Origin of the sequence: Hydrogenophaga sp. H7, from assembly GCF_002025745.1 — a bacterium.
GTDB lineage: Bacteria > Pseudomonadota > Gammaproteobacteria > Burkholderiales > Burkholderiaceae_C > Hydrogenophaga > Hydrogenophaga pseudoflava.
Genome location: NZ_MCIC01000018.1, coordinates 56,410 through 168,224, shown reverse-complemented (window position 1 = coordinate 168,224; position 111,815 = coordinate 56,410). Strand labels below are relative to the sequence as shown.

Sequence of the window (111,815 nt, the reverse complement as noted above, 5' to 3'; positions counted from 1 at the left end):
GGCGGGCGCGGCGGCGGTCTCGGGTGTCGTGGCGCGGTGGTCGTTCATGCTCAACTCCTGTGAAGAAAAAAACCAAAAACTGAAACCGGAAAAACAAAACGGCGCCCATTCCAGGCCCCCCTGTCGGGGGCGAGAAATGGACGCCGTTGTCCTGAGTGTCCTGAGACGGTCGGGAGGGTGTGCCGCCATTGGCACGTCCCGTTGTCCATCCTTCAGCACGGACCGTGCCAGCTTGTTGCTCTGTGCCGCCGTGTTGGGGTAAGTTTTTGATTTGTATGTGTTTTTTGAAACGCTCAGTGAGGCGGTGGGGCGGCGGACGCCGTCGGGGTGGCTTCAAACTGGTGCGCTGTTGTGGTGCGGCACAGCTTTTGTGCGCCGCAGCAGGGCGGCTCAGCGCAGGCCCGGCGGCAGGATCTCGGCCATGGCCAGCACCGCCTGCGCCACGTCCACCAGGCGCCGGTTCTGGTTCATCGCCATCTGGCGCAGCGTCTTGTGCGCCTCGTGCTCGCTGAGCTGGCGGTGTGCCATCAGCAGGCCCTTGGCGCGTTCGACGATCTTGCGTTCGTTCAGGCTGGCACGGACCATGTCCAGCTCGTCACCCATCTGCTGCAGGCGCTGCGCCTGTTCGTGCACCAGTTCGAGGATCGAGCGTTCCACCTGCGGGCCGTAGGCCTGCACCGGGTGCCCCAGGTTCACCGGCGGCGCGGGGGCGGCCTGGCCTTCGTCGAAGAAGTCGCCGTGCTCGGGCAGGTCCTCGCCCAGCGACTCGGCGCGCTGCCACTTCTGGAAGTCGGCCAGGTCGCGGGTGGCGGCCGCCAGGCGCTGGTGGCACAGGGCCTCCAGCTCGGCGGCCAGCGCGTCCTCCACCGTCTTCATGGTGTCCATGCGGGCGGTGCAGGCGTCGAACCAGATCTGGCTCAGGCCGGTGTCCAGCGGGCCGCCGGGCAGCGAGGTGGCCAGGATGCGGCGCAGCCGCTCCAGCGAGGCCTGCGTGTCGTGCCGCTGCACGGCGGCCCAGGCCTCGCGCAGCGGCTCGCTGGCGAAGTCGGCGAACACCTGCAGGCAGCGTTCCTGCGAGTCGATCAGGTGCAGCAGGCGCTGCTGGCCGTCGGCCTGCGCGCAGCCCGCCGCAAACAGGGCCGAGCCGGTGGCGCGTTCCTGGCCGGCGAATTCCTTGCCCTGGATGAAGTTGAACAGGGCCACCAGGCGGCGCGAGATGTCGGGGTCCGAGGCGCTGTCGGCGGCCTCGAACACCACCGCCAGCAGGCCGTTGATCAGGCGGATGTAGCCGGCGGTGGCGCGTGCGGCGCTCCAGACCTGTGTCTGCACACGCAGGCGCAGCAGGGGCAGGGCGTCCAGGCCCTGCAGCACATAGGCGATGCGGCTGAACAGGCGGGCGCCGTTGCCGGCGCGCGGGGTCTCGGTGTCCAGGGTGTCGAAGGAGGCGCGCACCTCGGCCTGCAGCTCGTCGCAGCACGCCACCTGGGCCAGGCGCTCATCGGCCCAGTGCTGGCCTTGCGAGGCGAGGTACAGGTTGGACAGGCCGCGCTCGCGCTGCAGCGCATGGATGAAGCGGCCGGTGGCGTTGACCAGGGCGCTGGTCAGCGCCAGCTGTTGCAGGCCGGCGATTTCACAGCGCTTGGCGGCAATGAGGAAACAGAAGGCCGATTTCATGCCCCGGGGTGGCAGCAACATTCGTGCCGCCGCGCGGTGTGCACGACGCACCGACTGGTGGGTGAAACGGCGCCGCCTGTCAGCCCGGCGGGCTGGAGCCGGATGACGGCGGGGGATTCGGGTCCAATTCCGGGTTCGTGCGTTTTCCGGAAGCAGAGGGTGCCCATGGTGTGGTTGAAGCGAGGTGTGGCGTGGGCGGTGTTGTCCGCGGGTCTTCTGACCGCCTGTGGTGGTGGCCAGACAGACCAGGAGGCCAGCGCCCGGCAGCAGGCGGCCGGTGCTGGCGTGGTCGCGAGGACGACGTCTTCGACCGGCGGCGCAGACGCGGTGCCTGTCTCGCTCGGGGTGGCGAATGTGCGCAAGGCCGCTTCGGGCCGGGTGGCGGTGTTCCGCTTCTACAACACGGGCACGGGCGCGCACTTCTACACCACCAGCATCGAAGAGCGCGAGGCGGTGTACCGGACCGCGGCCCACATGAGCCCGGAGGGCGAGGCCTTCTACGCGGCCGGCGCCGCCGGAGCCGGGCTGAGCCCGGTGCACCGCTTCTACAACACGCAGACCGGTGTCCACTTCTACACCATCAGCGAGGCCGAGCGGGCCAATGTCGAGGCCAACCTCCCGCAGTTCACTTACGAGGGCATCGCCTACTACGCCAGCCAGACGCCAGCGGCCGGGTTCACGCCGCTCTACCGCTTCCTCGTGGTGCGCCAGGGCGTGCACTTCTACACCGCCAGCGAGGAAGAAAGCCTGCGCCTGCAGGCCACCATGACCGCGACGCACCGGTACGAAGGCGTGGGTTACCACGTGATGGTCTCGGCCTGCGCCAGCCCGCCTTGCGGCCCGACCGGCCCCAACCGGCCGCGGGTCTTCATTTCCCTGCACGGCAACAACCAGCTGGCCGACAACGCCGCGCTGGACGCACAGTGGACCTACGTGCGCCAGAACGCGCATGGCATCTGGGGCAACAACGCCAAGATCACGGACGAACAGAGCGCGAACCTCATCCGCAAGATGACCACGCGGAACCTGATCACCGAATACCCGGTGCCCCCGGGCACGTCTGCGTGGCTGCCGCTTCTCGCGTTCAACAACCTCCAGGTGCTCTACCCGGACATGGACCAGAGCCTCAACCCGGAGGCCATCGCCTTCTACACCAGCGACACCAGCCGCTGGAATGGTCGCACCGTGGCCCAGGCCGAAGCGATCTACACCGACCCCACCGCGCCGGCGAGCCGCCGCTACGGAGCCGTCTACACCGGCTGGCAGCCGCAGAACTTCGACCCCACCAACCCCCAGGTACATCTACGCGAATGCCAACGCGGTGCTGGCTTTCCGCAGCAGCAAAGGCACCTTCATCGAGTGTCCGCTGGGTGCCTGCACCAGCGGGAAGCTCGGCGAGGCGTTCCGCCGGGCGATCCGTGAGACCCACGTGCGCGGCCGGCCCTTCATCTGGTTTGCGAGCAATGCGTTCAGCACCAGCCCGGACTGGCTGGCCGCCTTTCAGGCGACCTACAACGCGATTGCGGCCGAAGGCCTGTGGCGGCCAGAGGACGCGATTGCCATCGTGAACTACGACGGCGTGTATCCCAAGCTGCCGGAAACCCTGGGCGGCGGTGTTGCCGCCGACACGTCGATGGGGCTGGCCTACTGGGCGCTCCAGCAGCGCGCCGCCGCCACCCCCTGACCGCGCCGCGCCCGGGGGGCGGCCGAAGCCCTTGTCAGGCCGGCGTCATGCCGTGCCGGCGCTTGAGGTCGGCGGTCTGCGGGCTGGCCAGGAAGTCAAGGAAGCCTTGCACGGCCCCGGCCTGGGTGCTCACGGTGGCGCGGGCCGCCGAGAAGGTGGTGACGATCTGCACGGCCTCGGGCAGACCGCCGATCACGTCGATGCCCGGAACCCCCGTCATTTCGCTGAGCTGCTGGAAGCCCAGCGCAACCTCGCCTTTGGCGATCAGCGACGCCACCGAGGTGCCTGGCGGCGGCGTGACGATGCGCGGTGCGATCTGCTGCGCAATGCCCCAGCGCTCGAACAGCTTCGCCAGTTGCACACCGCTGGGACCGGTGGAGTAGCCGAGCGTGGGCGCGGCCAGCACCGCGGCCTTGAGCGCGGCTTCGGTGGCGATGTCCGGGTGCGGGGTGCCGGCCGGCACGGCCACGGCCACGGCCGAGCGGACCATGTCGGTGCGGCTGTCGGCCGCCACGTGGCCGCTGACGGCCAGCTTCTCGATCGCGTCCGAGGCCAGGGCCACGATGTCGAAGGCCTCGCCGGCCACGACGCGTTTGGCCGCGTCGACGCCGCCGACCGAAGTGACGGCGACCATGGTGTCCGGCTGTTGCGCCGAATACGCGGCCACCAGGTCGGCCAGCAGGGCCTTGGTGGCCATGGAAGAGATCAGGGTCAGGGAAGTGGTCGGCATGGCGGCAAAGGGCTCGTGGGCGGAGCCCGCCAGCGTATCAAAGCCACTCTCGTCTGACCCGTGTCCGCGCGTTCTTTCTGTTATCAGGCCACGGCATGGACCGGCGCGGCCGCCGCTGCGACCGGGGGCGCTGAGGGCACCAGCTGCGCGCGCACCGACACCACCCCGCCGACCATGATCAGCGCTGGCGGGCGCACCTGGTGGCGCAGCGCCAGCGCGGGCAGCTCGGCCAGCGTGCCGGTGATGCAGCGTTCGTCGGGCAGGGTGGCCTTCTCGACCAGTGCGGCTGGCGTCTGCGGCGACAGGCCGTGGGCGATCAGCTGGCGGCAGATCTCGGGCAGGTTGTTCACACCCATGTAGAGCACCACGGTCTGGCGCGGGCGCGCGAGCATGGCCCAGTCCATGTCCAGGCCCTGGCCGTCGCGCAGGTGGCCGGTGGCCAGCACGAGGGAACAGGCGTGGTCGCGGTGGGTCAGCGGAATGCCGACCGAGGCCGCGGCACCCTGAGCGGCCGTGAGGCCGGGGACCACGGTGAACGGAATGCCCTCGGCGGCCAGGGCCTGGGCCTCTTCGCCGCCGCGGCCGAAGATGTAGCCGTCGCCGCCCTTGAGCCGCAACAGTGAGCGGCCGCTGCGCGCCAGTTGCACCATGAGTTCGATGATCGAGGCCTGGGGCAGGGTGTGGCGCGAGCTTTCCTTGCCGACATAGATGCGCTCGGCGTCGGGGCTCAGGTGTTCCAGCACCGCCGGGCTGACCAGGTGGTCGTACAGCACCAGCCGCGCCGCCTGCAGGGCCTTCACCGCCTTCACCGTCAGCAGATCCGGGTCGCCCGGGCCCGCGCCCACCAGCGTCACCGTGCCCGGAGGCGCTGCGCAGCCATCGGCATCGGCGGTCCGCGCGGGGGTGATCAGGTTGACCAGGTTCATGACTCGCTCCGTCGTGGGATGGCGGCCCGGCTGCATCGCCGGGACGTCCGTTGTTGTGAGGCCCATTGTTCGGACGCGACGGAGGACCGTCCTTGAACCAGTTCAAGGACAACGCCTGTGACCGGGCAGAGCATGTGCCTGCTCGCATCGGCCATGGACAGCAGCCGGGCGAGCGGGCACAGCGCCCCACCAGGGACGGCCACTTCAAACGCTGCTCCACGACGGAGAGAGAACATCATGAGATCCCGCACCACGATTCGCCTGACGATGCTGGCGATGGCGGCACTGATCGGCACCGGCGCGTTCGCGCAGGCGGCTGCAGACAAGAAGCTCAGCCCGGCGGAAGCCAACTACCAGGCCGGCGGATCGCCGCTGGTCAACGAGCCGATGTACCAGGCGACCAATCCCAAGGCGCCGCCGATGACGCAGGCCGAGTTCGACACCGCACGCAAGATTTACTTCGAGCGCTGCGCCGGCTGCCACGGCGTGCTGCGCAAGGGCGCCACCGGCAAACCGCTGACACCCGACATCACCATCGGCAAGGGCACGGACTACCTCAAGGTGTTCATCGCCTACGGCTCCCCGGCCGGCATGCCCAACTGGCAGACCAGCGGCGAGATGAGCGAGAAGGAAGTGGACCTGATGGCGCGCTACATCCAGCACGACGCGCCCACGCCGCCCGAATACAGCCTGGCCGACATGAAGGCCACCTGGAAGGTGATCGTCCCGCCCGAGAAGCGGCCGACGAAGAAGATGAACAACTACAACATCACCAACATCTTCAGCACCACGCTGCGGGACACGGGTGAGGTGGCGCTGATCGATGGCGACACCAAGCAGATCATCAACATCGTCAAGACCGGCTACGCGGTGCACATCTCGCGCCTGTCGGCCTCGGGTCGCTACCTGTTCGTGATCGGCCGCGACGCCAAGATCAACATGATCGACCTGTGGATGGAGAAGCCCGACAACGTGGCCGAGATCCGCACCGGCCTGGAAGCGCGCTCGGTCGAAACCAGCAAGTTCAAGGGCTTTGAAGACAAGTACGCGATCGCCGGTTCGTACTGGCCGCCCCAGTTCGTGATCATGAACGGCGACACGCTGGAGCCGCTGAAGATCGTGGCCACCCGAGGCAACACGGTCGACACGCAGGAGTACCACCCCGAGCCGCGCGTGGCCTCCATCGTGGGCAGCCACTACAAGCCCGAGTTCGTGGTGAACGTGAAGGAAACCGGGCAGACCCTGCTGGTGGACTACTCCAACATCGATGCGCTCAAGGTCACCACCATCGGCACCGCGCGCTTCCTGCACGACGGCGGCCTGGACTCGACCAAGCGCTACTTCATGGTGGCGGCCAACAACAGCAACAAGATCGCGGCGGTGGATCTGAAGGAAGGCAAGCTGACCAAGCTGATCGACGTGGGCAAGATCCCGCACCCGGGCCGTGGCGCCAACTTCGTGCACCCGACCTACGGGCCCGTGTGGTCCACCGGCCACCTGGGCGACGAGACCATCTCGCTGATCGGCACCGACCCGGTCAAGCACCCCAAGAATGCCTGGAAGGTGGTGCAGACCCTCAAGGGCCAGGGCGGCGGCGCGCTCTTTATCAAGAGCCACCCGAAGAGCAGGCACCTGTACTCGGACACCCCGCTCAACCCCGATCCGAAGATCTCGCAATCGGTCGCGGTGTACGACATCGACAACCTGGAGAAGGGCTACACCGTGCTGCCGATCGCCGATTGGGCGGGCATCAAGGACGACGGCGCCAAGCGCGTCGTGCAGCCCGAGTTCAACCGGGCCGGCGACGAGGTCTGGTTCTCGGTGTGGAGCGCCAAGAACAAGGAGAGCGCGCTGGTGATCGTGGACGACAAGACGCTCAAGCTCAAGGCCGTGATCAAGGACCCGCGCCTGATCACGCCGACCGGGCACTTCAACGTGCACAACACCCAACACGATGTGTATTGAGGGCACCCCCCTGCGCCGCTGACGCGGCTTCCCCCCTCCGTGGCGCGCCTGCGGCGCTTCGAGGGGGGACGGCCCCTGCGACCCGGCAAAGCCGGTTCCGCGGGGCCCCTGGGTGAAGTCATTTCGTCTTCGTTGTTTTTCTTCTGGAGAACTTCATGAGAGTGTTTGTTTCTGCTGTAGCGGCTGCTGTGCTTGCGCTGGGTTCCGGCGCTGCCTTCGCCGACGGCGAGGCGGCCATGAACAAGGCCGGGTGCATGGCCTGCCATGCCAAGGACAAGAAGCTGGTCGGGCCTTCGTTCAAGGACATTGCGGCCAAGTACAAGGGCCAGGATGTCACGGCCAAGCTGTTCGACAAGGTGCGCAAGGGCGGGTCCGGCGTGTTCGGCCCCATCCCCATGTCGCCCAACGGGCCCGACAAGATCGCCGACCCCGACCTCAAGGACGCCATCGCGGTGATCCTCAAGTCCTGATCCGGGAGGCCTGCCGTGCTGCGTACCGCTTCCATCCTGTCCGCGCTGTTGCTGGGGCCTGTGCTGGCCTTCGCGCAGTCGGAGCCTTCGCCCGAGGCCTCGCGTTCGCGGGAGCTGGTGCGCATGGTGCGGCAGGACTGCGGTTCGTGCCACGGCATGCGCCTGACCGGCGGCCTCGGCCCGGCGCTGACGCGCGAGGCCCTGGCCGACTTTCCCCTCGACAGCCTGGCCGCCGTGATCTTCCACGGCCGGCCAGGCACCCCCATGCCGCCCTGGAAGGCGATGCTCAGCGAGCCCGAGGCGCGCTGGATCGCGCTGCGCCTGCAGCAGGGCTTTCCTGAAGAAGTGGTGAAAACGCCATGAAGCGCCGTGAATGGCTGGCCGCTGCGGCCACCCTCTCGTCCATCGCCGCCGTGGGCGGCCTCACCGGTTGCGCCGCGCCCGTGCTGCGCGGCACCGGCGACCTGGGCGTGGTCATCGGCCGCGCCAACGGCACGCTGTATCTGGTGGACACCTCCACCCGCGCGCTGATTGGCGAGGTGCCCGGCCTGGGCGACCTCTCGCACGCCTCGGTGGTGTTCTCGCGCGACGGGCGCTTTGCCTATGTGTTCGGGCGCGACGGCGCGCTCACCATGGTCGATCTGCTCACTCAGCGGATTGCCAAGCGCGTGATGCAGGCCGGCAACTCCATCGGTGGCGCCATCAGCGCCGACGGCACCCTGGTGGCGGCGCAGAACTACACGCCCGGCGGCGTGAAGGTGTTCGACGCGCGCACACTGGAACTTGTCGCCGACATTCCGGCCGAATACGCGCCCGGCAAGCTGTCCCGCGTGGTCGGCCTCGTCGACCTGCCGGGCCGGCGTTTCGCCTACAGCCTGTTCGACGCCGACGCGATCTGGGTCACCGACTGTTCGGACCCGAAGAAGGTCACCACACAGAAATTCGACGGCATCGGCCGCCAGCCCTACGACGCGCTGGTCACGCCCGATGGCCGTCACTACATCGCCGGCCTGTTCGGCGAAGACGGTCTGGCCATGGTCGACCTCTGGGCCGACCAGCCCCAGGTGCGCCGCATCCTCGGCGGTTACGGCAAGGGCCAGGAGCCGCTGCCGGTCTACAAGATGCCGCACCTGCGCGGCTGGGCCGTGGCCGGGCGCCGCGCCTACCTGCCCGCCATCGGCCGGCACGAGGTGCTGGTGGTCGACACCGACAACTGGCAGGAAGTCGGCCGCATCCCGGTCGCCGGCCAGCCGGTGTTCGTGATGGCGCGGCCCGACGGCCGCCAGGTCTGGGTCAACTTCTCGGTGCCCGATTACCACCGCGTGCAGGTCATCGACACCCAGCGCCAGCAGATCGTGCAGACCCTGGAGCCGGGCAAGGCCGTGCTGCACATGGAGTTCACGCCGCGTGGCGACACCGTGTGGATCAGCAGCCGCGACGAGAACCGCGTGAGCGTGATCGACACGCAGACCTTCGCCACCCGCGCGCGGCTTGACGTGCCCGCGCCCAGTGGCATCTTCTTCACCTCGCGCGCCGCGCGCATGGGGTTCTGAGCCGTGGACGCCGCGATGAACGCCGACCTGCGCCTGCTCAACGACTGGCAGCACGGCTTCCCGCTGTGCCGCGATCCCTTCGGTGTGCTCGCAGCGCAGACCGGACTGGACCGGGAAGAGGTGCTGGCGCAGTTGCAGGCCGCGCAGGACGATGGCCGCATCAGCCGCATCGGCGGCGTGTTCGCCCACGGCAGCGGTGGTGATGCGGTGCTGGCCGCCATGGCCGTGCCGCCGCACCGCATCGAGGCCGTGGCCGCCGCCGTCTCGGCCCATCCGGGCGTGAACCACAACTACCTGCGCGAACATCACCACAACCTCTGGTTCGTGATGACCGGCGCCGACCGGCACGCCGTCGAGATGGGCGTGAGCGCGCTGGAGCACGCCACCGGGCTGCCCGCCCTGCGGCTGCGCATGGTCCGGCCCTACCGCATCGATCTGGGCTTCGATCTGTGCGGCGACACCGCGCACCAGCCCATGCGCGCCACCGCCGCCGTGGCCTCACTCGCGCCGTTGCCCTCCAGCCAGTGGCCGCTCGCGCGCCGCGTCGAGGCCGGCCTGCCGCTGGTGGAGCGCCCCTATGCCCAGTGGGCCTACGAACTCGGTGGCGACGAGGACGGTGTGACCGAGCGCATCGGGCAGTGGCTGGCCGAGGGCCGGCTCAAGCGCTTCGGTGTCGTGGTACGCCACCACGAACTGGGTTTTTCAGCCAACGCCATGACGGTGTTCGACGTGCCCGACGAGCGCGTGGACGCCTGCGGCCAGGCGCTGGCCGAACAGGCGGGCGTGACCCTGGCCTACCGCCGCACGCGCGCCGAGGGCTGGCCCTACAACCTCTACGCGATGGTGCACGGCACGAACCGCGAGGCGGTCATGGCCGTGATCGAGCGTGTGACCCACGCCGCCGGTCTGGCGAGCCATCCGCGCGAGGTGCTGTTCTCCACCCGCCGCTTCAAGCAGACCGGCGCACGCCGCTTCCGCGGCTGGAGCGTCGCGCCCGCCGCAGCCCCTTTGCCGGAGGTGCCCCATGGCTTCGCCCGATGACCTGCGCCTGATCGACCGCCTGCACGGAGGCTTTCCGCTCTGCGACCGGCCCTTTGCCGAGGTCGCCGCCACACTGGGCTGCACCGAGGACATGCTGATCGACCGCCTGCAGCGCCTGCTGGCGCACGGCGACCTCACGCGCTTCGGTCCGCTGTTCCAGATCGAACGCGCCGGTGGCCGCTTCGTGCTGGCCGCCATGGCCGTGCCTGAGGAGCGCTTCGATGCGGTGGCCGCGCAGCTGGGGGCGATGCCCGAGATCGCCCACAACTACCGCCGCGAGTCGGCCCACCCCGACCAGCCCGGCGCCACGCCGCTGAACATGTGGTTCGTGATCGCGGTCGAACACGCCGACCAGGTGGACCGCGTGACCCAGGACATCGAGGCCATGACCGGCCTGCCGGTCTACGCCTTTCCCAAGGAGCGCGAGTTCTTTGTCGAACTGCGCCTGCCCCTGCTGCCCGGAGGCCACCATGTCCCTGGATGAACTGGACCGCCGCATCATCCGCGCCACCCAGTCGGGCCTGCCGCTGGTGCCCCGCCCCTACGAGGCCGTGGGCGCGGCGCTGGGCATCAGCGGCGAACAGGTGCGCGAGCGCCTGCAGGCCATGCTGGAAGAAGGCCTGGTCCGCCGCATTGGCGCCGTGCCCAACCACTACCGCCTGGGCTTCACCGCCAACGGCATGAGCGTGTGGGACGTGGCCGACGAACGCGTCGACGAACTCGGCGAACGCATCGGCCAGCTGCCCTTCGTGAGCCACTGCTACCGCCGCCCGAGAAAGCCGCCGGTCTGGCCGTACAACCTGTTCGCCATGCTGCACGGCCGCTCGCGCGACGAGGTCGAGGCCCAGGCGCAGCAGGTCGCGGCGCTGCTCGGCGGCGCCTGCCGCGCGCACGACATCCTCTATTCCACCGCCATCCTCAAGAAGACAGGATTGCGGATTTCCGAAAGCTGAGAACCATGTTCCGCATCAGCCAGTACATGCGCGAACTCGCGCAAGCCGAACAGACCGGGCAGTGGCCCGCCGCCAGCCGCCGCGGGTCGGGCACGCCGCCCGGACCCGTCGTGATCTGGAACCTCATCAGACGCTGCAACCTCACCTGCAAACACTGCTACGCACTCTCGGCCGACCACGACTACACGGGTGAACTGAGCGGCGACGAGGTGGCCACGGTGATGGACGACCTCAAGGCGTTTCGCGTGCCGGTGCTCATCCTCTCGGGTGGCGAGCCGCTGATGCGGCCGGACCTCTTCGAGATCGCCGAGCGCGCCAAACGCATGGGCTTCTACACCGGCCTGTCCACCAACGGCACGCTGATCGACGCGCCCATGGCCGACCGCATCGCCGCGCAGGGTTTCGACTACGTGGGCATCAGCCTGGACGGCCTGCGCGAGACGCACGACAAGTTCCGCCGGCTTGAAGGCGCCTTCGACCGCAGCCTGGCGGCGGTGCGCCTGCTGCGCGAGCGCGGCGTCAAGGTCGGCCTGCGCTACACCATGACCGCGATGAACGCACACGACTTCGCGCCGCTGCTCGACCTGATGCGCGCCGAACGGGTCAACAAGTTCTATTTCTCGCACCTGAACTACGCGGGCCGCGGCAACATCCACCGCGGCAAGGACGCGCAGTTCCAGTCCACCCGCGACGCGCTGGACCGGCTCTACGACCGCGCCTGGCAGGCCGCTTGCGAAGGTCTGGACGAGGAGTACGTGACCGGCAACAACGACGCCGACGGCCCCTACCTGCTGCAGTGGGTGGCGCAGCGCTTCCCGCGCTGGACCGAGGCCCTGCGCGAACGCCTGGTGGCCTGGGGCGGCAACGCCAGCGGCGTGAACGTCGCCAACATCGACAACCTCGGCGAGGTCCACCCCGACACCATGTGGTGGCACCATGCCCTGGGCAATGTGCGCCAGCGGCCGTTCTCGCAGATCTGGATGGACACGTCCGACCCGCTGATGGCCGGGCTCAAGGCCAGCCCGCGCCCGGTGGAAGGGCGCTGCGCGAAATGCCAGCACTTCGCCATCTGCGGCGGCAACACCCGCACGCGGGCGCAGCAGCTGACCGGCAACGCCTGGGCCGAGGACCCGGGCTGCTACCTGAGCGACGAAGAGATCGGTCTGCCGGCCGGTGACGCCACGGCGTCCACCCACCGCACGACCATCCTGATGAAGGAGGTGGACCATGTCTGAACCCGCGAACCGCTGGACCGAACGTCTGGCCAACACCGCACGCGCCGCGCTGGTGCTGGGCCTGTGCTGGATGGGCGTGGACATGGCCGGCGCGCAGACCATCGACGCCAAGGCCCTGTACCAGCAGAACTGCGCGGCCTGCCATGGCGAGCAGCGCACCGGCGCCATGGGCCCGGCCCTGCTGCCCGAAAGCCTGGAGCGCCTGCGCCCGGCCGAGGCGCTGAAGGTCATCCAGCACGGCCGCCCCGCGACGCAGATGCCGGGCTTTGCCCAGCAGCTCAGCGCCGAAGAGATCAGCGCGCTGGCGGCCCACATCCGCACCCCGGTGCTGCCTGCACCGCGCTGGACCGAGGCCGACATCCGCGCCTCGCGCACCTTCAACGAAGTGCCCAAGGGCGAGCCGGCGAAGCCGCTGTGGTCCGCCGACCCGATGAACCTGTTCGTGGTCGTCGAAGGGGGTGACCACCACATCAGCCTGCTCGACGGCGACCGGTTCGAGGTCATCACCCGCTTTGCCAGCCGCTTCGCGCTGCACGGCGGCCCCAAGTTCACGCCCGATGGGCGCTACGTGTTCTTCGGCTCGCGCGACGGCTGGATCACCAAGTACGACCTCTGGCGCCTGCGCGTGGTGGCCGAGGTGCGCGCCGGCCTGAACATGCGCAACGTGGCGGTGAGCGGCGACGGCCAATGGGTCATGGCCGCCAACTACCTGCCGCACAGCGTGGTGCTGTTCGACGCCGACCTGAACCTCCGGCAGACCTACGCCGCAGCCACGCTGGACGGCAAGGCCACATCGCGCGTCTCGGCGGTGTACGACGCCACGCCACGCAACAGCTTTGTGGTGGCGCTCAAGGACATTCCCGAGCTCTGGGAAATCTCTTACGACCCGAAGGCCGCGCCGATCTACGACGGCCTCGTGCACGACTACAAGATGGGCGAGGCGATTGCCAAACCGGGCTTCCTGGGTGTGCGCCGCACGCCGCTGGAGGAGCCGCTGGACGACTTCTTCTTCGACCAGAGCTACCGCCATGTGCTGGGGGCCACACGGCCGAAAACCGGCGACGGCGCCGCCACCGCACAGGTGGTCAACCTCGACGTGCGCCGCAAGATCGCCGACCTGCCCATCGCCGGCATGCCGCACCTGGGCTCGGGCATCACCTTTGCGTGGAACGGCAGCACCGTGCTGGCCTCTCCGAATTTGAAAGGCGGCGCCATCGACGTGATCGACATGAAGACCTGGAAGCCGGTCGCCACCATCCCCACGCCCGGTCCGGGCTTCTTCATGCGCAGCCACGAGAACAGCCGCTATGCTTGGACCGACTCGATGATGAGCCCGACCGCCAAGGACACCATGACCCTCATCGACAAGACCACGCTGCAGCCCGTGGCCACGGTGAAGGAGCCCGGCAAGACCCTGGCCCACATCGAGTTCACCAAGGACGGCAAGTACGCACTGGCCAGCGTCTGGGAAATGGACGGCGCGCTGATCGTCTACGACGCCGCCACCTTCAAGGAAGTCAAGCGCCTGCCCATGAGCAAGCCGGTGGGCAAGTACAACGTATGGAACAAGATCACGCGCTCCGAGGGCACCTCGCATTGACGTCGGCGGTTCATCATGAGCCGCGCCTGGCCGGCGACGGTGTGGTCTGGTTGCTGGTGCTGGCCGAGCTGCTGACCTTTGGTCTGCTCTTCGTCTCGTTCGCGGTCACCCGCCACCTGCAACCCGAGGTGTTCGGCCCCGGCCAGGCCGCATTGAGCCTGCACACCGGGGCCCTCAACACCCTGCTGCTGGTGGCGGCCAGCTGGGCCGCCGTGCGCGCGGTGCGCTGCTTTGAAGCGGACCAGGGCCGGGCGGGCGCGCACTGGCTGCTGGCCGCGCTGGCGGGCGCCATCGGCTTCCTGGTCGTCAAGACCCACGAGTTCGCGGGCAAGGTGCAGCAAGGGTTCGACTGGGCCACCGATTCGTTCACGCTGCTCTACACCCTGCTCACCGGCTTCCACTACCTGCACGTGCTGGTGGGCGCCATCGTGTTCGCCGTGCTCTGGTTCAAGGCCCGCGCCGGCACCTACGGGCGGGCCAACCACATGGGCCCGGCCTCGGGCGCGGTGTTCTGGCACATGGTCGACCTGCTGTGGATGGTGCTGTTCCCGCTGGTCTACGTCATCCGCTGAAGGCTGTGAAGAACATGCGACTGAACAAAGCCGACACCATCTTCGCGCTGCTCGCGCTCGCCACCCTGGCCAGCTGGTGGCTGGGCGAGGGCGCGGCCGTCAGTGGCCAGCATCTGGGCACGGTGGCGACACTCGCCGTGCTCGCGCTCTCGGCGCTCAAGGGCGCGCTGATCGCGCTGGACTACATGGAACTGCGGAGCGCCCCGGCGCTGTGGCGGCGCTTGGTGATGGGCTGGCTGGTGGTGGTGCTGGGGCTGATCGCCGTGGTCAGCGTGGGCCTGCGCGTCTGATCAGCGCCCCCGCCGCACCGCCCGCACCATCACCGCGCCAAACAGCACAAACGCCAGCGCGTGGCCCGCGCCTGCCGCCGCCAGCCCATCCGCCCAGCCCGTGACCGATGCCACCACCCGCAGCGCCAGGCTCACCCCCAGCACCGCCAGCGGCAGCAGCGCCCAGCGCGTGGGTTCGGGCCGCCAGCCGGCCAGGGCCGGCAGCATGATGGGGGCGTGGCCGAAGACCATGGCCATGACGAAACCCAGCCAGAGCGCGTGCCAGGCGACGGTCTGGCCCATCAGCCCCAGCACCGACCCCGTCGCCAGCCAGACGTAGCCGCAGACAAGGCAGATGGCGGTGTGGCCGGCCCAGCCTTTGGCGCGCCACTGGCGCGTGGCCACGTCCCAGCGCAGCAGCCAGGCGGCCAGCAGGGCCATGGTGGTCCACCACAGCACCGCGGCCACACCGGGTTGCCACAGCGCCAGCAGCACGGCGGCCACCGAGCCGGCCCAGACCAGCAGAAACGCCTGCGAGGCCCAGCCGGGCAGCTTCACCAGCCGCGTGAGTTCGCGCCGTTCGCCGGCGATGGTCAGCACCAGGAAGGCGCTCCAGCCGATGCGGGCGGCGTCCATCTGGCCCATCGCGAAGGCGGCGTTGGCCACCAGCAGGGCCAGCGCACCCGAGGCCTCCACCGCCAGTGGCAGCGACATGGCGCGGTTCGATCCGGCCCAGGCGTAGAGCCACACCAGCCCGGCGGCCGAGGCCACCCACAGCACGCCCGCAGCGGTCCATTGGCCCACGCCCCAGGCCAGCCAGCCGCCCAGGGCCGCCAGCACCGGCACCCACAGGCCGCGCCGCAGCGCGACCACGCGTTCGAGCGCGATCAGGGCGCCGAAGAAGCCGGCCATCATCACCGCGCCGTGGGCCGTGATGGCGTGGGCGCCGGTGGGGCCGAAGCCCTGCGCGGGCAGGCTGCCCAGGCGCACCAGGCCGCCACCCACGGCGCCCAGCAGGTTGGTGATGGCCATGAGCACGGCCAGACCGACGGCCCAGCGGGGCAGGGGCGGAGGCTCGGCCGGGCGCGCAGGGCGGGGTGGCCTGGGGGGCGGGTTCACCATCCGAAGCGCGCCCGCAGCGCCGGCGCCAGCCGCTCGGGCGACCACTCGGTGTCCCAGTCCATCTGCACGTCCACCGTGGTGCCGGGCGGGCAGACACGCTGCACGGCGGTCAGGGCGTCGTCCACCATCACATCGGCCATGGGGCAGGTGGCGCTGGTGGGAATGAGCGTGACGGCGACCGAGGCGCCGTCGATGCGCACCTCACCGACCACACCCAGGTCCACCAGGTTCTCGCCCATTTCGGGGTCGTCCACGGTGGCCAGGGCGGCCATGACGGCGCTGTGCAGGTCGGCGCCCGGTGCGTTCGTATCGGTCTTTGTGTCCATGGAACCTCACTGTGAACGGGCCTTGTGACCCCATCCTTGAACCAGTTCAAGGACGATACCCGAGCAAAACAGGAGGATACGCGCCATCAACCAGTGATGGAGGGCTTCCATGAGCCAGACGCAAAGCGGGTTTACCAAACAGACCGCCCGCAACATGTTCTACGGTGGCAGCGTGTTTTTCGCGCTGCTTTTCGCGGTGATCGTGTTCGACACCGAGAAACGCATCCCCGAGCGCTCCAACGCGCAGGCGATCACACCCGCCGTCGTGGCGGGCAAGAAGATCTGGGAGACGCGCAACTGCATCGGCTGCCACACGCTGCTGGGCGAGGGCGCCTACTTCGCCCCCGAACTGGGCAACGTCTACAAGCGCCGTGGTGGCGATTTCATCAAGGGCTGGATGAAGGCCATGCCCACGGGGGCGCCGCACCGCCGCCAGATGCCGCAGTTCGACCTGAACGAGCAGCAGCTCAACGATCTGGTCGAGTTCCTCAAGTGGACCGGCGAGATCAACACCGAGAAGTGGCCGCCCAACATCGAAGGCTGACCGGAGAAGCACCATGACCATCGCAACACTCAAGTACCAGAGCCAGTCGGTCTCCAGGAACTACTTCATCGCCGCCATGGTGCTGTTCGCCGGACAGGTGATCTTCGGCATCACCCTCGGCCTGCAGTACGTGATCGGGGATCTTTTCTTCCCCTACATCCCCTTCAACGTGGCCCGCATGGTCCACACCAACCTGCTCATCGTGTGGCTGCTGTTCGGCTTCATGGGCGCGGCCTACTACATGGTGCCGGAGGAATCCGAAACCGAGCTGTATTCGCCCTTGCTGGCGAAGATCCTGTTCTGGGTCTTCCTGGCGGCCGGAGCGCTGACCATCGTCGGCTACCTCACGCTGCCCTACGCCAAGCTGGCCGAACTCACCGGCAACCAGTTGCTGGAGACCATGGGCCGCGAGTTCCTGGAACAGCCGCTGCCGACCAAGATCGGCATCGTGATCGTGGCGCTGGCCTTCCTGTTCAACATCACCATGACCGTGCTCAAGGGCCGCAAGACCGCCATCACGGTGGTGCTGCTGATGGGCCTGTGGGGCCTGGCGATCTTCTTCCTGTTCAGCTTCGTCAACCCGCACAACCTGGTGCGCGACAAGATGTACTGGTGGTTCGTCGTCCACCTCTGGGTGGAAGGCGTGTGGGAGCTGATCCTGGGCGCGCTGCTGGCCTATGTGCTGGTCAAGACCACCGGTGTGGACCGTGAGGTGATCGACAAGTGGCTGTACGTGATCATCGCCTTCGCGCTGATGACCGGCATCCTGGGCACGGGCCACCACTTCTTCTTCATCGGCCTGCCCGGCTACTGGCAGTGGATCGGCTCGATCTTCTCGGCCATGGAACCCATTCCGTTCTTCATGATGACGGTGTTCGCCTTCAACATGGTGCAGCGCCGCCGCCGCGAACACCCGAACCAGGCCGCCGTGCTGTGGGCCGTGGGGACCTCGGTCATGGGCTTCCTGGGCGCCGGCCTGTGGGGCTTCATCCACACGCTCAGCCCGGTCAACTACTACACCCACGGCTCGCAAATCACCGCCGCCCACGGTCACCTGGCCTTCTACGGTGCCTATGTGCTGGTGGTCATCACGCTGATCAGCTACGCCATGCCCACGCTGCGCGGCCGCATCGCCAACAGCCAGAAGGCCCAGTCCGCCGAGATGTGGAGCTTTTGGGTCATGACCATCGGCATGTCCGTGATGGTGCTGGCCCTGACCGGCGCCGGCATCCTCCAGGTCTGGCTGCAGCGCATGCCCACCGAAGGCGCCATGGGCTTCATGGCCACGCAGGACCAGCTGGCCTTCTTCTACTGGACCCGCGTCGCCGGGGGCGTGATCTTCCTGCTCGGCCAGTTGCTGTACTTCGCCAGCTTCTTCATCGGTGGCGAGCCGGTGCGCGCCGACACCGTGAAGACCGGCGCAGGTGGTGGCGTGCTCGGTGCCCGTCCCGCACAACGCGCCTGATGGAACGAGGACACGGTCATGGACCACAGTGAACAGCAGCATCTGGTGAATGCCCCGTTCTACGCCGAACAGGCCGGCGAGGTCGCGCTCTTCGAGCACGCCTTCCGCCAGCGCCTGCCGGTGCTGATCAAGGGCCCCACCGGCTGCGGCAAGACCCGCTTCGTGGAGCACATGGCCGCGCGCCTGGGCCGGCCACTCATCACCGTGAGCTGCCACGACGACCTGAGCGCGGCCGACCTGGTCGGCCGCCACCTGATCGGTGAGCAGGGCACGGTGTGGGCCGACGGGCCGCTGGCCCGCGCGGTGCGCAGCGGCGCCATCTGCTACCTCGACGAGGTGGTCGAGGCCCGCAAGGACACCACCGTGGTGCTGCACCCGCTGGCCGACGACCGCCGCGTGCTGCCCATCGAACGCACCGGCGAACAGCTGGTGGCGCCACAGGGCTTCATGCTGGTGGTCAGCTACAACCCCGGCTACCAGAACCTGCTCAAGAGCCTCAAGCCCAGCACGCGCCAGCGCTTCGTGGCGCTGACCTTCGGCTACCCCGCGCCCGACGTGGAGCGCGGCATCGTGGTGGCCGAGGCGGGTGTCGAACCTGCGCTGGCAGAACGCCTGGTGACGCTGGCGCAGGCCTTGCGCCGCCTGACCGACCACGACCTCGAAGAAACCGTGAGCACGCGCCTGCTGGTGATGGCGGCGCGCCTGGTCGCCAGCGGCCTGCCGCTGCACGTGGCCTGCCGCTCGGCCATCGTCGACGCGCTGACCGACGACTTCGAGACCGCCGCCGCGCTCGACGAGGTGGTGGTCGCCATCCTCGGAACCCGCACCTGAATTCCGTTTGCAGCGGCGGCGCTGCGCCTTCCTCCTCGTTTGCCACACAAACATGCAGCGCCGCCGCCTCTTCTTCCAGCTCGGCTTCTTCGCCCTGTTCCTGCTGGCCCCCGCACTGAACCTGCTGCGCTTCGACCTGCACGAGGCCCAGCTCTGGGTCTTGGGCCAGCGCTGGAGTCTGGGCATCGACGCCTTCCGCGCCGGCGAGATCAGCGCCAACCAGGCCGCCATCCAGATCTTCGTCAGGGCCTTCCTGCCCGCCATCGTGCTGATCGTCGCCTTCCTGGGCGTGGCCTGGAAGTACGGCCGCCTCTACTGCGGCTGGCTCTGCCCGCACTTCACGCTGGTGGAAACGCTCAACACCGCGCTGCACCGTGCCTGCGGCAAGCTCAGCATCTGGGACAAACACCGCACCCGGCGCGCAGGCGTCCAGCCCTCGGCCCGCTGGTGGCCGGTGTTCTTCACGCTCTGCGCCGTGTTCGGCTTCCTATGGGCCATCACGCTGCTGACCTACCTGCTGCCACCGGCCGAGATCTGGGGTGGCCTGTTCAGCGGCACGCTCACGCCCAACCAGGCGCGTTTCCTGGGCGCGGGCTCGCTCATCTTCACGCTGGAATTCGCCTTCGCCCGCCACCTGTTCTGCCGCTTCGGCTGCGCGGTGGGCCTGTTCCAGAGCCTGGTCTGGATGGCCAACCCCAAGGGCATGGTGGTGGCGTTTGACCGCGACAACGCCCGCGACTGCCGCACCTGCACCACCGCCACCTATCCGCAGGGTTCGGCCTGCGACAACGGCTGCCCCATGCGCCTGCACCCGCGCAACATCAAACGCATGATGTTCTCGTGCGTGCAATGCGGCCAGTGCCTGGATTCGTGTGAAGAAACGCGGACCGCTCAAAAGAGCGAGCCGCTGCTGGAATGGAAGGTCGGCGCCGACGCGGTGCGCGAAACATTGCGCCAACGCAAGGCTGAGCGCGAAGCGGCCGCCGTCCTCGAAAGGAACGTCTGATGGAAGAGTGGGTCGGCAAACAGTGGGACCGCTTCATCCGCCGCGCGGCCCACCGCCAGCACGATGCGGCCGCGGTCACCCTCGGCGACATGCAGCGCACGCTGCACCTGATGTTCCGCGCCGCAGGCGGCGCACCGGCGGTGCGGGTGGCGCCCGCGGCCGAGACCCGCGTGGGCGGCGCCCGCGACTGGTTGCAGCGCGTGGCCGGCACCGGCACCCACGCGGCCACCGGCCGGCTGGAACCCGAGGCGCTGTCGCTGCCGCCGGTGATCGCCGTGCACGCCGACCCGGCGCTCAACCGCGCGCTCTACCTGTGGCTGGCCGCGCTGGCCGCCCACATCGAACCCAGCGGCGACTGGATCGCCGACAACCGGCGCGCCACGCAGCGTGCGCTGGCCACCTTCCCCGGTCTGGCCGAACGCCACACCCAGCTGCTGGCTGCCGAAACCGCACTGCGGCCAGCCCCCTCGCGCCTGCGCGGCCGAGCCGCCGAGGCCGAGCGCCGGGTGCAGCAGGCGCTGGCCGGGCAGGACGATGAACCCGTGGGCGGCCATCCGGTCGGCGATGTTCGGCCCGACGAGGTGGCGCCGGTCTGGCTCTGGCTGGACACCACGGCCGCAGCCGCCGCCGCGCCGGTGGCGCGCGACCAGGACCCCGAGGCATCGGGCGCCGAGCGCCCAGCCACCACCCAGGACGCGCGCCGCCGCCGTGCGCAGACGGTGGCCGACGAACGCGACAAGGCGCCGCTGATGATGTTCTTCCGCGCCGAATCCATCCTGTCCTGGGGCGAGTTCGTCAAGGTCAACCGCGCCAGCGACGATGACGACGACGGCAATGCGCTGGCCGCGGCCAATGACATGGATGTGCTCGCGATCGCGCCCGACGGACAGACCACGGCCTCGCGCGTGAAGTTCGACCTTGACCTGCCCAGCGCCGCCGCCGACGACCGGCCGCTCGGCCCCGGCATCCGTCTGCCCGAGTGGGACTGGCGCCGCGGGCAGCTGATCGAAGACCACTGTGCGCTGCAGACCCTGGTGACGGCCGAGCCACCGGTTTTTTCGCCACCGCCGGCCCTGAAGGTCACGGCCCGCCGCGTGCGCCGGCGCATGGAGGTGCTGCGCGGTGGCATGGGCCGCCTGCACGCCCAGCCCGAAGGCGACGAGCTCGACCTGGACGCCTGGGTGCGCCACGCCGTGGAAGCGGCGGCCGCCCCGCGCAGCGAGTCGCCCGCGGTCTTCAGCCGCCGGGTGCGCAGCGAGCGCAGCCTGGCCACGCTGCTGCTGGCCGACCTCTCCCTGTCCACGGACGCCTACGCCACGCAGACCGCGCGTGTGATCGATGTGATCCGCGACGCGCTCTATGTGTTCGGCGAGGCGCTCTCCGCCAGCGGCGACCCGTTCGAGATGCTGGGCTTTTCTTCGGTGCGGCGGCAGAACGTGCGCATCCACCAGCTCAAGGGCTTCGATGAGGCCTGGGGGTCACGGCCCCGCGACCGCGTGGGGGCCATCAAGCCCGGCTACTACACCCGCATGGGCGCGGCCATCCGCCACGCCACCGCGCGGCTGGCCGAGAGGCCCGAACGCCAGCGCCTGCTGCTGTTGCTGACCGACGGCAAGCCCAACGACCTGGACGTGTACGAAGGCCGCTACGGCCTGGAGGACACGCGCCACGCGGTGCAGGCCGCGCGCACGGCCGGTCTGCTGCCGTTCTGCATCACCATCGACGAGACCGCCCACGACTACCTGCCCGCGCTGTTTGGCGACCAGGGCTACGCGCTGGTGCGGCGTCCGCAGGAACTGGTCAACAAGCTGTCGGCGGTCCACCAGCGCTTCATGGCCCGTGCCGCCTGAAGGGCTGTCCGGTTCTGGTCGCGGTTCGCGGCTACAGTCGGTGGCTCCACCGACCCGACCGCCTGTTTCCATGGACCTGTCCCGCTTCGACCTGCCGCGCTACCTCTCGATGCTGCCCCTGTTCCAGGAGATGCAGGCGCCCGAGCTGCAGCGCCTGGCCCAGGGCGCCCAGTTGCGCGAGTTCGCGCGTGGCGCCGACATCTTCCGCATCGGCGACCCCTGCGACGAGTTCCATGTCACCGTGGCGGGCCAGGTCAAGCTGTTCGCCATCTCGCCGGCCGGGCAGGAAAAGATCATCGAGCTCGTCGGGCCGGGCAACAGCTTCGCCGAGGCGCTGATGTTCATGCAGCGGCCCTACATCATCAACGCCCAGGCCCTGACCGACACCCTGCTGCTGAGCGTGTCGCGCGCGGCGGTGATGCACGAGATCCAGGGCGACGCGCAGTTCTGCATGCGCATGCTCGCGGGCCTCTCGCGCCGCCTGCACGGCCTGGTCAACGACGTGCAGGCCTATTCGCTGCACAGCGGTGTCGAGCGCGTGATCGGCTACCTGATGCGCGACCTGCCCGAAGAGGGCGGCGAGGCCGCGGCCAGCGTGCTGCTGCCGGTGAGCAAGGCCTCCATCGCCTCGCGCCTGTCGATGACGCCGGAGTACTTCTCCAAGGTTCTGCGCGAACTGGAAGACCAGGGCCTGATCGAGGTCGACAAGCGCGAGATCCGGTTGCTGGACACCCAGCGCTTGAGCCGCTACCCCTTGCAGTGAAGGTGGCCCGTACACTCGCCGCCCTATGTTGATTCTCGGATTCGAGTCTTCCTGCGACGAAACCGGTGTCGCCCTGGTCGACGCCAGTGGCGACGCCACGCCGCGCCTGCTGGGTCACGCGCTGCACAGCCAGATCGAGATGCACCAGGCCTACGGCGGCGTGGTGCCCGAGCTGGCCAGCCGCGATCACATCCGCCGCGTGCTGCCGCTGACCGACGCGGTCATGGCCCAGGCCGGACTGCCGCTGTCGGCGGTGGACGCCATCGCCCACACAAGAGGACCCGGTCTGGCCGGCGCGCTGCTGGTGGGCTCGGGCGTGGCCTGCGCCCTGGGCATGGCCCTGGGCAAGCCGGTGATCGGCGTGCACCACCTCGAAGGCCACCTGCTCTCGCCCTTCCTGAGCGCCGATCCGCCGCAGTTTCCCTTCGTCGCGCTGCTGGTCTCCGGCGGCCACACCCAGCTGATGCGGGTGGACGGGGTGGGGCGTTACGAGCTGCTGGGCGAAACCATCGACGACGCCGCTGGCGAGGCGTTTGACAAGTCGGCCAAGCTGCTGGGCCTGGGCTACCCGGGCGGGCCGGCGCTGTCGAAGCTGGCGCAGCTGGGTGACCCGGCGGCCTACAAGCTGCCACGGCCGCTGCTGCACAGCGGCGATCTGGACTTTTCCTTTGCCGGCCTCAAGACGGCGGTGCTCACCCAGGTCAAACGCCTGGCCCAGGCGCACCCGGATGGCCCGGCCACCAGCCACCTGGCCGACCCACTGACGGCGCAGCAGAAGGCCGACGTGGCCGCCAGCGCGCAGGCCGCCATCGTGGACGTGCTGGTGAAGAAGTCGCTCGCGGCGCTCGACCAGACCCGCCTGCAGCGCCTCGTGGTCGCTGGTGGCGTGGGCGCCAACAGCCGGCTGCGCGAGCAGCTCAACGCCGCCTGCGCCCGGCGCAAGGTCCGCGTGCACTACCCCGAGCTGCACCTGTGCACCGACAACGGCGCCATGATCGCCCTGGCCGCAGGCCTGCGCGTGCAGGCCGGTCTGGCGGATCTGGCGCCGGGGGGCTACCACTTCGACGTGCGCCCACGCTGGCCACTGGCCGAGTTGTCGGCCGACACCGCCGTCTGATCCTTCCGCCCGAACCCGTGCCATACCCGGGTGGGGTAGCCTCTGTAATTATGAATTAGACTGCGATCAATCTGTCGCGTAGGTGACTCCTTGCGGCGGTGAACCACGGAGCCCACCAATATGCAATTCACTGAACACTTCTCGCGCCGCGGCGCCCTGGCCGCCCTGTTCGCGGCGTCCCTGTCATGCACCAGCGCCTGGGCGCAGCCTGCGGCCGAGCCCATCCGCATCGGCATGATCGAAGGCCTCTCGGGCCCGGTGGGCAACGCCGGCGAGGCGGTGTACCGCAACCTGGTCTGGGCCACCGAGCGCGTCAATGCGCGCGGCGGCGTGAAGCTGCCGGCCTCGCAAGGGGGCAGCCGGCCTCTGGAGGTGGTTCGCTTCGACAGCAAGGGCCAGACCGAAGAGGCGCTCTCGGGCCTGCGCTCGGCCGTCGACAAAGGCATCACCATCGTCGCGCAGGGCAATTCGTCGGCCGCAGCGGCCGGTCTGATCGACGCCATCAACAAGCACAACGAGCGCGACACCGCGCGCCAGGTGGTGTTCCTCAACTACTCGGCGGTCGACCCGCTGCTGACCAACGCCAAGTGCAGCTACTGGCACTTCCGCTTCGATGCCCACGCCGACATGCGTATGGGCGCGCTGATGAGCGTGCTCAGGGAAGACAAGGCGCTGAAAGGCATCTACCTGATCGGCCAGGACTATTCCTTCGGCCAGGCGGTGCTCGCCGAGGCGCGCCAACAACTGGCGGCCCAGCGGCCGGACGTGAAGATCGTCGGCGACGAGCTGCACCCCATGGCCCGCATCAAGGACTTCGCGCCTTACGCCGCCAAGATCAAGGCCAGCGGCGCGCAGGCCGTGCTCACCGGCAACTGGGGCAACGACCTGACCCTGCTGGTCAAGGCCGCCCGCGAGGTCGGTTTCGAAGGCAGCTTCTACACCTTCTACGGCAACGCACTGGGCGCCCCGGCGGCCATGGGCGACGCCGGCATCGGCAGGGTGGTGGCCGTGGCCGACTGGTTTCCCAATGTGCCGACGCGCGAGTCCGAGGCTTTCTACCAGTCGTTCCGCCAGCGCTTTCCCAGCCCGGCCGACGACTACGTGCACATGCGCATGCAGCTGATGATCGAGGCGCTCGCGCAGGCCATCGAGAAGGCCGGCTCGGTGAAGGCGGCCGACATCGCTGCCCAGCTGGAGAAGGCCCAGGTCACGCTGGCGGGCCAGACCGCCCGCATGCGCGCGGCCGACCACCAGTTCCAGCAGCCGCTGGCCGTGGCCGTGATGGACCGGCAGGGCGCGCCGGGTGTGAAGTTCGATGTCGAGGGCTCGGGCTACGGCTTCCGCGTCATCCGCCAGCTCACGCCCCAGCAGGCCGAGATGCCGCACAGCTGTAACATGGCACGTCCCTGATTGATTGGAGCGTTCATGCGGCCGGTGGTGGAGAGTCTGGAAGAGTCGCGCATTCGCGAAGTGGCCAATGCGGGCATGGGCCTGGATGGCGTGCTCAAGTTCTGGTTTGGCGAGAGCGACGAGGTCACGCCCGACTTCATCCGCGAGGCGGCGATTGCCTCGCTGAACGTGGGCGAAACCTTCTACGCCCACAACCTCGGCCTGCCCGAACTGCGCCACGCCATCGCCGGTTACACCCACACCCTGCACCCGCAACTGGCCACCGACCACTGGTTCGACCGCATCGCCGTCACCTCGGGCGGCGTCAATGGCCTGATGCTCGCGTCCCAGGCGCTGGTGGAGGCGGGCGACGAGGTGGTGGTGGTCACGCCGGCCTGGCCCAACCTCGTGGCGCAGCCGCAGATCATGGGCGCCCGGGTGCGCACCGTGCCGCTGACGGTGGCCGCCGATGGCGCCTGGGTGATGGATCTGGACGCCCTCCTGGCGTCGGTGACACCGGCCACGAAGCTGTTGATCCTCAACGCGCCCAACAACCCGACCGGCTGGACGCTGACCCGCGACGAGCAGGCCGCGATCCTGGCGCATTGCCGCCGCACCGGCACTTGGGTCCTGGCCGACGAGGTCTACGAACGCCTGTACTTCGCCGGCGACACGGCCAACGGTGCGGCGCCGAGCTTCCTGGACGTGGCCGAGCCCGATGACCGGCTGATCGTCGCCCACAGCTTTTCCAAGAGCTTCCTGATGACCGGCTGGCGCCTGGGCTGGCTGCTGCTGCCCAAGGCGCTGACGCACCCGGTCGGCAAGCTGATCGAATTCAACACCTCCTGTGCCCCCGTGTTCGTGCAGCGCGCCGCCACGGTGGCGCTGCAGCGCGGTGACGAGGTGACACCCGGGTTGGTGAAGCATCTCCAACGCTGCCGGGACACCCTGGTGCCCCTGCTGCGCGAGATCCCGTGCGTGCAGCTGGCCGAGCCCAAGGGCGGCATGTACGCCTTTTTCCGCCTCGAAGGCCAGGACGACTGTCTCGCCACCGCCAAGCGCCTGGTGCGGGAGGCGGGGCTGGGGCTGGCCCCGGGCAGCGCCTTCGGGCCGGAAGCCGCGGGCTGGCTTCGCTGGTGTTTTGCCAGCCGCGACCCGCAGCGCCTGGCCCAGGGCGCCGAGCGCCTGCGCCACTGGCTGCGCACTGCAGCCTGACCCACTGGTCTATAATGCGCGGTTGTCGCCCGATCCGGGTGGCATCTTCACGCCCGTTGTGGCGGCCGGATTTCTCCAGGGAAAGGTCGGCTGGCTGCGGCGGGTCGCACGTAACCAGACTGGAATCACCATGATCGAAAAAACCGTCAAGGCCGCTGTGGTGGCCGACAACGCCCGTGCTGCCAACGACACCGGCAGCCCCGAAGTGCAGGTCGCCATCCTGACCGCACGCATCAACGAACTGACCCCCCACTTCAAGCAGCACGCCAAGGACCACCACGGTCGCCGCGGTCTGCTGCGCATGGTCAGCCGCCGCCGCAAGCTGCTGGACTACCTCAAGTCCAAGGATGCCGACCGCTACATTGCCTTGATCGCCAAGCTGGGTCTGCGCAAGTAATCTTGAGCTTGCCGTGACACGCGAAAACGCCTGAGTTGGCTCGCCGGCTCGGGCGTTTTTCACTTTGATTTTTCAGAAAATTTTCGGATAAGGGGACGAGCAGAGCGAAGCTGTGTCATTCCAAGGGGCCTGCAACGGCGCAGGCCCGCTGGAATGGCATCGTGTTCTGCAGGTTTCCGGCTCCGGGCCGCGGGCGGCGCCACAGACGCCCATCCAACAGGAGAGACACATGACCATGTTCAACAAAGTCACCAAGACCTTCCAGTGGGGCCAGCACACGGTCCGCATGGAAACCGGCGAAATCGCCCGCCAGTCCAGCGGCGCCGTGCTGCTCGACATGGAAGGCACCGTGGTGCTGGCCACCGTCGTGGCCAAGAAGGACGCCAAGGCCGGCCAGGACTTTTTCCCCCTGACCGTCGACTACCTCGAAAAGTCCTACGCCGCCGGCAAGATTCCGGGCAGCTTCTTCAAGCGCGAAGGCCGCCCTTCCGAGTTTGAAACCCTGACCAGCCGTCTGATCGACCGCCCGATCCGCCCGCTGTTCCCGGACGGTTTCTTCAACGAAGTCCAGGTGGTCATCCACACCGTGTCGCTGAACCCGGAAGTGGACGCCGACATCGCCGCCATGATCGCCACCTCGGCTGCCCTGTCGATTTCCGGCATCCCGTTCAACGGCCCGATCGGTGCTGCGCGCGTGGGCTACATCAACGGCCAGTACGTGCTGAACCCCGGCCAGACCGAGCGCCAGAACAGCCAGATGGATCTGGTGGTGGCCGGCACCGAGGCCGCCGTGCTGATGGTCGAGTCCGAAGCCGAGCAACTGTCCGAAGAAATCATGCTGGGCGCCGTGGTGTTCGGCCACGAGCAGGGCAACATCGCCATCGCCGCCATCAACGAGCTGGTGCGCGACGCCGGTAAGCCCGAGTGGGACTGGCAGCCGCCGGCCAAGAACGAGCCGCTGATCGCCAAAGTCGAAGCCCTGGGCAAGGCCAAGCTCGAAGCCGCTTACCAGATCCGCAACAAGCAGGCCCGCACCCAGGCCTGCCGCGAGGCCTATGCCGCCGTGATGGACGGCCTGAAGGCCGAGGGCGTGGAGTTCGACAGCGTGGCCGTCGAAGGTCTGCTGTTCAACATCGAAGCCGCCATCGTGCGTGGCCAGATCCTGGCTGGCGAGCCGCGTATCGACGGCCGCGACACGCGCACCGTGCGCGCCATCGAGATCCGCAACAGCGTGCTGCCGCGCACCCACGGCTCGGCTCTGTTCACCCGCGGTGAAACCCAGGCTCTGGTGATCGCCACGCTGGGCACCGACCGCGACGCGCAGCGCATCGACGCACTGTCAGGCGACTTCGAAGACCGCTTCATGCTGCACTACAACATGCCTCCGTTCGCCACCGGCGAAACCGGTCGCGTGGGCAGCCCCAAGCGCCGCGAAATCGGCCACGGCCGCCTGGCCAAGCGCGCGCTGATTGCCGCGCTTCCGACCAAGGAAGACTTCCCCTACACCATCCGTGTGGTGTCCGAAATCACCGAGTCCAACGGTTCTTCGTCGATGGCCTCCGTCTGCGGCGGCTGCTTGGCGCTGATGGACGCCGGCGTGCCGATGAAGGCGCACGTGGCCGGCATCGCCATGGGCCTGATCAAAGAAGGCAACCGCTTCGCGGTGCTGACCGACATCCTGGGGGACGAGGACCACCTCGGCGACATGGACTTCAAGGTGGCCGGCACGACCAACGGCATCACCGCCCTGCAGATGGACATCAAGATCCAGGGCATCACCAAGGAAATCATGCAGGTCGCCCTGGCTCAGGCCAAGGAAGCACGCATGCACATCCTGGGCAAGATGCAGGAAGCCATGGGCGAAGCGAAGACGGAAATCTCCAACTTCGCGCCGCGCCTGTACACCATGAAGATCAACCCGGAGAAGATCCGCGACGTGATCGGCAAGGGCGGCGCCACCATCCGTGCGCTGACCGAAGAGACCGGTACCCAGATCGACATCGGCGAAGACGGCACGATCACCATCGCGTCCACCGACGGTGCCAAGGCCGAGGAGGCCAAGCGCCGCATCGCCGAGATCACGGCCGAAGTGGAAGTGGGCAAGGTCTATGAAGGCCCGATCACCAAGATCCTGGACTTCGGTGCTCTGGTCAACCTGCTGCCCGGCAAGGACGGCTTGCTGCACATCAGCCAGATCGCCCACGAGCGCGTCGAGAAGGTCACGGACTACCTCAAGGAAGGCCAGATCGTGAAGGTCAAGGTGCTCGAGACCGACGAGAAGGGCCGCGTCAAGCTGTCCATGAAGGCGCTGCTGGACCGCAATGGCGGCGGCGAGCAGGCCCAGCAACAGCAACAGTAAGTCGCTGGGGCCAAGGCATGGAAGCGGTCGAGATCAGCGGCTTCGGTGCGCCCGAGGTCCTGCGCCTGACGGCGCGTCCGGCGCCGGTTGCGGGCGCGGGCGAGGTGCTGATTCGCGTGCGCGCCTCGGGCGTGAACCGCCCTGACGTGCTGCAGCGCAGCGGCTCCTATCCGCCGCCGCCGGGCGCTTCCGACCTGCCAGGTCTGGAGGTGGCCGGGGTCATCGAGTCGGGTGATGCCGATGCGATGGCGCAAGCGGGATTCAGGCTGGGCGATCGCGTCTGCGCGCTGGTGGCTGGCGGTGGCTATGCCCAGTACTGCGTTGCACCGGTCGGCCAGTGCTTGCCGGTCCCGGCTGGGTTCGACGACGTGCAGGCCGCGGCGCTGCCCGAGACCTTCTTCACCGTCTGGAGCAACGTGTTCGACCGTGGCCGCCTGCTGGCAGGCGAAACCCTGCTGGTGCAGGGTGGGACCAGCGGCATCGGTGTGACCGCGATCCAGCTGGCCAAGGCCTTTGGCGCCAACGTGATCGCCACGGCCGGCAGCGACGAGAAGTGCGCCGCCTGCCAGAACCTGGGTGCCGACCACGCCATCAACTACCGCACGCAGGACTTCTCGGCCGTGGCCAAGGAGCTGACGGGCGGGCAGGGCGTCAACGTGGTCCTCGACATGGTCGCAGGCGACTATGTGGCTCGTGAAGTCGAGTGCCTGGCCGAAGACGGCCGCCTGGTCATCATCGCGGTGCAGGGTGGCGTCAAGGCCGGATTCAACGCCGGTCTGGTGCTGCGTCGCCGGCTGGTGATCACCGGTTCCACGCTGCGGCCGCGCCCGGTGGCGTTCAAGGCCGCCATCGCCGCATCGCTGCGTGACAAGGTGTGGCCGCTGCTGGAGCAGGGCCGGGTCCAACCCGTGATCCACAGCACCTTCCCAGCGGCTCGCGCCGCTGAGGCCCACGCATTGATGGAGTCCAACCAGCACATCGGGAAGATTGTGCTGACCTGGGCCTGATCCCCTTTCGGAGACTGAGATGAGCAAGAAACTGATCGCCGGCAACTGGAAGATGAACGGCAGTCTGGCAGCCAACGAGGCATTGGTTCAGGCCATGCTGGCGGGCATCGGTCAGCCGCCGGCCGAGGTCGCACTGTGCGCACCGGCACCCTACCTGGCCCAGTTGCAGGCGCTGCTGCAGGGCAGCCCGATTGCCTGGGGTTCGCAGGACGTGTCTGCTCACGAACAGGGGGCATACACCGGCGAGATCAGCGTGGCCATGCTCAAGGACTTTGGGTGTCGCTACGCCATCGTCGGCCACAGCGAGCGCCGCCAATACCACGGTGAGACCGACGAGATCGTGGCTGCCAAGGCGCAACGCGCCCTGTCGTCTGGCATCACGCCCATTGTGTGTGTCGGTGAAACCCTGGCCGAGCGGGAGGCGAACGAGACGGAGTCGGTGGTCAAGCGCCAGCTGGCTGCGGTGACCCACACCGTGGGTCATTGCATCACCGAAATCGTGGTGGCCTACGAGCCCGTGTGGGCCATCGGCACCGGAAAGACGGCCACGCCGGAAATGGCGCAGTCTGTGCACGCCGTCTTGCGGGCCCAACTGGCCGCCGCGACCACGAACCCCAAGCGGGTGCACATTCTCTACGGCGGCAGCATGAATGCGGCCAACGCGGCAAGCCTGCTGGCTCAGCCCGATATTGATGGTGGCCTGATCGGTGGTGCATCGCTCAAGGCTGCAGACTTCCTGCAAATCGTCGCCGCGGCCGGCTGACGATCATCCCCCTCACGCATTTTCGGAGCAGACATGAACGTTTTGATGACCATCCTCCAGGCTGTCCAGATCCTTGCCGCCATCGGCATGATCGGCCTGATCCTCATGCAGCATGGCAAAGGCGCCGATGCCGGTGCCGCCTTCGGCGGTGGCGCGGGTTCGGCGAGCTTGTTTGGGGCCTCCGGAGGTGCCAACTTCCTCTCGCGCACCACTGCCGTGCTCGCAGGCGTCTTCCTGACCTGCACCTTGGGCCTGGCCTACTTCGGCAACCTTGTTCCGACGACGGCGCGCTCTGGGAGCGTGTTGGAGAGCGTCGTTCCCGCGACGCAGATCCCGGCAGATTCAACTGCTCCGGCCGGTTCTTCCGCCGCGCCGGCAGAGACCCCGGCTGCACCGGCCACCGGCGCAGCGCAGATCCCTGGCAAGTAACTGCTGACAGGTGTGTGCGGCCGCTCTGGAGAGTGCATGGCGGCCGCCCCGAAAAAGCCCGGGAATTATCGAAAACCCGGATCGTTTCAGGGTAAACTCTATGGGTTGTCGAGAACGCTCACACCAGCCCTCGTGAGCCAGACAATGCAGACCCAGCCGACGTGGTGAAATTGGTAGACACGCTATCTTGAGGGGGTAGTGGCGAAAGCTGTGCGAGTTCGAGTCTCGCCGTCGGCACCAGACAAAGGCAGGCAGGGCCATCAGGCCCTGCGCATGGAACCGACCCACGATGAGTCTCGAACAATATCTCCCCGTGCTCTTGTTCATCCTGGTCGGTCTTGCCGTCGGCGTGATCCCCCAGGCCTTGGGCTACATCCTGGGGCCGAATCGGCCCGATCCCGAGAAGAATTCCCCCTACGAATGCGGCTTCGAGGCCTTCGAAGATGCGCGCATGAAGTTCGATGTCCGCTATTACCTGGTGGCCATCCTCTTCATTCTCTTTGATCTTGAAATCGCGTTCCTGATTCCCTGGGCGGTGGCGCTGACGGACATCGGTTCGACCGGCTTCTGGGTGGGCGTCATCTTCCTGATCGATCTGCTGGTCGGGTTTGTCTACGCCTGGAAGATCGGCGCCCTGGACTGGGAATGATGCGCCTGCGGGCGCTGTGGAGCACACATGATTGAAGGTGTCCTGAAAGAAGGCTTCATCACCACGAGCTACGACTCGGTGGTGAATTGGGCCAAGACTGGATCTCTCTGGCCTATGACCTTTGGTCTGGCCTGTTGCGCCGTGGAGATGATGCATGCCGCCGCAGCGCGATATGACATCGGTCGCTTTGGTGCAGAGGTGTTCCGGGCCAGCCCCCGTCAGTCCGATCTGATGATCGTGGCCGGCACCCTGTGCAACAAGATGGCGCCTGCTCTGCGCAAGGTGTACGACCAGATGGCCGAGCCTCGCTGGGTGTTGTCCATGGGGTCTTGTGCCAATGGTGGTGGCTACTACCACTACAGCTATTCCGTGGTGCGTGGCTGTGACCGCATCGTGCCGGTGGATGTCTATGTGCCAGGCTGCCCACCGACGGCCGAAGCGCTGATCTACGGGATCATCCAGCTGCAGCAGAAGATCCGTCGCACCAACACGATTGCCCGCGCCTGACCGGTGCCTGGACTGAGTCAGAAAGACGGCCCATGAGCGACACAGCTTTCTCCATCCCTGCCGAGACCATTGCTGCCCAGGTGGCGCAACTGCTTGGCGAACGCGCGCGGTCTGTCACAACCGACCGCGGTGAGGTCACCCTTGTGGTGGCTGCATCCGACTACCTTGAGGTCATGCAGACCTTGCGTGATGCGTCACAAGCTCGTTTCGAGCAACTCATTGATCTGTGCGGCATCGATTACTCCACCTACGGCGACGGCCGGTGGGAGGGGCCCCGCTTTGCAGTGGTCGTCCATCTCCTGTCGGTGAGTCTCAACCAGAGGCTGCGCGTGCGTGTGTTCTGCTCGGAAGACGATTTTCCGGTGGTGGCGTCGGTGTCCGGTCTCTGGTCGGCGGCCAACTGGTACGAGCGTGAGGCCTTCGACCTGTACGGCATCGTGTTCGAAGGCCACAACGACCTGCGCCGCATCCTGACCGACTATGGCTTCATCGGTCACCCCTTCCGCAAGGACTTTCCGCTGTCGGGTCATGTCGAGATGCGCTACGACGCCGAACGTCAGCGAGTGGTCTACGAGCCGGTGACGATCGAGCCTCGCGAAATCACACCCCGCGTGATCCGTGAAGACAACTACGGCGGGCTGCACTGATCATGGCTGAAATCAAGAACTACACACTGAACTTCGGTCCGCAGCACCCTGCAGCACACGGCGTGCTGCGTCTGGTGCTGGAGCTCGACGGTGAGGTGGTGCAGCGTGCCGATCCGCACATCGGATTGCTGCACCGCGCCACTGAGAAACTGGCCGAGCACAAGACCTTCATCCAGTCGCTGCCTTACATGGACCGTCTCGACTACGTGTCCATGATGTGCAACGAACATGCCTATTGCCTGGCCATCGAGAAGCTGCTGGGTATTGAAGTGCCGATCCGTGCGCAGTACATCCGGGTGATGTTCAGCGAGATTACACGTCTGCTGAACCACCTGATGTGGCTCGGTTCGCACGGCAATGACTGCGGCAGTTCGACCATCCTGATCTACGCGTTCCGCGAGCGGGAAGACCTGTTCGACATGTACGAAGCGGTGTCGGGTGCGCGCATGCACGCGGCCTACTTCCGCCCGGGTGGTGTCTATCGCGATCTGCCGGACACCATGCCGCAGTACAGGCACAGCAAGATCCGCAACGCCAAGGCGATGGCTGAGTTGAACCAGAACCGCCAAGGCTCGTTGCTCGACTTCATCGACGACTTTACGCAGCGGTTTCCGACCTACCTGGCGGAGTACCACACTCTGCTGACCGACAACCGGATCTGGAAGCAGCGCACGGTTGGCATCGGTGTTGTCAGTCCGGAGCGTGCTCTCAACCTGGGCATGACCGGTCCCATGCTCCGCGGTTCCGGCATCGCCTGGGATCTGCGCAAGAAGCAACCGTACGACGTGTACGACCGGGTCGAGTTCGACATCCCGGTTGGCAAGACCGGTGACACCTACGACCGCTACCTCGTCCGAATGGAAGAGATGAAGCAGTCCAACCGCATCATCAAGCAGTGCGTGGACTGGTTGCGCGCCAATCCGGGCCCGGTCATCACCGACAACCACAAGGTGGCGCCTCCCTCGCGCGAAGCGATGAAGTCGAGCATGGAAGAGCTGATCCACCACTTCAAGCTCTTCACCGAAGGCTTCCACGTGCCCGAAGGTGAGGCCTATGCCGCCGTCGAGCACCCCAAGGGTGAGTTCGGCATCTACCTGGTGAGTGATGGCGCCAACAAGCCGTACCGGCTGAAGATCCGCGCCCCTGGTTTCACGCACCTGTCCACGCTGGACGAAATGGCCAAGGGCCACATGCTGGCCGATGCGGTGGCCATCATCGGCACGATGGACATCGTTTTTGGAGAGATTGACCGATGATCTCGACCCCCGCTAACCAAGGCCCTGTGACGGCCATGGAACTGTCCGAGGCCACCAAGGCCCGCTTCGCCCGCGAAGTGGCCAAGTACCCCACGGAGCAGGCCCAATCTGCCGTGATGGCGTGTCTGTCGATCGTGCAGCAGGAGCAAGGCTACGTCAGCCACGCTGCCGAGCAGGCGATTGCCGACTACCTGGGCATGCCGGTGATGGCCGTCCACGAGGTGACGACCTTCTACAACATGTACAACCAGCGGCCGGTGGGCAAGTACAAGCTCAACGTTTGCACCAACCTGCCGTGCCAGCTGCGCGAGGGGTACACCGCGCTGCACCACCTGGAAAAGAAGCTGGGCATCGCCATGGGCGAGACCACGGCGGACGGCCTGTTCACGCTCCAGCAGAGTGAATGCTTGGGCGCCTGTGCCGATTCGCCGGTGATGCTGGTGAACGACCGCCACATGTGCAGCTTCATGAGCAATGAGAAGCTCGATCAGCTGATCGATGGTCTCAGGGCCGCGGAGGGCAAACAATGAACGCCCAGCAAGTGCTTGCTCAGTTCGCTGCCACGGGCGTGCAGACCTGTTTCCACGGTCGCCACATTGAGCCTCAGATCTACAAGGACCTGAACGGCAGCAACTGGTCGCTCAAGGACTACGAGGCGCGCGGTGGCTACCAGGCCCTGCGCAAGGTGCTGGGCATGGATGGTTCCGCGCCCAATCCCGAGACCGGTGCCGTGGGCATGACGCAGGACCAGGTGATCGCGACCGTCAAGGAGTCCGCGCTGCGCGGCCGCGGGGGCGCCGGTTTCCCCTCGGGCCTGAAGTGGAGTTTCATGCCCCGCCAGTTCCCCGGGCAGAAGTACCTCGTGTGCAACTCGGACGAGGGCGAGCCGGGCACCTGCAAGGACCGCGACATCCTCATGTACAACCCGCACATCGTCATCGAAGGCATGGCGATCGCGGCGTACGCCATGGGCATCAGCGTGGGCTACAACTACATCCACGGCGAAATCTTCGAGGTGTATGAGCGTTTCGAAGCCGCCCTGGAAGAAGCCCGTGCCGCCGGTTACCTGGGCAACAACATCATGGGCTCGAACTACTCGTTCCAGCTCCATGCCCACCATGGTTTCGGTGCTTACATCTGCGGTGAAGAAACCGCGCTGCTCGAATCGCTGGAAGGCAAGAAGGGTCAGCCCCGCTTCAAGCCGCCGTTCCCGGCCAGCTTTGGTCTCTACGGCAAGCCGACCACCATCAACAACACCGAGACCTTCGCGGCGGTGCCCTGGATCATCCGCAATGGTGGCCAGTCCTACCTCGAATGCGGCAAGCCGAACAACGGCGGTACCAAGATCTTCTCGGTCAGCGGTGACGTGAACCTGCCGGGCAACTACGAAATCCCGATGGGCACGCCGTTCTCGAAGCTGCTGGAGCTGGCCGGTGGTGTGCGCACTGGCCGCCAGCTCAAGGCGGTGATTCCTGGCGGTTCGTCTTCGCCCGTGCTGCCGGCCCACATCATCATGGACTGCACGATGGACTACGACTCCATCAGCAAGGCCGGTTCCATGCTGGGGTCGGGTGCCGTGATCGTGATGGACGACACCCGCTGCATGGTCGAGTCGCTCAAGCGCCTGTCCTACTTCTACATGCACGAGTCCTGCGGTCAGTGCACACCCTGCCGCGAAGGCACGGGCTGGCTCTGGCGCCTGGTCGACAAGATCCAGCGCGGTGACGCCAAGCCGGCCGACATGGACCTGCTGGACAACGTGGCCGAGAACATCATGGGCCGCACGATCTGTGCCCTGGGTGATGCAGCGGCCATGCCGGTGCGCGCCATGCTCAAACACTTCCGTCACGAGTTCGCGGCCATGATCAAGGCCGACACCGCGACCTCTGCCTGATCCGGAACACAACATGGTTGAAATCGAACTCGACGGCCAGAAGGTCGAAGTGCCCCCGGGCAGCATGGTCATGCATGCGGCCGAGAAGGCAGGCACCTACATCCCGCACTTCTGCTACCACAAGAAGCTCTCCATCGCCGCCAGTTGCCGCATGTGTCTGGTAGAAGTGGAGAAGGCTCCCAAACCCATGCCCGCCTGCGCCACGCCGGTGACCATGGGCATGATCGTGCGCACCAAGTCCGACAAGGCCATCAAGGCCCAGAAGTCGGTGATGGAGTTCCTGCTGATCAACCACCCGCTGGATTGCCCGATCTGCGATCAGGGCGGCGAGTGCCAGTTGCAGGACCTGGCCGTGGGCTACGGTGGTGGTGCCTCGCGCTACGAAGAAGAGAAGCGCGTGGTGTTCCACAAGAACGTCGGTCCGCTGATCTCCATGGAGGAGATGAGCCGCTGCATCCACTGCACCCGCTGCGTGCGTTTCGGCCAGGAGATTGCCGGCGTGATGGAGCTGGGCATGTCCAACCGCGGAGAGCACGCCGAGATCGAGACGTTTGTTGGCCAGTCGGTGGATTCCGAACTCTCGGGCAACATGATCGACATCTGCCCGGTTGGTGCGCTCACCAGCAAGCCCTTCCGCTACAGCGCACGCACCTGGGAGCTCTCGCGGCGCAAGAGCGTGAGCCCGCACGACTCGACGGGTGCCAACCTGATCGTTCAGGTGAAGAACCACCAGGTGATGCGCGTGGTCCCGCTGGAGAACGACGCCGTCAACGAATGCTGGATCGCCGATCGCGACCGCTTCTCGTACGAGGCCCTCAATGGTGAAGACCGCCTGACCCAGCCCATGCTCAAGCAAGGTGGCGAATGGCAGACCGTGGACTGGCAAACCGCGCTGGAGTATGTGGCCAACGGTCTCAAGTGCGTCAAGGACAAGCATGGCGCCGCAGCGATCGGTCTGCTGGCCAGTCCGCACAGCACGGTTGAAGAACTGTCTCTGGCCGGTGCCCTGGTGCGTGGCCTGGGCAGCGAAAACATCGACAGCCGTCTGCGCCATGCCGATTTCGGCCATGCTGCGCCGGCCGGTCAGGCCCGCTGGCTCGGGCGTCCGATTGCCGAGCTGTCGCAGTTGCAGCGCGTGCTGGTCGTGGGCTCCAACCTGCGCAAGGACCATCCGCTGTTTGCCCAGCGCATCCGCCAGGCGGCCCGCAAGGGATGTCAGGTCAATGTGCTGGCGGCACAGGCCCCTGACTGGGCCATGCCGCTGAAGAACGTGCTGCTCGCCGACAGCAGTGTCTGGGTCAGTGCTCTGGCCGGAGTCGCCGCCGCTGTCGCAGCGGAAGCAGGCGTGCAACCGCCGGTCGCCGGCAGCATCACCGACGAGGCCCGCGCAGTGGCGAAGTCCCTGCTGGGGGGCGAGCAGAAGGCCATCCTTCTGGGCAACGCCGCGGCTCACCACGAAAAGGCCTCCAGCCTGCTGGCGCTCGCCAACTGGATTGGTCAGCAAACGGGTGCCTCGGTGGGTTACCTCACCGAAGCAGCCAACACCGTCGGTGCGCAGCTGGTTCGTGCCGTGCCGGGGCAGGGTGGCCTCAACGCCGCGCAGATGCTTGGTGGACAGCTGAAGGCCGCCATTCTCCTGAACACGGAGCCGGCTTTTGACAGTGCCAAAGGTGCTGAAGGTCTGAAGTCCGCCGACATGGTGGTCACACTCAGCCCCTTCAAGGCCAACATGGACATCAGCGACGTGCTGCTGCCCATTGCACCCTTCACCGAAACCTCGGGCTCCTTCGTCAACGCGGAAGGCCGGGTGCAGAGTTTCCACGCGGTGGTGCGTCCGCTGGGCGACACGCGCCCGGCATGGAAGGTGCTTCGCGTGCTGGGCAATCTGCTGGGTTTGCCCGGGTTCGATGCCGACACCTCCCTGGCGGTGCTGGCCGCCGCCTTGCCGGGTGTCGCGGGCGGATCGTTGCTGGATGCCTCCCGTCTCAACAACGCCGATGTCGGTGTGGGGCCCGCCGCTGCCGACCAGTCGCCAGCCCAGACGTCCCCCTGTGTGGCGCCGATCTACCAGCTCGACGGGCTGGTGCGCCGCGCCACCTCGCTGCAACTCACGAGCGACGCCCGAGGAGCCCGCGCATGATCGACGCGATGTACAACGGAGGCCTTGGCCTCATCAACGCCTCCTGGTGGACCACGGCGGCCTGGCCGGTCATCTGGAGCCTGCTCAAGATCGTTGCTGTCGTCGCCCCGCTGATGGGGGCCGTGGCTTACCTGACCCTGTGGGAGCGCAAGCTGCTGGGTTTCATGCAGGTTCGCTTTGGCCCGAACCGCGTCGGCCCTGCCGGGCTGCTTCAGCCGATCGCCGATGCGGTCAAGCTGCTCACCAAGGAGTTGATCAGCCCCACCGCCGCCAGCAACGGGCTGTTTCGCCTGGGTCCCCTCATGGCCATCATGCCGGCGCTCGCCGCGTGGGTGGTGGTGCCGTTCGGTCCCGAGGCAGTGATCGCCAACATCAACGCCGGCCTGCTGGTCATCCTGGCCATCACCTCGATCGAGGTGTACGGCGTGATCATTGCCGGCTGGGCCTCGAACTCCAAGTACGCCTTCCTGGGCGCGCTGCGCGCCTCTGCCCAGATGGTGAGCTATGAAATCGCCATCGGCTTCTGCTTCCTGGTGGTCGTGATGACCGCGGGCAGCTTGAACCTGGGCGACATCGTTGCGTCGCAGGCCAAGGGCCACGGTGTGAACATGGGGCTGGACTTCCTGTCTTGGAACTGGCTCCCGCTGCTGCCCATTTTTATGGTCTACCTGATTTCGGGCGTGGCCGAAACCAACCGGCACCCGTTTGACGTGGTCGAGGGCGAAGCAGAAATCGTGGCCGGCCACATGGTCGAGTACTCAGGCATGGGCTTTGCGATCTTCTTCCTGGCCGAGTACGCCAGCATGTGGCTGGTGTCCATCCTGGCGGTGGTGATGTTCCTCGGCGGCTGGCTGCCCCCGATCGACAGCGCCTTGTTCAACTGGATTCCAGGCTGGATCTGGCTGGGTGCCAAGACCTTCTTCGTGGTGTCCCTGTTCATCTGGATCCGCGCCACTTTCCCCCGTTTCCGCTACGACCAGATCATGCGTCTGGGCTGGAAGATTTTCATTCCCGTCACGCTGGTCTGGCTGCTGCTCGTCGGCGGCCTGATGCAGACCTCGTGGAATCTCTGGAAATAAGCAAGGCGATCGATCATGTCCACCTCCGCCGTTGCCCCCTTTTCGCTGAGCGACTTTTTCAAGAGCTTCATGTTGCTGGAGCTCTTCAAGGGCATGGCCCTGACGGGCCGCTACGCCCTGCGTCGCAAGGTCACGGTCCAGTTCCCCGAAGAGAAAACTCCGCTGTCTCCTCGTTTCCGCGGTCTCCATGCCCAGCGCCGTTACGAGAACGGCGAAGAGCGCTGCATCGCCTGCAAGCTGTGCGAGGCCGTCTGCCCCGCCATGGCCATCACCATCGAAGCGGGTGAACGCGAAGACGGGACCCGCCGCACCACCCGGTACGACATTGATCTGACCAAGTGCATTTTCTGCGGTTTCTGCGAAGAGGCCTGTCCGGTCGATGCCATCGTCGAGACCCAGATTCTTGAGTACCACGGCGAAAAACGCGGTGACCTGTACTTCACCAAAGAAATGCTGCTGGCTGTCGGAGACCGCTACGAGCCTGAGATCGCCGCAGCCAAGGCCGCGGACGCCAAGTACCGCTGAGCCGGCGAAAGACAAGACCATGGACTACCAGACCGGCTTTTTCTATTTGTTCGCGGCGGTGATGCTCTTCGCCGCCTACCGTGTCATCACGGCGCGCAACCCAGTGCACGCCGTGCTGTTCCTGATGCTGGCGTTCTCCCAGGCCTCTGGCCTGTGGCTGCTGCTCAAGGCCGAGTTCCTCGGGCTGACACTGGTGCTCGTGTACCTGGGCGCGGTCATGGTGCTTTTCCTGTTCGTCGTCATGATGCTGGACATCAAGCTCGACGGAGACCGTTGGGGCTTCTGGCAGAACTTCCCCTTGGCGGCCACGCTGGGGGCACTGGTGGCCGCCGAGCTGATTGCCGTGCTGTGGGTCGGTTTTCCGAACATGGTGGCGCCGGTGGCGGTACAGGCTGCCGAGGTGTCGAACACGAAGGCCCTTGGCACGCTGATGTACACCGAATACCTGTACCCGGTCGAGATTGCCGCGGTGATATTGCTGGTGGCCATGTTCGCGGCCATCGCGCTCACGCTGCGCAAGCGCAAGGACAGCAAGGCCATTGATCCGGGACTGCAGGTTCGCGTGCGGGCTTCAGACCGTCTGGTGGTCGTGCCAATGGCCGCAACCAAAACACATGCTGCCTCCAGCGCAGTTGCCGCGGAGGAGGGCAAAGCATGAGCTTCACCAGTCTGTCACTCGGTCACTTTCTTTCGGTGGGTGCGATCCTGTTCGCGTTGTCCGTCATCGGCATCTTCCTGAACCGCAAGAACATCATCGTGTTGTTGATGGCCATTGAGCTGATGTTGCTGGCGGTCAACATGAACTTTGTAGCCTTCTCCCACTACCTTGGAGATCTCCACGGGCAGGTGTTTGTGTTCTTCATCCTGACGGTGGCCGCCGCCGAGTCGGCCATTGGCCTGGCCATTCTGGTGCTGTTGTTCCGCAGCAAGTCCACCGTCAGCGCCGAAGAACTCAACACCCTCAAGGGTTAAGAACATGAGCACCACCCTTTCCGCAACGACCCTGCTGGCCGTGCCACTGGCGCCGCTGGTCGGCTCGGCCCTCGCTGGCATTCTGGGCACCACGTTTGGCGGCAACCTGATCGGCCGCCGCGCCTCGCACTCTCTGACGATTCTGGGTGTGCTGGTGGCATTCATCATTTCGGCCATGACACTCAAGAGCGTGGCGCTGGACGGCGCCCGCTTCAACGCAACCATCTACGAATGGATGGTGGTCGGTGGCCTCAAGATGGAGATCGGTTTTCTCGTCGACGGCCTGACCGCCATGATGATGTGTGTGGTGACCTTCGTCTCGCTGATGGTCCATCTCTACACCATCGGCTACATGGAAGAGGATGCTGGCTACAACCGCTTCTTCGCCTACATCTCGCTCTTTACCTTCTCCATGCTGATGCTGGTGATGAGCAACAACCTGCTGCAACTCTTCTTCGGCTGGGAAGCGGTGGGTCTGGTCTCTTATTTGCTGATCGGTTTCTGGTTCAACAAGCCCACGGCCATCTTCGCCAACATGAAGGCCTTCCTGGTCAATCGGGTCGGCGACTTCGGCTTCATCCTGGGCATCGGCCTGATCGTGGCCTACGCCGGCACGTTGAACTACACCGAGGTGTTTGCCAAGGCCGGCGCACTGGGTCAGATCGGCTTTCCCGGCACTGACTGGATGCTGATCACCGTGATTTGCATCTGCCTGTTCATAGGCGCCATGGGCAAGTCGGCCCAGTTTCCGCTGCACGTCTGGCTGCCGGACTCGATGGAAGGCCCGACGCCCATTTCCGCGCTGATCCACGCCGCCACCATGGTGACGGCCGGCATTTTCATGGTCTCGCGCATGTCGCCCCTGTTCGAGCTGTCGGACACTGCGCTGAACTTCATCATGGTGATCGGCGCCATCACGGCGCTGTTCATGGGTTTCCTGGGCATCATCCAGAACGACATCAAGCGAGTCGTGGCCTACTCCACACTCTCGCAGCTGGGTTACATGACCGTGGCGCTCGGTGCCTCGGCTTACTCGGTGGCCGTGTTCCACCTGATGACCCACGCCTTCTTCAAGGCCCTGCTGTTCCTTGCGGCCGGTTCGGTGATCATGGGGCTGCACCACAACCAGGACATTCGCTGGATGGGCGGCGTGCGCAAGTACATGCCCATCACCTGGATCACCTCGCTGCTGGGGACCCTGGCCCTGATCGGCACACCGCTGTTCGCCGGTTTCTACTCCAAGGACGCGATCATCGAGGCGGTGCATTTCAGCAACCTGCCGGCCGCTGGTTTCGCACACTTTGCCGTGCTGGCAGGTGTGTTCGTGACCTCGTTCTACTCGTTCCGTCTGTACTTCCTGGTGTTCCACGGCAAGGAGCGCTACGACCAGAATCCGGACGCCCACCATGGGCACGACGACCACCACGACGACCATGGTCACCACGGTGATGGCAAGCCGCACGAAACCCCATGGGTGGTGACCGTGCCTTTGTTGCTGCTGGCCATTCCTTCTGTGGTGATCGGTTTCATGACCATCCAGCCGATGCTGTTTGGTGACTTCCTCAAGGACGCCATCACGATCAACTCGGCCGCTCACCCGGCGGTGGCGAAGTTCGCCGAAGAGTTCCACGGACCTCTGGCCATGGCCCTGCACGCCTTCTCCACCGCACCGTTCTGGCTGGCGCTCGCAGGAGCCGTGACGGCTTGGTACATGTACCTGGTCAACCCCGCGGTTCCTGCCACCATCGGTCGTGCGCTCAAACCGATCATCACCATTCTGGAGAACAAGTACTACATGGACTGGTTCAACGAAAACGTGCTGGCCCGTGGTGCGCGTGCACTGGGCACGGGTCTCTGGAAGGGCGGCGACCAGGGTGTGATCGAGACCGGTGTGGTCAACGCCAGTTGGAAGATTGTGGGCGGCTTCTCGTCGGTGGTCCGTGGCTTTCAGAGCGGTTACCTCTACCACTATGCGCTGTTGATGATCGTGGGCGTGTTTCTGTTCATGACGTATTTCGTGTGGCTCGCCAAATAAGGAGAACAAGAAGATGGGTTTGCTGAGCCTCGCGATCTGGGCACCAATCCTTTTTGGTGTCGTGTTGCTGGCACTGGGTCGGGATGACCAGGCCAATGTGGTCCGCTGGATCGCGCTGCTGGGGGCGCTGGTCTCGCTGGCGGTGACGATTCCTCTCTACACCGGCTTCGAGCTGGGTACGGCTGCGATGCAGTTCGTGGAGAAGATGCCCTGGATTGAGCGCTTCAACATCCACTACCACCTGGGCGTGGACGGCATCTCCCTTTGGCTGGTGTTGCTGACCGCGTTCATCACGGTGATCGTGGTGTTGGCCGGCTGGGAGGTGATCACCGAGCGCGTGAACCAGTACATGGGCGCGTTCCTGATCCTCTCAGGTCTGATGATCGGCGTGTTCTCAGCGCTGGACGGCATGCTGTTCTATGTGTTCTTCGAGGCCACACTCATCCCGATGTACCTGATCATCGGCATCTGGGGCGGTCCCAACAAGATCTACGCCGCCTTTAAGTTCTTCCTGTACACACTGATGGGTTCGCTGCTGATGCTGGTGGCCCTGATCTACCTGTACAACCAGTCGGGTGGCAGTTTCGACCTCGCGGCCTGGCACAAGCTGCCGCTGGGCAGCACCGCCCAGACCCTCCTGTTCTTCGCCTTCTTTGCCGCCTTCGCGGTAAAGGTGCCGATGTGGCCGGTGCACACCTGGCTGCCCGACGTGCACGTCGAGGCGCCCACCGGTGGCTCGGCCGTGCTGGCCGCCATCATGCTCAAGCTGGGTGCCTATGGCTTCCTGCGTTTTTCCCTGCCCATCCTGCCCGATGCCTCCCACCAGTGGGCCTGGCTGATCATCACCCTGTCGCTGGTGGCCGTGATTTACGTTGGCCTGGTGGCCATGGTGCAGAAGGACATGAAGAAGCTGGTGGCCTACTCGTCGGTGGCCCACATGGGCTTCGTGACGCTGGGCTTCTTCGTCTTCAGCGACATGGGCGTGTCCGGCGCCATCGTTCAGATGATTGCCCACGGCTTCGTCTCGGCCGCCATGTTCTTGTCGATCGGTGTGCTGTACGACCGCGTGCACTCGCGCAACATCGCCGACTACGGCGGTGTGGTCAACACCATGCCCAACTTCGCCGCGTTCGCGCTGTTGTTCACCATGGCCAATTGCGGTCTTCCGGGCACTGCGGGCTTCGTGGGCGAGTGGATGGTGATTCTGGCGGCGGTGAAGGCCAACTTCTGGATCGGTGCCGCCGCGGCATCGGCCTTGATCTTCGGCGCAGCCTACTCGCTCTGGATGTACAAGCGCGTGTACCTGGGTTCGGTGGGCAACCACCATGTCAAGGAACTCACCGACATCGGTCGCCGCGAGTTCCTGATCATGGCGCTGCTGGCCATCGCTGTGCTGTACATGGGCGTGCATCCGAAGCCGTTCACCGACGTGATGGATGCGTCCGTGGCCGAGCTGCTGCGCCATGTCGCCATCTCCAAGCTGCCCTGAACGCTGCCTGAGCAAACACACGAACGAGTCTTCACATGATTGATCAACTCAGCTTGGTGGCGGTCTACCCCGAGATTTTCTTGCTGGTGATGACCTGCGTGATTTCGCTGGTCGACCTGACCGTCAAGTCGCCGACCCGTCGCCCCACCTATCTGCTCACCCTGCTCACGCTGGCCTGTGTGGCCTTCCTGCAGGGCAAGAATGCCTTGGCCGGCCACTCGATCAGCGGTTTCGGCGGCATGATCGTGAGCGATCCGATGGGCCTGTGGCTCAAGTGTTTTGCCGCCATCGCCATGTTCGTGACGCTGGTCTATGGCCGCGACTACGCCTCCAGCCGCGACATGCTGCGTGCGGGCGACCTGTTCACGCTGTCGCTGTACGCGCTGCTGGGCATGTTCGTGATGATCTCCGGCCACAACTTCCTGGTGATCTATCTGGGCCTGGAGCTGTTGACCCTGTCGAGCTATGCCCTGGTGGCCCTGCGCCGAGACGATGGCAAGGCCATCGAAGCGGCCATGAAGTACTTCGTGCTGGGTGCGCTGGCCAGCGGTTTCCTGCTGTATGGCTTGTCGCTGGTCTACGGCGCCACCGCCTCGCTGGATGTGGCCGAGGTGATGAAGGCCATTGCCGGTGGCCCTGAAACCCTCAAAGGTTCACCGCAGGTGCTGATGCTGGGCCTGGTGTTCGTGGTCGCAGGTCTGGCGTTCAAGCTGGGTGTGGTGCCCTTCCACATGTGGGTGCCGGACGTGTACCACGGCGCTCCCACCGCGATCACGCTGATGGTGGGTGGTGCGCCGAAGCTGGCCGCCTTTGCCATCGTGATCCGCCTGCTGGTCGAAGGCTTGGCACCGCTGGCAGTGGACTGGCAGCAGATGCTGGCGGTGCTCGCCGTGGCTTCTCTGCTTATCGGCAACCTGGCGGCCATCGCCCAGACCAACCTCAAGCGCATGCTGGCGTTCTCCACGATCGCCCAGATGGGCTTCATGCTGCTGGGCCTGCTGGCCGGTGTGGTGCATGGGGACAAGGGGTTGGACACGGGCAACATGGTCAATGCCTACAGCGCCACGATGTTCTATGTCATCACCTACGTGCTGACCACCCTGGGCACCTTCGGCGTCATCCTGCTGCTTTCTCGCGACGGCTTCGAGTCCGATGAGATCGCCGATCTGGCCGGCCTGAACCAGCGCAGCCCGCTCTATGCGGGTGTGATGGCCGTGTGCATGTTCTCTCTGGCCGGTGTGCCGCCGCTGGTGGGCTTCTACGCCAAGCTGTCGGTGCTGCAGGCCCTGCTGGCCTCGTCGCAGCCGGTCTACATCGGTCTGGCGGTGTTCGCCGTCGTGATGTCGCTCATCGGCGCCTTCTACTACCTGCGCCTGGTCAAGGTCATGTACTTCGATGCGCCCACGCAGACCGCTGGCATCACTGCTGGCATGGACGTGCGCTCGGTGCTGTCGGTCAACGGTGCGCTGGTCCTGGTGCTTGGCGTGGTCCCGGGTGGGCTGATGGCCCTGTGTGCGCAGGCCATCGCCTCACTTCTCGCGTGAGCGCGTCGGTTTCTGTCTGGCTGGTGCTGCTGGCAGCCGTACTGGCCGCCAACCTGCCGTTTATCAACCAGCGCTGGCTGGGGGTGGTGCCGCGTTCGGCGCCCAAGTCCCTGGGCATTCATCTGCTGGAGCTGGTGATCTGCTATGGCCTTGTGGGGGCGCTCGGCTTGGCGCTTGAAAAGGCCGACGGCCAGATCTACCCCCAGGGCTGGGAGTTCTACGCCACCACTGGCGCACTGTTCCTCACGCTGGCCTTCCCGGGCTTTGTCTACCGCTACCTGTACAAGCGCCACGGCTGAGGACGCGCCATGAGCCAGGATGCCCACCTGCTTGAAGAGCCCGTCGCCCGCACCGAGTTGCTCAAGGGTCACTTCCTTCATGTCGTGCGGGACACCGTACGCCTGCCTTCTGGGCAAGAGGCGACACGTGAATATGTGCTGCACCCGGGGGCGGTGATGGTGATCGGTCTGCTGGACGACGGTCGTGTGGTCATGGAGCGCCAGTTCCGGCATCCCATGCGCAGCGTCATCGTGGAGTTTCCGGCGGGCAAGCTCGATGCCGGTGAGGGCAGCCTGGCCTGCGCCCGGCGCGAGCTGGCAGAAGAGACGGGATACAGGGCCACGGAATGGGCGTTTGCGGGCAGGCTGGCACCGACCATCGCCTACTCCGACGAAATCATCGACATCTGGTTCGCCCGGGGGCTGTCGCAGGGCGAACGCCGGCTGGATGAGGGCGAATTCCTGGACGTGTTCAACGCCACGCCCGACGAAGTGAATGGCTGGTGTCGCGACGGCAGCATCATTGACTGCAAGACCCTGGTCGGTGCCCTCTGGCTGCAGAACGTGCTGTCGGGCGTGTGGTCACTGGACTGGTCCGGCGCCATGCCCGCCGACGTCGCACGATAATTCAGTCATGAAGGTTCTCAACCTGCAGTGTTCGCACCAGCACGACTTCGAGGGCTGGTTCGCGTCGGAAGACGATTTCCATCAGCAACTGGAGCGTGGCCTGCTGAGCTGCCCGCTGTGTGGCGACGCGCAGGTGCGCAAGATGCTGTCGGCGCCGCGGTTGAACCTGGGTCGCACAAGCGAGGAACCGGTGGCGCGAGCAGGCACGGACGAGGGCCTGGTGGAGTTGGGCCGGACTGCGCCGGGGTCCGAACTGCAGGGGCGCCTGTTGCGCGCCGTGCGCGAGCTGATGAGCCAGACCGAAGACGTGGGCGAACGCTTTGCCGACCAGGCGCGGGCCATGCACCACGGCGAGCTGGCACAGCGCAACATCCGCGGCCGCACCACACCCGAGGTGGCGATGGAGCTGATCGAGGAGGGTATCGACGTGATGCCCCTGCCGGCCTTGCCGGCCCTGAAAGAAACACTGCAATGAAAAAAGCCCCGCGATGCGGGGCTTCTTCATGCTCGGCCCATCAGGGATACAAACCGCGCAGGTCGCGTGCGTGCAGGATGCGCTTGCAGGCCACGATGAATGTCGCAGTGCGCAGGCTGACCTTGTTCTCCTCGGCCACCTGCCAGACGGCAGCAAACGCGCCTTTCATGATGCGCACCAGGCGCTCGTTGATCTCGTCCTCGCTCCAGAAGAAGCTGGAGAAGTCCTGCACCCACTCGAAGTAGCTCACCGTCACGCCGCCAGCGTTGGCGATCACGTCGGGCAACACCAGGATGCCGCGGTCGTGCAGGATGTCGTCGGCCTGGGGCGTGGTCGGACCGTTGGCGCCTTCGATGATCATCTTGGCCTGGATGCGGCCGGCGTTGGCTTCGGTGATCTGCTGTTCCAGCGCAGCCGGGATCAGGATGTCGCAAGGCACGCCCCAGAAGGCGTCGTTGTCGATCACTTCGCCACCGCTGAACCCGGCGACCGAGCCCACGCGGGCCACGTGGGCGAGCAGGGCGGGCACGTCCAGGCCGGACTCGCGGTAGACGGTGCCGCCGTGGTCCTGCACCGCCACCACCTTGGCGCCGGCTTCCGCAAACAGCTTGCCGGCGACGCCGCCGACATTGCCGAAGCCCTGCACCGCCACGCGGGCCTTGGAAATGTCCATGCCGGTGTGCTTGGCGGCTTCGACGCCCACTGTGAACACACCGCGGCCGGTGGCTTCGCGGCGGCCCAGCGAACCGCCGAGGTCGACCGGTTTGCCGGTGACGACGCCGGTGGCCGTGGCGCCTTCGTTCATCGAGTAGGTGTCCATCATCCAGGCCATCACCTGTTCGTTGGTGTTGACGTCGGGGGCGGGGATGTCCTTGGTCGGGCCGATGATGATGCCGATCTCACTGGTGTATCGACGCGTCACGCGCTCAAGTTCACCGATCGACAGTTGGCGTGGGTCGACGCGGATGCCGCCCTTGGCGCCGCCGTAGGGCACGTTGACCGCCGCGTTCTTGATGGACATCCAGGCCGACAGCGCCATCACCTCGGACAGGGTCACGTTCTGGTGGAAGCGCACGCCGCCCTTGCCGGGGCCGCGGCTGGTGTTGTGCTGCACGCGGTAGCCCTCGAAGTGGGCCACGGTGCCATCGTCGAGGTGGATTGGCACGTCGACGATCAGGGTGCGCTTGGGGCGCTTGAGGGTGTCGACCCAGCGGGCGAGGCTGCCCAGGTAGGGCGCGACGCGGTCAACCTGTTGCAGATAGATGCCCCAGGGGCCGAGGTTGTTGGGGTCCAGATAGGACGGCAGGGCGTTGGTGAAGGCTGCCGGGCTGTTGGCCGCGGCGCCGGCCGGGTGCGGTGCTTGTGACATTTGCGAGGTGTCCTTGTGGGTTGTCTCATCGTTCCACGGTGGAGCCGATGGCCGGGACTGTAAGGACCGGGTGCCACCACTGTCCAAGGCCGAGTTGCCATTCCGTTATGCGCCTGCTGCATAACCCTGGTTGTCAGGCGGGTGGTCGTTCCCAGACCTGCCGGGCCACCCGTGCCATGTTTCCACCGAGGATGCCGTCGATGTCGTTGTCGTCCATGCCCGCCGCGCGCAGGGCCTCGGGCAGCTGCTTCCAGGTGTCGACCGATGCGTACCGCATCTGCCGGATGCCGCGGCCGTAGCCCGCGCCAGCGGGCCACCAGTACTCCGGATCAAAGGGCGGGGGCGGGTCGTCGTCGAGGCCGGGTTCTCCGAAGCCGATGTCCAGTCCCAGGCCGACGTGCCGGGTCCCGACGAGCTCGGCGACGTGCAGCAGGTGGCGCACGATGTCGCTCGCGGCGGGCGATTCGGCGCCGAGAAAACTGGAGACACCGGAGATGCACACCACGCCGCCGGTGGTGGCGCAGGCGCGGATCTGTTCGTCGGTGATGTTGCGACCATGTTCGACCAGGGCCAGCGGATTGGCATGGCTGAACACGACCGGCCGGTCCGAGTGGGCCATGATGTCCAGCGTGGTGCGGCGCTCGGTGTGCGAGCAGTCGATGATCACGCCCGCCGCGTTCATCGCCTCGACCATCCGGCGCCCCAGCGCGGTCAGGCCTTGCGGCGCGTCGTGGCAGCCGCCGGCCACGCTGTTGTTGCGGTTGTAGGCGAAGTGGATCTGGCGCACGCCGAGGTCGCGGTACAGCGCCACCATTTCCGGCCGTTCCAGCAGCGGCAGTGCGCCTTCGAGGTCGAAGCCGACCGCGAGTTTTCCCTCGTGACGCGCGCGTTCGATGTCGGCTACCGTGTCCGGCAGGAGGTATCGATCAGGTGCTGCAAGCAGCCGGGCGCGAAACGCCGCGATCACCGGCAGGATCTGCGACAGCGGGTTCATGTCCATGCCCACATTGATGCTCACGTAGTGCACGCCCGCGGTGCGGTAGTGCTCCAGTGGTGCAAAGCTGGCGTCGGGGTGCAGGGGCAGGCAGGTGTGGGCTTCCCAGCGAATCATGGGGTCCTTGGTGGTTGTGGCGCTTTCAGCGAGGCGGCGCGAGATGGCACCGATTTTGCAGTTCTTGATGCGGGTCAAGTGGACCTGTGGTTCAACACCAGTGGCACCAACGCAGGTGACAGCGGCACAGGCATTTGTCTTGATAATCATTTTTCACCCGACGGGCGAGCACTTCGCTGCGCCCGCATAACTTGAGGAAGACCCTATGTTTGAAGTGAAGAAACTGGCGCTGGCGCTGAGCCTGACGGCTGTTGCCGCTGCGTCGCATGCCGCAGGTACGCTGATTTACTGTTCCGAAGGCAGCCCGGAAGGCTTCGACACCGCGCAATACACGGCCGGCACCACCTTCGATGCCGCCGGTCACGCGCTCTTCAACCGCCTGACCCAGTTCAAGAAGGGCGGCACCGACGTCGAACCCAGCCTGGCCGAGTCCTGGGCCATTTCCGCCGATGGCCTGACCTACACCTTCAAGTTGCGCAAGGGCGTCAAGTTCCACACCACCGACTACTTCAAGCCCGGTCGTGACCTGACCGCCGACGATGTGATCTTCACCATCGAGCGCATGGTCAACAAGGAGCACGCCTTCAACAAGGCCTACCCGGCGCAGTTCCCCTACGCATCCGACGTGGGTCTGGAGAGCAACACCGAGTCGGTCACCAAGACCGATCCGCTCACCGTGGTCGTGAAGCTCAAGAAGCCGGATCCCGACCTGCTGGTCAAACTGGCCATGCCGTTCGCCTCCGTGCTCTCCAAGGAGTACGCCGACAAGCTGCTGGCCGAAGGCAAGGCCAGCATGATCAACCAGCAGCCCGTGGGCACCGGCCCGTTCGTGCTGCGCCGCTACGAGAAAGACGCGCAGATCCGCTACGCCAAGCACAAGGACTACTGGAACGCCAAGAACGTGCTGGTGGACAACCTGATCTTCGCGATCACCACCGACGCGTCGGTGCGCTTCCAGAAGCTCAAGGCCGGCGAGTGCCACATCATGTCCTTCCCCAAGCCGCAGGACATTGCCGCGATGAAGACCGACTCCAACCTGAAGGTCGACACCGCCCCGGGCTTCAACATCGGCTACCTCTCGTACAACACCGAGAAGGCCCCGATGAACAAGCTGGAAGTGCGCCAGGCGCTGGACATGGCGATCAACCGCAAGGCGATCATCGACGCGGTCTACCAGGGCCAGGGCCAGGAAGCCGCCAACCCGTTCCCGGCTTCGCTGTGGTCCTACAACAAGAACCTGAAGAACGCCGCCTACAACCCCGAGAAGGCCAAGGAGCTGCTGAAGAAGGCCGGCGTGGCCGAAGGCACCGAGATCACCCTCTGGGCCATGCCGGTGCAGCGCCCGTACAACCCCAACGCCAAGCTGATGTCCGAAATGATCCAGGCCGACTGGGCCAAGGTGGGCATCAAGGCCAAGATCACCCAGTACGAATGGGGTGAGTACCTCAAGCGCATGAAGAACGGCGAGCACGACACCGGCCTGATCGGCTGGACCGGGGACTATGCCTCGCCCGACAACTTCCTGGGCGTGCTGCTGACCTGCGAGGCCGTGGGTGGTTCCAACTACGCGCGCTACTGCAGCAAGGAATTTGATGGCTACACCCTCAAGGCCCGCAACAGCACCAACCAGAAGGAACGCACCGAGCTGTACATGAAGGCGCAGGAAGTCTTCAAGAAAGACCTGCCCTGGACGACCATCGCCCACTCGACGGTCAACCAGCCGATGCGCAAGAACGTGTCCGGCTTCGTCATCAGCCCCTTCGGCGACTACAACTTCGAAGGCGTGGGCGTGAAGTAAAGTCTTCGCTTTGGCTCACATGGCAGGCGTCAGGTTTGACGCCTGCTTTTTTTGTATTTGCATAACAACAAGGAGTGTTCTCTCATGCTGAGATACCTTCTCCAAAGACTGCTGGTGCTCATACCCACCTTTCTGGGCATCACGCTGCTGACCTTCTCGCTCATCCGGCTGATCCCGGGTGATCCGGTGGAGGTCATGATGGGCGAGCGCACGCTCGATCCCGAAATGCACGCCGCCGCGCTCAAGAAGCTCGGGCTGGACCAGCCGCTGTACGTGCAGTACGGCCGCTACCTGGCCGATCTGGCACAGGGCAATCTGGGCCAGTCGCTCAAGACCCAGGCCAGCGTCTGGACCGAGTTCAAGTCGCTGTTCCCGGCCACGCTGGAACTCGCGCTGTGCGCACTGCTGATCGCGCTGCTATTCGGCGTGATCGCGGGCGTGCTCGCGGCCGTCAAGCGCGGCACCTGGCTGGACCACACAGTGATGACGGGTGCGCTCACCGGCTATTCGATGCCGATCTTCTGGTGGGGTCTGCTGCTGATCCTGATCTTTTCGGTCGGCCTGGGCTGGACACCGGTGTCCGGGCGACTCGACCTGATGTTCGATGTGCCGCCGCAGACGGGCTTCATGCTCATCGACGCCTGGCTGGCCGAGCATGCCGACCCCGAGCTCAACGCCGGCGCCTGGTGGGATGCGGTGCGTCACCTGATCCTGCCGGCCGTCGTGCTGGGCACCATCCCGCTGGCGGTGATCGCGCGCATGACGCGCTCGTCCATGCTGGAGGTGCTGCGTGAGGACTATGTGCGCACCGCGCGTGCCAAGGGTCTGTCGCCCTCGCGGGTGGTTTTCGTGCACACGCTGCGCAACGCGCTGATTCCGGTGCTCACCGTGGTCGGCCTGCAGGTCGGCACGCTGATGGGCGGCGCGGTGCTGACAGAGACCATCTTCTCCTGGCCGGGCATCGGCAAGTGGCTGATCGAAGCGATCGGACGGCGCGACTACCCCGTGGTGCAGAACGGCATCCTGCTGGTCGCCACCCTGGTGATCCTGACCAACTTCACCGTCGATCTGCTCTACGGTGTGGCCAACCCTCGCATCCGGGTGACCTCATGAATTTCAGAGAATTCTGGCGGGCGTTTTCGCTCAACAAAGGGGCCGTGGCCGGTCTGCTGTTCATGGCCGTGGTGGTGCTGCTGGCGCTGTTCGCGCCGCTGGTCGCACCGCACAGCCCGATCGAACAGTACCGCGACCACTTCCTGCAGGCCCCCGTCTGGGCCGGCGGCAGCTCGCAGTTCCTGCTGGGCACCGACGAGCTCGGCCGCGACCTGCTCTCGCGGCTGATCCACGGTGCGCGGCTGTCGCTGCTGGTGGGTCTGGTGTCGGTGCTGATGGCGCTGGTGCCGGGGGTGATCCTCGGTCTGGTGGCGGCCTTCGCCGGCAAGTGGGTCGACTCGACCATCATGCGCGTGATGGACATCGTCATGGCACTGCCCTCGCTGCTGATGGCGGTGGCCATCATGGCCATCCTTGGTCCGGGTCTGGTCAACGCCATGATTGCGATCGCGCTGGTGTCGCTGCCGGCCTATGTGCGCCTGGTGCGCGCCTCGGCGATGAGTGAGCTCAAGCGCGACTACGTCACGGCCGCACGGCTGTCGGGCGCGCGCACGCTGCGCCTGATGTTCGTGACCGTGCTGCCCAACTGCACGGCGCCACTGATCGTGCACGCCACCATGAGCTTCTCGGCCGCGATCCTCGAAATCGCAGCGCTGGGCTTCCTCGGCCTGGGCGTGCAGCCGCCGCTGCCCGAGTGGGGCACCATGCTCGCCTCGGCGCGCGACTACATCGAGAGCGCCTGGTGGGTGGTGACATTGCCGGGCCTGACGATCCTGCTGTCGGTGCTGGCGATCAACCTGGTGGGCGATGGTCTGCGCGACGCGCTCGACCCCAAACTCAAGTCGGCCTCATGAACGGGCAAGGAATACCAACATGAGCCTTCTGGACATCCAACAACTGAGCGTCGAGTTCGGCGCCAAGGGCCGCGGTTTTCGCGCGGTCGATTCCCTCGACCTGCAGCTGAACCAGGGCGAGGTGCTGGGCATCGTCGGCGAGTCGGGTTCGGGCAAGTCGGTCTCGATGATGGCGATGATGGGCCTGCTCGCGGGGCAGGGGCGCGTGAACGCGCAGCGCCTGCACTTCGACGGCCAGGACCTGCTCACCATCAGCGACCGGCAGCGGCGCAAGATCCTGGGCAAGGACATGGCCATGATCTTCCAGGACCCCATGACCTCGCTGAACCCGTGCTTCACCGTCGGCTACCAACTTGAAGAGGTGCTGCGCGAGCACATGGGCCTGCGCGGCGCGGCGGCGCGCGCGCGGGCGCTGGAGCTGTTGCAGATGGTCGAGATCCCGGGCGCGCAGAGCCGGCTGGACAGCTACCCGCACCAGTTCTCCGGCGGCATGGCGCAGCGCGTGATGATCGCGATGGCGATCGCCTGCAACCCCAAGCTGCTGATCGCCGACGAGCCGACGACGGCGCTGGACGTGACCATCCAGGCGCAGATCATGGAGCTGCTGGTGCAGCTGCAGCAGGCGCACCACATGGCGCTGATCCTGATCACGCACGACCTGGCGGTGGTGGCCGAAGTGGCGCAGCGCGTGGCCGTGATGTACGCGGGCCAGGTGGTCGAGCAAGGCCCGGTGGACCGGCTGTTTGCCACGCCCTCGCACCCCTACACCGCCGCGTTGCTGCAGAGCGTGCCCGAGCACAGCCGCGGCGCGCGTCGCCTGCACACGCTGCCGGGCATCGTGCCCGGGCAGCACGACCGGCCGGCCGGCTGCCTGCTGTCACCGCGCTGCCCGAAGGTGCAGGAACGCTGCCAGATCGAACGCCCCGGACTGCTCGCCCATGAGGGCACCCAGGTACGCTGCTTCTTCCCCCTCGTGGCCGAGGAGGTGGCGTGATGAACAATCCAAACCAATCACCGATGAGTCCGTCCGCTGCACCCGTGATGCAGGCCGAGTCACTGACGCGCCACTACGGCGTGTCGCAGGGCGCGTTCAAACCGAAGCTGACCGTCAAGGCCCTGGTCGATGTGTCCTTCTCGCTTGCCGCCGGTCAGACGCTGGCGGTGGTGGGTGAATCGGGCTGCGGCAAGAGCACGCTGGCGCGCCAGCTCACGCTGATCGAGGAGCCGACCGAGGGCCGCCTGCAGGTCGGCGGCGAATGGGTCGTGCCGGGCGACCGCACGCAGTACAAGCGGCTGCGCAGCCAGGTGCAGATGGTGTTCCAGAACCCGTATGCCTCGCTGAACCCGCGCCAGAAAATCGGTCACCAGATCGCCGAGCCGCTGCTGCTGAACACCACGCTGTCTGCAGACGAGCGAAAGCAGAAGGTGCAGGAGATCCTGCAGCGCGTGGGACTGCGCCCGGAGCACGCCGACCGCTACGCCCACATGTTCTCGGGCGGCCAGCGCCAGCGCATCGCGATTGCGCGGGCGATGGTGCTGCAGCCCAAGATCCTGGTGGCGGACGAGCCGACCTCGGCGCTGGACGTGTCGATCCAGGCGCAGGTGCTGAACCTGTTCATGGACCTGCAGGAACAGCTGCAGACGGCCTATGTGTTCATCTCGCACAACCTGGCGGTGGTAGAACACATCGCGGACCATGTGATGGTGATGTACCTGGGGCGGGTGGTGGAGTCGGCGCCGAAGGAGGCGCTGTTTTCACGCGCGCTGCATCCGTACACGCAGGCGTTGCTGTCGGCGACGCCCTCGATCGATCCGGCGCAGCGGCAGAAGAAGATTCCGATCACGGGTGAGCTTCCGAGTCCGCTGAACCCTCCCTCTGGCTGTGCTTTTCACAAGCGCTGTCCTCGGGCGGATGCGCGTTGTTCTTCCGAGTTGCCGCTGTTGCGCGAAGTTGAAGGGCGGCTGGTGGCTTGTCACCACGTCTGACTTCTTGCTCTGACGTTTTTCATTCGGCGCTCTGGCTTTGCTGGCAAGGGCAGGTGGTGCGGGTGGTCGTTCTCCGTCCCACCTCGCGGGGGTCTGCGCGGGTGTGCCTGCGGCACTTCGTCAACGACTCTGTGGTGATCCAGCGCGTGGGCAACCGCGAATGGGGACTGCGCCCGTCCACCCGCACCACCTGCCCCGAGTGAGGTTTGAGCTTGCGTTGTCCGTGGTGCGCTCGTGCGTTGGTTCAGGGTGATGGCGGCAGCCCCGGGCGCAGGCCCCATTCGCCGTTGCCACAGAGTGTGCGAGCGGTACCGGTGTTGACGCAGCAGCGGTTGCGAACCCGTTCCTCCGACGGCGAGCGTGGGCCGGAGCACGGGGCTGCCGCCATCACCCTGCGCGAGGTGCAGGCGATCAAACCAACAAGAACTCAGGAAGAAAACTGCAGAGCAGCCAGCCGCGCATACACCCCACCGAGCGCCACCAGCTCGGCGTGCGTGCCTTGCTCCACGAGCCGGCCGTGGTCCAGCACCAGGATGCGGTCGGCCTGCTGCACCGTGGCCAGGCGGTGCGCGATCACCAGTGTCGTGCGGTCCTTCATCGCCGACTCCAGCGCCGCCTGCACCATACGCTCGCTCTGCGCGTCCAGCGCACTCGTCGCCTCGTCCAGCAACAGCAGCGGCGGGTTCTTGAGCATGGCGCGCGCGATCGCAATGCGCTGGCGCTGGCCGCCCGAAAGCCGCACGCCGCGCTCGCCCAGGAAGGTGTCGTAGCCCTCGGGCAGGCGCGTGATGAACTCGTCGGCAAACGCCGCCTTTGCGGCGGCACGCACCTCCTCGTCGCTCGCGCCGGGCTTGCCGTAGCGGATGTTCTCCATCGCGCTGCTCGAGAAGATCACCGGGTCCTGCGGCACGATGCCGATGCGCCCGCGCAGCGCCTGCAGGTCCATGCGCTGGATCGGTGTGCCGTCCAGCGTGATGGTGCCCGCGGCCGGGTCGTACCAGCGCAGCAGCAGTCCGAACACCGTGGTCTTGCCGGCGCCGCTGGGACCGACCAGGGCCACGGTCTGGCCCGGTGCCACGTCCAGCGTCAGGTCCGACAGGGCGGCCTGGTCCGGGCGCGAAGGGTAGTGGAAGGTGATGCTGTCAAAGCGCACCGCGCTGCCGCCCTGCGGCCAGGGCACCGACACGGGTTGCGCCGGCGACTGGACCGGCGAGCGCAGCGCCAGCAGCTCCATCAGGCGCTCGCTCGCGCCGGCCGCGCGCAGCAGGTCGCCGTAGACCTCGCCCAGCACCGCCACCGCGCCCGCCAGGATGATGATGTAGACCACGGTCTGGCCCAGGTGGCCGGCGCTGATCTGCCCCGCGATCACCGCCTGCGTACCCTGGTACAGGCCCCACAGCAGCAGGGCCGCGGTGCTGATGATGATGAAGGCGATCAGCGCGGCGCGGGCGCGGCTGCGCCGCACGGCGGTGAGGAAGGCGCTGTCGGTCGAGGCCGAGAAGCGCTGCGCCTCGCGGTCTTCGGCCGCGTAGCTCTGCACCACCGGAATCGCGTTGAGCACCTCGGCCGCAATGGCGCTGGAATCGGCCACGCGGTCCTGGCTGGCGCGCGAGAGCTTGCGCACGCGCCGGCCGAACCACATGCTGGGCGCCACCACCAGCAGCAGGATCAGCAGCACCTGCGTCATCACGTAAGGGTTGGTCCAGATCAGCATGCCCAGCGCGCCGATACCGGTGACCGCGTTGCGCAGGCCCATCGACATCGACGAGCCGACCACGGTCTGCACCAGGGTGGTGTCGGTGGTCAGGCGCGAGAGCACCTCGCCGGTCTGGGTGGTCTCGAAGAACTGCGGGCTCTGTCGCAGCACATGGCTGTAGACGGCATTGCGCAGGTCGGCCGTGACGCGCTCGCCGATCCAGCTGACGAAGTAGAAACGCACCGCCGACGAAAGGCCCAGCAGCACCGCCACGCCGAACAGTTGCAGGAAATGGCCGCGCAGCGCCATGGTCTGGTCGCCGCGGTCGGCCGACACCAGCCCTCCGTCGATCAGCTGGCGCAGTGCCAGCGGGAACAGCAGCGTGGCCACGGCGGCCAGTGTCAGAAACAGCAGGGCTCCGGCGATCTGCCAGCGGTAGGGCCGCAGGAACGGCAGCAGGCCGCTCAGGGATGTGGGGGTGGTGGCGCGGGGGCGGTCTGCCGGCGAGGGGGTGCTCATGCCCCAAGTGTGCCGGCTCGACGGCGGCTTCGCTTACAGCGATGCGTGGCGGCCGATGACCCGGGAATGGGCGCGTTCCAGTTCACCGATCAGGTCGTCGATCTGTGCCATGAACTGGTCGCGGCTGGCATAGGGGTGGCGGGTGATCAGTGCGGTCGAGCGATCAGCCAATTCGGGCTCGCCGGCCTGACGGGCCCAGCGGCGCACCTCGCAGTAGGCCAACAGGGCCAGGCGGCCCATGTCGCCGGTGCGGCGGGCGTGTTGCATGTCGCCGAGGAGGTCCTCAAGGCCAACTTGCAGGGGAGCAGTGGTGGTACCCATGGTGCAGCGCAACATTATGGGTAAAACCGTTATGGGTTGCAACGAGTGAGCGCGTTTTAGGGGTTTCTCCCTTTTTGAGACCGCCCGCCGCCTTTGTGTGCTCAGAGCACCAGGCGTTTCGCGTAGCCGGTCATCTCCAGGTAGCCGCGGCCGACGCGTTTTCCATTGCTGTCGAACAGGTTGGACAAACCTTCCCAGTACACGGTGCCGGTGCTGCCCCGGGCGTCCAGTTCCTGTGGGTCGATCACCGCCTTGACGGTGTAGAAGTCGCCCGGTGTGCGCACCATCCACTCCACCGGATAGCGCGCACGGGTGCGCGGGCTGGTCCAGTGCCGCAGCGGCACCCAGTCCAGCTCCCCGGGCAGGAAGCGGTAAATGTCGGTGGGGCTCTGGGCGCTGCCCGCGGCGCGGAAGGACCCACCCGCCCAGAGCTTGCTGCCGTCTGCGCGCCGCAGCTGGAAGGCTGTGATGCTGTGGCCTCCCTCCAGGTTCATGCCGAACCAGTCCCAGCCCACCGCATCGGGGTGTATCAGCGCCTCGCTCCACTCGTGGTCCAGCCAGGCCGTGCCCTGGACCTCGAACCGCTGTCCTTTGAGGTCCAGCGTGCCACGCACCGCCAGCTGCGGGTGGCTGACGTAGAAGCTGGCCTGGGATGGCTCGGGGCCCTTGCGCGAGAAGCCTTGGTCGCCCTGCAGAAGCCAGGCCTGTGTGGGCGTGACCTCCAGGTCGATCTGCAGCTCGTCGCCCGGGGCGCGGGTGGTGTAGCGGCCGTCGGCCTCGCGGCGCAGGAACCAGTCGCGGATCGCCACATGGGTGTCTTCGGTGCTGGCGAACACCGCGCGCTCGGTGCGCGCCGGCGGTTCGCCGTTCCAGCGCGCGATGCGCTGGTCGTGCAGCAGCCGGCCGCTGTGCACGTCGGTGATGGCGGCGTGCGCGAACAGCAGCTGGCGCGCGGCGAGGCGGCCGGGCAGGGCTTCGGTGCCGTCGACGCGGCTGCGGAAAAACGTGATCTGGAAGCCAAACTCGCGACCGCTGGCGTCTTTTGCGTGGCCGGTCAGGTACCACCACTCGGTGCGCGTGTCGTTGTGGGTGCCGTGGTCGCGCGGGAACACCAGCGGGCGCGGCACCAGATCGCGTGAAAGCGCAGGCAGCGGCGCCGCCAGCCCGGCGGCGATCAGCGCGCGGCGCGTGAGACCGTCCATCACCAGTCCTCCTTGACCGCCTGGACCGCATCGCGGCCGGCGGCGGCGCGCCCGGCCAGCCAGGCCGTGACCGTGCCGGCGGCGACCACGGCGGCGCACAGCGCCAGCAGGCGCCACCAGGGCAGCGACAGCTCCATGGTCCAGTGAAAGCTCTGCGGGTTGACCACGTGCACCAGCACCACGCTCACCGCCAGCCCGAGCGCCAAGCCGGCGAGCGCCCCCAGGGCGGTCCACGACAGGCCTTCGAGCGCCACCACGCCGAGGATCTGCTGGCGCGTCAGCCCCAGGTGGGCCAGCAGCCCGAACTCCTTGCGCCGCGCCAGCACCTGGGCGCTGAAGCTGGCCGCCACGCCGAACAGGCCGATACCGATCGCCACCGCCTGCAGCCAGTAGGTGACGGCGAAGCTGCGGTCGAAGATGCGCAGCGAGGTGGCGCGGATCTGGCCCGCCGAGGCGAACTCGATCAGGTCCTGTGCGCCCGCGGACTGCGCCAGCGCACGGACCGCCTCGCGCACCGTGTCTTCGTCGGTATCGGGCGACAGGTGCAGGGCGAGGTCGTTGACGCGGCGGTCGCCCGAGAGCCGCTGGTAGTCGGCCAGGTCGATGACCACGCTGCCGTGCTGGCGCGCGTAGTCGCGCCACACGCCGGCCACGAAGAAGCGGGTGCCCGCCGGCAGGGCCGGGAACGCCGGGGCGAGCGCGTCCAGCGCGCCGCCCGGGCGCGCGCTGTGCAGGTCCACCATGGCCTCGCTCACGTACACCGCGACCGCGCCCACCGGCGGGATCACCGCGTCGCCGACCAGGGGCAGGCGCTGGCCGGGCACGCCGGTGTCGTCGTGCACCAGTGGCCGCGCCAGCAGGGTCACCGCCGGCCGGGCCGGGTCGACCAGCACCTCGGTGGCGCGCAGCGGGTCGACACGGTTGACGCCCGGCACCGCGCGCACCGCGGCCACGAAGTCCGGCGGCAGGGCCTGCCCTTGCGCGCCGCTGCCCGCGCTGCGCACATACAGCTGCGCCGGCAGCACGCCGTCGAGCCACTGCGTCACCGAGTCGCGGAAGCTCGCCACCATCACCGTCAGCGCGACCGACAGCGCCAGGCTCGCGACCACGCCGCTGGTGGCCACGGCGGCGGTCTCGCGCAGGCGCCGCGAGCGTTCGACCGCCAGCAGGGGCAGGGCCAGCCTGGCCACACGGGGCGCCACGCGGTCCAGCAGAGCGCCCACCGCCAGCGGCAGCGCCGCGATGCCGCCCACCAGCAGCAGGCCCACCGACACATAGGCGGCCAGCGGAATGCCCGCGACCGGCGGTGCCCAGGCCAGGGCTGCGGCCAGGACCATCAGCCCCAGAGCGAGCCGGTGGCTTCGCCGGGACACCGGGCCGGATGCCCCCAGCCCCTTCAGCGCCAGGGCCGGCGCCATGGCGGCGGCGGCGCGCGCCGGCCACCAGCCGCCGACCAGGGCGGCGACCACGCCCAGTGCGCCGTAGACCAGGGCGGCGGGCGTGCTCCAGTGCAGCGAGGGTGCGACGCCCGAAAAGTAGCCGCCACCCAGGTCGCCTCCCAGCAGCCGCAGCGCGGCCACAGCCAGGCCGGTGCCCAGCGCCACGCCCAGCGCGCTGCCGATCAGGCCCAGCACCGCCGACTCGGCCAGCACCAGACGCAGCCGCTCCGGCGCCGACAGGCCCAGCACGCCCAGCAGCGCAATCTGCTGCTGCCGCCGCGCGACCGACAGCGACAACACCGAGAACACCAGGAAGCCTCCGGTGAACAGCGCCACCAGCGCCAGCACGGTCAGGTTGACCCGGTAGGCGCGCGAGAGGTTGTCGGCGCGCTCACCCGCCTGGCCCGGCGGCTGGGCGATCACGTGGGGCGGCAGGGCGAGCCCGCGCAGCAGTGCCTGGGTGTCGGTGCCTGGCGCCAGGCGCAGGTCGATGCGGCTGACTTCCCCGGTGCGGCCCATCAGCGCCTGCGCCGCCGCGATGTCCATCACCAGCATGGGCGCGCCGGGCGCGTTGACGCTGCCGGCCACCCGCAGGGTCGCGCGTTCCAAGCCACTCTGCACCTGCAGCGTGGCCGGCAGATCGCCCGAGGGCGCCAGCACCTGCCGCGCCGCCGGGTTGAGGAACACCGCATCGGGGGCAAACAGCTCGAAGCGTCCCTGGGCGGCCGGATCGTCGCGCGGCGTGGGCCGCGGCATCAGCGCGGGTGAGACGGCGGCCACCGACAGCGCATCCACGCCGACCAGCCGCACGCCCTGGCGCCGGGCATTGGCGAGCGGCACCGAGGTGGACACTTCCAGCACCGGGCTTGCGGCGGCCACACCGGGTGCCTGCGCCACCGGCTCCAGCAGCGCGTCGTCCAGCCCACCCTGGCGCGCGCGCAGCGACAGGTCGGGCTGACCGTTCACCGCGCTCACCGCCCCGGAAAACTCCGCCAGCGCCGATGCATTGATCAGCTGCACCGCCAGCGCCAGGGCCACCCCCAGCATCACCGCCACCACGGCAGCGGCCGTGCGCCAGGGGTGGTGGCGCAGTTCCTGCCAGGAGTAGGTCTTGAGCAGCGCAAACATCGTGTGAGCTTAGCGCTCCGGCCAGGCTCCCCATGGGGGACGTGGTCATGTGGTCCAATACGGGGTTTCCAACCAACTTTCCCTTGAGACCGACATGGGCAACAAAATCGTCACCGAAGCCGACCGCAAAGCCACTCCCCGTCCCACCGCCGCCGACGGCGTGGTGCTGCCCACCCCCGGCCGCGGCCAGCGCGTGAGCCTGGAGCGTGGTGTCGCCACGCGCAGCAAGAAGAACCCCGGCAAGCGTTCGAAGAAGGGCGGCTGATCGCCTGGGGTCCGGTCCCCACCCCGAGAAAAGGCCCGTCAGGGCCTTTTCGGTTTTTTGGGCCCGCCGATTAAAATTGCCGGCTTCACCGGGGGTGCCGGGCCCGCAGCAATGCGGGCGGCGGCTGAGAAATACCCCTCTCACCTGATCTGGGTTGTGCCAGCGTAGGGAGCGTGACAAGCCGGTCCGCCGTTTGCCGTGGTCCGTCCTGCTCAAGCCCTCGCGGGCGTTTTGACAAGGCGGATGCACATGCAACGGCGGTTTCTCTTTTCGGCGCTCCTCTCCCTTTCTTCGTTGTCGCTCGCGGGCCTGGCCCAGGCGCAGGCACCGATGCCCCTGCGGGTTCTGACCCACAGCTCCTTCGATCTGCCCAAGGAGCTGCTGGCGCAGTTCGAGAAGGACGCGGGCGTGCGGCTGCAGATCGTCAAGGCCGGCGATGCGGGCGAGATGACCAACAAGCTCATCCTGACGAAAGCCAAGCCGATCGCCGACGTGGCCTTTGGCATCGACAACACCCTGCTGCCGCGCGCGCTGGCCGCCGGCGTGGTCGAGCCCTACACCGGCCCGGCGGCACAGCGCGCAGCAGCGGTGAGCATGGACGGCGGCGTGGTGCCGGTGGACTTCGGCTACGTCAACCTCAACATCGACAAGGCCTGGTTCGCGAAGAAGGGCCTGGCGCTGCCGGCCTCGCTGGACGACCTGGCCAAGCCCGCCTACGCCAAGCTGCTGGTGGTGCAGAACCCGGCGACCTCCAGCCCCGGCCAGGCCTTCCTGTTCGCGACCATCGCCGGCCTGGGCGAAGAGGGCGCATTCCAGTGGTGGGGCCGCATGCGCGGCAACGGCGTGAAGGTGGTCAAGGGCTGGACCGAGGCCTACTACACCGAGTTCACGCGCAACGGCGGCACGCGCCCCATCGTCGTGAGCTACGCCAGCAGCCCGGCGGCCGAGGTCTTCTACAGCAAGGAGAAGATCACCGAGTCGCCCACCGCCAACCTGTTCCTAAAGGGGGGCGTGTTCCGCCAGGTCGAGGGCGTGGCCCTGGTCAAGGGCGGCAACCCGGCCGCGCGCGAAGCCGCCGGCAAGTTCATCGAGTTCCTGCGCTCGGCCCCGGCGCAGCAGGCGCTGCAGACCACGATGTGGATGTATCCGGCCGAGGCCGGCGCGGCGCGGGTGGACGTGATGAAGACCCATGCGGTGGAGCCGACGGCGTTCGACAACCCGTCGGCCGCCGATGTGACCGCCAAAAACAAGGCCTGGCTGCAGCGCTGGACCAAGACAGTCTTGAAGTGAGGATGTCTCGCCGCTGGCTGCTGCCTGCGCTGCCGCTGGTGTTTCTGGCGGTGGTGCTGGTGGCGCCGGTGCTGCGGCTGCTGGCCGAGGGGCTGGCGCCTGGCGCGGCCGACGGCGCCGAGCCGCTGCGCTGGCTGGACGTCTGGCAGGACGATTACCTGCGCTGGCGCGTGCTGTGGTCGTTCGCGCAGGCGGGCATCACCTGTGCGCTGGCGCTGCTGCTGGGCCTGCCCTGCGCCTGGGTGCTGGCGCGGCGCGAGTTCCCGGGGCGCGCGCTGGTGTTGCGCCTCTTGATGCTGCCCTTCGTGGTGCCGACCCTGGTGGCGGCCATGGGCGTGCTGGCGCTGTGGGGGCCGCGCGGCCTGATCGGCGGGCCGCTGGCCGACGCCGGCGTCGAGCTCACCGACACACCCTGGCTGCTGCTCTACGGCAACCTGTTCTTCAACCTCTGCCTGGTGGTGCGCGCCGGTGTCGACGCGCTGGAGCAGGTCGGCGCGCAGCGGCTCGCAGCCGCGCGCACCCTGGGCGCCACGCCCTGGCGCGCGTTCTGGCGCATCGAGTGGCCGGCCATCGCGCCCTGGCTGGCGTCGGCACTGTGCCTGGTGTTCCTCTACTGCTTCGCGGGCTTCGGCCTCGCGCTGGTGCTGGGCGGCCAGCGCTACGCCACCGCCGAGGTCGAGATCTACACCCTGGTGGCGCACGAGCTGGAACTGGGCCGTGCGGGCGTGCTCGCGGTCTGGATGATGGCGCTGACCGGCGCCGTGGCCCTGGCCTACGCCTGGCTGGAGCGCCGGCTGGCGGCGCCGGCGCGGGTCGCGCCTGTGCCGCGGCAGCGGCCGGCCACGGCCCTGCAGTGGCTGGGTGTGGCGGGCGCGATGGGGCTGCTGGTGCTGGTCTGTGTCGCGCCGCTGGCGGCCATCCTCTGGCACGCCGCGTCGGCGCTGTTCGTCGGCCAGGGCGCGGCCGTGCTCACCGATGCCGACACCCTGGCCGCGCTGGGCAACACGCTGCGTTTCTCGGTGCTGGCCGTGGTGTTCGCCACCGCGCTCGGCCTGTCGCACGCCTTCGCCCTGCAGTCTTCGGTGACCTGGCGCGCGCTGGCTTTCCTGCCTTTCGTTGTCTCGCCGGTGAGCGTAGCCTTTGGCCTGCTGCTGCTCTACCCCGACTGGAGCGCGAGCCTGCCGGTGCTGCTGGCGGCCTACGCGCTGCTGGCCTGGCCTTTCGTCACCAAGTCTGTAACCGCCGCGCTTGACGGCCTGCCGGTCCACTGCGCGCAGGCCGCGGCCACGCTCGGTGCCACCCCCTGGCGCGTGTTCCGGCGCGTCACGCTGCCGATGATCGCGCCTGCGCTGCGGCGCGGCATGGCCTTTGCCGCCGCCACCGCGCTGGGCGAGTTCGCTGTCACGCTGTTTCTCTCGCGGCCCGAATGGACCACGCTCACCACCCTGATCCACCAGCACCTGGGCCGGCCCGGCGCCGCCCCGCTGGATGCGGCCTTCGTGCTCGCGGCGCTGCTGATGGCGCTGGCGCTGCTGGCCTTCCTGCTGATCGAGGGCCGCGACCGCCGCGCCGGGGACAATGCCCGCCATGCTTGAACTGCGCGACATCCACAAACACTGGCACGACGCACCCGAATGGCCGCTGCTGTCCGGCGTGAACCTGCGCGTGGACGCGGGCGAGACGGTGGCGCTGCTCGGTGCCTCGGGCAGCGGCAAGAGCACGCTGCTCAAGATCGTGGCCGGGCTCGAAGCGCCGGAGCAGGGCAGCGTCTGGTTCGACGGCGTGGACATCACCGGCTGGCCGCCCGAGCGGCGCCGCTTTGCGCTGATGTTTCAGGACTTCGCGCTGTTCCCCCACCTGAACGTGCGCGACAACGTGGCCTTCGGCCTGATCGAGCAGCGCGTGCGCAAGACCGAGGCCCGCGATCGCGCGCAGGCCATGCTCGCGCGCTTCGGCCTGGCCGGTCACGGCGACGCGCGCGTCTGGACCCTTTCGGGCGGCGAGCAGCAGCGTGTGGCGCTGGCGCGTGCGCTGATCACGCAGCCCAGAGCGCTGCTGCTGGATGAGCCTTTCAGCGCGCTGGATGCCCACCTGCGCGAGCAATTGCGCGACGAGTTTCGCGAGCGCATCACCGAGGCCGGCATGGCCGCGATCCTGGTGACGCACGACGCGCAGGAGGCCCAGGCCATGGCGCAACATGCGTGGACCTTGCGTGAGGGGCGCCCGCAGCCCCTGTGGTGAGCGTTCGTAGAGGCCCTTGCATTCTTCCGGGCATAAGATGCCTGGTCATTAATTGACTAGGCAGGTATATACTGGGACTCCCTTCGTCGCCCGCCGCTGCCATGTCCAGAACTCCGAAACCCGTCCAGTTTTACAAGGCGGAAACCTACAACGCCGAGGAAAGCCTGGGCTTTCTCATGAAGCGGATCTTGCTGTCTGTCGTCCAGCAGGTGGACAACCGGCTGGTGGCGCATGACCTGACCACGGCACAGTGGGGGCCCCTCAAGCACCTGCAGTCCAACGGTGGTCGCAGCACGGTGGCCGAACTGGCCCGCTGGACGAACTCCGATGCCGGCGCCATGACGCGCCTTCTGGACCGGCTGGAGAAAAAAGGACTGTGCAAGCGTGTGCGTTCGACCGAAGACCGGCGGGTGGTTCTGGTCGACCTCACACCCGAGGGCGAGGCGGCTCTGGTGCATGTGCCGCAGGTTCTGTCGGACGTGCTCAATGCCCACCTGGCGGGGTTTTCCAAGTCGGAATGGGAGGCCCTCAAGGGTTACCTGACACGCATGGCCGAGACCGGGGATGCATTGCGCGATGCCGGGTGAAGGCGGCACTGGTTCGCCGCTTTTTTTTGGCTCAAAAAATTGACTAAGCAAATGAAGCCTGATCAGTTAATTGTTTTCCGCCTTGGCTCCGCCGCGGTGGTTCTGGCCGCGGCTGGCCTTCTGGCTGGCTGCGCCAGCACGGAAGGGATTTCCGCATCTGCACAGCCGCTGAACGCCTCCGACCTGGGTTTGGCGCAGACCGCGGCGCCCGCCCCGCTGGCCACCGACTGGTGGAGGGCCTGGGGCGACGACACGCTGTCGGATCTCATCGAGCAAGCCCTGCGATCGCAGCCCAGCCTGAAGGTGGCGCAGGCAAGGCTGGCCCGGGCGCAGGCCGCGGTGGAGGGCGAGCAGTCCACCGGCGGCCTTCATGTGAATGCGTCGGCGGACACCACCCGCGAGCATTTCAGCGCCACCAGCATCTACCCGGCTCCGCTGGGTGGTTCCATCCGGACCCTGGCGAACGTGCAAGTGGCTGCCCAGTGGGAGTTCGACTTCTTCGGGCGCCACCGGGCCGCTCTGGACGCGGCCCTGGGGCAGACCCGTGCCGCGCAGGCCGACCTGCAGGCGGCCCGCAACCTGCTGGCCAGTCAGGTGGCACAGACCTGGGTGCAGCTGGGACGGCTGCAGGCGCAGCGCGAGGTGGCGCAGCGCACCCTGACCCAGCGGGAGCAGATGCTGGCCGTGATCCGCCAGCGCGTGGACGCGGGGCTCGACACCCGTGTCGAACTGCGCCAGGGGGAGGGGGCCTTGCCCGACGCGCGCCAGCAGATCGAAGCGCTCGATGAACAGATCGCACTTGCGCGCCATGCGCTGGCCGCGTTGGTGGCGCAGCCACCGAACGCATTCGAGACACTCAGGGTGGACCTGTCGCGGTTGCAGGCCGGTGATCTGCCAACCGGGGTGCCGGCGGACCTGCTCGGCCGCCGGCCCGACCTGGCCGCCGCGCGCTGGCGCGTGGAAGCTGCCATGCGTGGGGTGGACGTGGCCCGTGCGCAGTTCTATCCCAACGTCAATCTCGCGGCGTTCATCGGGCTCTCCAGTATCGGGCTGGACCGGTTGATCGAGGCCGACAGCCGACAGTTTGGCGTGGGGCCGGCGATCCGCCTGCCGATCTTCGACAGTGGCGCCCTGCGCGCCAACCTGCGGGGGCGCACCGCCGAACTGGACGCTGCCATCGAGGGCTACAACAGCGCGCTGCTGGAATCGGTGCGCGACGCGGCCGACCAGCTGAGCAGCCTGCAGTCGGTGCAGCGCCAGCAGGCCGAGCAGGCCCAGGCCCTGGCCGCCGCCGAATCGGCGTACGACATCGCGCTGCAGCGCTACCGCGCTGGTCTGACCGGCCACCTCACCGTGCTGACTGCCGAGACCACGCGGCTCACCCAGCGCCGCCTGGGCGTGGACCTGCGGGCCCGCGACCTGTCCGCCCGCATCGGTCTGGTGCGCGCACTGGGCGGTGGCTACACGGACGACACCCCCACGCCATCGCGCGGCTGATGCCACACCCCAACGCTCACGGAATTTCGACATGACCACCCCCGACACCACCACCCCCGCCCCCCAAAGCAACACCGCCCGCCGCAAGGCACTCACCGGCGTGGCCGCCGCCGTGGCGCTGGCCGCCGTCGGCTACGGCGCCTACTGGGCGCTCGTGCTCAATCACTACGAAACCACCGACAACGCCTATGTGCAGGGCAACGTGGTGCAGCTCACCCCGCAGACCGGCGGCACCGTGGTGGCCATCAACGCCAACGACACCGACCACGTCAAGGCCGGCCAGTGGCTGGTTCGCCTGGACCCGGCCGACGCCCAGGTTGCGCTCGACCAGGCCGAGGCGCAGCTGGCCCAGACCGTGCGCGAGGTGCGCACGCTGTACGCCAACAACCGCACGCTGGCCGCGCAGATCGCCTTGCGCGAGGCCGATCTGGCCCGCGCCCAGAGCGAGCAGGCCCGGTTGCAGGACGACGTGAACCGCCGCCAGCCGCTGGTGGCCACCGGCGCCGTGGGGCGCGAAGAGTTCAACCACGTCAGCGCCCAGCTGGCCGCGGCCCGCAGCAGCGCCGAAGCGGCGCGCTCGGCCCTGCTGGCCGCGCGCGAGCAGCTCGCGTCCAGCCAGTCGCTCACCGAGGGGGTCGCCTTCGACCAGCACCCGAGCGTGCAGCGCGCCGCGGCGCGGGTGCGTGAGGCCTTCCTGGCGCTGCGCCGTGTGGAGGTCCAGGCGCCGGTGGACGGCTATGTGGCGCGCCGCAATGTGCAGCTCGGCCAGCGCGTGCAGGCCGGTGCGCCGCTGCTGTCGGTGATCGCACTCGACCAGGTCTGGGTCGAGGCCAACTTCAAGGAAAGCCAGTTGCAGAAGCTGCGCCTGGGCCAGCCGGCCGAGCTCACCGCCGATGTGTACGGCTCCAAGGTGGTCTACCACGGTCAGATCGATGGCCTCGGTGCCGGCACCGGCGCAGCCTTCGCCCTGCTGCCGGCGCAGAACGCGACCGGCAACTGGATCAAGGTGGTGCAGCGCGTGCCGGTGCGCATCAAGCTCGATGCCGCCGAGCTCCAGCAGCACCCCTTGCGCGTGGGCCTGTCGATGGAAGCCCGTGTGGATGTGAGCCAGACCGATGGTGGCGTGCTGGCCGCCGATGCCAGCACCGCAGCTCCGGCCGAGACCAAGGTGTTCGAGCAGGACAGCCGCGAGGCCGATGCCCGTGTGCGACAGATTATCGCGGCCAACAGCGGCGTCGCTCGTGCCCACGCCGCCGTGGCAGGCGGTAACGAGGCCTGATCATGTCGGCCCCTGTCACCGCGCAGCCGGACTCCGCTGCGCCATCACCACCCCCGCCTGCGCCACCCGCGCGGCCGGTGGCCTACCCGCCCTTGCAGGGGCGGGAACTGGTGCTGGGCACATTGGCGCTGTCGCTGGCCACGTTCATGAACGTGCTCGACACCTCCATCGCCAACGTCTCCATCCCCGCCATTGCGGGCGACATGGGCGTGAGCCCGGCACAGGGCACCTGGGTCATCACCTCGTTCGCGGTGGCCAACGCCATTGCTGTGCCGCTGACCGGCTGGCTCACCCAGCGCTTCGGTCAGGTGCGCCTGTTCACCATGAGCGTGCTGCTGTTCGTCGTGGCGTCCTGGCTCTGCGGCCTGGCGCCCAACATCGAGCTGCTGATCGCCTTCCGCGTGCTGCAGGGTCTGGTGGCCGGTCCCATGATCCCGCTGTCGCAGACCCTGCTGCTGGCCAGCTACCCGCCGGCCAAGGCCGGCATGGCGATGGCCATGTGGGGCATGACGGTGCTGGTCGCACCGGTGGCCGGCCCGCTGCTGGGGGGCTGGATCACCGACAACATCTCCTGGCCCTGGATCTTCTACATCAACATCCCGGTGGGCATCTTCGCCGCCGCCCTGACCTGGTCGATCTATCACAAGCGCGACCCGGGGCCGCGCCGCGTGCCGCTGGACGTGGTGGGCCTGCTGCTGCTGGTGCTGTTCGTCGGGACCATGCAGATCATGATCGACAAGGGCAAGGAGCTCGACTGGTTCGAGTCCGGCGAGATCATCGCCCTGACCGTGGTGTCGGTGGTCAGCTTCCTGTTCTTCCTGGCCTGGGAACTGACCGACCAGCACCCCATCGTCGAACTGCGCCTCTTCGCGCGGCGCAACTTCCTCACCGGCACACTCTCGCTGTCGGTGGCCTATGGTCTGTTCTTCGGCAACGTGGTGCTGCTGCCGCTGTGGCTGCAGCAGTTCATGGGCTACACCGCCACCTGGGCCGGCCTGGCCACGGCGCCGGTGGGGCTGCTGGCCATCGTGCTCTCGCCCTGGGTCGGCAAGAACGTCGCTCGCATCGACCCGCGCAAGCTCGCCACCGTGGCCTTCGTGGGCTTTGGGGTGGTGCTGTGGATGCGCTCGCACTTCAACACCCAGGCCGACTTCACGACCATCCTGATCCCGACGGTGTTGCAGGGCGCCGCCATGGCGTTCTTTTTCATCCCGTTGCAGGCCATCGTGTTTTCGGGGCTGACGCCGCAGCAGATGCCCTCGGCCGCCGGGTTGTCGAACTTTGTGCGCATCACCGCAGGTGCGGTCGGCACCTCGCTGTTCACCACCCTGTGGGACAACCGTGCCGCCATGCACCATGCCCAACTGGTTGAAGCCGTGCACAGCGGCAGCGCCACCGCCGTGGGCACCCTGGACCAGCTCATGGCCGCCGGCATGAGCCGTGAGCAGGCGCTGGCCAGCGTTGACCGCATTCTCAGCCAGCAGGCCTACACCCTCGCGGTGACCGACCTGTTCTATCTGTCGTCGGGCCTGTTTTTCCTGCTGGTCGGCGTGGTGTGGCTTTCCAGGCCTGCGCGCGGTGCTGCGGGCGGGGGCGGCGGGGCGCATTGACGCCCGCCGCAGGTGCAGCGCGGCAGGGCCGCCGCGCTGCATGAGAATGGCGGCATGGACGCATACCTGCTGATCGGCAACGCCAACACCCGCAAGACCTCCGTCATCCGCAGCCTCACCGGCTGCTTCAACCGCAGCGTGCGCGACATCCAGCTGCAATCGGGCAAACCGGTGCGCTTCTATGCCCGCGTCGGCGCGCTGCAGAACACCCGCACGACGCTGGACGACTTTGTCCAGGAGGTGAACCGTTCGCGCTGCCAGGCGGTGCTGTTCGCCCTGTTGCCGAATGCCGTGCACACCGACCTCATGGGCTACCCCGACGCGCAGACCTATGTGGCCGGTCTGCGCGAGCGGGGCTGGCGCATCAAGGGCGTGGCCGTGCTGGGGCAGGACGGTGGCGGCGTGCGTGCGACCAACCTGCGCCAGTACATCCAGGCCGGCACCGCGCCGGTCAACGTCACGGCCCGCGAGGTGCGCGCCCAGTTCGGCTGGCTCTGATCGCCGCCACAGGGCCGCGCGGTCAGAATCGGTAGGCACCCGCCACGCGGTGCGTTTTCAACTCAAACGGAGCACACAGATGGGCTGGTTTTCCAAAAGCACCGACGGTTTTTTCCTGTCTACCACCACGCCGCCGGACATCAGGCAGAGCCAGTACCTGGGTGTGGTCAACGGCGAGGCCATCATCGGCGCCAATATCTTCCGCGACATGTTCTCGTCAGTCCGCGACGTGGTCGGCGGCCGGGCCGGGGGCTATGAGCGGGCGCTGTCGGGCGCGCGCGATGCCGCGCTGGAAGGCCTGATCGAGGCTGCGAAAGAACTGGGCGCCAACGGCGTGATCGGCATCGACTTCGACTACGAGGTCATGGGCGAGACCAACGGGATGATGATGGTCGCGGTCAGCGGGACGGCGGTGAAGCTGGGGTGATCTCCGCGGCAGGCGCTGTAGGCGCTGCAGGCGGCGTCTCGGCGCGCAGCGCCTGCAGCAGCTTCATCCCGCCCCGCCCGTTGACCTCCTGCCCCAGCCGCTCCTGCTCGGCGCGGATCGCGTTGCGGCTTTTGTCGCCGAGCATGCCGTCGACCAGACCCACGTCGTGGCCTGCGAGCAGCAGCAGGACCTGCAGTTCGCGCCGTTCGGCGCGTGAGAGGCCGGGGTCGTCGGTGGGCCAGGGGGTGGTGAACGGGCGGGCGCCGCGCAGGCGGTCGCTCAGGTGGGCAATGGCCAGGCCGTAGCTTTCGGCGGCGTTGTAGCTGTAGATCGCGTCGAAGTTTTTGAACACCAGGAAGGCCGGGCCCGTGTGGCCGGCCGGCGTCATCAGGCCGGCGCTGCCCAGGCCCGCGGGCAGCGCCGAGCCATCGACCTTGAGCAGCCCGCGCGCCGCCCATTCGCTGATCGGCCGCTTGCTGCGCCGGCCTTCACCGTCGGTGCTGAAACCGGGCGGCAGTTGCACCTCGAAGCCCCAGGGCTGGCCGCTCTGCCAGCCGGCCTTGGCCAGAAAGTTGGCGGTGGAGGCCAGCGCATCGGCGGTGTTGTCCATCAGGTCGCGCTTGCCGTCGCCGTCGCCATCCACGGCCAGGCGCTCGAACGTGCTGGGCATGAACTGCGTGTGGCCGAAGGCGCCGGCCCAGGAGCCGAGCAGGCGCTCGGGCGCGATGTGGCCGGCCTGCAGGATGCGCATGGCAGAGTACAGCTCGCCCTGGAAGAAACTCTGGCGCCGGCCGTAGCACGACAGCGTGCCCAGCGCCTGCACCAGCGGGTACTTGCCCTGGCTCTGGCCGAAGTTGCTCTCCACGCCCCAGACCGCGACCACGGTGGCCGGGTCGACGCCAAAACGCTGCTGCACCCGTTCGAGCACTGCCGCGTGCTGCTGCAACATGGCCTGGCCCTGCTGCACACGCTCGTCGTCGACCAGGCCGCTGAGGTAGTCCCAGATCGGCATGCTGAACTCGGGCTGGTAGTTCAGCTTGTCGATCACGCTCATGTCGGGCGCAAGGTCGCGTGTGAGGAAGCGGAAGGTGGTTTCCGACACGCCCTCGCGGCGCGCGGCGTCGCGCAGGCCGTCGAGGCACCGGGTGAACTCGGGCGGTATGGCGGTGGGCTCGGTCTGTGCGAATGCGGGCAGGGCGATGGCCAGCGCAGCGGTCGCCAGAAGCGGGGAGAGGCGGTTCATGAAAACGGAAAAGGAATCAGACGGCCCAGGTGGAACCGTGTTCGGGAACGAGGGCGCGCCAGCCGAGTTCGCGCTCGATGCGCTGGCGCAGCGCGTCGGAGGCTCCCGGGTCGCCGTGCGTGACGAACACGCGGTGCGGCGCGTGCGGTGAGGCGCGCAGCCAGTCCATGAGCTGGCTGGCATCCGCGTGGGCCGAGGCGGACTGCAGCTGCACGACCTCGGCGCGCACCGGCACGTCCTGCCCGTGGATGCGGATGGCCTTGCTGCCCCGGGACAGCGAGTCGCCGCGCGTGCCCGGTGCCTGGTAACCGGTGAGCACCACCATGTTGCGGTGGTGGCCCAGGTAGAGCGCCAGGTGGTGCAGCACGCGGCCGCCGGTGGCCATGCCGCTGGCCGAGAGGATGACCTTGGGGCCGTGCTGCTGCGCGATGGCCTTGGACTGGTCGACCGAGGTGACCATCTTCGCCACATGCTCCATGTCGCGGCACTGCGCGGCGTTCAGGCGGTGTTCGCCCAGGTGGCGGTCGTAGAGGTCGGTGGTGTGCACGGCCATCGGGCTGTCGAGATAGATCGGCAGACTGTGTGGCAGCACGCCGTTGGCCTTGAGCAGCGCGACGGCGTGCAGGATCTCCTGTGCGCGGCCGACGGCAAACACCGGCAGCACGGCGGTGCCGCCGCGCGCGGCCACGCGCTGCAGGGCCGGGCCAAGTTCGGCCAGCACGTCTTCGTCCGGGTGCTCGCGGTCACCGTAGGTGGACTCGATCACCACCGCGTCGGCGGCGGGTGGCTTCTCGGGCGGCAGCATCAGCATGTCGTCGGGTCGGCCCAGGTCGCCCGAGAACAGGATCTTCTTGCCGCCCACCTCCAGCAGCAGGCTGGCCGCACCGAGGATGTGCCCGGCGCGGATGAAGCGGGCCGTCCAGCCGTGCAGCGGCTCGAAGGCGCGGTCCATCGGCACGGTGTGCAGCAGCTTGAGCGAATCGAGCGCGTCGGCCTCGGTGTAGAGCGGCAGGGCGGGCGCGTGTTTGCTGAAACCCTTGCGGTTGGCGAAGGCCGCGTCTTCTTCCTGGATGTGGCCGCTGTCGGGCAGCAGGATCTGCGCGAGGTCGCGCGTGGCCGTCGTGCACCAGACCTTGCCGTGGAAACCTTCCCTGGCGAGCAGTGGCAGGTAGCCGCTGTGGTCCAGGTGCGCGTGCGTCAGCAGCACGGCGCCGATGTGGTTGGGCAGCACCGGCAGCGGGTCGCGGTTGCGCAGGCGCAACTGCTTGTAGCCCTGGAACAGGCCACAGTCGACCAGCAGGCTCTGGCCGTTGAACTCGACGAGGTATTTGGAGCCGGTGACCGTGCCCGCGGCACCGAGGAAGCGGATGTGGACGTTCATGCGGGGCATGTTACCCCGCAGGGGGCTCAGGACAGTGTCTCGGAGAGCAGCAGCATGAAGATGAAGCCCGCCATGAGGGTCACCGAGGCCATGCCCTCGAAGCCGTTGCGGTGCGTCTCGGGAATGATCTCGTGGCTGACCACGAACAGCATGGCGCCGGCCGCGACCGCCAGGCCCACCGGGTAGAAGGCCGGCAGGCTGCCGAGCACGGCCAGACCCACGATGGCGCCGAAGGGCTCGGCCAGGCCGGTGAGCGCGGCCACAGCCCATGAGCGGCCGGCGCTCTGGCCGAGGGTGCGCAAGGCCATGGCGACGATCAGGCCCTCGGGCATGTTCTGCAGCCCGATGGCCAGCGCCACCGGGGCACCCGCATTCACCGCCGCGCCACCGTCCACGCCCAGGGCGCTGCCCGCATAGGCGGCGCCCACGGCCAGGCCTTCAGGCACGTTGTGGATCAGGATGGCCAGCACCATCAGCCAGGCGCGCTGGCCGGCGGTGTGTTCGTCCGTTTGCGGCATGGCGTGGCCGGCGGCCGCAGGCGGCAGCACGGCGTGTTCGTGCGGCGTGAAGCGGTCGATGGCGAGCATCAGCGCCATGCCCAGGGCCAGGCCCAGCGCGGTGAGGCCGGCGGCGCCGGCCGCGCCGGCACCCGTGGTGGCCATGAGCGCGCGGCCCGCGTCCAGCGAGGGCAGCAGCAGCGCGAAGAAGGCCGCGGCCAGCATCACGCCCGCGGCGAAGGCCATGAAGGCCGCTTCCTGCCGCTTGCCCAGGCGCTCCACCAGAAAGACGGGCAGGGCGCCCACCGCGGTGGCCATGGCCGCCAGGAAAGAGGCCTGCACGCCGGCCGTCATGCCGCTGCTGGCGCCGGTGGCGTCCCACCAGAGGCGGGTGGGGGTCCAGAAGGTGCTGCCCGCGGCCAGCCCAGCCATCAGCAGCAGGCCCGCGCCCAGGGCCAGCAGAGCGTTGCGCAGCGCATGCGGCGGCACCGGCAGTTCCAGCTGCTGCATCTGCAACCAGACGGGGCGGACTTGGCGGATCAGGGCGGTCATGGCGGTTCTCCAGCGAGGCAATCGGCAATGGCTGGTAGTTTGTCAAAAACTATCTATTGAGGCCATTTGATTGTCCGAATGAACGCGATAGACGGCTGTGGTGAGGCTGCTCAGTTGATTTGGTAATAAACAACTGAAAACGTATTCGTTCCAGTTTTGATGACCGGCTTTCATGATCCGCTCCCTTGATCACCCCATCCGGAGCAACACCATGAACACCCGCCGCCACTTCACCACTTCGCTGATCGCAGCCGCCGCGCTGACCGCCGCCACCGGCGCCGCCTGGGCCCAGCCCGCCCCCGTGACCCTGCTCAACGTGTCGTACGACCCGACGCGCGAGCTGTACGTGGAATTCAACGCCGCCTTCGCCAAGGCCTGGAAGGCCAGGACCGGCCAGGACGTGACCATCAAGCAGAGCCACGGCGGCTCGGGCAAGCAGGCCCGTTCCATCATCGACGGGCTGGACGCCGACGTCGCCACCCTGGCCCTGGCCGGTGACACCGATGCGCTGCACGTCAACGGCGGCTGGATCCCCAAGGACTGGCAGAAGCGCCTGCCGCACAACAGCACGCCCTACGCGTCCACCATCATCCTGGCCGTGCGCCAGAGCAACCCCAAGGGCATCAAGGACTGGGACGACCTGGTCCGCCCCGACGTCAAGGTCATCACGCCCAACCCCAAGACCTCGGGCGGCGCCCGCTGGAACTACCTGGCGGCCTGGGAATTCGCCAAGCGCAAGTTCGGCAGCGACGCCAAGGCCAAGGAATTCGTGGCCAAGCTGTACGGCAACGTGCCGGTGCTCGACACCGGCGCACGCGGCTCCACCATCACCTTCGCCCAGCGCAACCAGGGCGACGTGCTGATCGCCTGGGAGAACGAGGCCTACCTGCTGGAGAAGGAGTTCAACACCAGGTTCGACGTGGTCTATCCCTCGCTCTCCATCCTGGCCGAGCCGGCGGTGACCGTGGTGGACAAGAACGTGGACAAGAAGGGCACGCGCGCCGTGGCCACCGCCTACCTGGAGTACCTGTACACCGAAGAAGGCCAGGACATCATCGGCAAGCACTTCTACCGCCCGGTGGTCTCGGCCAAGGCCCAGGCCAAGTACGGCCAGCAGTTCCCCAAGCTCAACCTGTTCAGGATCGACGAGGCCTTCGGCGGCTGGGAGAAGGCGGCCAAGGAGCACTTCGCCGATGGCGCGTCGTTTGACCAGATCTACACCCGCAAATAAGGCGCCGCACAGTCTGCGGTCACACACCTCAGGGAGTTCTTCATGTCTGTTCTGCTGATCGCCGGCAGCCCCACCGAACACTCGCGCTCGGCCACGTTGCTGGACGGTGTGGCGGAGCGCCTGCACGCCGCGGTCGACGACCGGCGCCTGCGCGTGGAGCGCCTGCGTATCCGCGACCTCTCGCCGCAGGCGCTGCTGCTGGCCGATTGGGGCCACGCCAGCGTGGTGCGCGCCATCGAGCAGGTGGCCAACGCCCGCGCGCTGGTGATCGCCACGCCGGTCTACAAGGCCGCCTACAGCGGCGTGCTCAAGGTCTTCCTGGACCTGCTGCCGCAGACCGCGCTCAAGGGCAAGGCGGTGCTACCCATCGCCACCGGCGGCAGCCCGCACCACATGCTGGCGCTGGACTACGCGTTGCGGCCGGTGCTGCAGTCGCTCGGCGCGCGCCACATCCTGCCGGGGGTGTACGCCTCCGACGCGCAGATTCCGAAGGATGAGGCGGGCGACTACCAGATCGGCGGCGAGATCGCCCAGCGACTGGACGACGCCACGCACACCCTGCTGCAGGAGGGGCTGCGACTGTCTGCGGTGCCCGTGCCCCGTCCCGTGCCTTTTTCACAGGCGCTCTACAGCGTCTGACCACTTTTTTTCAAAGGAGCTTCTGTCATGTCCATTCAAGCCATCAACGTCCGCAACCAGTTCCGCGGCAAGGTCAAGGAAATCATCAAGGGCGATGTCGTGTCCGAGGTCGATGTCGAGACACCCTGGGGCGTCGTGACCTCGGTCATCACCACCCGCTCGGTGGTCGACCTGGGGCTGGCCGTGGGGTCCGACGTGGTCGCGCTGGTCAAGTCCACCGAGGTGTCCATCGCGAAGGTCTGAGGGTGAACTTTCAACAGCTGCGCTCGGTCCGGGAGGCCGAGCGCTGCGGCTTCAATCTGACCGAGGTGGCCTCGGTGCTGCACACCTCGCAACCCGGCGTGAGCCGGCAGGTGCGCGAGCTGGAGGAGGAACTGGGCGTCGAGCTGTTCGTGCGTTCGGGCAAGCGCCTGCTCGGTCTCACCTCGGCCGGCAAGGCCCTGCTGCCCATCATCCAGCGCGTGCTGCTGGACGCCGAGAGCCTGCGCCGCGCCGGCCAGGAACTGCAGGGCCGCGACGAGGGGCGCCTGTCGATTGCGGCCACGCACTCGCAGGCGCGTTACGCGCTGCCGCACGTGGTGCGCGACTTCCGCCAGCGCTACCCGCGCGTCACGCTGCATCTGCACCAGGGCTCGCCCCGGCAGGTGGCCGAGATGCTGCTGGCGGGCGACGCCGACATCGGCGTGGCCACCGAGGCGCTGGCCGGCTACGGGCAACTGGTGACGCTGCCGTGCTACCGCTGGAGCCACAGCATCGTGGTGCCGCCCGGGCACCCGCTGCTGTCGCTGGAACGACCGGTGACGCTGCTGGACCTGGTCGCGTTTCCCATCATCACCTACGAGGTCGGCTACACCGGCCGTTCGCACATCGACGACGCGTTTGCGGCTGCGGGCCTGCGGCCCGACGTGGTGCTGACCGCCATGGACGCGGACGTGATCAAGACCTACGTCGAGCTGGAGATGGGCGTGGGCATCGTCGCCTCCATCGCCTTCGACGAGGAGCGCGACACGCATCTGCACGCGATCGACGCGGGGCACCTGTTCCAGATCAACCTGACCCGCCTGGGCCTGCGCCGCAACCACTGGCTGCCCGGCTTCGCCTACGGCTTCATCGAAACCTTCGTGCCCACGCTCACGCGCGAGGCGGTGATGGCGGCGCAGGACAGCGCCTGAGCTTCCGAAAAAGAGCGGGGCCTGCCCCCTGGCAGCACCCCGCTTCAACCCCACGCACATCGTCTGATTAGGCCGCCTTGGCCTGCGGTTCTGCGTAGCGGCTGGCGGGTCGTTCCAGCCCCAGGTTCTCGCGCAGCGTCGCGCCTTCGTAGGCGGTGCGGAACAGGCCGCGTTTCTGCAGCTCCGGCACCACCAGGTCGACGAACTCGTTCAGGCTTTGCGGCAGCACCGGCGGCATGATGTTGAAACCGTCGGCGGCGCCGTTCTCGAACCATTCCTGGATACGGTCGGCGATCTGCACCGGCGTGCCCACCACCACCCAGTGGCCGCGCGCGCCGGCCAGGTACTCGTAGAGCTGGCGCACGGTGTAGCGTTCGCGCCGCGCGAGTTCCAGCACCACATGTGCCCGGCTATTGATGCCCTTGGGTGGTTCGGGAATGTAGGGTGGTCGCGCGTCCAGGTCCCATTTCGACAGGTCTTCACCCGGCCAGAACGGCGCCAGCGTGGCCAGGCCCACCGAGGGGTGGATCAGCGCCTGCAGCTCGGCCCACTTGGCCTGGGCTTCTTCTTCCGTGCGGCCGATCACCGGCGAGATACCCGGCAGCACCAGCAGCTGGTCGGGCCGGCGGCCGTATTTGGCCAGGCGCCCCTTCACGTCCTTGTAGAAGGCCTGCGCTTCGGCCAGGCTGGTCCAGGCGGTGAAGATGGCTTCGGCCGTGGCGGCTGCCAGTTCCTTGCCGTCTTCGGACGAGCCGGCCTGCACGATCACCGGGTGGCCTTGCGGCGGGCGCTCGATGTTCAGCGGCCCTTTCACCTTGAGGTGTTTGCCGATGTGGTTGAGCGCGTGCAGCTTGTCAGGGTCGAAGTACACGCCCGAGGCCTTGTCGCGCAGGAAGGCGTCGTCCTCGAAGCTGTCCCACAGGCCCTTGACCACATCGACGAACTCGTGGGCGCGCTCGTAGCGCAGGGCCGGGTCCGGGTGCGCGTCCAGGCCGAAGTTGCCGTGCACGTTCTCGGCGCTGGTGGTCACCACGTTCCAGGCCGCGCGGCCCTTGCTGATGTGGTCCAGTGAGGCGAACTTGCGCGCCAGCAGGTAGGGGTCTTCGTAGGTGGTGGACGCGGTGGCCACGAAGCCGATGTGCCTGGTCACCGCCGACAGCGCGGCCCACAGCGTGACCGGCTCGAAGTGCGAGAGGCGCCCCTGGCGGCTGAACGACTCGCGGTCGCCCTGGTGCCAGATGCCGGGGCTGTCGGCCACGAAGACCTGGTCGAACAGGCCGCGCTCGGCCGTCTGTGCCAGTTCGATGTAGTGGTCGATGTTGACGCCCGCATCGGCCTGGGCGCCGGGGTGGCGCCAGGCCGCGATGTGGTGGCCGGTGGCCATGATGAAGGCGCCGAGGCGGAGCTTTCGTAGCGGTTGCAGTTGCGCTTGGGTCATGTTGGTTTCCTCCTTGTTGTGCGATCAGAAGGTCTGGTCGGTCGTGATCGTGATGCGGTGCAGCTTGCGGTGCTGCGGGAAGAAGTCGCCCACCGCGTAGTGCTGGGTCGAGCGGTTGTCCCACACCGCCAGCGTGCCTTGCGCCCAGCGCAGGCGGGCCTGGAATTCGGGCACGCGGGCCAGTTCGAACAGCTGGGTCAGCAGCGCGTCGCTGGCCGAACGCGACAGTCCCTTGATATGGCTGGTGAAGGTGCTGTTGACGTACAGGATCTTCTTGCCGGTGACCGGGTGCACGCGCACCACCGGGTGTTCCACCGGCGGGTACTTGGCGCGCGCGGCCTTCAGCTCGTCGCCGCTGGCGTCCTTGCGCAGCAGGTACTCGGTCCAGCCGCTGATCTCCCAGGTGTGCACCGCGGTGAGTGTTTCCAGGTAGGCCTGGAAGGCCGGCGGCAGGCTGTCGTAGGCCGCGGTCAGGCTGGCCCACAGCGTGTCGCCGCCGGTGGCGGGAATCACCTGCGCGTACAGGCTGGTGCCCAGGGGCGGCTGTTCGCGCCAGGTGATGTCGGCGTGCCAGTTGCTGGCGGCCTTCGGCTTCTCGGACGTGCTCTCGACGATCTCGATCTCGGGGTGCGCTTCGAGCCTCGGGAAGAAGGCCTTGACCTCGGCCACGCCGCCGAAGCTGCGCGTGAAGGCCACGTGCTGTTCGGGTGTGAGGGTCTGGTCGCGGAAGAAGATCACTTCGTGCCGGGCCAGCGCGTCGCGCAGTTCGGCCTGGGTGGCCTCGTCCAGCGGCTGGCGCAGGTCCAGGCCGTGGATCACGGCGCCGATGTTCGGGGTGTAGGGCTCGGCCTTGAAACGGGAATAGACGCTGGGCAGGTCGTTGAGCTGGGACATGGGGAACTCCTTGACTGGATGGTTGCTGTGGAGGGCACGAAGGGCGCCGTCCTTTTTCCAGTCTGGGTGCGCGCGCACGCCCCGTGAACGAAGCGTTTTGCATATGCAAACGCGGCCAACAGGGGGTTCTCATGCACTGCGCGGCATGAGCTCATGACCACAACAGCGCTGCGTTTGGATATCCGTTTTCATTCGTTCCCCGAGCAAGGCGCCGTCCGTAGATTCCGTCCGGTCCACAGCCATCGATTCAACCGGAGGAACCATGAATCCACGTCAACGACTGGGCCTGCTCGCGCTGGCCTTCACCCTGTCCACCACCGGCCTCGCGCAGGCCCAGACCGCCCCCGAACCGCTGAAGGTCATCCGCATCGGCGTGGCCACCGGCGGCGTGGGCAGCAACCCGATCCGCCACGGCGGCACCACCACCGCGCTGGCCTACACCGACGGCGCGTTTGAAGACGAGTTCCGCAAGGACGGCGTCGAGATCAAGTGGGTGTTCTTCAAGGGCGCCGGCCCGGCCGTCAACGAGGCGCTGGTCAACAAACAACTGGACTTCGCCTGGCAGGGCGACCTGCCGGCCATCGTGGCGCGCGCCAACGGTGTGAAGACCAGGCTGATCGCCGGCAGCGGCGTGCGCACCGGGCTCTACCTGGCGGTGCAGCCCGATTCGGGCATCACCCGGCTCGAAGACCTCAGGGGCAAGCGCGTGGCGCTCTTCAAGGGCACCAACCTGCACCTGGCCGCGTCCGCCGCGCTGGCGGCGCACGGCCTGAAGGAAAGCGACCTCAAGCTCATCAACCTGGACCTGGCCGGTGGCCGCACCGCGCTGCTGAACAAGGACGTGGACGCCATCTTCGATTACGTCGGCGCCTTCGACCTGCGCGACAAGGGGCAGGCCAAGATCGTCTGGTCAGCCGCGGCCGACAACTACAAGTTCACCCGCCAGACCCACCTGCTGGTGACCGACGACTTCGCAGCGAAGCACCCGCAGGCCGTGCAGCGCGTGGTGACCACGCTGGTCAAGGTGGCGCACCGCTACTCGAACGAAGCGAACCGGGCCGACCTGTTCGAGCGCTGGGGCAAGACCGAGTACCCCGAGAAGATCTGGCGCGAGGACTTCATCGGTCAGCCGCTGCGCGTGCGCCTCTCGCCGCTGCTCGACCCCTTCCTCGTCTCGCGCTACAAGGAGGCGGCCAAGGACGCCCACGCCCTCAAGCTGACGCGCTCAGTGCCCGAGATCGACAGCTGGTTCGACCGGCGCTACCTGAACGTGGCGCTCAAGGAACTCAAGCTCGAAACCTACTGGCCGGTCTATGGACCCGACGGCCAGTTGGCCAACTGAACACCGAGTGGTTGGAGAGACCGACATGTCTTCATCGCTTGGTGTGACCGTGCCGCTGTCACCGGCTGCGCCTGCGGCCACCGTGCCGACCGCCGTGGTGCGGCACTGGCGACCTTCGCTGCAATGGCTCTGGGCCTGGCCCTTCCCGCTGGCCGTGCTGCTGCTGTGGCAGCTGTCGTCGGTCTGGGGCTGGGCGCCCGAGCAGGTGCTGCCGCCGCCGGCCCAGATGTTCCGTACCTTCGCCGACATGGTGGCCAGCGGCGAGATCTGGAACAACCTCACGATCAGCCTGGTGCGCGTCTTCACCGGCTTCGGCATCGGTCTGCTGGGCGGGCTAGCGCTGGGCTCGGTCATGGGGCTTTCGCCCACCGCGCGCGACTACCTGTATCCGCTGTTCAAGGCCTTCGCCCAGGTGCCGGTGATCGGCTGGCTGCCGCTGCTGATGCTGCTGGTGGGCATCGACGAGGCGCTCAAGTTCCTGCTCATCGCCAAGGCCACCCTGGTGCCGGTCACGCTCAACACCTGCCAGGGCATCCAGGGAGTGCCCAACCGCTTCATCGAGGTGGCCCGGGTCTATGGCTTCAGCCGCTGGCAGATGCTGACCAAGGTGGTGTTCCCTGCTGCGACGGCGCCGATCTGGAACGGCGTGCGCTACGGCCTGACCCACGCCTGGCTGGCGCTGGTGGTGGTGGAACTGCTGGCCTCGTCCGAAGGCATCGGTTTTCTCATCGTCTACGGACGCCAGCTGTTCCAGCTGGACGTGGTGCTGGCCTCGGTGCTGGCGGTGGGCATCGTGGGCCTGGCGATCGACAAGCTGCTGTCGCTGGCCGAGGCTTGGCTGCTGCGCTGGCGCAAGCCCGGCTTGTGAGCAAGGAGACCAACATGTCACGAACACTTTCTTTGACCGTCGTGCCGCCGGCTTTGCGGGGCTGGGTGCTGCCCGCGCTGATCCTGCTGTTCTGGTGGTGGGCTGTGGCCTCGGGCTGGTCCACCTCGCCGCTGCTGGTCTCGCCCGTCGCGGTGTGGGACCGCGCGTTGCAACAGGTCACCAGCGGCGAGCTATGGGCCGCGCTCTCGGCCAGCCTGTGGCGCAACGCGCGGGGCTTCCTGCTGGGCGCCAGCGCCGGGCTGGCGGTGGGCGTGCTGCTGGGCTGGTCGCGCTGGGCCGATCGCCTGGTCGGCCCGTCCTTCCACACGCTCAAGCAGATCTCGCTGTTCGCCTGGATTCCGATGCTCTCGATGTGGTTCGGCCTGGGCGACGGCGCCAAGGTGGCCTTCATCGCCATGGCGGCCTTCTTCCCCATGGTGCTCAACACCTTCGAGGGCCTGCGCAGCGTGCCGCGCGAGTTCATCGAGGTGGGGCGCGTCTACGGCTTCGGTCTCTGGCAGCAGCTCACCCGCGTGATCGCACCCTCGGCCGCGCCCTCGGTCTTCACTGGGGTGCAGCTGGCGCTGATCTACAGCTGGCTGGCCACGCTGGGCAGCGAATACCTGATGGCGTCCGGCCCCGGCATCGGCAACACCCTGATCGACGGCCGCGAGCACTTCCAGATGGACCTGGTGCTGTTCGGCGTGGCCGTGATCGGCCTGGTGGGCTACGCCCTCAACGCCATCACGTCCGCTCTGGAGCGCCGCCTGCTGGCCTGGCGCGACCGCACCGTCGCCCGTTACTGATTTTTCTGGAGAAACACACCATGGCACACGCCGGCACCCTGGACATCCGGGGTCTGAACAAGCAGTACGAGGTCAAGGGCCAGCCCCTGCCCGTGCTGCAGGACATCCACCTCACCATCGCCCCGGGCGAGTTCGTCAGCATCGTGGGCACCAGCGGCTGCGGCAAGTCCACGCTGCTGCGCCTGGTCATCGGCCTGGAAGAGGGCTACCAGGGCGAGATCCTGCTGGACGGCACGCGCATCAAGGGCACGAACCTCAACCGCGGCATCGTGTTCCAGGAGCACCGCCTGTTCCCCTGGCTGACGGTGGAGAAGAACATCGCGCTGGGCCTGCTGAATTCGGACCTGACCGAAGGCCAGCAGCGCGCCACCATCCGCGAACACATCGAGCTGGTGGGACTCACCGGGTTCGAGAAGGCCTACCCGCACCAGCTCTCGGGCGGCATGTCGCAGCGCGTGGCGATCGCCCGCGCGCTGGTGAACCGGCCCGACATCCTGCTGCTGGACGAACCCTTTGGTGCGCTCGACGCCATGACCCGCGCCCACCTGCAGCAGGAGCTGCACCGCATCTGGCAGACCGAGGGCATCACCATGATCCTGGTGACGCACGACGTGGAGGAGGCGGTGTACCTGGGCGACAAGGTGGTGGTGATGGAGCCGCGCCCCGGCCGCATCCGCCGCACCGTGCCCGTGCCGCTGGCGCACCCGCGCGACCGCGCGTCCTACGCCTTCAGCACCGTCAAGGACAGCGTGCTGCGCGAGTTCGGCGAACACAGCGCGGCCGAGCTGGCCGAACCCCCTTTGAAGACCGAGCGTCCTGCATCCGAAATGGGCGCCTGGCAGTTCGCCGTTTGACCCTTTCCTGTTGATCGAGAACCCCCATGAACAAGACCCACTCCCCATCCCTTCAACGCCGCCACTTTGTGGCCGGTCTCGCTGCTGCGGGCCTGGCCGTGCCCTGGCTGGCGCGTGCGCAATCCAGTCCCACCAGGGTGGTGCGCATCGGTTCGCCTGACCTGGGTACCGCCGGCAAGCCCTCGCCGGGCGGTGGCACGCTGGCCATCGTGCAGGCCAACCGGTGGCTCGAAGAAGCGTTCGCCAAAGACGGCATCGAGGTGCAGTGGCACTTCTTCCGCGGCGCCGGCCCGGCCGTGGCCGAAGCGCTGGCGGCCAAACAGCTGGACATCGTCTCGCTCGGTGACCTGGCCTCGGTGATCCACAAGGCCCGCGGCCTGCCCACGCGTTTCATCGCCGCCACCGGCCGCGGCACCGACAGCTACCTGGCCACCGCGCCGGGTTCGACCATCAGGACGGTGGCCGACCTCAAGGGCAAGAAGGTCAGCGTGCTCAAGGGCACGGCCTACCAGCGCCCGTTCGACAACCTGCTGGCCGCTGCCGGCCTGACCGAGAAGGACGTCAAGCTCATCAACATGGACTGGCCCAGCTCCAAGGCCGCCGTGGTGGCGGGGCAGATCGACGCCACCTTCGGCGGGCCGGACCTGTTCATCCTGCGCGAGAAGGGCGTGAACATCCTGCCGCTGACGCGGGGCCAAGGACCGGCCTTCACCATCAACTCCGGCCTGCTCGCCACGGAGGACTTCCTGTCGGGCAACGCCGCGCTGGCGCAGCGCGTGGTCACGCAGCTGGTGCGTGCGGCGGCCTGGGCCTCGCAGGAAACCAACCGCGACGCGCTCATCAAGCTGTACGCCAGCAACAGCGGCAACCCCGAACTGTCGTTCCGGGAGGAACTGGCGGGGGACCACCTGGCGGTGCGCTACTCGCCGTTGCTCGACGAAGGCTTCATCGCCAACTACCAGACCGTTCTGAACGACGGCCTGCGCCTGGGCCTGATCCGCGGCGAGGGCTTCGACGTGAAGGCCTGGTTCCAGCCGCAGTTCGTGCAGCAGGCGGTGAAGGATCTGAAGCTGGAGAAAGCCTGGCGCGAGACCGATGCCGCCGGCAAGGCCAAGGGGGCGGCATGAGCGAACGTACCCGGCAACCCAACATCGTCTTCATCCTGGCCGACGACCTCGGCTGGGCGGACCTGAGCGTTTACGGACAGACCCAGTACCAGACCCCCCACCTCGACGCGCTGGCGGCCGGCGGCGTGCGCTTCACCCAGGCCTACGCCAACTCGGCGGTGTGCTCGGCCACACGCTTCGGCCTGATCACCGGGCGCTACCAGTACCGCCTGCGCGGCGGGCTGGAAGAACCGCTGGTGCGCACCGCCCACCTGCACGGCCTGCCGACCGACCACCCCACGCTGCCCTCGCTGCTGCGCGATGCGGGCTACGAGACGGCGCTGATCGGCAAGTGGCACCTGGGCAACCTGCCGCACTACGGCCCGCTCAAGAGCGGCTACAACCGCTTCTTTGGCAACTACGGCGGCGCCATCGACTACTTCACCCACAAGCCGGGCGTGGGCGCCGCGGTGCCGCGCGACCTGTACGAGGGCGAGGTGCCGGTCGAGCGCGTGGGCTACTACACGCAGCTGCTGGCCGACGAGGCCTCGTCCTGGATCGCGCAACAGGCCGAAGAAAAGCCGTTCTTCCTCTCGCTGCACTTCACCGCGCCGCACTGGCCCTGGGTGGGCCCGGAGGACGAGCACGTTTCGCGCGACCTCACGGACATCTTCCACTACGACGGAGGCAACCTGCACACCTACGCGAAGATGGTGCGCTCGCTCGACGCCGCGGTGGGGCAGGTGGTGCAGGCGCTCAAGGCCAAAGGCGTGTTCGACAACACCATCGTGATCTTCACCAGCGACAACGGCGGCGAGCGCTTCTCCAAGACCTGGCCCTTCACCGGCCAGAAGACCGAGCTGCTCGAAGGCGGCATCCGCGTGCCGACCCTGCTGTCCTGGCCCGCGCGTCTGCAGCCGCAGGTCAGCGAGCAGGTCACCATCACCATGGACTGGCTGCCCACGCTGCTGTCGGCCGCGGGCACAGCGCCACACCCCGACTACCCGAGCGACGGCGAGAACATCCTGCCGGTGCTGCAGGGCCAGGCGCCGGTGCACGAGCGCCGCCTGTTCTGGCGCTACAAGGCGCAGCGCCAGCGCGCGGCGCGCGAGGGCCGCTTCAAGTACCTGCGCATCAACGACCACGAGTTCCTGTTCGACGTCGAGGACGACACGCTGGAGCGCGCCAACCTCAAGGACAAACACCCCGCCGTGTTCGCCCGCCTGCGCCAGGCCTGGGAGGACTGGAACGCGCAGTTCCTGCCCATCACGGACGAGGTGTTCACGCACGGGGTGACGCCCGACATCCAGGCCGACCGCTATGCGCCCGAGCGGGCGAACCGCGGCCTGTGAGCGACGGCCTTAGACGAAAAGCTAATAAACAAACTACGACTCGGTCGTTTGTGTTTTGAAGCGTGCTGACCAGAATCGCCGCATGTCTTCTCCCACCGTTGTCATCGTTCCCGGCTGGCGCAACTCCGGCCCCGGCCACTGGCAGAGCCTGTGGGCCAGCCGGCTGTCCCGGGTGCTGCGCGTCGAGCAGGACGACTGGCTCAGCCCGCTCAAACGGCCCTGGGTGCAGCAGATCGCGCGCACCATCGAGCAGGCGCCGGGCGAGGTGGTCATCGCCGCGCACAGCCTGGGCTGCATCGCCACCACCCACCTGCCCGACGCCGCCAAGGCGCGCATCCGCGCGGCCCTGCTGGTGGCGCCGGCCGACCCCGAGCGGCGCGGCGTGCTGGCCGACTTCGCGCCCGTGCCCTACCAGCGGCTGCCGTTCCCCAGCATCGTCGTGGCCAGCAGCAACGACCCCTACTGCCCGGTCCGGCTGGCAGGCGCCTATGCCCGCGCCTGGGGCAGCGAGTTCCTCCGCCTGAACGACGCGGGACACATCAATGTGGAGTCCGGGCACGGGGAGTGGCCGCTGGGCCTGGCGCTGCTGCAGGCGCTGGGCGCGGAGATCACGCCGTCACAACCGCTCCCGCTGGCGGCCTGATCTTTATTCTGTATTCATATAAGAAAACAAAAACAAAGTCGTTTGATTTAGAACGACACAGTTTCAGAATGCCATGCATTCCCTCTATCGGAGCCCGATTTCCATGAAAAACACTTTCAAGCTCGCCCTCGGCGCCATCGCTTTCGCCGCCGCCACCGCCGCTTCCGCCCAGACCACGCTGCTCAACGTCTCCTACGACGTGGCGCGCGAGTTCTACAAGGACCTGAACACCGCCTTCGTGGCGAACTACAAAAAGACCACCGGCAAGGACATCAAGGTCGACCAGTCGCACGCCGGTTCGAGCGCCCAGGCGCGCGCCGTGGCCGACGGCCTGGAGGCCGACGTGGTGACCTTCAACACCACCACCGACGTCGATTTCCTGGCCGAGAAGGGCGTGGTCGCCAAGGACTGGCGCCAGAAATTCCCCAACGGCGCAGCGCCCACCACCTCGACCATGCTGTTCCTGGTGCGCCAGGGCAACCCCAAGGGCATCAAGGACTGGGACGACCTGATCAAGCCCGGCGTGCAGGTGGTGGTGGTCAATCCCAAGACCGGTGGCAATGGCCGCATGGCCTACCTGGCCGCCTGGGGCCAGGTGCGCGCCAAGGGCGGCACCGACGCGCAGGCCGCCGAGTTCGTGAGCAAGCTCTACAAGAACGTGCCGGTGCTGGCGCGCGGCGGGCGCGATGCCACCGGCATCTTCCTGCAGCGCAACATCGGCGACGTGCTGGTGACGTTTGAATCCGAGGTCGTGTCGGTGGACAACGAGTTCGGCAAGGGCAAGGTCGACGCCATCCACCCCAGCGCCTCCATCGTGGCCGAGAACCCGGTGGCCATCGTCGAACGCACGGTCGCCAAGAAGGGCACCGCCGCCGACGCCAAGGCCTACCTCGACTTCCTGTACTCGCCCGAAGGCCAGGAGATCGCCGCCAAGCACAACATCCGCCCGCGCAACGAGGCGGTGCTGAAGAAATACGCCGCCGCGTTCAAGCCGATCAAGTTCTTCACCGTCGAGCAGTACTTCGGTTCGCTGGGCGAAGCGCAGAAGGTGCACTTCAACGACGGCGGCCAGTTCGACAAGCTGTACACCGCGGGCAAGTAAGCCATGTCCGGACATGCTGTTTCGCTGCCGGGCACCGCGCCGGCGGCCGGGGCCGGTGCGCGCCGCAGCAGCGCGCGCGTGCTGCCGGGCTTCAACCTCACGCTGGGCATCACGGTGCTGTACCTGAGCCTGATCGTGCTGATCCCGCTCTCGGCCCTGGTGTTCAAGACCTTCACGCTGACCTGGCCGCAGTTCTGGGAGGCGGTCACGTCCCCGCGCGTGCTGGCGTCCTACCGCCTGACCTTCGGCGCCTCGTTCATCGCGGCCTGTGTCAACGTGGTGTTCGGCCTGCTGGTGGCCTGGGTGCTGGTGCGGTATCCGTTCCCGGGCAAGAAGATCGTGGATGCGCTGGTGGACCTGCCGTTCGCGCTGCCCACCGCCGTGGCCGGCATTTCGCTGACTGCGCTGCTGGCCGGCAACGGCTGGATCGGCCAGTACTTCGAGCCGCATGGCATCCAGCTCGCCTTCAACCCCAACGGCGTGGTGATCGCGCTGATCTTCATCGGCCTGCCCTTCGTGGTGCGCACGGTGCAGCCGGTGCTGGAAGACGCCGAGAAGGAACTGGAAGAAGCCGCCACCTGCCTGGGCGCCACGCGCTGGCAGACCTTCAGCCGCGTGATCTTCCCCAGCATCGCGCCCGCGCTGCTGACCGGCTTTGCCATGGCCTTCGCGCGCGCCGTGGGTGAGTACGGCTCGGTCATCTTCATTGCCGGCAACATGCCCATGGTCTCCGAGATCACGCCGCTGATCATCATCGGCAAGCTGGAGCAGTACGACTACGCCGGTGCCACCGCGGTGGCCACGGTGATGCTTGTGATCTCCTTCATCCTGCTGCTGGTCATCAACGGCCTGCAGGGCTGGCAGCGCAAGCGTTCAGCGGGGAATTCGCAATGAGTGACCAGAACAACATCCGCAGCGCCCAGCGCGGCACCACCGAGGCGCCCTGGATCCGCTGGACGCTCACCGGCATCGCGCTGGTCTTCATGTTCCTCTTCCTTGTGTTGCCGCTGGCGGCGGTGTTCACCGAGGCCCTGCGCAAGGGCTGGGACGCCTACTGGGAAGCGCTCAAGGAACCCGACGCCTGGGCGGCCATCCGCCTCACGCTGCTGACCGCCGCCGTGGCCGTGCCACTGAACCTGGCGTTCGGCATCGCGGCCGCCTGGGCGATTGCCAAGTACGAGTTCCGTGGCAAGTCCTTCCTCACCACGCTGATCGACCTGCCGTTCTCGGTCTCGCCCGTGGTGGCCGGCCTGATCTACGTGCTGGTGTTCGGCGCGCAGGGCTGGCTCGGCCCCTGGCTGATGGAGCACGACATCAAGATCGTGTTCGCCGTGCCCGGCATCATCCTGGCCACCATCTTCGTCACCTTCCCCTTCATCGCGCGCGAGCTGATCCCGCTGATGCAGGCGCAGGGCAACGACGAAGAGCAGGCCGCCATCGTGCTGGGCGCCACCGGCTGGCAGACCTTCTGGCGCGTGACCCTGCCCAACATCAAGTGGGGCCTGATCTACGGCGTGATCCTCTGCAACGCGCGCGCCATGGGCGAGTTCGGCGCGGTCTCGGTGGTCTCGGGCCACATCCGCGGCCAGACCAACACCATGCCGCTGCACATCGAGGTGCTCTACAACGAGTACCAGTCGGTGGCCGCGTTTGCCGTAGCCTCGCTGCTGGCCCTGCTGGCCCTGGTCACGCTGGTGATCAAGAGCGTGGTGGAGTGGCGCCACGAACGCGAGATGAAGGCGATTGCCGAACTGCCGCCGGAGAACCCGCACGCACGCGCCGCGCCGGCCCCCGTGGCCTCCGCCGCCTGACCCGAACGAGGACGAAACCATGAGCATCCAGATCCGCGACGTCAACAAGCACTTCGGCAACTTCCACGCGCTGAAGAACGTCAACCTCGACATCGACTCCGGCGAACTGCTGGCCCTGCTGGGCCCCTCGGGCTGCGGCAAGACCACGCTGCTGCGCATCATCGCCGGCCTGGAAACGCCGGACACCGGCAGCATCCACTTCAGCGGCGAAGACACCACCGACGTGCACGTGCGTGATCGCAACGTGGGCTTCGTGTTCCAGCACTACGCGCTGTTCCGCCACATGACGGTGTTCGAGAACGTGGCCTTCGGCCTGCGCGTCAAGCCGCGCGGCGAGCGCCCGAGCGAGGCGCAGATCAGGAAGAAAGTGACCGACCTGCTCAAGCTGGTGCAGCTGGACTGGATCGCCGACCGCTACCCGTCCCAGCTCTCCGGCGGCCAGCGCCAGCGCATCGCGCTCGCCCGCGCGCTCGCGGTCGAGCCCAATGTGCTGCTGCTGGACGAACCTTTCGGCGCGCTGGACGCGAAGGTGAGAAAAGAGTTGAGAAGGTGGCTGCGCCGCCTGCACGACGAGCTGCACGTCACCTCCATCTTCGTCACGCACGACCAGGAGGAAGCCCTGGAAGTGGCCGACCGCGTGGTGCTGATGAACCAGGGCGTGGTGGAGCAGGTCGGTTCGCCGCAGGACGTGTGGGACCACCCGGCCAGCCCGTTTGTCTACGGCTTCCTGGGCGACGTGAACCTGTTCCACGGCCGCGCGCACGAAGGCCTGCTGCACCTGGACGGCGTGGCCATCCAGACGCCCGAACACGCCAGCGCCCAGAACGCCCAGGCCTTCGCCTACGTGCGCCCGCACGACCTGGACGTGCACCGCTACCAGGCCGGTGGCGAGGTCGATGCCGCGGGGCGCCCGCATGGCATCGTCGCCCGGCTGGACCGCGCCATCGTGGTCGGCCCCATCGCGCGGCTGGAGCTCATGCCGGTGGACGCCGCGCCGCGCGACGGCCACGACCCGCTGATCGAGGCGCAGATTCCGGCGCAGCAGTTCCGCGAACTCGGCTTCCAGGAAGGCGAGACCCTGGTGGTCTCGCCGCGCAAGGCGCGCGTGTTCCTGCAGCCGGCCTGACGGCGCGGGGCTTCAGGCCCTTTGCAGTTCGACGGTGACGTGCACGATCTCCTCGTGCACCCCCAGCCACTGCCGCACGGCGTCGGCGGTCAGCGCCGGGTCGCTGGTGACCAGGGTCAACGCACAGGCCCAGGCGCCGCGGCCCACGCGCCAGACGTGCAGGTCGGTCAGCCGCAGGCCGTGGGCGGCCGCGTGTTCGGCGACCACCTCGCGGATCTCGCCGACCACCGGGTGGTCCATCTCCCGGTCCAGCAGCACCTTGCCGGTCTCGGCGATCAGGCCCTTGGCCCAGACGGCCACCAGCACCGCGCCGACCACGCCCATCACCGGGTCCAGCCAGCTCCAGCCCAGCCACCAGCCGCCCGCCAGCGCCAGGATGGCCAGCACCGAGGTGGCGGCGTCGGCGATCACGTGCAGGTAGGCGGCGCGCAGGTTCAGGTCTTCGTGGTGGCCAGGGCCATCGTGGTCGTGGTGCTCATGGGCATGCGCGTGGCCATGGTCGTGACCGTGGTGCGCGCCGCCGAGGATGAAGGCGCTGGCCAGGTTCACCACCAGCCCCAGCACGCCCACCGCCATCGCCTCCGCGTAGCGGATCGGCTGCGGGTCCAGCAGGCGCTCCACCGAGCCCACCACCATCAGTGCTGCCACGCCCAGCAGGAACAGCGCGCTCGAAAACCCCGCCAGCACCTCGATCTTCCAGGTGCCGAAAGCAAAGCGCGGGTCGGCGGCCAGGCGCCGCGCCATGGCGTAGGCCAGGGCCGAGAGGCCGATGGCCACCGCGTGCGAACTCATATGCCAGCCGTCGGCCAGCAGCGCCATGGAGTTGAACCACCAGCCCGCAGCGATCTCCACCACCATGGTGCCCAGCGTCAGCCACATCACCAGGCGCGTGCCGCGCTCGGCGGCCGGGTTGCCGCTGTCGAAGGCGTGGCCGTGCGAGCAGTGGGGCGGGCGGGTGGCGGGTGTGGGCAGCGTGTTCATGGCGCGGTCGTGCGGGCGGTGCCGCGATTGTCCCGCACGCGGCCCGCGCGACGGCCGCCTCAGACCAGCTGCGCGCTGAGCATCTGCACCTGCTGGCGCAGTTCGGCGTTCTCGGCTTCGAGTTGCGCGACGCGCTGGCGCAGGGCGCTCACCTCGTCGCTGGCGGGGGCCGCTTCGGGGGCCGCGTCGCTGGAGGCTTCGGCGCTCTCATCGCGCGGCTTGCGGCGCGACTCGCGCACGCGCTTGGCGGCCTGCTTCAGCTCGTCCTTGCCGGCGGCCGCGGCGGCGCGCTGTTCTTCCTCCGGCAGGGTGGCGACCACGGCGGCGGCGTTGAGCGAAATGTCACCGGCCCGCACGGCGGCCACCACCTCGGGCGCGGCCTGCTTCTGGATCTTTTCGATCATGCCGACCTGCGAAGCGCTCAGGCGCGCGGCGCGCGCGATGTCCTCGCGGCTCTGCAGCGGTTTGGGTTCGAGCACGGCGGCCAGCGCGGCGGCGGGCGCCTCGCCTTCCCATGGGGCGTCGCCGGTCGGCGCTTCAGGCACCGGCCCGGCGGCCTGGTCCGCCTCGGCCTTGGCGCGCGAGCGCCGCTCGGCCACGATTTCGCGCTTGCGCAGCGCCAGCACACCGCGCTGGAAGTCCGAGAGGCTGCGCCGCCCCAGGTGCTGGTCGATCATCCACAGGTGCACGTCTTCCATCGACTGGAAGCGCGGGTTCTGCACCGTCTGGAACGGCAGGCCGTGCTTGGTGCAGATGCCGTAGCGGTTGTGGCCATCGACCAGGATGTCGCCCCACAGCACCAGCGCGTCGCGGCAACCCTCGGCCAGCAGGCTGCGCTCCAGCGCGTCGTGTTCGTCGGGCGTCAGCGGTTCGATGTAGGCCTTGAGTTCTTCCAGGACGACGATGTTCACGGTGCGCGCTCCCTCGGGCAAAAGGGCGCGATTGTAGAGAAGCGCCGAAGCCGCCTGTTACCTCAGAACCCCACGGCCGCACCGTCGCGCCGCGGGTCGCTCGCGGCCACGTAGCCTTCACTGCCCGGGTCGCCCAGGCGCCAGATGAACTGGCCGGCGCCGAAGTCCTGGTAGGGGTCGTCGATCAGCCGGGTCTGGTGGCCCAGGTCGTGCAGGCCCTGCACGGTGGCCCGGTCCATCGCCGATTCCACGTTGATGTGCAGCCCCGCGTCGAAGCGCCAGCGCGGCGCGTCGCAGGCGGCCTGCAGGCTCTGGCCGTGGTCGAGCAGGCGCACCAGGGTCTGCATGTGGCCCTGCGGCTGCATGTTGGCGCCCATCACGCCGTAGCTCATCACCGGCTGGCCATCCTTCGTGAGGAAGGCCGGGATGATGGTGTGGAAGGGGCGCTTGCCCGGCGCCACCAGGTTGGCGGTGTTGCGGCCCGGGCCGGTGTTCAGGTTGAAGCCGTGGCCGCGGTTCTGCAGGCTGATGCCGAACGTGGGCTCGACCGCGCCCGAGCCGAAGCCCATGTAGTTGCTCTGGATGAAGCTGACCATCATCCCGCGCTCGTCGGCGGCGGTCAGGTACACCGTGCCGCCCTTGGCCGGGTTGCCGGCGCCGAAGTCCTGCGCCTTCGTCATGTCGATCAGCGCCGCGCGCTGCTTCAGGTAGGCCGGGTCCAGCATCTGCGCGGGGCTCAGGTCCATCGCGCCCGGCTCGGCCACGTAGCGGTAGACGTCGGCAAAGGCCAGCTTCATTGCCTCGATCTGCAGGTGCTGCGCGGCCACGCTGTCCACCTTCAGGGCCGCCACGTCGAAGTTCGAGAGGATGCCCAGCGCGATCAGCGCCGCGATGCCCTGGCCGTTGGGCGGGATCTCGTGCAGCGTGTAGCCGCGGTAGTCCTGTGCGATGGGCGTCACCCATTCGGGTCGGTAGGCCGCGAGGTCGGCCTCGGTCAGCGCGCCGCCGTGTTGTGCTGCAAAGCGCGCGAGCGCTTGCGCGATGGGGCCGCGGTAGAAGGCCTCACCCTTGGTTTCGGCGATGGCGCGCAGGCCCTTGGCCGCGGCCGGAAAACGGAACAGCTCGCCCACCTGCGGCGCACGGCCCCAGGGCAGGAAGGCCTGTGCAAACCCCGGCAGCGACTGCAGTTCGGGCGTGGCCGCCGCCCACTTCTGCTGCACCACCACCGGCACCGCATAACCGCGCTCGGCCAGTTCAATCGCCGGCTGCATCAGGTCGGCAAAGGGCAGCTTGCCGAAGCGCTCGCTCAGCGCCACCCAGCCCGCCACTGCGCCAGGCACGGTCACCGAATCCAGCCCGCGCTTGGGCGGCGTCAGCGCATCGGCGCCGTACTTGCCGTGGAAGTAGCCGGGCGTCCAGGCCTGGGGCGCGGTGCCGCTGGCGTTCAGGCCGTGCAGCTGCTGCCCGTCCCAGAGGATGCAGAAGGCGTCCGAGCCCAGGCCGTTGCTCACCGGCTCGGTGATGGTCAGCGCCGCCGCCGCGGCAATGGCCGCGTCCACCGCGTTGCCGCCGGCCAGCAGCATGCGCAGCCCGGCCTGCGCGGCCAGCGGGTGCGAGGTGCTGACCACGTTGCGCGCGAACAGCGGCAGGCGGGTGCTGGGGTAGGGGTTGTGGTGCTGGAGGTTCATGCCGGCATTCTGCAGCGCCGGTCGCTGTTTTCAACCTCCGCTGCGCAGCAGCATGGCGGGGTTCAGGCGCATCCGCGCCAGCAGGTAGCGCGCGCCCAGCCCCAGGCTCATCGCGCTCACACCGGCCGCCGTGAGCAGCCCGCTCCAGTACAGGCCGGCCGGGCTCATGTCCAGCCGCCACTGCAGCAGCGCGGTGGCCAGCGCGCTGCCGGCCAGCAGGGCGAAGCCGGCGGTCACGGCGGCCAGCAGCACGTATTCCCACACCAGCACGCGCCGCAGCAGCGAATGCCGCGCGCCCAGCGCGTGCATCACCGTGGCGTCGTAGAGCTGGGCGGCTGCGGCTGGCGGCCACCACGCTGGCCAGCACCAGCAGGCTCGCGGCCAGGCACACACCGGCCACCACCGCCAGCCCGCCGCTGGCGCGGGCCATCAGCGCGCGGGTCTCGCGCAACATGGACTCGGTGCGCGCGGTGGCGATGTTGGGTGCGGCCGCCGCCAGCCGGTCCTGTGCGTCCAGGGTCTGGTCGGTCGGCATCCAGGCCGCGCCCACGTGGCGGGTGATGAAGGGGTCCAGCACACCGTCGCTGAAGATGGCTTCGAGCCACAGGCGCGACTGCATGCGCCGCTGGCTGTAGATGGCGGAGAGCGTCGCCTCCACCGGCTGGCCCAGGATCTCGAAGCGCAGCCGGTCGCCCACCTGCAGGCCCAGCCCGTCGGCCTCGCGGTCTTCCATCGCCACCAGCGGTTCTCCCTGATGGTCTTCTGGCCACCACGCGCCACGGTCGATCACCACGTCGTCGAAGTTGCCGCTGCGGTCGCTCAGCTTGTGTTCGTCGTGCGATTCGCGGGCGCGTTCGCCATCGCCACTTTCACGCAGCGCCTCGCCGTTGACGGCCACCAGCCGGCCCAGCACCAGCGGCGCGGTCTTCACCGCTTCCAGGCCGGGCGAGGCCTGGAGCGTCTCGCGCAGCAGCGGGATCTGGTCGGTCTGCACGTCGTAGAACACCAGGGCCGGCGCCTGCTCGGGCACGGTGTCGTTCACCGTGCGCAGCAGCGTGGCCACCACCAGGGTGCAGGCCACCAGCAGCGTGAGCGCCGAGCCCAGCGAGAGCAGGGCGGTGCGCAGCGGCGAATGCGGCTGCTGCAGTCCGGCCAGCGCCAGCTGCAGCGGCAAGGGCAGCGCCCGGTGGTGCTGCAGGCGCGCGGCCACGCGGCGCAGGCCGCGTGTGGCGAGGTCGAGCACGCCCAGCAGAGCGGCCGTGGTCAGCACGAAGGCCAGGCCAAAGCGCGGGTCGGGCAGGGTGGCCACCAGCAGCGCCAGCGTGGCGCCGGCCACGGCGGCGGTGAGCCAGCGCGCGCGGCGCGGCGTATGCAGCACCTGCCCCTCCACGCCGCGAAACAGCGCGGCCGGGCTCACCGACAAGGCCCGCCCCAGTGCCGGCAGCGAGAACGCCAGCGCGGTCAGCACGCCAAACACCAGCGCCAGCAGCGCGGGCGGCCACAGGCTGTGCAGCAGCAGCGTCACCGGCAGCTTGTCGGCCGCCAGCTGCGCGCCGGCCAGCGCCAGGCCCATGCCCAGCAGCGCGCCCGCCGCGCTCGCCAGCACCGCGAGCAGCCCGATCTGCAGCAACACAAACGCGGCCAGCCGGCCGTCGCGCAGGCCCAGCGCGCGCAGCGTGGCCAGGCTGGTCAGCTTGCCCTGCAGGTAGGCCTGCACGCTGTTGAACACGCCCAGCCCGCCGATGAACAGCGCCGAGAAACCGATCAGCAGCAGGCCCGAGCCGATCTGGCCCAGCACCTCGGCCATGCGGTCGCTGCGCTCGTCGAAGCTGCGCGTCTCGGCATCCAGCGCGGGGAAGGTGGCGATGAACTGGTCGCGCCACGCGTTGGCCGGCTCGGTGGTGCGCACGCGGTAGTGGTGTTCCACCCGGCTGAGCGGCTGCACCAGGCCGGTGGCCATGAGCGCGCCCTCGGCCACCAGCACCGGCGCCGCGCCCCAGTCGGCGCGCAGGCTGCGGTCGGGCTGGCGAATGGTGAGCGCGCGCACGGTCAGCGACAGGTTGCCGACCTCGATGCGGTCACCGGGCTTCAGGCCCAGGCGCGTGGCCAGCGCGGCATCGACCGCCGCGCCCCACAGGCCGTCCCGTTGCGCCAGCGTGTCGGCCAGCGTGCCCGCCGGCTGCAGCGCCACCGCGCCGTACAGCGGGTAGGCGGCGTCGGCGCTCAGCAGCTCGATCAGTTGCGCGCGGCCGCTCTCCAGACGCAGCATGGTGCGCAGCTCGATCACGCGCGAGACGGTGCCGCGCGCCTGCATCCAGGCCAGCGCATCGGCCGGCAGCGGCTGGGGCGACTCCACCTCCACGTCGCCACCGAAGATCAGCCGCGCGTCGTGGCGCAGCGCGTCGGCCACCTGGCGGTACAGGCCGCCGCCCGCCGCCACCAGCGAGACGCCCAGCACCAGGCAGGCGACAAAGATCCAGAGACGCCGGCCGCTGGCGCGCAGGTCGCGCCAGGCCAGGTCAAGCAGAAAGGGCATTGCTCGCCTCCGGCTGGCGGGAGGTCGGGGCTTCGCGCCCCTCCAGCGTTTCATGCAGCTGCCCGTCGTGCAGGCGCAGCACGCGGTCGCAGCGAGCGGCGAAATCCAGGTCGTGCGTCACCAGCACCAGGGTCGTGCCCAGCTCGCGGTTGAGGCTGAAGATCAGCTCGCGCACCGCCCCGGCCGTCTGGTCGTCCAGGTTGCCGGTGGGCTCGTCGGCCAGCAGCAGGCGCGGCCGGTGAACCAGCGCCCGCGCAATCGCCACGCGCTGCTGCTCGCCGCCCGACAGCTGCGAAGGCCGGTGGTGCAGCCGGTCCCCCAGGCCCACCCGCTGCAGCATCGCGGCCGCCGCCTCGCGCGCGCCGCTGGCCCCCGCCATCTGCAGCGGCAGGGCGGCGTTGTCCAGCGCGCTCAGGCTGGGCAGCAGGTGAAAGCTCTGAAAGACGATGCCCACCCGCTCGCGCCGCAGGTCGGCCAGCCCGTCGCTGCTCAGGCGGCCCAGGTCGGTGCCGTCGATGCGGATGCGCCCCGCACCGGGCCGCTCCAGTCCCGAGAGCAGGAGCAGCAGCGAGGTCTTGCCCGACCCCGAAGGCCCGGCAATGGCCACGCTCGTGCCAGCCGCGACGCGCAGGTTCACGTCGCGCAGCACCTGCACCTGGCGGGTGCCGATGGTGTATTGCATGGACAGGCCATCGGCCTCGATCAGGTGGGTGTGGGGCATGGGCGGTGTGAGGGGCTGGGCGGGGCAAAGTTCAAGGTGCCGGATGTACGAGGCTCCCGGGTTTTACGGGGTTTGTCTACCTGTATAAATGACAGGTATTCACGCGCAACAGGTTGATCTGATTGCGCTGTCGGGGAAATGACGTGACCAGAATTTCCCGCAGGTATGTGCTGGATACATCCCACTAGGCGTCGCAAACACCACTCTAACTATGCATACAGCGCTGCTCCGAAGCCAACGGAACCACGTATTTGCTGTCATCAAGGAGGCCGGCTTTGACCCCCTCGACTTCGACTGGTCGAAGACAAGCACTCGCTGGCACGACAACGGAGATTCTCCGGTTGAGGAGCTAATCCATAGTCCAACGGGCTTTCACTTCGTGTTTGATAGGTTTGAAGGCCGGGCAAACCCTCGATTCACCCCTCGCGAGGACCGTGCCGCTGAACTGGACTGCGGCCAAGTCGACTCATGGGAGGAGGTCAGACATCAGTTGAGACGCTGGCTGGAAATTGTTAAGAACGAAGTTGAGCAGCCAGATCTATGGGTCTTGGCCAAGGAGGACAAGAAGCTCGTTGCCGCAAGAATCGACGACATTGAGAACGCACCATTCTCATTGAACGAGCAGGAAAGAATACGACTTGCAGTCGGCGAGATACACGCTTTCCTGAAGTCCAGCGCAGAGCACTCGCAATCGGATCTGCAGTTCATTCAGGCGCGTCTTGAGCATCTTGCCGATTCATCATCAAGACTTGGCCGGAAGGACTGGATCACCCTTGCAATGGGAACCCTTACGAACATCGTGGTCGGTGTGGCCCTTGCTCCTGAAGCCGCGCGCGAATTGGTTCGTACCGCCGGCGCCCTGCTAGGTTGGGTCGTTGGGAATGCCCAACTATTGCCATAGGCCCGATGACCGACACCCATTCCAGGGACTTCCCAACGTGTCAACGGTGTTGGACTGCGTTTTCTGTGTATGTGGTTAAGACCTTCGATGACGTCAACGCATAGCCCGACAGAGAACGGTCTGCCACTCTAAGGACGGCCTTGTCGCGGTGATGAGGGCACTGCGGACCCAGACACGAACCGCTCAGCGCGGCTCCAATCCGTTGGCGTGGACCTTGGGCCTTGTGAACCGCCTCGGGACCCGAGGCGGTTCACTTGCGGCGTGGGCACTAATGTTTAGTAGAGTTTGCGCGCTGCCGGTCTGACCTGTTAGGTCATCTCTTGTGTTTTGTCCCGCAGGGAAACCGACGTGTTCAAGCGGCGCGATCGTGCCGAGCTTGATGTTGATGTGCTGAGGATCAAAGCGCTGGCTGCGCATCATCTCCGCCCGGAGGATGCGAGCGCTCTTGTGAGCCAGCGCGACCACGGCCTTCTGCCACCTGGGGCGCTCCTTGCACGCCTGCACCCATCGAGAGATCCGATCGCTACAGCTGTGCGCGGTGTTCAGTCATCCCCCCGGCACAGCCCACACCCGCTGCCCGCCAATCGCATGAAAGCACCTGCCCGGCGCAGCCGGCAGCGCATGCCCGCCAGTGAACGCCCCAAACGCCGGCAGCACGGCCTGGCCCGGTTCGCTCACGAAGCAGGGCAGGCGCAGCGCGTCGCGCGCGGGGCCGCTGAGTTGGCAGACCGGGTGCAGGTGGCCGGCGAGCACGAAGTGGGTGGGGTGGGCTTGTGGGTGGTGGCAGCAGGCGAAGGGGCCGAGCAGCCAGGGCTCGTCCACCACCTCGATGCGCGCCTCGGGCGGCGGGTCGCCCGCACGGTCGTCGTGGTTGCCGCGCACCAGGGTCATCGCCACGCTGCGGTGGCGTTCGCGCCAGTCGTGCAGGGCCTTGAGCACCGGGGGCGTGCGGCCGGTGGCCGCGTGCAGGAAGTCGCCCAGGAACACCAGCCGTTGGGGGCGGTGCAAGGCGATGAGCTCGCTCAGCCGCGCGAGGTTGTCGCGCGTGGTGCCGCCGGGCACGGGCTGGCCCAGCGCGCGGTAGCTGGCGGCCTTGCCCAGGTGCAGGTCGGCGATGAACAGCGCCTGGCCCGCCGGCCACCACAGCGCGTGCGCGGGCAGCAGGTGCAGCGCCTCACCGGCCCAGTGGACGGTGGCGTGCCCGTCAGGCGTAGTCGTAGGTGCCACCTTTTTTCAGAGCCGTTTGGTAGGCCGGGCGCGCGTGGATCTTCTTGAGCCACGCCATGGTGGCCGGGCGCGAGGGGCCGAGGCCGGCGCGCGCGACGGCGGCTTCGAGCGGGAAGCTCATCATGATGTCGGCCGCGGTCATCTGCTTGCCGGCGAACCAGGGGCGTGAGGCCAGCACCTGCTCCACATAGTCCAGGTGCACGTCCACCATGGGCTGCACCTTTTTCACCGCAATCCCGCCGATCAGCGGCACCTTGCTCATGGCCAGCATGAGCAGCAGGTTGGGCATGAGCGAGCCTTCGGCGTAGTGCATGAACTGGCGGTACTGCAGCAGCCCCTCGCCCTGGTTGGCGGGGCCGAGCTGGCCGGTCTTGTCGACCAGGTACTCGCAGATGGCGCCGGTCTCCACCAGCTTGAGCTTGCCGTCTTCCAGCACCGGCGACTTGCCCAGCGGGTGCACCTTCTTCAATTCGGGCGGCGCGAGCATGGTCGCCTTGTCGCGCTCGTAGAAGCGGATCTCGTAGGGCAGTTCCAGCTCTTCGAGCATCCACAGCAGGCGCTGCGAACGGGAGTTGTTCAGGTGGTGGACGATGAGGGTCATGGTCGCGTGGTGTGGAGGGTGGAGCGCTGGATTGTGGCGGCTGGGCCTGGAGTCTGCAGCCTAAAGCGGTCTTCGGGGGCGGTGTGGCCGCCGTGCCCGCTTCGCCGCCGCGGGGGGCTTGTCCGGCGCGCCCTCGCGCCCGAAGGCCAGCGAGCCGCGCACCTGTTCCGGGTCGCTGTCCGCATGGCCGCCTGCAGCTTTCTCCAGCTGCGCCAGCATGCGCGCGATGCGGTCGGCCACGCTCTCGTTGCTCAGCTTCTCGCGCAGGCGCTCGACCATCAGCGGGAAGGCAAACGGTGTGGGCCGCGCCAGATCCTTCAGCACCAGCGCCTGCCGCGCCATGCGGCGCAGCGCCTCGCGCAGGCGGCCGATCTCCAGCTCCTGCGCCAGCAGCTCGGCTTCGGCCTGCTGCAGCAGGCGGTTGCCAGGGTCGTACTTGCGGAACACCTCCCAGAACAGGCTGCTGGACGCCTGCAGCTGCCGGCTGCTGCGCTTCTCGCCCGGGTGGCCCTGGAAGACCAGACCCGAGACGCGCGCGATCTCGCGGAAGCGCCGCTGCGCCAGTTCGCTGGCGTTCAGGCTCTGCAGGATTTCGTTCAGCAAGGCTTCGTCGTCGGTCTGTTCTTTCAACAGATCGGGCAGCAGCGATGGCCAGTCGATCGCGGTCGCGCTCAGCAGCTCGAAGCCGTAGTCGTTGACCGCGATGGAGAAGGTGTTGGGCGCGCGCTGCGCCACGCGCCAGGCGATCAGGTTGGCCAGGCCCAGGTGCACGTGCCGGCCGGCGAAGGGGTAGAGGAAGAGGTGCGTGCCTTCGCGCGAGTGCATGACTTCCGCGAGCAGCGTGTCGGGCGAGGGCAGGGCCGACCACTGCGCCTGCAAATCGAGCAGCGGCCGGGCGGCCTGCAGCTCGGGGTCGTCGAAGTCGCCGGCCTGCACGCGCGCCAGCTGCGCCACCACCGCGTCGGCCAGCGTGGTCGACAGCGGCATCTTGCCGCCGTTCCAGCGCGGCACGGTGGGCTTGCGGCCCATGTCGCCAGGTTTCACGCGCTTGACCCAGGCCGTCATGTCGTGGACGCGCACCAGCTCCAGCAGCCGGCCCGCGAACAGAAAGCAGTCACCCGGTTTCAGGCGCGCGGCAAAGCTCTCTTCCACATTCCCGATCTTGCTGCCGCCGACGTATTGCACCGACATGCTCGCGTCGCTCACGATGGTGCCGATGTTCATGCGGTGGCGCCGCGCGAGCCGCGCGTCGGGCACGCGCCAGACGCCGTGTTCGTCGGCCACCACGCGGTGGTAGTCCGGATACGCGGCGAGCGAGGGGCCGCCTTGCGAGACGAAGTCCAGGCACCAGCGCCAGTGGTCTTCTGACAGCTCGGCGTAGGCGGCCGTGCTGCGGATTTCGGCCAGCAGCGCGTCGGGCGTGAAGCCGCCGCCGAGCGCGACCGTGACCAGGTGCTGCACCAGCACGTCCAGCGGTTGCTTCGGCGTCTCGCGCGCCTCGATCTGCCCGGCCGTCACCGCTGCGCGGGCGGCCGCGCCTTCCACCAGTTCCAGGCTGTGCGTGGGCACGATGCTCACGCGCGAAGGCCGGCCCGGCGCGTGGCCCGAGCGGCCCGCGCGCTGCAGCAGCCGCGCAACGCCCTTGGGCGAACCGATCTGCAGCACGCGCTCGACCGGCAGGAAGTCCACGCCCAGGTCCAGGCTGCTGGTGCAGACCACGGCGCGCAGTTCGCCGGCCTTCAGACCGGCCTCCACCCATTCGCGCACCGCACGGTCCAGCGAACCGTGGTGCAGCGCGATCAGCCCCGCCCACTCGGGCTTGGCGTCCAGCAGCGCCTGGTACCAGATCTCGGCCTGCGAGCGGGTGTTGGTGAACACCAGCGTGCTGCCGCTGCGCTCGATCTCGTTCACCACCGACGGCAGCATGGCCAGGCCCAGGTGGCCACCCCAGGGGAAACGGTCCACGCGCGGCGGCAGCAGGGTGTCCACCGTCAGTTGCTTGGGGGTCTGGCCGCGCACCATGCGGCCGGCCTCTGCGGCCTGCGGGCCGAGCAGGGTGTGCATGGCTTCATCCAGGTTGCCCAGCGTGGCCGACATGCCCCAGATGCGCAGGGCCGGGTTCCACCGCCTCAGCCGCGCGATGGCCAGTTGCGCCTGCACGCCGCGCTTGTTGCCCATCAACTCGTGCCACTCGTCCACCACCACCAGGGCGGTGCGGCCCAGGGTCTCGGGCGCGTCGGCGCGGGCGATCAGCAGGCTCAGGCTCTCGGGCGTCGTCACCAGCACCGTGGGCAGGCGCTCGGCCTGCTTGGCGCGCTCGCTGCTGCTGGTGTCGCCGCTGCGGGCGCCGGCCGTCCACGCGGGCGCCAGGTCGGGCAGGGGATCCTTGAGCGCCCGCAGCGTGTCGGCCGCCAGCGCGCGCATGGGCGTGAGCCAGACCACGGTCAGCGGCGGCGTGCGCTTGGCCTCCGTGTCGGCCAGTGCCTGCAGCGCGCCCAGCCACACGGCGTAGGTCTTGCCGGCGCCGGTGGTGGCGTGCAGCAGGCCGCTCTCGCCACGCGCCATCGCGTCCCACACCTCGCGCTGAAACGGAAACGGCGACCAGCCGCGCGCGGCCATCCAGGCGGCGGCGTCGGGCTTTTTCACGCGGCGCCCCCGGGCAACAGCGCGGCCAGCGTCTGCAGCGTGTCGGCCTCGTCGACGGGTTTGTCCTCGCGCCAGCGCAGCATGCGCGGGAAGCGCACCGCGATGCCGCTTTTGTGGCGCGGGCTGCGTGCGATGCCTTCGAAACCCAGTTCAAACACGAGCGTGGGCCGCACGCTGCGCACCGGGCCGAAGCTCTCGATGGTGGTGGCGCGGATGATGGCGTCCACCTTGGCCATCTCGGCGTCGGAGAGGCCCGAGTAGGCCTTGGCGAAAGGCACCAGCTGCCGGCCTTCGGTGCCCGGCGGCGCGTTCCACAATGCAAAGGTGTAGTCGCTGTAGACGCTGGCGCGGCGGCCGTGGCCGCGCTGGGCGTAGATCAGCACCGCGTCCACGCTCATGGGGTCGATCTTCCACTTCCACCAGGTGCCCGCGGCCTTGGTGCGGCCCACGCCGTAGGCGCTGGTGCGCTGCTTGAGCATGAAGCCTTCGGTGCCGCGTTCGCGGGCTTCCTCTCGCAGCGTTGCAAGTTCCGTCCAGGTGGCACCGGTCAGCAACGGGCTGGCGATCAGCAGCGGGTGGTTCATGTCCTGCACCAGCGCGTCCAGCGCCGCGCGGCGCGCGTGCAGGGGTTGCTCGCGCAGGTCCTGCCCGCTTTCTTCAAGCAGGTCGTAGGCCAGCAGCGCCACCGGCAGTTCGCGCAGGATCTTCGGCCCCAGCGTCTTGCGGCCGATGCGCTTCTGCAGGTCGGCGAAGGGCTGCGGTCTGTTCTCTCTCCACACCACGATCTCGCCGTCGAGTACCGTGCCCTCGGGCAGGGCGTCGCCCAGCGCGGCGAGTTCGGGAAAGCGCTCGGTCACCAGCTCCTCGCCGCGCGACCACAGCCAGACCTGGCCCGCGCGTCTCACCAGTTGCGCGCGGATGCCGTCCCACTTCCATTCCACCTGCCAGTCGGCCGGCGGGCCGAGCAGCTCGTCGAAGCGGTCCAGCGCTTCGTTGAACGGATGGGCCAGGAAGAAGGGGTAGGGCTGGCCGCTGGTCTGCGGCTGCTGTTCGGCGGTGCTCTCCGGCGCCACCAGCGCCGCATAGTCGGCGGCCGACGGCTGCGCGCCGATGTGCGTGTAGCCCATCAGCCGCTGGGCCACCCGTTTGGGGTCGACCCCCGCCACGGCCGCCAGCGCCTGTGTGACCTGGAGCTTGGACACGCCGACGCGGAAGCCGCCGGTGATGAGCTTGAAGTAGACGAAGCGCTGGTCATCGGGCAGGACGTTCCACTGCTCGCGCAGCTTCTCGTTCAATGCGTCTGGCGGCAGTCCGCGCAGCGGCAGCAGGTGCCGGGTCAGCCACTCGGCCAGACCACGGTCCACCGGCGCCGTGGCCGCCGGCAGCAGCAACGACACCGTCTCGGCCAGGTCGCCCACGGTCTGGTAGCTCTCTTCGAACAGCCATTCGGGCAGGCCCGCTGCCGCCTGCGCCAGTTCGCGCAGCGCGCGCGTGGGCACAGTCTGGCGCGGTTTGCCGCCGGCCAGGAAGTACACCGCCCAGGCCGCGTCTTCGGCCGGTGCTTCTGAAAAGTAACGCTGCAGCGCGGCCTGCTTCTCGCGCGTGGCGGTGCTGGCGTCCAGCTCGCGGTAGAGGGCGGCGAAACGCTTCATGCCGCTGGCTCCGTGGGCGCCTCCGGCGCAGCCTTGTCCGCCGCATCCTCGTCGCCGTACTCGGTCTCGAAGGCCTGTGCGTCCAGCCCCTGCTCGGTCAGCCAGCGCACCAGCACCGGCACGCTGCCGTGCGTCACGCGGATGTGCTCCGCGCCGGTCGCTTTGATGGCGCTCATCAGCCCCGGCCAGTCGGCGTGGTCGGACATGACGAAACCGCGGTCCACGCCACGCCGCCGCCGCGTGCCGCGCACCAGCATCCAGCCGCTGGCAAACGCGTCCACCGCGTCGGCGCCGAAGCGCTTCATCCACGGCGTGCCCTGGGCCGAGGGCGGGGCGAGCACCAGCGCGCGCTGCAGCGCGGTCTTGTCGAGTTCGGTCACACGGTGCGTGGGCGGCAGTTCGACGCCGGCCGCGCGGTACACCGCGTTCAATGGCTCCACCGCGCCGTGCACGACGATGGGGCCGATGCTGGCGTCCACCCCGTGCAGCAGCCGCTGCGCCTTGCCGAAGGCGTAACAGAGCAGCACCGAGGCGCGGCCCTCGTCGGCGTTGCGCCGCCACCAGGCGTTGATCTCGTCGAACAGCACCGCCTGCGTGGGCCAGCGGTAGATGGGCAGGCCAAAAGTCGATTCGGTGATGAAGGTGTCGCAGCGCACGGGCTCGAAAGGCGCGCAGGTGCCGTCGGCCTCGGTCTTGTAGTCGCCCGAGGCGACCCACACGCGCCCGCCATGCTCCAGCCGCACCTGGGCCGAGCCCAGCACATGGCCGGCCGGGTGCAGCGACAGGCGCACGCCGTTGTGTTCGATCACCTCGTCGTACTCCAGCGTCTGCAGGTGGATGTCGGCCCCCAGCCGCTGGCGCAGCGTGCCGGCGCTGTGCGTGTGCGCCAGGTAGTGCGCATGGCCCCAGCGCGCGTGGTCCGAATGGCCGTGCGTGATCACGGCCCGTTCCACCGGCCGCCAGGGGTCGATGAAGAAGTCGCCGGCCGGGCAGTACAGGCCTTCGGGACGGGCGACGATGAGGTCGGGAGCGGTGGCGGTGTGGGTGGCGGCCATGGCGCACGCCAGTGTGCCGCAGGCGCCCTGCATTGCCCCTTCGGTTTCTGCAGAAACCCCAGGGTGGTCGGCTCTCTGTCAGACTGCGCGTCGGTCGCAAGTTGCGGGCGACCACCGTCGAACAAGAGGGGACGTATGTCTGGAGGTGACTGGAAAGAGATGTTCAACGCCGGTTGCGCGGGCGATCTGGCGCTGGTGGAACACCATGTGAAGTCGGGCGTCGACGTGAACTACGCCCACCCAGAGTTCCTGTCCACGCCGCTGGTGGCCGCGATTCTGGCGGGGCAGGAGGCGGTGGCCCTGTACCTGCTGGACCATGGGGCCAACCCGGCCCTGCCGTCCGAGTTCGACGCCGCCACGCCGCTGCAGGCCGCGCAGCAGATGGGGCTGGTGGCGGTGGAGGAGAAGCTGTACGCGATGGGCGTGCCCCGGCCGCCTGCCGGTGCCGCGGTCGAGACGGAAGCCAGGCCATCGGAAACGCTGGCGCTTGCCGCAGCGGCGGTGTACGGGGCCTTGTTCGTCGCGCTGGTGGTCGGCGTGGTCTACGGCCTGCGCATGCACTGCGAGAGCTTCGGCTGCATGGGCCTGGGGGTCTACTGGTTCGCCTGGTCGGTGGTGTACGCCGTGTCGGGCCTGATCGGCCTGTGGGCGCGTTCACTCACGCGGAGCGCGGCTGTCGCGGCGAGCCCGGTGCGCTGGGCGGTCCGTCTGCACCAGCTCATGGGGCTGGCCCTGCTGGTCCTCTGGTGGTTCAGCACCTGATTCTCAGCCCTTCAGCGTCGCCCGCGCGGGCGACAGCATGGCCGCCGTCAGCCCGCAGGCGCTGATGTGCGCCGGCAGCGGCAGCCCGCGCACCAGTGCCGCGCAGGCCTCGCCCATGGCGGCACTGGTCTGGATGCCGTAGCCACCCTGCGCGGCGCACCAGAAGAAGCCTGGCGCGGTCGCGTCGAACCCGCCCACCAGCTCGCCGTCGGCCACGAAGGAGCGCAACCCGGCCCAGGTGTGGGTGGGGCGCGGGGTGAGCGTGGTCCAGGTCTCCAGCGCGTGCAGGCCCAGCGCGATGTCCAGCTCTTCGGGCTGCACGTCCTGCGGGTGCGTCGGGTCTTCGTTCACCGGTGAGGCGAGCAGGGCGCCCGCGTCGGGTTTCATGTAGAAGCTCTCGTCCGCCGCCAGGAGCAGCGGCCAGCGCGCCGTGTCGGTACCGGCCGGTGGCAGGAAGGTGAAGGCGGTGCGGCGTTTGGGCACCAGGCCGATGGGCGCCACGCCCGCCAGCTGCGCCACCGCATCGCACCAGGCCCCTGCGGCGTTGATGAGCACCGGTGCCGCGTGTTCGGCACCCGCCGCCGTGCGCACCCGCCACAGCCCGTCGCGGCGCTCGATGGCCACCACCTCGGCATCGCAAACCAGCGTGCCGCCCGCGCGCCGGAAGCCGCGCAGGTAGCCCTGGTGGATGGCGTGCACGTCCATGTCGAAGCTGTCGGGTTCGTAGATCGCCGCGCTCACCTTCTCCGGCCGCAGCGCCGGCACCCTGGCCAGCGCCTCCTCGGCGCTCAGTCGGACACCGCGCGGGCTGGTCTGCTGCAGGGTGGCCCAGGCCTCGTCCAGGTGGTGCATCTCGTCCGGCCCGGCCACCGTCAGCAGCCCGCGCGGCGTGAGCAGCGGTGCCTCGGCAAAACCCGGTGGCGGGTTCAGGAAAAAGGGCTCGCTGGCGCGCGAGAGCGCCCGCACCTGCGGCGGCCCGTAGCTGGCGATGAACTGCGCGGCCGAGCGCCCGGTGCTGTGGTAACCCGGCTGGCTCTCGCGTTCGAGCATGACGCAGCGGCCGTGCGGCGTCAGGAAGTGGCCGATGGAGGCACCTGCGATGCCGGCGCCGAGGATGAGGAAGTCGGTGGATGAAGCGTTCATGCCGTCCATGGTACGGCCCGCCGCCACCCGTGGCGACCGGTCGGGGCGTGCCGAGGACGCCGTTTCTTCAGTCCCGGACCGGCTCAGGGGCTGGCAGCACGTAGCGCCCGTCCAGCATCTCTGCGCGCGGCAGGTAGGCCCGCAGGCAGAGGAAGAAGCCGTCGGCCGGCGCGGGCAGCCAGTTGGCCCGGGCCGTTTCGTCCAGGGGTGGGGCGTGCTGGATGTGCAGGGTCAGGCCGCCGTCGGCATCGTGCTGCAGACCGGGTGTGCGGTCGCCGATGGCGTGGCGCGCGATGGGGTTGTCGACCAGCATGAAGTCGCGCGTGCTGTACAGGGTGATCGACCAGAAGGCGTTGACCGGCGGCAACTGCCCGGGTGCGAATCGCAGGCGGTAGCGCTGGGCGCCGTCGAGCATGCGGCCGGTGCTGTCGGTTTCGCAGCGGGGGTAGATCGCCTCATGTGGCGAGAGGGCGCCGATGCCCTGGCGTGCCACGAAGGCACGCAGCAGGTGGTCGTGGCCGAAGCCGCCGGTGAGGGACATCATGGAGCGGCTCCAGCCGGTGGCCGGGGTGTGCTGGCCCAGCGCGTCGGCGCGGTGGTCCAGCAGGGCCTGCACCGTGTCGGCGGCGCGGCGCCACACCTCGACCATGGCGGGGTCGGCCCACATCTGTGCCACGGTGGCGTCATCGGCTCCCAGGCCCACCGCGCGCAGGCCGGTGAGCAGGGCGCTGTCGCCAGCAGGTGGCGGGTTCTCGCGCAGGGCGTCGTTGGCCATGGCCAGGAAGCGCTGGGGGGCGAAGGGCGCGCGCGGGTCGTGGCGGGCATCGAAACGGCGTGGAGCGCCGGGGCGGCCGGCCTGCCAGTCGGCCAGGCTGCGGATGCCGAACCCGTCCTGCAGCGCATGCACCTGGTCCAGTTCGTGGGCGCCGTCGATCAGCAGGCGCCCGATGACCCAGACCCAGGGTGTGGGCGCCTCGATGTGCCGCCCCGGCGCCTGGAAGGCCTCGGGCAAGCCGCCCTGCCAGCCAGGGGGCGTGACCAGCACGGCGCCACCGCCGTTGCCCAGGGTGCGGGTGCCGGGGTGGCCGAAAGGGTTGGTGAAGAAGTCCAGCATGCCCAGCACGTGGTAGCGCGTGCCCATGTCGGGCATGTCCAGCACCAGCGGGCCGGCCGACAGGTCCAGCCAGGCGTTGGTGTAGAGCGTGTCGTTGTTGGGCATCACGACGCGGCTGCGACCGACGGTGAGCAGTTCGCGTTCGTGCACAAAGGCGTTGCACCAGCGCAGGCTGCTGTCGGGGCTCTCGCCTGCGAAGCCATGGCCGGCCAGCTTGCGCGGTGAGGTGGCGGAGCGCATGCGCTGCATCTCGTACAGCGGCCAGGCGTAGACCAGGGCCTGCACGGCCTGGGTGTAGAGGTACTCGTGTCGGGCGTTCATGCAGACTCCGCTAGCAGGGGGGGAATGGTCCAGCTGCGCACTTCGGGGCGCGGCAGGTACATGCGCAGCACCAGGTAGAACTGGCCGGCGGGGGCGGGCAGCCAGTTGCGCTGGTCTGCGGGGGGCTCGTGAGAGATGGCCAGCGTCAGGCCGCCGTCGGCGTCGTGCACCAGGTCGGGCGTGCGGTCGCCGATGGAATGGCGGCCGAGGGCGTTCGGGTACAGAAAACGGTCGGCGTCGTACAGCGTGACCGACCAGAATGCGTCGACCGGCGGGAGCTCGCCGGGCTCGAAGCGCAGCCGGTAGCGCCGACCGCCCTGCAGCGGCGCCCTGGCGGCATCGAAGTCGCCCATGGCGTAGACCGCTTCGTCCGCGGCCAGGGCGCCCAGCCCCTTGTAGGCGGTGAGGGCCCTGACCAGATAGTCGCAACCATAGCGGCCCAGGCCGAAATGGGTCGCCCAGGGCCGGGCCTTGCGGCTGCGCGAGCCTTCCAGCAACAGTGCGGCACCGTCGCACAGCCCCTGCAGCAGCCCGGCGCGCAGTGCTTCGTCGAGCTGGAAGAAGTCGAAGGACAGGTCGGGCATGAGGCCCTGGCTCGCGATCCAGCGGGCCAGGCCAGTGTCGGACTCGGGCACCTTCTGGCTGGCCAGGCCATGGCACAGGTTGTTGAAGAAGTGCGGGCCGAAGCTGTCGAGGTCGTCGGGCCGGGCCATCCATGCGGCCATGGTGTCTTCCGGTGGGCCGCTCCAGTGGTCCACCACACCGGGGCGCGCGCCGCTGCGCGTCCCCTCGGGCAGTTCCAGCCGGATCTCGGCCTGCAGCGCCTGCGCGGCGATCACATCGTCTCCGGCACCGGCGAGCACCCGCGCGATCAGCCACACCAGGTCGGTGGGCGCACGCAGCACGCGACGCCCGTCGGCGGGCAAGGCGTCGGCCGGGTGGTCCGGGCCGACCAGCCAGATCGCCTCGCCCCCGGCCGCACAGTTGCGCAGGCCCGGGTTGTCGAAGTTGTTGGTCCAGGCGTCGTACAGCGCCAGCACGAAGTAGCGGCCCGGATGACGGGCGGCGGCGGGCACGTGCAGCAGGCGCGGGCCATTGGCCAGGTTGATCCAGCCGGTGGTGTAGAGCAGGTCGTTGGCGGGCGTGACCACGTCGCGGTCGGCGTCGGTGGACACCCGGCGCACGTGCTGCAACTGGTCGATTTCGGAGCGCCAGCTGGCGTGCTCACCGTTGCCGGTCAAGGTCTGCAGGCGACAGGTGCGCAGGCTTTCCACCAGCGGATATCCCCAGACGAAGGCGGTCAGGCCGATGGCCTGGCCCAGGGCGTGGCGGGTGCTTGTGGTGGGCGGGTTCATGCGGCGTCCTTTGGCTCGGGAGTGCGGCCGATCACGACAGCGTCGACCGCGCAGCCACCGCCGCGCGAGGCGGGCAGGGCCATGAAGGGGTTGATGTCCACGCTGTCCAGCGTGTCGCCGCAGGCCACGGCAAAGCGCGACAGCGCCACGATCTGCCGTGCCAGCAGGTCCAGGTCGGCCGGCTCACGGCCGCGGGCGCCGGTCAGCAGGGCGTGTGCCTTGGTGGCCCGGATCATCTCGTGCGCCTGGTCCAGTCCCACCGGCGCCGGGCGCAGCACCACGTCGTGCAGGGTTTCGACGAACACGCCGCCCAGGCCGAACATGACCATCGGGCCGAACACCGGGTCGCGCTGGACGCCCAGCAGGCATTCGGTGCCGTGGCGGTCGACCATGGGCGCGACGAGCACGCCGTCCAGCCTTGCTTGGGGGACGTTCTGGTGCACGGCCGCCATCAGGCGGGCATACCCGTCGCGCACGGCCTCGGCGCCTTGCAGGTTGAGCACCACGCCACCCGCATCGGACTTGTGCAGGATGTCGGCCGA

General features: G+C 68.0%; 107 protein-coding genes, 1 tRNA gene, 1 pseudogene and 1 riboswitch (2 of these 110 only partly in view). Of the genes and pseudogenes, 78 read left to right on the top strand and 31 right to left on the bottom strand.

Going from position 1 to position 111,815, the window contains the following annotated elements; all coding sequences use genetic code 11:
* Both BC358_RS18465 and BC358_RS18460 read right to left on the bottom strand, forming a co-directional pair.
* Window positions 1-48: the 5' portion of a CmpA/NrtA family ABC transporter substrate-binding protein gene (locus BC358_RS18465; protein ID WP_143434364.1), read on the bottom strand. 1,230 nt of this gene lie to the left of the window's left edge; 48 of the gene's 1,278 nt are visible here — the first part of the coding sequence; it begins with the start codon at window positions 46-48; its stop codon lies beyond the left edge, outside the window.
* A 342-nt stretch (window positions 49-390) separates the two neighbouring features.
* Complete coding sequence (locus BC358_RS18460; RefSeq protein ID WP_079366955.1) at window positions 391-1,674, bottom strand: nitrate regulatory protein; 1,284 nt, start codon at window positions 1,672-1,674, stop codon at window positions 391-393.
* Window positions 1,675-1,875: 201 nt separating this feature from the next.
* Between BC358_RS18460 and BC358_RS18455 the strand changes: the two genes are divergently transcribed.
* Both BC358_RS18455 and BC358_RS18450 read left to right on the top strand, forming a co-directional pair.
* Window positions 1,876-3,096, top strand: a complete 1,221-nt coding sequence (locus BC358_RS18455; protein ID WP_143434363.1) for a hypothetical protein — start codon at window positions 1,876-1,878, stop codon at window positions 3,094-3,096.
* 7 nt (window positions 3,097-3,103) lie between these two features.
* The gene (locus BC358_RS18450; protein WP_079366953.1) at window positions 3,104-3,358 is read left to right on the top strand and encodes a hypothetical protein; all 255 of its coding nucleotides are present in this window, start codon (window positions 3,104-3,106) and stop codon (window positions 3,356-3,358) included.
* Between the two features lie 34 nt (window positions 3,359-3,392).
* On the opposite strand, the gene BC358_RS18445 is transcribed toward BC358_RS18450, so the two are convergent.
* Both BC358_RS18445 and cobA read right to left on the bottom strand, forming a co-directional pair.
* Window positions 3,393-4,088, bottom strand: coding sequence for a substrate-binding domain-containing protein (locus BC358_RS18445; protein WP_079366952.1), 696 nt, complete (start codon window positions 4,086-4,088; stop codon window positions 3,393-3,395).
* Between the two features lie 83 nt (window positions 4,089-4,171).
* Window positions 4,172-5,014 (bottom strand): uroporphyrinogen-III C-methyltransferase, encoded by an 843-nt coding sequence (gene cobA / locus BC358_RS18440; RefSeq protein ID WP_066149978.1) that lies wholly within the window; start codon window positions 5,012-5,014, stop codon window positions 4,172-4,174.
* Between the two features lie 237 nt (window positions 5,015-5,251).
* On the opposite strand from cobA, the gene BC358_RS18435 reads away from it, so the two are divergent.
* From BC358_RS18435 to BC358_RS18385, 11 genes are all read left to right on the top strand, one after another.
* Window positions 5,252-6,979: a nitrite reductase gene (locus BC358_RS18435; protein ID WP_079366951.1), complete on the top strand. Its 1,728-nt coding sequence runs from the start codon at window positions 5,252-5,254 to the stop codon at window positions 6,977-6,979.
* 155 nt (window positions 6,980-7,134) lie between these two features.
* Window positions 7,135-7,449 (top strand): c-type cytochrome, encoded by a 315-nt coding sequence (locus tag BC358_RS18430; RefSeq protein ID WP_079366950.1) that lies wholly within the window; start codon window positions 7,135-7,137, stop codon window positions 7,447-7,449.
* Between the two features lie 15 nt (window positions 7,450-7,464).
* Window positions 7,465-7,812 carry a cytochrome c gene (locus BC358_RS18425; protein WP_079366949.1) on the top strand — a complete coding sequence of 116 codons (348 nt, stop codon included), beginning with the start codon at window positions 7,465-7,467 and terminating at the stop codon, window positions 7,810-7,812.
* A complete protein-coding gene (locus BC358_RS18420) occupies window positions 7,809-9,002 on the top strand; it encodes a cytochrome D1 domain-containing protein (RefSeq protein ID WP_079366948.1) in 1,194 nt (397 codons plus the stop codon). The genes BC358_RS18425 and BC358_RS18420 overlap by 4 nt, the downstream gene beginning before the upstream one ends.
* 15 nt (window positions 9,003-9,017) lie before the next feature.
* Window positions 9,018-10,043 (top strand): Lrp/AsnC family transcriptional regulator, encoded by a 1,026-nt coding sequence (locus tag BC358_RS18415; protein WP_079366947.1) that lies wholly within the window; start codon window positions 9,018-9,020, stop codon window positions 10,041-10,043.
* Window positions 10,027-10,527: an Lrp/AsnC family transcriptional regulator gene (locus BC358_RS18410; protein WP_066149994.1), complete on the top strand. Its 501-nt coding sequence runs from the start codon at window positions 10,027-10,029 to the stop codon at window positions 10,525-10,527. Before BC358_RS18415 ends, BC358_RS18410 begins: the two co-directional genes overlap by 17 nt.
* Window positions 10,514-10,996 (top strand): AsnC family transcriptional regulator, encoded by a 483-nt coding sequence (locus BC358_RS18405; protein WP_079366946.1) that lies wholly within the window; start codon window positions 10,514-10,516, stop codon window positions 10,994-10,996. The genes BC358_RS18410 and BC358_RS18405 overlap by 14 nt, the downstream gene beginning before the upstream one ends.
* 5 nt (window positions 10,997-11,001) lie before the next feature.
* Entirely contained in the window at window positions 11,002-12,231 is a 1,230-nt protein-coding gene (gene nirJ, locus BC358_RS18400; protein ID WP_079366945.1) for a heme d1 biosynthesis radical SAM protein NirJ, read from the top strand.
* Between the two features lie 70 nt (window positions 12,232-12,301).
* A complete protein-coding gene (locus BC358_RS18395) occupies window positions 12,302-13,831 on the top strand; it encodes a nitrite reductase (RefSeq protein ID WP_256861589.1) in 1,530 nt (509 codons plus the stop codon).
* Window positions 13,828-14,403 carry a cytochrome c oxidase subunit 3 gene (locus tag BC358_RS18390; RefSeq protein WP_256861577.1) on the top strand — a complete coding sequence of 192 codons (576 nt, stop codon included), beginning with the start codon at window positions 13,828-13,830 and terminating at the stop codon, window positions 14,401-14,403. Before BC358_RS18395 ends, BC358_RS18390 begins: the two co-directional genes overlap by 4 nt.
* 14 nt (window positions 14,404-14,417) lie before the next feature.
* Window positions 14,418-14,693: a cytochrome C oxidase subunit IV family protein gene (locus BC358_RS18385; RefSeq protein WP_079367118.1), complete on the top strand. Its 276-nt coding sequence runs from the start codon at window positions 14,418-14,420 to the stop codon at window positions 14,691-14,693.
* On the opposite strand, the gene BC358_RS18380 is transcribed toward BC358_RS18385, so the two are convergent.
* Both BC358_RS18380 and BC358_RS18375 read right to left on the bottom strand, forming a co-directional pair.
* Window positions 14,694-15,704 carry a hypothetical protein gene (locus tag BC358_RS18380; protein ID WP_079367119.1) on the bottom strand — a complete coding sequence of 337 codons (1,011 nt, stop codon included), beginning with the start codon at window positions 15,702-15,704 and terminating at the stop codon, window positions 14,694-14,696.
* Between the two features lie 83 nt (window positions 15,705-15,787).
* Entirely contained in the window at window positions 15,788-16,120 is a 333-nt protein-coding gene (locus BC358_RS18375) for a metal-sulfur cluster assembly factor (RefSeq protein ID WP_066150018.1), read from the bottom strand.
* Window positions 16,121-16,229: 109 nt separating this feature from the next.
* Here BC358_RS18375 and BC358_RS18370 point away from each other — a divergent pair, with 109 nt between their 5' ends.
* The 32 genes from BC358_RS18370 to BC358_RS18215 all read left to right on the top strand — a co-directional run bounded on the left by BC358_RS18370 (window position 16,230) and on the right by BC358_RS18215 (window position 47,372).
* Window positions 16,230-16,664: a cytochrome c gene (locus BC358_RS18370; RefSeq protein ID WP_066150021.1), complete on the top strand. Its 435-nt coding sequence runs from the start codon at window positions 16,230-16,232 to the stop codon at window positions 16,662-16,664.
* Window positions 16,665-16,677: 13 nt separating this feature from the next.
* Window positions 16,678-18,129: a cbb3-type cytochrome c oxidase subunit I gene (locus BC358_RS18365; RefSeq protein WP_079366942.1), complete on the top strand. Its 1,452-nt coding sequence runs from the start codon at window positions 16,678-16,680 to the stop codon at window positions 18,127-18,129.
* 18 nt (window positions 18,130-18,147) lie between these two features.
* Entirely contained in the window at window positions 18,148-18,960 is an 813-nt protein-coding gene (locus tag BC358_RS18360) for a CbbQ/NirQ/NorQ/GpvN family protein (protein WP_066150027.1), read from the top strand.
* A 52-nt stretch (window positions 18,961-19,012) separates the two neighbouring features.
* The gene (locus BC358_RS18355) at window positions 19,013-19,966 is read left to right on the top strand and encodes a 4Fe-4S binding protein (RefSeq protein WP_079366941.1); all 954 of its coding nucleotides are present in this window, start codon (window positions 19,013-19,015) and stop codon (window positions 19,964-19,966) included.
* The gene (locus BC358_RS18350) at window positions 19,966-21,816 is read left to right on the top strand and encodes a nitric oxide reductase activation protein NorD (protein WP_079366940.1); all 1,851 of its coding nucleotides are present in this window, start codon (window positions 19,966-19,968) and stop codon (window positions 21,814-21,816) included. Before BC358_RS18355 ends, BC358_RS18350 begins: the two co-directional genes overlap by 1 nt.
* A gap of 70 nt (window positions 21,817-21,886) precedes the next feature.
* A complete protein-coding gene (locus BC358_RS18345; RefSeq protein ID WP_066150037.1) occupies window positions 21,887-22,579 on the top strand; it encodes a Crp/Fnr family transcriptional regulator in 693 nt (230 codons plus the stop codon).
* Window positions 22,580-22,604: 25 nt separating this feature from the next.
* Window positions 22,605-23,696: a tRNA (adenosine(37)-N6)-threonylcarbamoyltransferase complex transferase subunit TsaD gene (gene tsaD, locus BC358_RS18340; protein ID WP_079366939.1), complete on the top strand. Its 1,092-nt coding sequence runs from the start codon at window positions 22,605-22,607 to the stop codon at window positions 23,694-23,696.
* Window positions 23,697-23,816: 120 nt separating this feature from the next.
* Complete coding sequence (locus BC358_RS18335; protein WP_079366938.1) at window positions 23,817-25,106, top strand: branched-chain amino acid ABC transporter substrate-binding protein; 1,290 nt, start codon at window positions 23,817-23,819, stop codon at window positions 25,104-25,106.
* Between the two features lie 15 nt (window positions 25,107-25,121).
* Window positions 25,122-26,300, top strand: coding sequence for a pyridoxal phosphate-dependent aminotransferase (locus tag BC358_RS18330; RefSeq protein WP_079366937.1), 1,179 nt, complete (start codon window positions 25,122-25,124; stop codon window positions 26,298-26,300).
* Between the two features lie 130 nt (window positions 26,301-26,430).
* Window positions 26,431-26,697 carry a 30S ribosomal protein S15 gene (rpsO, locus tag BC358_RS18325; protein ID WP_066150048.1) on the top strand — a complete coding sequence of 89 codons (267 nt, stop codon included), beginning with the start codon at window positions 26,431-26,433 and terminating at the stop codon, window positions 26,695-26,697.
* Between the two features lie 229 nt (window positions 26,698-26,926).
* Entirely contained in the window at window positions 26,927-29,056 is a 2,130-nt protein-coding gene (pnp, locus tag BC358_RS18320; protein ID WP_079366936.1) for a polyribonucleotide nucleotidyltransferase, read from the top strand.
* A 17-nt stretch (window positions 29,057-29,073) separates the two neighbouring features.
* On the top strand, window positions 29,074-30,063 hold the full coding sequence (locus tag BC358_RS18315) for an NAD(P)H-quinone oxidoreductase (protein ID WP_079366935.1): 990 nt from the start codon (window positions 29,074-29,076) through the stop codon (window positions 30,061-30,063).
* Window positions 30,064-30,082: 19 nt separating this feature from the next.
* Window positions 30,083-30,826: a triose-phosphate isomerase gene (gene tpiA, locus BC358_RS18310; protein ID WP_079366934.1), complete on the top strand. Its 744-nt coding sequence runs from the start codon at window positions 30,083-30,085 to the stop codon at window positions 30,824-30,826.
* Between the two features lie 33 nt (window positions 30,827-30,859).
* Entirely contained in the window at window positions 30,860-31,255 is a 396-nt protein-coding gene (gene secG / locus BC358_RS18305) for a preprotein translocase subunit SecG (RefSeq protein ID WP_066150060.1), read from the top strand.
* Between the two features lie 155 nt (window positions 31,256-31,410).
* Window positions 31,411-31,495: transfer RNA gene (locus BC358_RS18300), tRNA-Leu, on the top strand.
* 49 nt (window positions 31,496-31,544) lie between these two features.
* On the top strand, window positions 31,545-31,904 hold the full coding sequence (locus tag BC358_RS18295; protein WP_066150062.1) for an NADH-quinone oxidoreductase subunit A: 360 nt from the start codon (window positions 31,545-31,547) through the stop codon (window positions 31,902-31,904).
* A 27-nt stretch (window positions 31,905-31,931) separates the two neighbouring features.
* Window positions 31,932-32,411 carry an NADH-quinone oxidoreductase subunit B family protein gene (locus tag BC358_RS18290; protein WP_066150065.1) on the top strand — a complete coding sequence of 160 codons (480 nt, stop codon included), beginning with the start codon at window positions 31,932-31,934 and terminating at the stop codon, window positions 32,409-32,411.
* A 32-nt stretch (window positions 32,412-32,443) separates the two neighbouring features.
* Window positions 32,444-33,058 carry an NADH-quinone oxidoreductase subunit C gene (locus BC358_RS18285; protein WP_079366933.1) on the top strand — a complete coding sequence of 205 codons (615 nt, stop codon included), beginning with the start codon at window positions 32,444-32,446 and terminating at the stop codon, window positions 33,056-33,058.
* A gap of 2 nt (window positions 33,059-33,060) precedes the next feature.
* A complete protein-coding gene (locus BC358_RS18280; protein ID WP_066150070.1) occupies window positions 33,061-34,314 on the top strand; it encodes an NADH-quinone oxidoreductase subunit D in 1,254 nt (417 codons plus the stop codon).
* Between the two features lie 35 nt (window positions 34,315-34,349).
* Window positions 34,350-34,844 carry an NADH-quinone oxidoreductase subunit NuoE gene (nuoE, locus tag BC358_RS18275; protein WP_066150074.1) on the top strand — a complete coding sequence of 165 codons (495 nt, stop codon included), beginning with the start codon at window positions 34,350-34,352 and terminating at the stop codon, window positions 34,842-34,844.
* Entirely contained in the window at window positions 34,841-36,208 is a 1,368-nt protein-coding gene (nuoF, locus tag BC358_RS18270; RefSeq protein ID WP_066150077.1) for an NADH-quinone oxidoreductase subunit NuoF, read from the top strand. The genes nuoE and nuoF overlap by 4 nt, the downstream gene beginning before the upstream one ends.
* Window positions 36,209-36,221: 13 nt before the next feature.
* Window positions 36,222-38,348: an NADH-quinone oxidoreductase subunit NuoG gene (nuoG, locus tag BC358_RS18265; RefSeq protein ID WP_079366932.1), complete on the top strand. Its 2,127-nt coding sequence runs from the start codon at window positions 36,222-36,224 to the stop codon at window positions 38,346-38,348.
* A complete protein-coding gene (gene nuoH / locus BC358_RS18260; protein ID WP_079366931.1) occupies window positions 38,345-39,427 on the top strand; it encodes an NADH-quinone oxidoreductase subunit NuoH in 1,083 nt (360 codons plus the stop codon). The genes nuoG and nuoH overlap by 4 nt, the downstream gene beginning before the upstream one ends.
* 15 nt (window positions 39,428-39,442) lie before the next feature.
* Window positions 39,443-39,952 (top strand): NADH-quinone oxidoreductase subunit NuoI, encoded by a 510-nt coding sequence (gene nuoI / locus BC358_RS18255; RefSeq protein WP_066150086.1) that lies wholly within the window; start codon window positions 39,443-39,445, stop codon window positions 39,950-39,952.
* A gap of 19 nt (window positions 39,953-39,971) precedes the next feature.
* Window positions 39,972-40,610 (top strand): NADH-quinone oxidoreductase subunit J, encoded by a 639-nt coding sequence (locus BC358_RS18250; RefSeq protein WP_079366930.1) that lies wholly within the window; start codon window positions 39,972-39,974, stop codon window positions 40,608-40,610.
* The gene (nuoK, locus tag BC358_RS18245) at window positions 40,607-40,924 is read left to right on the top strand and encodes an NADH-quinone oxidoreductase subunit NuoK (RefSeq protein ID WP_066150092.1); all 318 of its coding nucleotides are present in this window, start codon (window positions 40,607-40,609) and stop codon (window positions 40,922-40,924) included. The genes BC358_RS18250 and nuoK overlap by 4 nt, the downstream gene beginning before the upstream one ends.
* Window positions 40,925-40,928: 4 nt before the next feature.
* The gene (nuoL, locus tag BC358_RS18240) at window positions 40,929-42,959 is read left to right on the top strand and encodes an NADH-quinone oxidoreductase subunit L (protein ID WP_079366929.1); all 2,031 of its coding nucleotides are present in this window, start codon (window positions 40,929-40,931) and stop codon (window positions 42,957-42,959) included.
* 13 nt (window positions 42,960-42,972) lie between these two features.
* Entirely contained in the window at window positions 42,973-44,448 is a 1,476-nt protein-coding gene (locus tag BC358_RS18235; protein WP_066150098.1) for an NADH-quinone oxidoreductase subunit M, read from the top strand.
* A 35-nt stretch (window positions 44,449-44,483) separates the two neighbouring features.
* Complete coding sequence (gene nuoN, locus BC358_RS18230; protein ID WP_066150102.1) at window positions 44,484-45,992, top strand: NADH-quinone oxidoreductase subunit NuoN; 1,509 nt, start codon at window positions 44,484-44,486, stop codon at window positions 45,990-45,992.
* Complete coding sequence (locus BC358_RS18225; protein WP_079366928.1) at window positions 45,989-46,291, top strand: DUF2818 family protein; 303 nt, start codon at window positions 45,989-45,991, stop codon at window positions 46,289-46,291. Before nuoN ends, BC358_RS18225 begins: the two co-directional genes overlap by 4 nt.
* Before the next feature lie 9 nt (window positions 46,292-46,300).
* Complete coding sequence (locus BC358_RS18220) at window positions 46,301-46,897, top strand: NUDIX domain-containing protein (protein WP_066150108.1); 597 nt, start codon at window positions 46,301-46,303, stop codon at window positions 46,895-46,897.
* 7 nt (window positions 46,898-46,904) lie between these two features.
* Complete coding sequence (locus BC358_RS18215) at window positions 46,905-47,372, top strand: DUF1178 family protein (RefSeq protein ID WP_066150112.1); 468 nt, start codon at window positions 46,905-46,907, stop codon at window positions 47,370-47,372.
* A 40-nt stretch (window positions 47,373-47,412) separates the two neighbouring features.
* Here the strand turns inward: BC358_RS18215 and BC358_RS18210 are convergent, their stop codons facing one another.
* Together BC358_RS18210 and BC358_RS18205 are read right to left on the bottom strand one after the other, a co-directional pair.
* A complete protein-coding gene (locus BC358_RS18210) occupies window positions 47,413-48,741 on the bottom strand; it encodes a Glu/Leu/Phe/Val dehydrogenase (protein WP_066150115.1) in 1,329 nt (442 codons plus the stop codon).
* 133 nt (window positions 48,742-48,874) lie between these two features.
* Complete coding sequence (locus BC358_RS18205) at window positions 48,875-49,852, bottom strand: dipeptidase (protein ID WP_079367117.1); 978 nt, start codon at window positions 49,850-49,852, stop codon at window positions 48,875-48,877.
* 205 nt (window positions 49,853-50,057) lie between these two features.
* On the opposite strand from BC358_RS18205, the gene BC358_RS18200 reads away from it, so the two are divergent.
* From BC358_RS18200 to BC358_RS22160, 6 genes are all read left to right on the top strand, one after another.
* Window positions 50,058-51,650, top strand: coding sequence for an ABC transporter substrate-binding protein (locus BC358_RS18200; RefSeq protein WP_079366927.1), 1,593 nt, complete (start codon window positions 50,058-50,060; stop codon window positions 51,648-51,650).
* An 84-nt stretch (window positions 51,651-51,734) separates the two neighbouring features.
* Window positions 51,735-52,763 (top strand): ABC transporter permease subunit, encoded by a 1,029-nt coding sequence (locus BC358_RS18195; RefSeq protein ID WP_079366926.1) that lies wholly within the window; start codon window positions 51,735-51,737, stop codon window positions 52,761-52,763.
* The gene (locus BC358_RS18190) at window positions 52,760-53,617 is read left to right on the top strand and encodes an ABC transporter permease subunit (RefSeq protein WP_066150124.1); all 858 of its coding nucleotides are present in this window, start codon (window positions 52,760-52,762) and stop codon (window positions 53,615-53,617) included. Before BC358_RS18195 ends, BC358_RS18190 begins: the two co-directional genes overlap by 4 nt.
* Window positions 53,618-53,636: 19 nt before the next feature.
* Window positions 53,637-54,611, top strand: a complete 975-nt coding sequence (locus BC358_RS18185) for an ABC transporter ATP-binding protein (protein WP_079366925.1) — start codon at window positions 53,637-53,639, stop codon at window positions 54,609-54,611.
* Window positions 54,611-55,603, top strand: a complete 993-nt coding sequence (locus tag BC358_RS18180; protein ID WP_207959325.1) for a dipeptide ABC transporter ATP-binding protein — start codon at window positions 54,611-54,613, stop codon at window positions 55,601-55,603. Before BC358_RS18185 ends, BC358_RS18180 begins: the two co-directional genes overlap by 1 nt.
* Window positions 55,604-55,665: 62 nt before the next feature.
* The gene (locus BC358_RS22160) at window positions 55,666-55,806 is read left to right on the top strand and encodes a hypothetical protein (RefSeq protein WP_164868443.1); all 141 of its coding nucleotides are present in this window, start codon (window positions 55,666-55,668) and stop codon (window positions 55,804-55,806) included.
* Between the two features lie 224 nt (window positions 55,807-56,030).
* On the opposite strand, the gene BC358_RS18175 is transcribed toward BC358_RS22160, so the two are convergent.
* The 4 genes from BC358_RS18175 to BC358_RS18160 all read right to left on the bottom strand — a co-directional run bounded on the left by BC358_RS18175 (window position 56,031) and on the right by BC358_RS18160 (window position 61,908).
* Complete coding sequence (locus BC358_RS18175; protein WP_079366923.1) at window positions 56,031-57,818, bottom strand: ABC transporter transmembrane domain-containing protein; 1,788 nt, start codon at window positions 57,816-57,818, stop codon at window positions 56,031-56,033.
* 33 nt (window positions 57,819-57,851) lie between these two features.
* On the bottom strand, window positions 57,852-58,085 hold the full coding sequence (locus BC358_RS18170) for a hypothetical protein (RefSeq protein WP_079366922.1): 234 nt from the start codon (window positions 58,083-58,085) through the stop codon (window positions 57,852-57,854).
* A 155-nt stretch (window positions 58,086-58,240) separates the two neighbouring features.
* Complete coding sequence (locus BC358_RS18165) at window positions 58,241-59,341, bottom strand: lipocalin-like domain-containing protein (protein ID WP_079366921.1); 1,101 nt, start codon at window positions 59,339-59,341, stop codon at window positions 58,241-58,243.
* Window positions 59,341-61,908 carry an FtsX-like permease family protein gene (locus tag BC358_RS18160; RefSeq protein WP_079366920.1) on the bottom strand — a complete coding sequence of 856 codons (2,568 nt, stop codon included), beginning with the start codon at window positions 61,906-61,908 and terminating at the stop codon, window positions 59,341-59,343. The genes BC358_RS18165 and BC358_RS18160 overlap by 1 nt, the downstream gene beginning before the upstream one ends.
* Window positions 61,909-62,002: 94 nt before the next feature.
* Here BC358_RS18160 and BC358_RS22155 point away from each other — a divergent pair, with 94 nt between their 5' ends.
* The 10 genes from BC358_RS22155 (at window position 62,003) to BC358_RS18115 (ending at window position 71,602) form a co-directional block, all read left to right on the top strand.
* Window positions 62,003-62,173, top strand: a complete 171-nt coding sequence (locus tag BC358_RS22155) for a hypothetical protein (RefSeq protein ID WP_165961666.1) — start codon at window positions 62,003-62,005, stop codon at window positions 62,171-62,173.
* An 80-nt stretch (window positions 62,174-62,253) separates the two neighbouring features.
* Window positions 62,254-62,362: riboswitch (TPP riboswitch) on the top strand.
* A gap of 141 nt (window positions 62,363-62,503) precedes the next feature.
* Complete coding sequence (locus BC358_RS18155; protein WP_256861575.1) at window positions 62,504-63,463, top strand: thiamine ABC transporter substrate binding subunit; 960 nt, start codon at window positions 62,504-62,506, stop codon at window positions 63,461-63,463.
* Window positions 63,464-63,465: 2 nt separating this feature from the next.
* On the top strand, window positions 63,466-65,058 hold the full coding sequence (locus tag BC358_RS18150; protein WP_079366919.1) for an iron ABC transporter permease: 1,593 nt from the start codon (window positions 63,466-63,468) through the stop codon (window positions 65,056-65,058).
* Window positions 65,051-65,704, top strand: a complete 654-nt coding sequence (locus BC358_RS18145) for an ABC transporter ATP-binding protein (protein WP_066150890.1) — start codon at window positions 65,051-65,053, stop codon at window positions 65,702-65,704. Before BC358_RS18150 ends, BC358_RS18145 begins: the two co-directional genes overlap by 8 nt.
* Before the next feature lie 176 nt (window positions 65,705-65,880).
* The gene (locus tag BC358_RS18140) at window positions 65,881-66,291 is read left to right on the top strand and encodes a MarR family winged helix-turn-helix transcriptional regulator (protein WP_255284126.1); all 411 of its coding nucleotides are present in this window, start codon (window positions 65,881-65,883) and stop codon (window positions 66,289-66,291) included.
* 51 nt (window positions 66,292-66,342) lie between these two features.
* Window positions 66,343-67,788: an efflux transporter outer membrane subunit gene (locus BC358_RS18135; RefSeq protein ID WP_079366918.1), complete on the top strand. Its 1,446-nt coding sequence runs from the start codon at window positions 66,343-66,345 to the stop codon at window positions 67,786-67,788.
* Window positions 67,789-67,819: 31 nt separating this feature from the next.
* Complete coding sequence (locus BC358_RS18130; protein ID WP_079366917.1) at window positions 67,820-69,067, top strand: efflux RND transporter periplasmic adaptor subunit; 1,248 nt, start codon at window positions 67,820-67,822, stop codon at window positions 69,065-69,067.
* A 2-nt stretch (window positions 69,068-69,069) separates the two neighbouring features.
* A complete protein-coding gene (locus BC358_RS18125) occupies window positions 69,070-70,677 on the top strand; it encodes a DHA2 family efflux MFS transporter permease subunit (RefSeq protein ID WP_079366916.1) in 1,608 nt (535 codons plus the stop codon).
* 54 nt (window positions 70,678-70,731) lie between these two features.
* The gene (locus BC358_RS18120; protein ID WP_066150160.1) at window positions 70,732-71,175 is read left to right on the top strand and encodes a hypothetical protein; all 444 of its coding nucleotides are present in this window, start codon (window positions 70,732-70,734) and stop codon (window positions 71,173-71,175) included.
* A 79-nt stretch (window positions 71,176-71,254) separates the two neighbouring features.
* The gene (locus BC358_RS18115) at window positions 71,255-71,602 is read left to right on the top strand and encodes a heavy metal-binding domain-containing protein (protein WP_079366915.1); all 348 of its coding nucleotides are present in this window, start codon (window positions 71,255-71,257) and stop codon (window positions 71,600-71,602) included.
* Here BC358_RS18115 and BC358_RS18110 read toward each other — a convergent pair.
* Genes BC358_RS18110 through BC358_RS18100 form a run of 3 tightly spaced genes read right to left on the bottom strand, consistent with a single transcriptional unit; the run spans window position 71,574 to window position 75,275 of the window.
* The gene (locus BC358_RS18110) at window positions 71,574-72,845 is read right to left on the bottom strand and encodes a lytic murein transglycosylase (protein ID WP_079366914.1); all 1,272 of its coding nucleotides are present in this window, start codon (window positions 72,843-72,845) and stop codon (window positions 71,574-71,576) included. The genes BC358_RS18115 and BC358_RS18110 overlap by 29 nt on opposite strands.
* A 16-nt stretch (window positions 72,846-72,861) precedes the next feature.
* Window positions 72,862-74,226 carry an MBL fold metallo-hydrolase RNA specificity domain-containing protein gene (locus BC358_RS18105; RefSeq protein WP_079366913.1) on the bottom strand — a complete coding sequence of 455 codons (1,365 nt, stop codon included), beginning with the start codon at window positions 74,224-74,226 and terminating at the stop codon, window positions 72,862-72,864.
* A gap of 26 nt (window positions 74,227-74,252) precedes the next feature.
* Window positions 74,253-75,275 (bottom strand): ZIP family metal transporter, encoded by a 1,023-nt coding sequence (locus BC358_RS18100; RefSeq protein WP_079366912.1) that lies wholly within the window; start codon window positions 75,273-75,275, stop codon window positions 74,253-74,255.
* A 211-nt stretch (window positions 75,276-75,486) separates the two neighbouring features.
* On the opposite strand from BC358_RS18100, the gene BC358_RS18095 reads away from it, so the two are divergent.
* The 4 genes from BC358_RS18095 to BC358_RS18080 are packed head-to-tail and all read left to right on the top strand — an operon-like array spanning window position 75,487 to window position 78,317.
* Complete coding sequence (locus BC358_RS18095; RefSeq protein WP_079366911.1) at window positions 75,487-76,506, top strand: sulfate ABC transporter substrate-binding protein; 1,020 nt, start codon at window positions 75,487-75,489, stop codon at window positions 76,504-76,506.
* Window positions 76,507-76,548: 42 nt separating this feature from the next.
* Complete coding sequence (ssuE, locus tag BC358_RS18090) at window positions 76,549-77,145, top strand: NADPH-dependent FMN reductase (protein WP_066150172.1); 597 nt, start codon at window positions 76,549-76,551, stop codon at window positions 77,143-77,145.
* 27 nt (window positions 77,146-77,172) lie between these two features.
* Window positions 77,173-77,388: a molybdopterin-binding protein gene (locus BC358_RS18085; RefSeq protein ID WP_066150175.1), complete on the top strand. Its 216-nt coding sequence runs from the start codon at window positions 77,173-77,175 to the stop codon at window positions 77,386-77,388.
* Between the two features lie 2 nt (window positions 77,389-77,390).
* Complete coding sequence (locus BC358_RS18080) at window positions 77,391-78,317, top strand: CysB family HTH-type transcriptional regulator (protein WP_079366910.1); 927 nt, start codon at window positions 77,391-77,393, stop codon at window positions 78,315-78,317.
* Window positions 78,318-78,384: 67 nt separating this feature from the next.
* On the opposite strand, the gene BC358_RS18075 is transcribed toward BC358_RS18080, so the two are convergent.
* Both BC358_RS18075 and BC358_RS18070 read right to left on the bottom strand, forming a co-directional pair.
* Complete coding sequence (locus BC358_RS18075) at window positions 78,385-79,755, bottom strand: LLM class flavin-dependent oxidoreductase (protein WP_079366909.1); 1,371 nt, start codon at window positions 79,753-79,755, stop codon at window positions 78,385-78,387.
* A gap of 24 nt (window positions 79,756-79,779) precedes the next feature.
* Window positions 79,780-80,649 carry a TauD/TfdA family dioxygenase gene (locus BC358_RS18070; RefSeq protein WP_079366908.1) on the bottom strand — a complete coding sequence of 290 codons (870 nt, stop codon included), beginning with the start codon at window positions 80,647-80,649 and terminating at the stop codon, window positions 79,780-79,782.
* Between the two features lie 262 nt (window positions 80,650-80,911).
* On the opposite strand from BC358_RS18070, the gene BC358_RS18065 reads away from it, so the two are divergent.
* From BC358_RS18065 to BC358_RS18015, 11 genes are all read left to right on the top strand, one after another.
* Window positions 80,912-81,991 (top strand): ABC transporter substrate-binding protein, encoded by a 1,080-nt coding sequence (locus tag BC358_RS18065; protein ID WP_079366907.1) that lies wholly within the window; start codon window positions 80,912-80,914, stop codon window positions 81,989-81,991.
* A 25-nt stretch (window positions 81,992-82,016) separates the two neighbouring features.
* A complete protein-coding gene (locus BC358_RS18060) occupies window positions 82,017-82,859 on the top strand; it encodes an ABC transporter permease (protein WP_079366906.1) in 843 nt (280 codons plus the stop codon).
* A 14-nt stretch (window positions 82,860-82,873) separates the two neighbouring features.
* The gene (locus BC358_RS18055; protein ID WP_079366905.1) at window positions 82,874-83,665 is read left to right on the top strand and encodes an ABC transporter permease; all 792 of its coding nucleotides are present in this window, start codon (window positions 82,874-82,876) and stop codon (window positions 83,663-83,665) included.
* Window positions 83,666-83,685: 20 nt separating this feature from the next.
* A complete protein-coding gene (locus tag BC358_RS18050; RefSeq protein ID WP_079366904.1) occupies window positions 83,686-84,519 on the top strand; it encodes an ABC transporter ATP-binding protein in 834 nt (277 codons plus the stop codon).
* A gap of 26 nt (window positions 84,520-84,545) precedes the next feature.
* Complete coding sequence (locus BC358_RS18045) at window positions 84,546-85,646, top strand: ABC transporter substrate-binding protein (RefSeq protein WP_079366903.1); 1,101 nt, start codon at window positions 84,546-84,548, stop codon at window positions 85,644-85,646.
* Window positions 85,643-86,977 carry a sulfatase gene (locus BC358_RS18040; RefSeq protein WP_079366902.1) on the top strand — a complete coding sequence of 445 codons (1,335 nt, stop codon included), beginning with the start codon at window positions 85,643-85,645 and terminating at the stop codon, window positions 86,975-86,977. Before BC358_RS18045 ends, BC358_RS18040 begins: the two co-directional genes overlap by 4 nt.
* A gap of 82 nt (window positions 86,978-87,059) precedes the next feature.
* The gene (locus BC358_RS18035; RefSeq protein ID WP_079366901.1) at window positions 87,060-87,620 is read left to right on the top strand and encodes an alpha/beta hydrolase; all 561 of its coding nucleotides are present in this window, start codon (window positions 87,060-87,062) and stop codon (window positions 87,618-87,620) included.
* A gap of 103 nt (window positions 87,621-87,723) precedes the next feature.
* Window positions 87,724-88,722: a sulfate ABC transporter substrate-binding protein gene (locus tag BC358_RS18030; protein ID WP_143434361.1), complete on the top strand. Its 999-nt coding sequence runs from the start codon at window positions 87,724-87,726 to the stop codon at window positions 88,720-88,722.
* Window positions 88,723-88,725: 3 nt separating this feature from the next.
* Window positions 88,726-89,616, top strand: a complete 891-nt coding sequence (cysT, locus tag BC358_RS18025; protein ID WP_079366900.1) for a sulfate ABC transporter permease subunit CysT — start codon at window positions 88,726-88,728, stop codon at window positions 89,614-89,616.
* Window positions 89,613-90,533, top strand: a complete 921-nt coding sequence (gene cysW, locus BC358_RS18020) for a sulfate ABC transporter permease subunit CysW (protein WP_079366899.1) — start codon at window positions 89,613-89,615, stop codon at window positions 90,531-90,533. Before cysT ends, cysW begins: the two co-directional genes overlap by 4 nt.
* A 19-nt stretch (window positions 90,534-90,552) precedes the next feature.
* Complete coding sequence (locus BC358_RS18015; protein ID WP_079366898.1) at window positions 90,553-91,659, top strand: sulfate/molybdate ABC transporter ATP-binding protein; 1,107 nt, start codon at window positions 90,553-90,555, stop codon at window positions 91,657-91,659.
* A gap of 12 nt (window positions 91,660-91,671) precedes the next feature.
* Here the strand turns inward: BC358_RS18015 and dmeF are convergent, their stop codons facing one another.
* From dmeF to BC358_RS17990, 5 genes and pseudogenes are all read right to left on the bottom strand, one after another.
* A complete protein-coding gene (dmeF, locus tag BC358_RS18010) occupies window positions 91,672-92,640 on the bottom strand; it encodes a CDF family Co(II)/Ni(II) efflux transporter DmeF (RefSeq protein WP_079366897.1) in 969 nt (322 codons plus the stop codon).
* A 59-nt stretch (window positions 92,641-92,699) separates the two neighbouring features.
* A complete protein-coding gene (locus BC358_RS18005; RefSeq protein ID WP_079367114.1) occupies window positions 92,700-93,551 on the bottom strand; it encodes a plasmid replication/partition related protein in 852 nt (283 codons plus the stop codon).
* Between the two features lie 62 nt (window positions 93,552-93,613).
* Entirely contained in the window at window positions 93,614-95,239 is a 1,626-nt protein-coding gene (locus tag BC358_RS18000; protein ID WP_079366896.1) for a gamma-glutamyltransferase family protein, read from the bottom strand.
* Window positions 95,240-96,659: 1,420 nt separating this feature from the next.
* Window positions 96,660-97,046: pseudogene (locus BC358_RS22505) on the bottom strand (FtsX-like permease family protein); the annotation flags it as partial.
* 712 nt (window positions 97,047-97,758) lie between these two features.
* Window positions 97,759-98,496: an ABC transporter ATP-binding protein gene (locus tag BC358_RS17990; protein WP_079366895.1), complete on the bottom strand. Its 738-nt coding sequence runs from the start codon at window positions 98,494-98,496 to the stop codon at window positions 97,759-97,761.
* A 211-nt stretch (window positions 98,497-98,707) separates the two neighbouring features.
* Here BC358_RS17990 and BC358_RS17985 point away from each other — a divergent pair, with 211 nt between their 5' ends.
* The gene (locus tag BC358_RS17985; RefSeq protein ID WP_079366894.1) at window positions 98,708-99,397 is read left to right on the top strand and encodes a hypothetical protein; all 690 of its coding nucleotides are present in this window, start codon (window positions 98,708-98,710) and stop codon (window positions 99,395-99,397) included.
* Window positions 99,398-99,943: 546 nt separating this feature from the next.
* Here the strand turns inward: BC358_RS17985 and pdeM are convergent.
* Genes pdeM through BC358_RS17960 form a run of 5 tightly spaced genes read right to left on the bottom strand, consistent with a single transcriptional unit; the run spans window position 99,944 to window position 106,578 of the window.
* A complete protein-coding gene (pdeM, locus tag BC358_RS17980) occupies window positions 99,944-100,624 on the bottom strand; it encodes a ligase-associated DNA damage response endonuclease PdeM (RefSeq protein WP_079366893.1) in 681 nt (226 codons plus the stop codon).
* A complete protein-coding gene (locus BC358_RS17975) occupies window positions 100,602-101,225 on the bottom strand; it encodes a glutathione S-transferase family protein (RefSeq protein ID WP_079366892.1) in 624 nt (207 codons plus the stop codon). Before BC358_RS17975 ends, pdeM begins: the two co-directional genes overlap by 23 nt.
* Before the next feature lie 60 nt (window positions 101,226-101,285).
* Window positions 101,286-103,844 carry a ligase-associated DNA damage response DEXH box helicase gene (locus BC358_RS17970; RefSeq protein WP_079367113.1) on the bottom strand — a complete coding sequence of 853 codons (2,559 nt, stop codon included), beginning with the start codon at window positions 103,842-103,844 and terminating at the stop codon, window positions 101,286-101,288.
* A gap of 23 nt (window positions 103,845-103,867) precedes the next feature.
* Window positions 103,868-105,523, bottom strand: coding sequence for an ATP-dependent DNA ligase (locus tag BC358_RS17965; RefSeq protein WP_079366891.1), 1,656 nt, complete (start codon window positions 105,521-105,523; stop codon window positions 103,868-103,870).
* Window positions 105,520-106,578: a ligase-associated DNA damage response exonuclease gene (locus BC358_RS17960; protein WP_079367112.1), complete on the bottom strand. Its 1,059-nt coding sequence runs from the start codon at window positions 106,576-106,578 to the stop codon at window positions 105,520-105,522. Before BC358_RS17960 ends, BC358_RS17965 begins: the two co-directional genes overlap by 4 nt.
* 159 nt (window positions 106,579-106,737) lie before the next feature.
* Between BC358_RS17960 and BC358_RS21980 the strand changes: the two genes are divergently transcribed.
* Window positions 106,738-107,340 (top strand): ankyrin repeat domain-containing protein, encoded by a 603-nt coding sequence (locus BC358_RS21980; protein WP_143434360.1) that lies wholly within the window; start codon window positions 106,738-106,740, stop codon window positions 107,338-107,340.
* A gap of 3 nt (window positions 107,341-107,343) precedes the next feature.
* Here BC358_RS21980 and BC358_RS17950 read toward each other — a convergent pair whose 3' ends face one another.
* The 4 genes from BC358_RS17950 to BC358_RS17935 all read right to left on the bottom strand — a co-directional run.
* Window positions 107,344-108,483: an FAD-binding oxidoreductase gene (locus BC358_RS17950; protein WP_079367111.1), complete on the bottom strand. Its 1,140-nt coding sequence runs from the start codon at window positions 108,481-108,483 to the stop codon at window positions 107,344-107,346.
* Between the two features lie 67 nt (window positions 108,484-108,550).
* Window positions 108,551-109,918: a DUF1254 domain-containing protein gene (locus BC358_RS17945; protein ID WP_079366889.1), complete on the bottom strand. Its 1,368-nt coding sequence runs from the start codon at window positions 109,916-109,918 to the stop codon at window positions 108,551-108,553.
* The gene (locus tag BC358_RS17940; protein WP_079366888.1) at window positions 109,915-111,273 is read right to left on the bottom strand and encodes a DUF1254 domain-containing protein; all 1,359 of its coding nucleotides are present in this window, start codon (window positions 111,271-111,273) and stop codon (window positions 109,915-109,917) included. Before BC358_RS17940 ends, BC358_RS17945 begins: the two co-directional genes overlap by 4 nt.
* Window positions 111,270-111,815, bottom strand: the end of a protein-coding gene (locus BC358_RS17935) for an acetate--CoA ligase family protein (protein WP_079366887.1). The gene runs 1,605 nt beyond the window's last position; only the last 546 of its 2,151 coding nucleotides appear in the window; its start codon lies off the right edge, out of view — the gene reads right to left on this strand; the stop codon is at window positions 111,270-111,272. Before BC358_RS17935 ends, BC358_RS17940 begins: the two co-directional genes overlap by 4 nt.

Excerpts from the sequence above, each read along its gene's own strand:
- BC358_RS18235 (WP_066150098.1), top strand. The coding sequence starts at position 42,973 with ATGGGTTTGCTGAGCCTCGCGATCTGGGCACCAATCCTTTTTGGTGTC.
- BC358_RS17945 (WP_079366889.1), bottom strand. The coding sequence starts at position 109,918 with ATGAACGCCCGACACGAGTACCTCTACACCCAGGCCGTGCAGGCCCTG.
- nuoF (WP_066150077.1), top strand. The coding sequence starts at position 34,841 with ATGAACGCCCAGCAAGTGCTTGCTCAGTTCGCTGCCACGGGCGTGCAG.
- BC358_RS18205 (WP_079367117.1), bottom strand. The coding sequence starts at position 49,852 with ATGATTCGCTGGGAAGCCCACACCTGCCTGCCCCTGCACCCCGACGCC.
- cysW (WP_079366899.1), top strand. The coding sequence starts at position 89,613 with ATGAGTGACCAGAACAACATCCGCAGCGCCCAGCGCGGCACCACCGAG.
- nuoH (WP_079366931.1), top strand. The coding sequence starts at position 38,345 with ATGATCGACGCGATGTACAACGGAGGCCTTGGCCTCATCAACGCCTCC.
- BC358_RS18180 (WP_207959325.1), top strand. The coding sequence starts at position 54,611 with ATGAACAATCCAAACCAATCACCGATGAGTCCGTCCGCTGCACCCGTG.
- BC358_RS18410 (WP_066149994.1), top strand. The coding sequence starts at position 10,027 with ATGGCTTCGCCCGATGACCTGCGCCTGATCGACCGCCTGCACGGAGGC.
- BC358_RS18065 (WP_079366907.1), top strand. The coding sequence starts at position 80,912 with ATGAATCCACGTCAACGACTGGGCCTGCTCGCGCTGGCCTTCACCCTG.
- dmeF (WP_079366897.1), bottom strand. The coding sequence starts at position 92,640 with ATGAACACGCTGCCCACACCCGCCACCCGCCCGCCCCACTGCTCGCAC.
- secG (WP_066150060.1), top strand. The coding sequence starts at position 30,860 with ATGAACGTTTTGATGACCATCCTCCAGGCTGTCCAGATCCTTGCCGCC.
- BC358_RS18430 (WP_079366950.1), top strand. The coding sequence starts at position 7,135 with ATGAGAGTGTTTGTTTCTGCTGTAGCGGCTGCTGTGCTTGCGCTGGGT.
- cysT (WP_079366900.1), top strand. The coding sequence starts at position 88,726 with ATGTCCGGACATGCTGTTTCGCTGCCGGGCACCGCGCCGGCGGCCGGG.
- BC358_RS17975 (WP_079366892.1), bottom strand. The coding sequence starts at position 101,225 with ATGACCCTCATCGTCCACCACCTGAACAACTCCCGTTCGCAGCGCCTG.
- nuoN (WP_066150102.1), top strand. The coding sequence starts at position 44,484 with ATGATTGATCAACTCAGCTTGGTGGCGGTCTACCCCGAGATTTTCTTG.
- BC358_RS18370 (WP_066150021.1), top strand. The coding sequence starts at position 16,230 with ATGAGCCAGACGCAAAGCGGGTTTACCAAACAGACCGCCCGCAACATG.
- BC358_RS18055 (WP_079366905.1), top strand. The coding sequence starts at position 82,874 with ATGTCACGAACACTTTCTTTGACCGTCGTGCCGCCGGCTTTGCGGGGC.
- BC358_RS18040 (WP_079366902.1), top strand. The coding sequence starts at position 85,643 with ATGAGCGAACGTACCCGGCAACCCAACATCGTCTTCATCCTGGCCGAC.
- BC358_RS18405 (WP_079366946.1), top strand. The coding sequence starts at position 10,514 with ATGTCCCTGGATGAACTGGACCGCCGCATCATCCGCGCCACCCAGTCG.
- BC358_RS18150 (WP_079366919.1), top strand. The coding sequence starts at position 63,466 with ATGTCTCGCCGCTGGCTGCTGCCTGCGCTGCCGCTGGTGTTTCTGGCG.
- BC358_RS18060 (WP_079366906.1), top strand. The coding sequence starts at position 82,017 with ATGTCTTCATCGCTTGGTGTGACCGTGCCGCTGTCACCGGCTGCGCCT.
- BC358_RS18295 (WP_066150062.1), top strand. The coding sequence starts at position 31,545 with ATGAGTCTCGAACAATATCTCCCCGTGCTCTTGTTCATCCTGGTCGGT.
- BC358_RS18375 (WP_066150018.1), bottom strand. The coding sequence starts at position 16,120 with ATGGACACAAAGACCGATACGAACGCACCGGGCGCCGACCTGCACAGC.
- BC358_RS18120 (WP_066150160.1), top strand. The coding sequence starts at position 70,732 with ATGGACGCATACCTGCTGATCGGCAACGCCAACACCCGCAAGACCTCC.
- BC358_RS18355 (WP_079366941.1), top strand. The coding sequence starts at position 19,013 with ATGCAGCGCCGCCGCCTCTTCTTCCAGCTCGGCTTCTTCGCCCTGTTC.
- BC358_RS18125 (WP_079366916.1), top strand. The coding sequence starts at position 69,070 with ATGTCGGCCCCTGTCACCGCGCAGCCGGACTCCGCTGCGCCATCACCA.
- rpsO (WP_066150048.1), top strand. The coding sequence starts at position 26,431 with ATGATCGAAAAAACCGTCAAGGCCGCTGTGGTGGCCGACAACGCCCGT.
- BC358_RS18030 (WP_143434361.1), top strand. The coding sequence starts at position 87,724 with ATGAAAAACACTTTCAAGCTCGCCCTCGGCGCCATCGCTTTCGCCGCC.
- BC358_RS18365 (WP_079366942.1), top strand. The coding sequence starts at position 16,678 with ATGACCATCGCAACACTCAAGTACCAGAGCCAGTCGGTCTCCAGGAAC.
- nuoK (WP_066150092.1), top strand. The coding sequence starts at position 40,607 with ATGAGCTTCACCAGTCTGTCACTCGGTCACTTTCTTTCGGTGGGTGCG.
- BC358_RS18345 (WP_066150037.1), top strand. The coding sequence starts at position 21,887 with ATGGACCTGTCCCGCTTCGACCTGCCGCGCTACCTCTCGATGCTGCCC.
- BC358_RS22155 (WP_165961666.1), top strand. The coding sequence starts at position 62,003 with ATGGGCAACAAAATCGTCACCGAAGCCGACCGCAAAGCCACTCCCCGT.
- BC358_RS18385 (WP_079367118.1), top strand. The coding sequence starts at position 14,418 with ATGCGACTGAACAAAGCCGACACCATCTTCGCGCTGCTCGCGCTCGCC.
- BC358_RS18050 (WP_079366904.1), top strand. The coding sequence starts at position 83,686 with ATGGCACACGCCGGCACCCTGGACATCCGGGGTCTGAACAAGCAGTAC.
- BC358_RS18115 (WP_079366915.1), top strand. The coding sequence starts at position 71,255 with ATGGGCTGGTTTTCCAAAAGCACCGACGGTTTTTTCCTGTCTACCACC.
- BC358_RS18175 (WP_079366923.1), bottom strand. The coding sequence starts at position 57,818 with ATGAGCACCCCCTCGCCGGCAGACCGCCCCCGCGCCACCACCCCCACA.
- BC358_RS18360 (WP_066150027.1), top strand. The coding sequence starts at position 18,148 with ATGGACCACAGTGAACAGCAGCATCTGGTGAATGCCCCGTTCTACGCC.
- BC358_RS18100 (WP_079366912.1), bottom strand. The coding sequence starts at position 75,275 with ATGACCGCCCTGATCCGCCAAGTCCGCCCCGTCTGGTTGCAGATGCAG.
- BC358_RS18335 (WP_079366938.1), top strand. The coding sequence starts at position 23,817 with ATGCAATTCACTGAACACTTCTCGCGCCGCGGCGCCCTGGCCGCCCTG.
- BC358_RS18380 (WP_079367119.1), bottom strand. The coding sequence starts at position 15,704 with ATGGCCATCACCAACCTGCTGGGCGCCGTGGGTGGCGGCCTGGTGCGC.
- BC358_RS18395 (WP_256861589.1), top strand. The coding sequence starts at position 12,302 with ATGGGCGTGGACATGGCCGGCGCGCAGACCATCGACGCCAAGGCCCTG.
- BC358_RS17965 (WP_079366891.1), bottom strand. The coding sequence starts at position 105,523 with ATGAAGCGTTTCGCCGCCCTCTACCGCGAGCTGGACGCCAGCACCGCC.
- tpiA (WP_079366934.1), top strand. The coding sequence starts at position 30,083 with ATGAGCAAGAAACTGATCGCCGGCAACTGGAAGATGAACGGCAGTCTG.
- nuoG (WP_079366932.1), top strand. The coding sequence starts at position 36,222 with ATGGTTGAAATCGAACTCGACGGCCAGAAGGTCGAAGTGCCCCCGGGC.
- nuoE (WP_066150074.1), top strand. The coding sequence starts at position 34,350 with ATGGAACTGTCCGAGGCCACCAAGGCCCGCTTCGCCCGCGAAGTGGCC.
- pnp (WP_079366936.1), top strand. The coding sequence starts at position 26,927 with ATGACCATGTTCAACAAAGTCACCAAGACCTTCCAGTGGGGCCAGCAC.
- BC358_RS18280 (WP_066150070.1), top strand. The coding sequence starts at position 33,061 with ATGGCTGAAATCAAGAACTACACACTGAACTTCGGTCCGCAGCACCCT.
- BC358_RS18315 (WP_079366935.1), top strand. The coding sequence starts at position 29,074 with ATGGAAGCGGTCGAGATCAGCGGCTTCGGTGCGCCCGAGGTCCTGCGC.
- nirJ (WP_079366945.1), top strand. The coding sequence starts at position 11,002 with ATGTTCCGCATCAGCCAGTACATGCGCGAACTCGCGCAAGCCGAACAG.
- BC358_RS17990 (WP_079366895.1), bottom strand. The coding sequence starts at position 98,496 with ATGCCCCACACCCACCTGATCGAGGCCGATGGCCTGTCCATGCAATAC.
- BC358_RS18350 (WP_079366940.1), top strand. The coding sequence starts at position 19,966 with ATGGAAGAGTGGGTCGGCAAACAGTGGGACCGCTTCATCCGCCGCGCG.
- BC358_RS17960 (WP_079367112.1), bottom strand. The coding sequence starts at position 106,578 with ATGGCCGCCACCCACACCGCCACCGCTCCCGACCTCATCGTCGCCCGT.
- BC358_RS18070 (WP_079366908.1), bottom strand. The coding sequence starts at position 80,649 with ATGTCCCAGCTCAACGACCTGCCCAGCGTCTATTCCCGTTTCAAGGCC.
- BC358_RS18460 (WP_079366955.1), bottom strand. The coding sequence starts at position 1,674 with ATGAAATCGGCCTTCTGTTTCCTCATTGCCGCCAAGCGCTGTGAAATC.
- BC358_RS18200 (WP_079366927.1), top strand. The coding sequence starts at position 50,058 with ATGTTTGAAGTGAAGAAACTGGCGCTGGCGCTGAGCCTGACGGCTGTT.
- BC358_RS18135 (WP_079366918.1), top strand. The coding sequence starts at position 66,343 with ATGAAGCCTGATCAGTTAATTGTTTTCCGCCTTGGCTCCGCCGCGGTG.
- BC358_RS18035 (WP_079366901.1), top strand. The coding sequence starts at position 87,060 with ATGTCTTCTCCCACCGTTGTCATCGTTCCCGGCTGGCGCAACTCCGGC.
- BC358_RS18145 (WP_066150890.1), top strand. The coding sequence starts at position 65,051 with ATGCTTGAACTGCGCGACATCCACAAACACTGGCACGACGCACCCGAA.
- BC358_RS18085 (WP_066150175.1), top strand. The coding sequence starts at position 77,173 with ATGTCCATTCAAGCCATCAACGTCCGCAACCAGTTCCGCGGCAAGGTC.
- tsaD (WP_079366939.1), top strand. The coding sequence starts at position 22,605 with ATGTTGATTCTCGGATTCGAGTCTTCCTGCGACGAAACCGGTGTCGCC.
- BC358_RS18185 (WP_079366925.1), top strand. The coding sequence starts at position 53,637 with ATGAGCCTTCTGGACATCCAACAACTGAGCGTCGAGTTCGGCGCCAAG.
- BC358_RS17970 (WP_079367113.1), bottom strand. The coding sequence starts at position 103,844 with ATGGCCGCGCGCGGCTGGTCGCCGTTTCCGTTTCAGCGCGAGGTGTGG.
- BC358_RS18445 (WP_079366952.1), bottom strand. The coding sequence starts at position 4,088 with ATGCCGACCACTTCCCTGACCCTGATCTCTTCCATGGCCACCAAGGCC.
- BC358_RS18220 (WP_066150108.1), top strand. The coding sequence starts at position 46,301 with ATGAGCCAGGATGCCCACCTGCTTGAAGAGCCCGTCGCCCGCACCGAG.
- BC358_RS21980 (WP_143434360.1), top strand. The coding sequence starts at position 106,738 with ATGTTCAACGCCGGTTGCGCGGGCGATCTGGCGCTGGTGGAACACCAT.
- BC358_RS18045 (WP_079366903.1), top strand. The coding sequence starts at position 84,546 with ATGAACAAGACCCACTCCCCATCCCTTCAACGCCGCCACTTTGTGGCC.
- BC358_RS17950 (WP_079367111.1), bottom strand. The coding sequence starts at position 108,483 with ATGAACGCTTCATCCACCGACTTCCTCATCCTCGGCGCCGGCATCGCA.
- BC358_RS18420 (WP_079366948.1), top strand. The coding sequence starts at position 7,809 with ATGAAGCGCCGTGAATGGCTGGCCGCTGCGGCCACCCTCTCGTCCATC.
- BC358_RS18160 (WP_079366920.1), bottom strand. The coding sequence starts at position 61,908 with ATGTTTGCGCTGCTCAAGACCTACTCCTGGCAGGAACTGCGCCACCAC.
- BC358_RS18285 (WP_079366933.1), top strand. The coding sequence starts at position 32,444 with ATGAGCGACACAGCTTTCTCCATCCCTGCCGAGACCATTGCTGCCCAG.
- BC358_RS18110 (WP_079366914.1), bottom strand. The coding sequence starts at position 72,845 with ATGAACCGCCTCTCCCCGCTTCTGGCGACCGCTGCGCTGGCCATCGCC.
- BC358_RS17985 (WP_079366894.1), top strand. The coding sequence starts at position 98,708 with ATGCATACAGCGCTGCTCCGAAGCCAACGGAACCACGTATTTGCTGTC.
- BC358_RS18190 (WP_066150124.1), top strand. The coding sequence starts at position 52,760 with ATGAATTTCAGAGAATTCTGGCGGGCGTTTTCGCTCAACAAAGGGGCC.
- nuoI (WP_066150086.1), top strand. The coding sequence starts at position 39,443 with ATGTCCACCTCCGCCGTTGCCCCCTTTTCGCTGAGCGACTTTTTCAAG.
- nuoL (WP_079366929.1), top strand. The coding sequence starts at position 40,929 with ATGAGCACCACCCTTTCCGCAACGACCCTGCTGGCCGTGCCACTGGCG.
- BC358_RS18000 (WP_079366896.1), bottom strand. The coding sequence starts at position 95,239 with ATGAACCTCCAGCACCACAACCCCTACCCCAGCACCCGCCTGCCGCTG.
- cobA (WP_066149978.1), bottom strand. The coding sequence starts at position 5,014 with ATGAACCTGGTCAACCTGATCACCCCCGCGCGGACCGCCGATGCCGAT.
- ssuE (WP_066150172.1), top strand. The coding sequence starts at position 76,549 with ATGTCTGTTCTGCTGATCGCCGGCAGCCCCACCGAACACTCGCGCTCG.
- BC358_RS18130 (WP_079366917.1), top strand. The coding sequence starts at position 67,820 with ATGACCACCCCCGACACCACCACCCCCGCCCCCCAAAGCAACACCGCC.
- BC358_RS18195 (WP_079366926.1), top strand. The coding sequence starts at position 51,735 with ATGCTGAGATACCTTCTCCAAAGACTGCTGGTGCTCATACCCACCTTT.
- BC358_RS18105 (WP_079366913.1), bottom strand. The coding sequence starts at position 74,226 with ATGAACGTCCACATCCGCTTCCTCGGTGCCGCGGGCACGGTCACCGGC.
- BC358_RS18215 (WP_066150112.1), top strand. The coding sequence starts at position 46,905 with ATGAAGGTTCTCAACCTGCAGTGTTCGCACCAGCACGACTTCGAGGGC.
- BC358_RS18140 (WP_255284126.1), top strand. The coding sequence starts at position 65,881 with ATGAAGCGGATCTTGCTGTCTGTCGTCCAGCAGGTGGACAACCGGCTG.
- BC358_RS18210 (WP_066150115.1), bottom strand. The coding sequence starts at position 48,741 with ATGTCACAAGCACCGCACCCGGCCGGCGCCGCGGCCAACAGCCCGGCA.
- BC358_RS18075 (WP_079366909.1), bottom strand. The coding sequence starts at position 79,755 with ATGACCCAAGCGCAACTGCAACCGCTACGAAAGCTCCGCCTCGGCGCC.
- BC358_RS18015 (WP_079366898.1), top strand. The coding sequence starts at position 90,553 with ATGAGCATCCAGATCCGCGACGTCAACAAGCACTTCGGCAACTTCCAC.
- BC358_RS18415 (WP_079366947.1), top strand. The coding sequence starts at position 9,018 with ATGAACGCCGACCTGCGCCTGCTCAACGACTGGCAGCACGGCTTCCCG.
- BC358_RS18330 (WP_079366937.1), top strand. The coding sequence starts at position 25,122 with ATGCGGCCGGTGGTGGAGAGTCTGGAAGAGTCGCGCATTCGCGAAGTG.
- BC358_RS18435 (WP_079366951.1), top strand. The coding sequence starts at position 5,252 with ATGAGATCCCGCACCACGATTCGCCTGACGATGCTGGCGATGGCGGCA.
- BC358_RS18170 (WP_079366922.1), bottom strand. The coding sequence starts at position 58,085 with ATGCAACACGCCCGCCGCACCGGCGACATGGGCCGCCTGGCCCTGTTG.
- BC358_RS17940 (WP_079366888.1), bottom strand. The coding sequence starts at position 111,273 with ATGAACCCGCCCACCACAAGCACCCGCCACGCCCTGGGCCAGGCCATC.
- BC358_RS18155 (WP_256861575.1), top strand. The coding sequence starts at position 62,504 with ATGCCCCTGCGGGTTCTGACCCACAGCTCCTTCGATCTGCCCAAGGAG.
- BC358_RS18290 (WP_066150065.1), top strand. The coding sequence starts at position 31,932 with ATGATTGAAGGTGTCCTGAAAGAAGGCTTCATCACCACGAGCTACGAC.
- BC358_RS18095 (WP_079366911.1), top strand. The coding sequence starts at position 75,487 with ATGAACACCCGCCGCCACTTCACCACTTCGCTGATCGCAGCCGCCGCG.
- BC358_RS18165 (WP_079366921.1), bottom strand. The coding sequence starts at position 59,341 with ATGGACGGTCTCACGCGCCGCGCGCTGATCGCCGCCGGGCTGGCGGCG.
- BC358_RS18250 (WP_079366930.1), top strand. The coding sequence starts at position 39,972 with ATGGACTACCAGACCGGCTTTTTCTATTTGTTCGCGGCGGTGATGCTC.